General features: G+C 51.9%; 92 protein-coding genes and 2 tRNA genes (1 of these 94 cut by a window edge). 45 read left to right on the top strand and 49 right to left on the bottom strand.

Translation table 11 applies throughout. The annotated features are described in order from the left end of the window. From cmk to IPI86_RS02220, 13 genes are all read right to left on the bottom strand, one after another. Window positions 1-129: the 5' portion of a (d)CMP kinase gene (gene cmk, locus IPI86_RS02160; RefSeq protein ID WP_345296336.1), read on the bottom strand. It extends 555 nt beyond the left edge of the window; only the first 129 of its 684 coding nucleotides appear in the window; its start codon is at window positions 127-129; its stop codon lies beyond the left edge, outside the window. Window positions 130-143: 14 nt separating this feature from the next. Continuing rightward, complete coding sequence (locus IPI86_RS02165) at window positions 144-1,829, bottom strand: hypothetical protein (protein WP_345296337.1); 1,686 nt, start codon at window positions 1,827-1,829, stop codon at window positions 144-146. A 47-nt stretch (window positions 1,830-1,876) separates the two neighbouring features. After that, window positions 1,877-6,697, bottom strand: coding sequence for a GAF domain-containing protein (locus IPI86_RS02170; protein WP_345296338.1), 4,821 nt, complete (start codon window positions 6,695-6,697; stop codon window positions 1,877-1,879). Further along, on the bottom strand, window positions 6,697-8,424 hold the full coding sequence (locus tag IPI86_RS02175; RefSeq protein WP_345296339.1) for a sensor domain-containing diguanylate cyclase: 1,728 nt from the start codon (window positions 8,422-8,424) through the stop codon (window positions 6,697-6,699). Before IPI86_RS02175 ends, IPI86_RS02170 begins: the two co-directional genes overlap by 1 nt. Window positions 8,425-8,633: 209 nt before the next feature. Next, window positions 8,634-9,890, bottom strand: a complete 1,257-nt coding sequence (locus tag IPI86_RS02180) for a crosslink repair DNA glycosylase YcaQ family protein (RefSeq protein WP_345296340.1) — start codon at window positions 9,888-9,890, stop codon at window positions 8,634-8,636. 57 nt (window positions 9,891-9,947) lie between these two features. Further along, the gene (locus IPI86_RS02185; protein ID WP_345296341.1) at window positions 9,948-10,139 is read right to left on the bottom strand and encodes a hypothetical protein; all 192 of its coding nucleotides are present in this window, start codon (window positions 10,137-10,139) and stop codon (window positions 9,948-9,950) included. Beyond that, entirely contained in the window at window positions 10,136-10,564 is a 429-nt protein-coding gene (locus tag IPI86_RS02190; protein WP_345296342.1) for a hypothetical protein, read from the bottom strand. The genes IPI86_RS02185 and IPI86_RS02190 overlap by 4 nt, the downstream gene beginning before the upstream one ends. A gap of 72 nt (window positions 10,565-10,636) precedes the next feature. Beyond that, on the bottom strand, window positions 10,637-11,413 hold the full coding sequence (locus IPI86_RS02195) for a carbonic anhydrase family protein (protein ID WP_345296343.1): 777 nt from the start codon (window positions 11,411-11,413) through the stop codon (window positions 10,637-10,639). A 115-nt stretch (window positions 11,414-11,528) separates the two neighbouring features. Continuing rightward, a complete protein-coding gene (locus IPI86_RS02200) occupies window positions 11,529-11,990 on the bottom strand; it encodes a rhodanese-like domain-containing protein (RefSeq protein ID WP_345296344.1) in 462 nt (153 codons plus the stop codon). A 169-nt stretch (window positions 11,991-12,159) separates the two neighbouring features. Further along, entirely contained in the window at window positions 12,160-12,570 is a 411-nt protein-coding gene (locus IPI86_RS02205; protein WP_345296345.1) for an STAS domain-containing protein, read from the bottom strand. 33 nt (window positions 12,571-12,603) lie between these two features. Continuing rightward, window positions 12,604-13,881 carry an FAD-binding oxidoreductase gene (locus IPI86_RS02210; RefSeq protein ID WP_345296346.1) on the bottom strand — a complete coding sequence of 426 codons (1,278 nt, stop codon included), beginning with the start codon at window positions 13,879-13,881 and terminating at the stop codon, window positions 12,604-12,606. An 87-nt stretch (window positions 13,882-13,968) separates the two neighbouring features. Next, window positions 13,969-14,379 carry an STAS domain-containing protein gene (locus IPI86_RS02215; RefSeq protein WP_345296347.1) on the bottom strand — a complete coding sequence of 137 codons (411 nt, stop codon included), beginning with the start codon at window positions 14,377-14,379 and terminating at the stop codon, window positions 13,969-13,971. A gap of 31 nt (window positions 14,380-14,410) precedes the next feature. Then, on the bottom strand, window positions 14,411-15,631 hold the full coding sequence (locus tag IPI86_RS02220; protein ID WP_345296348.1) for a ribonuclease H-like domain-containing protein: 1,221 nt from the start codon (window positions 15,629-15,631) through the stop codon (window positions 14,411-14,413). 73 nt (window positions 15,632-15,704) lie between these two features. Between IPI86_RS02220 and IPI86_RS02225 the strand changes: the two genes are divergently transcribed. From IPI86_RS02225 to IPI86_RS02235, 3 genes are all read left to right on the top strand, one after another. Further along, on the top strand, window positions 15,705-16,304 hold the full coding sequence (locus IPI86_RS02225) for a hypothetical protein (protein WP_345296349.1): 600 nt from the start codon (window positions 15,705-15,707) through the stop codon (window positions 16,302-16,304). A gap of 54 nt (window positions 16,305-16,358) precedes the next feature. Then, the gene (locus IPI86_RS02230) at window positions 16,359-16,565 is read left to right on the top strand and encodes a hypothetical protein (protein WP_345296350.1); all 207 of its coding nucleotides are present in this window, start codon (window positions 16,359-16,361) and stop codon (window positions 16,563-16,565) included. Between the two features lie 214 nt (window positions 16,566-16,779). Continuing rightward, window positions 16,780-17,553 carry a hypothetical protein gene (locus IPI86_RS02235; RefSeq protein ID WP_345296351.1) on the top strand — a complete coding sequence of 258 codons (774 nt, stop codon included), beginning with the start codon at window positions 16,780-16,782 and terminating at the stop codon, window positions 17,551-17,553. A 102-nt stretch (window positions 17,554-17,655) separates the two neighbouring features. Here IPI86_RS02235 and IPI86_RS02240 read toward each other — a convergent pair whose 3' ends face one another. The 3 genes from IPI86_RS02240 to IPI86_RS02250 all read right to left on the bottom strand — a co-directional run bounded on the left by IPI86_RS02240 (window position 17,656) and on the right by IPI86_RS02250 (window position 19,736). Further along, window positions 17,656-18,534 (bottom strand): GNAT family N-acetyltransferase, encoded by an 879-nt coding sequence (locus IPI86_RS02240; RefSeq protein ID WP_345296352.1) that lies wholly within the window; start codon window positions 18,532-18,534, stop codon window positions 17,656-17,658. A 2-nt stretch (window positions 18,535-18,536) separates the two neighbouring features. After that, window positions 18,537-19,490 carry an NAD(P)H-binding protein gene (locus IPI86_RS02245; RefSeq protein ID WP_345296353.1) on the bottom strand — a complete coding sequence of 318 codons (954 nt, stop codon included), beginning with the start codon at window positions 19,488-19,490 and terminating at the stop codon, window positions 18,537-18,539. A gap of 172 nt (window positions 19,491-19,662) precedes the next feature. Continuing rightward, window positions 19,663-19,736 (bottom strand) — tRNA-Val (locus IPI86_RS02250). Window positions 19,737-19,862: 126 nt separating this feature from the next. Between IPI86_RS02250 and IPI86_RS02255 the strand changes: the two genes are divergently transcribed. The 4 genes from IPI86_RS02255 (at window position 19,863) to IPI86_RS02270 (ending at window position 25,529) form a co-directional block, all read left to right on the top strand. Beyond that, complete coding sequence (locus tag IPI86_RS02255) at window positions 19,863-20,282, top strand: hypothetical protein (RefSeq protein ID WP_345296354.1); 420 nt, start codon at window positions 19,863-19,865, stop codon at window positions 20,280-20,282. A gap of 47 nt (window positions 20,283-20,329) precedes the next feature. Next, window positions 20,330-21,244: a dihydropteroate synthase gene (gene folP, locus IPI86_RS02260; protein WP_345296355.1), complete on the top strand. Its 915-nt coding sequence runs from the start codon at window positions 20,330-20,332 to the stop codon at window positions 21,242-21,244. A 33-nt stretch (window positions 21,245-21,277) separates the two neighbouring features. Beyond that, window positions 21,278-22,606: a hypothetical protein gene (locus IPI86_RS02265; RefSeq protein WP_345296356.1), complete on the top strand. Its 1,329-nt coding sequence runs from the start codon at window positions 21,278-21,280 to the stop codon at window positions 22,604-22,606. A 529-nt stretch (window positions 22,607-23,135) separates the two neighbouring features. After that, window positions 23,136-25,529: a transglycosylase domain-containing protein gene (locus IPI86_RS02270; RefSeq protein WP_345296430.1), complete on the top strand. Its 2,394-nt coding sequence runs from the start codon at window positions 23,136-23,138 to the stop codon at window positions 25,527-25,529. Window positions 25,530-25,547: 18 nt separating this feature from the next. Here the strand turns inward: IPI86_RS02270 and IPI86_RS02275 are convergent, their stop codons facing one another. Next, the gene (locus tag IPI86_RS02275; RefSeq protein ID WP_345296357.1) at window positions 25,548-27,215 is read right to left on the bottom strand and encodes a universal stress protein; all 1,668 of its coding nucleotides are present in this window, start codon (window positions 27,213-27,215) and stop codon (window positions 25,548-25,550) included. A 327-nt stretch (window positions 27,216-27,542) separates the two neighbouring features. On the opposite strand from IPI86_RS02275, the gene IPI86_RS02280 reads away from it, so the two are divergent. Beyond that, a complete protein-coding gene (locus IPI86_RS02280; RefSeq protein ID WP_345296358.1) occupies window positions 27,543-27,929 on the top strand; it encodes a DUF2089 domain-containing protein in 387 nt (128 codons plus the stop codon). After that, entirely contained in the window at window positions 27,926-29,287 is a 1,362-nt protein-coding gene (locus IPI86_RS02285; protein WP_345296359.1) for a hypothetical protein, read from the top strand. The genes IPI86_RS02280 and IPI86_RS02285 overlap by 4 nt, the downstream gene beginning before the upstream one ends. A 110-nt stretch (window positions 29,288-29,397) precedes the next feature. On the opposite strand, the gene pfkA is transcribed toward IPI86_RS02285, so the two are convergent. Both pfkA and IPI86_RS02295 read right to left on the bottom strand, forming a co-directional pair. Beyond that, window positions 29,398-30,372 (bottom strand): 6-phosphofructokinase, encoded by a 975-nt coding sequence (pfkA, locus tag IPI86_RS02290; RefSeq protein WP_345296360.1) that lies wholly within the window; start codon window positions 30,370-30,372, stop codon window positions 29,398-29,400. Further along, a complete protein-coding gene (locus IPI86_RS02295; protein ID WP_345296361.1) occupies window positions 30,362-31,294 on the bottom strand; it encodes a ribonuclease Z in 933 nt (310 codons plus the stop codon). Before IPI86_RS02295 ends, pfkA begins: the two co-directional genes overlap by 11 nt. 352 nt (window positions 31,295-31,646) lie before the next feature. On the opposite strand from IPI86_RS02295, the gene IPI86_RS02300 reads away from it, so the two are divergent. The 7 genes from IPI86_RS02300 (at window position 31,647) to IPI86_RS02330 (ending at window position 38,766) form a co-directional block, all read left to right on the top strand. After that, on the top strand, window positions 31,647-33,959 hold the full coding sequence (locus tag IPI86_RS02300; RefSeq protein WP_345296362.1) for a DNA translocase FtsK 4TM domain-containing protein: 2,313 nt from the start codon (window positions 31,647-31,649) through the stop codon (window positions 33,957-33,959). A gap of 116 nt (window positions 33,960-34,075) precedes the next feature. Further along, on the top strand, window positions 34,076-34,498 hold the full coding sequence (locus IPI86_RS02305) for a cobalamin B12-binding domain-containing protein (RefSeq protein WP_345296363.1): 423 nt from the start codon (window positions 34,076-34,078) through the stop codon (window positions 34,496-34,498). Window positions 34,499-34,634: 136 nt separating this feature from the next. Beyond that, a complete protein-coding gene (meaB, locus tag IPI86_RS02310; RefSeq protein WP_345296364.1) occupies window positions 34,635-35,660 on the top strand; it encodes a methylmalonyl Co-A mutase-associated GTPase MeaB in 1,026 nt (341 codons plus the stop codon). Window position 35,661: 1 nt separating this feature from the next. Continuing rightward, the gene (locus IPI86_RS02315) at window positions 35,662-36,213 is read left to right on the top strand and encodes a GNAT family protein (protein WP_345296365.1); all 552 of its coding nucleotides are present in this window, start codon (window positions 35,662-35,664) and stop codon (window positions 36,211-36,213) included. A 3-nt stretch (window positions 36,214-36,216) separates the two neighbouring features. Beyond that, on the top strand, window positions 36,217-37,206 hold the full coding sequence (locus IPI86_RS02320; RefSeq protein ID WP_345296366.1) for a ribose-phosphate diphosphokinase: 990 nt from the start codon (window positions 36,217-36,219) through the stop codon (window positions 37,204-37,206). Window positions 37,207-37,215: 9 nt separating this feature from the next. After that, window positions 37,216-38,025: a bifunctional DNA-formamidopyrimidine glycosylase/DNA-(apurinic or apyrimidinic site) lyase gene (gene mutM / locus IPI86_RS02325; RefSeq protein WP_345296367.1), complete on the top strand. Its 810-nt coding sequence runs from the start codon at window positions 37,216-37,218 to the stop codon at window positions 38,023-38,025. A 3-nt stretch (window positions 38,026-38,028) separates the two neighbouring features. Then, window positions 38,029-38,766, top strand: coding sequence for a hypothetical protein (locus tag IPI86_RS02330; RefSeq protein ID WP_345296368.1), 738 nt, complete (start codon window positions 38,029-38,031; stop codon window positions 38,764-38,766). A gap of 5 nt (window positions 38,767-38,771) precedes the next feature. Here IPI86_RS02330 and IPI86_RS02335 read toward each other — a convergent pair whose 3' ends face one another. Genes IPI86_RS02335 through IPI86_RS02345 form a run of 3 tightly spaced genes read right to left on the bottom strand, consistent with a single transcriptional unit; the run spans window position 38,772 to window position 40,680 of the window. Continuing rightward, window positions 38,772-39,617 carry a universal stress protein gene (locus IPI86_RS02335; protein ID WP_345296369.1) on the bottom strand — a complete coding sequence of 282 codons (846 nt, stop codon included), beginning with the start codon at window positions 39,615-39,617 and terminating at the stop codon, window positions 38,772-38,774. 11 nt (window positions 39,618-39,628) lie between these two features. Beyond that, window positions 39,629-40,165 carry a chromate transporter gene (locus tag IPI86_RS02340; RefSeq protein ID WP_345296370.1) on the bottom strand — a complete coding sequence of 179 codons (537 nt, stop codon included), beginning with the start codon at window positions 40,163-40,165 and terminating at the stop codon, window positions 39,629-39,631. Beyond that, on the bottom strand, window positions 40,162-40,680 hold the full coding sequence (locus IPI86_RS02345; RefSeq protein ID WP_345296371.1) for a chromate transporter: 519 nt from the start codon (window positions 40,678-40,680) through the stop codon (window positions 40,162-40,164). Before IPI86_RS02345 ends, IPI86_RS02340 begins: the two co-directional genes overlap by 4 nt. A gap of 160 nt (window positions 40,681-40,840) precedes the next feature. Between IPI86_RS02345 and IPI86_RS02350 the strand changes: the two genes are divergently transcribed. Then, on the top strand, window positions 40,841-43,012 hold the full coding sequence (locus IPI86_RS02350; protein WP_345296372.1) for a TIR domain-containing protein: 2,172 nt from the start codon (window positions 40,841-40,843) through the stop codon (window positions 43,010-43,012). 3 nt (window positions 43,013-43,015) lie between these two features. On the opposite strand, the gene IPI86_RS02355 is transcribed toward IPI86_RS02350, so the two are convergent. Continuing rightward, complete coding sequence (locus tag IPI86_RS02355) at window positions 43,016-43,540, bottom strand: methylated-DNA--[protein]-cysteine S-methyltransferase (RefSeq protein ID WP_345296373.1); 525 nt, start codon at window positions 43,538-43,540, stop codon at window positions 43,016-43,018. A gap of 240 nt (window positions 43,541-43,780) precedes the next feature. Between IPI86_RS02355 and IPI86_RS02360 the strand changes: the two genes are divergently transcribed. Next, complete coding sequence (locus IPI86_RS02360) at window positions 43,781-44,767, top strand: prephenate dehydrogenase/arogenate dehydrogenase family protein (protein WP_345296374.1); 987 nt, start codon at window positions 43,781-43,783, stop codon at window positions 44,765-44,767. Continuing rightward, a complete protein-coding gene (locus IPI86_RS02365; RefSeq protein ID WP_345296375.1) occupies window positions 44,764-45,027 on the top strand; it encodes a GIY-YIG nuclease family protein in 264 nt (87 codons plus the stop codon). Before IPI86_RS02360 ends, IPI86_RS02365 begins: the two co-directional genes overlap by 4 nt. A gap of 64 nt (window positions 45,028-45,091) precedes the next feature. Here IPI86_RS02365 and IPI86_RS02370 read toward each other — a convergent pair whose 3' ends face one another. Continuing rightward, window positions 45,092-45,643, bottom strand: coding sequence for a phosphoribosyltransferase family protein (locus IPI86_RS02370; RefSeq protein WP_345296376.1), 552 nt, complete (start codon window positions 45,641-45,643; stop codon window positions 45,092-45,094). A 104-nt stretch (window positions 45,644-45,747) separates the two neighbouring features. Here IPI86_RS02370 and IPI86_RS02375 point away from each other — a divergent pair, with 104 nt between their 5' ends. Genes IPI86_RS02375 through recN form a run of 6 tightly spaced genes read left to right on the top strand, consistent with a single transcriptional unit; the run spans window position 45,748 to window position 50,378 of the window. Next, window positions 45,748-45,981 (top strand): hypothetical protein, encoded by a 234-nt coding sequence (locus IPI86_RS02375; protein WP_345296377.1) that lies wholly within the window; start codon window positions 45,748-45,750, stop codon window positions 45,979-45,981. 15 nt (window positions 45,982-45,996) lie between these two features. Next, a complete protein-coding gene (locus tag IPI86_RS02380) occupies window positions 45,997-46,629 on the top strand; it encodes a hypothetical protein (RefSeq protein WP_345296378.1) in 633 nt (210 codons plus the stop codon). Window positions 46,630-46,649: 20 nt separating this feature from the next. Continuing rightward, a complete protein-coding gene (cas4, locus tag IPI86_RS02385) occupies window positions 46,650-47,162 on the top strand; it encodes a CRISPR-associated protein Cas4 (protein WP_345296379.1) in 513 nt (170 codons plus the stop codon). A gap of 43 nt (window positions 47,163-47,205) precedes the next feature. Then, window positions 47,206-48,066, top strand: a complete 861-nt coding sequence (locus tag IPI86_RS02390; protein WP_345296380.1) for an NAD(+)/NADH kinase — start codon at window positions 47,206-47,208, stop codon at window positions 48,064-48,066. After that, a complete protein-coding gene (locus IPI86_RS02395; protein WP_345296381.1) occupies window positions 48,063-48,638 on the top strand; it encodes a hypothetical protein in 576 nt (191 codons plus the stop codon). Before IPI86_RS02390 ends, IPI86_RS02395 begins: the two co-directional genes overlap by 4 nt. A 3-nt stretch (window positions 48,639-48,641) precedes the next feature. Beyond that, on the top strand, window positions 48,642-50,378 hold the full coding sequence (recN, locus tag IPI86_RS02400) for a DNA repair protein RecN (RefSeq protein WP_345296382.1): 1,737 nt from the start codon (window positions 48,642-48,644) through the stop codon (window positions 50,376-50,378). A gap of 212 nt (window positions 50,379-50,590) precedes the next feature. Here recN and IPI86_RS02405 read toward each other — a convergent pair. Next, window positions 50,591-50,662 (bottom strand) — tRNA-Arg (locus IPI86_RS02405). 37 nt (window positions 50,663-50,699) lie between these two features. Between IPI86_RS02405 and IPI86_RS02410 the strand changes: the two genes are divergently transcribed. Together IPI86_RS02410 and IPI86_RS02415 are read left to right on the top strand one after the other, a co-directional pair. After that, on the top strand, window positions 50,700-52,145 hold the full coding sequence (locus IPI86_RS02410) for a M1 family aminopeptidase (protein ID WP_345296383.1): 1,446 nt from the start codon (window positions 50,700-50,702) through the stop codon (window positions 52,143-52,145). Window positions 52,146-52,160: 15 nt separating this feature from the next. Further along, window positions 52,161-52,583, top strand: coding sequence for a hypothetical protein (locus tag IPI86_RS02415; protein WP_345296384.1), 423 nt, complete (start codon window positions 52,161-52,163; stop codon window positions 52,581-52,583). A gap of 135 nt (window positions 52,584-52,718) precedes the next feature. Here IPI86_RS02415 and IPI86_RS02420 read toward each other — a convergent pair whose 3' ends face one another. Both IPI86_RS02420 and IPI86_RS02425 read right to left on the bottom strand, forming a co-directional pair. Beyond that, the gene (locus IPI86_RS02420) at window positions 52,719-54,791 is read right to left on the bottom strand and encodes an S-layer homology domain-containing protein (RefSeq protein WP_345296385.1); all 2,073 of its coding nucleotides are present in this window, start codon (window positions 54,789-54,791) and stop codon (window positions 52,719-52,721) included. A gap of 156 nt (window positions 54,792-54,947) precedes the next feature. After that, window positions 54,948-55,973 carry an aldo/keto reductase gene (locus IPI86_RS02425; RefSeq protein ID WP_345296386.1) on the bottom strand — a complete coding sequence of 342 codons (1,026 nt, stop codon included), beginning with the start codon at window positions 55,971-55,973 and terminating at the stop codon, window positions 54,948-54,950. Window positions 55,974-56,338: 365 nt separating this feature from the next. Between IPI86_RS02425 and IPI86_RS02430 the strand changes: the two genes are divergently transcribed. Then, window positions 56,339-56,935: a class I SAM-dependent methyltransferase gene (locus IPI86_RS02430; protein WP_345296387.1), complete on the top strand. Its 597-nt coding sequence runs from the start codon at window positions 56,339-56,341 to the stop codon at window positions 56,933-56,935. Between the two features lie 103 nt (window positions 56,936-57,038). Here IPI86_RS02430 and IPI86_RS02435 read toward each other — a convergent pair whose 3' ends face one another. The 11 genes from IPI86_RS02435 to IPI86_RS02485 form a co-directional block, all read right to left on the bottom strand. Further along, window positions 57,039-57,551, bottom strand: coding sequence for a hypothetical protein (locus IPI86_RS02435; protein WP_345296388.1), 513 nt, complete (start codon window positions 57,549-57,551; stop codon window positions 57,039-57,041). Window positions 57,552-57,710: 159 nt separating this feature from the next. Continuing rightward, window positions 57,711-59,189: an NAD(P)/FAD-dependent oxidoreductase gene (locus tag IPI86_RS02440; protein ID WP_345296389.1), complete on the bottom strand. Its 1,479-nt coding sequence runs from the start codon at window positions 59,187-59,189 to the stop codon at window positions 57,711-57,713. 1 nt (window position 59,190) lies between these two features. Beyond that, entirely contained in the window at window positions 59,191-60,786 is a 1,596-nt protein-coding gene (locus IPI86_RS02445) for an NAD(P)/FAD-dependent oxidoreductase (protein ID WP_345296390.1), read from the bottom strand. A gap of 93 nt (window positions 60,787-60,879) precedes the next feature. Further along, on the bottom strand, window positions 60,880-62,076 hold the full coding sequence (locus IPI86_RS02450) for an aminomethyltransferase family protein (RefSeq protein ID WP_345296391.1): 1,197 nt from the start codon (window positions 62,074-62,076) through the stop codon (window positions 60,880-60,882). Window positions 62,077-62,207: 131 nt separating this feature from the next. Then, complete coding sequence (locus IPI86_RS02455; protein ID WP_345296392.1) at window positions 62,208-63,098, bottom strand: NmrA/HSCARG family protein; 891 nt, start codon at window positions 63,096-63,098, stop codon at window positions 62,208-62,210. A 1-nt stretch (window position 63,099) separates the two neighbouring features. Next, on the bottom strand, window positions 63,100-63,438 hold the full coding sequence (locus IPI86_RS02460) for a luciferase family protein (protein WP_345296393.1): 339 nt from the start codon (window positions 63,436-63,438) through the stop codon (window positions 63,100-63,102). Further along, window positions 63,435-63,890: a MarR family transcriptional regulator gene (locus IPI86_RS02465; protein WP_345296394.1), complete on the bottom strand. Its 456-nt coding sequence runs from the start codon at window positions 63,888-63,890 to the stop codon at window positions 63,435-63,437. The genes IPI86_RS02460 and IPI86_RS02465 overlap by 4 nt, the downstream gene beginning before the upstream one ends. A gap of 156 nt (window positions 63,891-64,046) precedes the next feature. Continuing rightward, on the bottom strand, window positions 64,047-64,604 hold the full coding sequence (locus tag IPI86_RS02470) for a hemerythrin domain-containing protein (protein WP_345296395.1): 558 nt from the start codon (window positions 64,602-64,604) through the stop codon (window positions 64,047-64,049). A gap of 109 nt (window positions 64,605-64,713) precedes the next feature. Then, window positions 64,714-65,295, bottom strand: coding sequence for a DUF998 domain-containing protein (locus tag IPI86_RS02475; protein ID WP_345296396.1), 582 nt, complete (start codon window positions 65,293-65,295; stop codon window positions 64,714-64,716). Window positions 65,296-65,364: 69 nt separating this feature from the next. Next, the gene (locus IPI86_RS02480; protein WP_345296397.1) at window positions 65,365-65,670 is read right to left on the bottom strand and encodes an RNA-binding protein; all 306 of its coding nucleotides are present in this window, start codon (window positions 65,668-65,670) and stop codon (window positions 65,365-65,367) included. A 142-nt stretch (window positions 65,671-65,812) separates the two neighbouring features. Next, window positions 65,813-66,211, bottom strand: a complete 399-nt coding sequence (locus IPI86_RS02485; protein ID WP_345296398.1) for a hypothetical protein — start codon at window positions 66,209-66,211, stop codon at window positions 65,813-65,815. Window positions 66,212-66,385: 174 nt separating this feature from the next. Between IPI86_RS02485 and IPI86_RS02490 the strand changes: the two genes are divergently transcribed. Next, window positions 66,386-67,159: an enoyl-CoA hydratase-related protein gene (locus IPI86_RS02490; RefSeq protein ID WP_345296399.1), complete on the top strand. Its 774-nt coding sequence runs from the start codon at window positions 66,386-66,388 to the stop codon at window positions 67,157-67,159. A gap of 28 nt (window positions 67,160-67,187) precedes the next feature. Continuing rightward, a complete protein-coding gene (locus IPI86_RS02495; RefSeq protein WP_345296400.1) occupies window positions 67,188-67,958 on the top strand; it encodes an AAC(3) family N-acetyltransferase in 771 nt (256 codons plus the stop codon). A gap of 150 nt (window positions 67,959-68,108) precedes the next feature. On the opposite strand, the gene IPI86_RS02500 is transcribed toward IPI86_RS02495, so the two are convergent. From IPI86_RS02500 to IPI86_RS02510, 3 genes are read right to left on the bottom strand one after another with little or no spacing between them, the layout of a single operon-like run. Further along, window positions 68,109-68,855, bottom strand: coding sequence for an alpha/beta hydrolase (locus tag IPI86_RS02500; protein ID WP_345296401.1), 747 nt, complete (start codon window positions 68,853-68,855; stop codon window positions 68,109-68,111). Further along, the gene (locus IPI86_RS02505) at window positions 68,839-70,092 is read right to left on the bottom strand and encodes an alpha/beta fold hydrolase (RefSeq protein WP_345296402.1); all 1,254 of its coding nucleotides are present in this window, start codon (window positions 70,090-70,092) and stop codon (window positions 68,839-68,841) included. Before IPI86_RS02505 ends, IPI86_RS02500 begins: the two co-directional genes overlap by 17 nt. Window positions 70,093-70,094: 2 nt before the next feature. Further along, entirely contained in the window at window positions 70,095-70,877 is a 783-nt protein-coding gene (locus tag IPI86_RS02510) for an alpha/beta fold hydrolase (protein WP_345296403.1), read from the bottom strand. Between the two features lie 172 nt (window positions 70,878-71,049). Here IPI86_RS02510 and IPI86_RS02515 point away from each other — a divergent pair, with 172 nt between their 5' ends. The 6 genes from IPI86_RS02515 (at window position 71,050) to IPI86_RS02540 (ending at window position 74,601) form a co-directional block, all read left to right on the top strand. Beyond that, the gene (locus tag IPI86_RS02515; RefSeq protein ID WP_345296404.1) at window positions 71,050-71,610 is read left to right on the top strand and encodes a sigma-70 family RNA polymerase sigma factor; all 561 of its coding nucleotides are present in this window, start codon (window positions 71,050-71,052) and stop codon (window positions 71,608-71,610) included. After that, window positions 71,607-71,858, top strand: coding sequence for a hypothetical protein (locus IPI86_RS02520; RefSeq protein ID WP_345296405.1), 252 nt, complete (start codon window positions 71,607-71,609; stop codon window positions 71,856-71,858). The genes IPI86_RS02515 and IPI86_RS02520 overlap by 4 nt, the downstream gene beginning before the upstream one ends. Then, window positions 71,851-72,774 (top strand): hypothetical protein, encoded by a 924-nt coding sequence (locus tag IPI86_RS02525; RefSeq protein WP_345296406.1) that lies wholly within the window; start codon window positions 71,851-71,853, stop codon window positions 72,772-72,774. The genes IPI86_RS02520 and IPI86_RS02525 overlap by 8 nt, the downstream gene beginning before the upstream one ends. Window positions 72,775-72,837: 63 nt before the next feature. Further along, on the top strand, window positions 72,838-73,110 hold the full coding sequence (locus tag IPI86_RS02530; protein ID WP_345296407.1) for an ATP-binding cassette domain-containing protein: 273 nt from the start codon (window positions 72,838-72,840) through the stop codon (window positions 73,108-73,110). Next, window positions 73,059-73,754, top strand: coding sequence for an ABC transporter ATP-binding protein (locus IPI86_RS02535; RefSeq protein WP_345296408.1), 696 nt, complete (start codon window positions 73,059-73,061; stop codon window positions 73,752-73,754). The genes IPI86_RS02530 and IPI86_RS02535 overlap by 52 nt, the downstream gene beginning before the upstream one ends. Beyond that, complete coding sequence (locus IPI86_RS02540) at window positions 73,723-74,601, top strand: ABC transporter permease (RefSeq protein WP_345296409.1); 879 nt, start codon at window positions 73,723-73,725, stop codon at window positions 74,599-74,601. Before IPI86_RS02535 ends, IPI86_RS02540 begins: the two co-directional genes overlap by 32 nt. On the opposite strand, the gene IPI86_RS02545 is transcribed toward IPI86_RS02540, so the two are convergent. The 6 genes from IPI86_RS02545 to recQ all read right to left on the bottom strand — a co-directional run bounded on the left by IPI86_RS02545 (window position 74,506) and on the right by recQ (window position 83,314). After that, window positions 74,506-75,081 (bottom strand): 8-oxo-dGTP diphosphatase, encoded by a 576-nt coding sequence (locus tag IPI86_RS02545; RefSeq protein WP_345296410.1) that lies wholly within the window; start codon window positions 75,079-75,081, stop codon window positions 74,506-74,508. The genes IPI86_RS02540 and IPI86_RS02545 overlap by 96 nt on opposite strands. Further along, window positions 75,078-76,121 (bottom strand): alpha/beta hydrolase-fold protein, encoded by a 1,044-nt coding sequence (locus tag IPI86_RS02550; protein ID WP_345296411.1) that lies wholly within the window; start codon window positions 76,119-76,121, stop codon window positions 75,078-75,080. The genes IPI86_RS02545 and IPI86_RS02550 overlap by 4 nt, the downstream gene beginning before the upstream one ends. A gap of 81 nt (window positions 76,122-76,202) precedes the next feature. Further along, complete coding sequence (locus tag IPI86_RS02555; protein WP_345296412.1) at window positions 76,203-78,014, bottom strand: OB-fold nucleic acid binding domain-containing protein; 1,812 nt, start codon at window positions 78,012-78,014, stop codon at window positions 76,203-76,205. Window positions 78,015-78,034: 20 nt separating this feature from the next. Continuing rightward, window positions 78,035-80,191 carry a DNA polymerase III subunit alpha gene (gene dnaE / locus IPI86_RS02560; protein ID WP_345296413.1) on the bottom strand — a complete coding sequence of 719 codons (2,157 nt, stop codon included), beginning with the start codon at window positions 80,189-80,191 and terminating at the stop codon, window positions 78,035-78,037. A gap of 60 nt (window positions 80,192-80,251) precedes the next feature. Next, window positions 80,252-81,148: a YihY/virulence factor BrkB family protein gene (locus tag IPI86_RS02565; RefSeq protein WP_345296414.1), complete on the bottom strand. Its 897-nt coding sequence runs from the start codon at window positions 81,146-81,148 to the stop codon at window positions 80,252-80,254. 3 nt (window positions 81,149-81,151) lie between these two features. Continuing rightward, window positions 81,152-83,314 carry a DNA helicase RecQ gene (gene recQ / locus IPI86_RS02570; RefSeq protein ID WP_345296415.1) on the bottom strand — a complete coding sequence of 721 codons (2,163 nt, stop codon included), beginning with the start codon at window positions 83,312-83,314 and terminating at the stop codon, window positions 81,152-81,154. Between the two features lie 136 nt (window positions 83,315-83,450). Between recQ and IPI86_RS02575 the strand changes: the two genes are divergently transcribed. The 5 genes from IPI86_RS02575 (at window position 83,451) to IPI86_RS02595 (ending at window position 89,456) form a co-directional block, all read left to right on the top strand. Beyond that, window positions 83,451-86,654, top strand: coding sequence for a tetratricopeptide repeat protein (locus tag IPI86_RS02575; RefSeq protein ID WP_345296416.1), 3,204 nt, complete (start codon window positions 83,451-83,453; stop codon window positions 86,652-86,654). 236 nt (window positions 86,655-86,890) lie between these two features. Then, complete coding sequence (locus tag IPI86_RS02580) at window positions 86,891-87,034, top strand: hypothetical protein (RefSeq protein ID WP_345296417.1); 144 nt, start codon at window positions 86,891-86,893, stop codon at window positions 87,032-87,034. Continuing rightward, entirely contained in the window at window positions 87,035-87,604 is a 570-nt protein-coding gene (locus IPI86_RS02585; RefSeq protein ID WP_345296418.1) for a DUF5317 family protein, read from the top strand. Window positions 87,605-87,606: 2 nt separating this feature from the next. Continuing rightward, window positions 87,607-87,885, top strand: a complete 279-nt coding sequence (locus IPI86_RS02590; RefSeq protein WP_345296419.1) for a hypothetical protein — start codon at window positions 87,607-87,609, stop codon at window positions 87,883-87,885. A gap of 89 nt (window positions 87,886-87,974) precedes the next feature. Continuing rightward, window positions 87,975-89,456 carry an HD domain-containing phosphohydrolase gene (locus IPI86_RS02595; RefSeq protein ID WP_345296420.1) on the top strand — a complete coding sequence of 494 codons (1,482 nt, stop codon included), beginning with the start codon at window positions 87,975-87,977 and terminating at the stop codon, window positions 89,454-89,456. Window positions 89,457-89,712: 256 nt separating this feature from the next. Here IPI86_RS02595 and IPI86_RS02600 read toward each other — a convergent pair whose 3' ends face one another. Together IPI86_RS02600 and IPI86_RS02605 are read right to left on the bottom strand one after the other, a co-directional pair. Continuing rightward, window positions 89,713-91,962: an ATP-binding protein gene (locus IPI86_RS02600; protein WP_345296421.1), complete on the bottom strand. Its 2,250-nt coding sequence runs from the start codon at window positions 91,960-91,962 to the stop codon at window positions 89,713-89,715. Window positions 91,963-92,257: 295 nt separating this feature from the next. Next, window positions 92,258-92,950 carry a response regulator transcription factor gene (locus IPI86_RS02605; RefSeq protein ID WP_345296422.1) on the bottom strand — a complete coding sequence of 231 codons (693 nt, stop codon included), beginning with the start codon at window positions 92,948-92,950 and terminating at the stop codon, window positions 92,258-92,260. Window positions 92,951-93,292: 342 nt separating this feature from the next. Here IPI86_RS02605 and IPI86_RS02610 point away from each other — a divergent pair, with 342 nt between their 5' ends. From IPI86_RS02610 to IPI86_RS02625, 4 genes are all read left to right on the top strand, one after another. After that, on the top strand, window positions 93,293-94,090 hold the full coding sequence (locus tag IPI86_RS02610) for a hypothetical protein (RefSeq protein WP_345296423.1): 798 nt from the start codon (window positions 93,293-93,295) through the stop codon (window positions 94,088-94,090). Beyond that, window positions 94,063-94,926 carry a DEAD/DEAH box helicase family protein gene (locus tag IPI86_RS02615; RefSeq protein WP_345296424.1) on the top strand — a complete coding sequence of 288 codons (864 nt, stop codon included), beginning with the start codon at window positions 94,063-94,065 and terminating at the stop codon, window positions 94,924-94,926. The genes IPI86_RS02610 and IPI86_RS02615 overlap by 28 nt, the downstream gene beginning before the upstream one ends. Next, complete coding sequence (locus tag IPI86_RS02620; RefSeq protein ID WP_345296425.1) at window positions 94,889-95,638, top strand: hypothetical protein; 750 nt, start codon at window positions 94,889-94,891, stop codon at window positions 95,636-95,638. Before IPI86_RS02615 ends, IPI86_RS02620 begins: the two co-directional genes overlap by 38 nt. Then, window positions 95,580-95,967: type I restriction-modification enzyme R subunit C-terminal domain-containing protein (locus IPI86_RS02625; RefSeq protein ID WP_345296426.1), on the top strand; the 388-nt coding region annotated here is incomplete at its 3' end. The genes IPI86_RS02620 and IPI86_RS02625, both read left to right, overlap by 59 nt.

A 95,967-nucleotide genomic window follows, 5' to 3' on the forward strand; every position in this document is an offset into this window, starting at 1 on the left:
GCGGTACATGACGCCGGTATCGAAGAAAAGATAGCCGAGAGAGTCGGCCAGTTTTTTTCCAAGGGTGGATTTGCCCGATGCAGCAGGGCCGTCGAGAGCGATAATGGATGGGGTGGGTTTGTTTGTCATTGTCCTTCTGCTGTTTACGGACTGTTCTGATTGGAGGAGTTTAGAAAGAGATCGTCACGCGCCCAAAGGATGATCGATTCACCGGTCTGCGGTATTTCACGCAGAGTCACCCAGCGGATCCAATCCTGCGGCAGGGTTTCATTCCATAAAAAGGTTTTGCGCCAGGTGAAGTCCTGTCCACGATAGGTGGAAGAAAGCGCGGGGTCGTTTTGAAGCGGGGTCACAACAAGGTAGGGCGCGCTGGAAACATCCAGCGATTCAACGACTTGCACCTGATGCTCACGCAAGGCCCATTCGAGTGCGGGAGAGTCCAACCCGGCGATGACCACGGGCGCCATGTTGTCATTGCCCATGCCCCATTCAGAGAGGTCACTTACACTGGCTTTGAGTAGGTCTGCCTGTATCGGGATGGGAGAAGACCACCAGATCTCCGGGTGATCCAATCCGCGTAGACCGGCTGAGCCAAAAGTTCCACCCAGGCCGAGCGCGCCGAGTACGAGCGCCAATCCCCACACGCCGCCGATGCGAGCCGTGCGGATCGACCAACCCGCCGCCACCAACAGAAGACTGATGACGATCAAAAGAAGGGCGCCTATCAAAAGCCAGAAGCGCATCAGGTATTCACGTGTGCCGCTGGGGATCCAGATCATGCCGGAGAAATCGAGCCAGGCAAACGCCCAGATAAATGCGGTTAGAAAAACAACGCCGATGATCTCGTTACGTTCTTCTGCGAAAATGTGAATATTGCGGGTGAGTTCCAGCGCGGCCAATGCCCACAGAGGCACGAGCGCCCAGGCAATGTCGCTGATCTCGCGCGATGGAATGAAAATGGCAAGCAGCAATGCAACGATGAACCACAGACTCAACGAAATAATGCGTCGGCTTCCGTGCCGCCACCCGCGAATGAGGGCCATGATGGCGAGTAGAATGCCAAGCGGCTGATAAACAACCAGCGAGATCAGAAAACGGGACGCAGGAAAATCTGAGACGGCCGTCCAGCGTGTGAAGAATTCGGGAATGGATGAAAACGCTGCACTGAGTCCATTGGGGACGATGAAGAAGAGTGTGCCAGCCACAAACAAAGTGACGACGAAAGGAACAAGCGCTTCTTTTACATTAACTGTGGCAGGTTCGGCGGGACGATGAGATTGGACTCCCCGATAGATCGCCCATGCAATCGCAATGCCGATGAGCCCCAGCCATACGGAAGGTCCGCTCAGGAGAGCGAAGGCGGTGAAGATGCCCGCGAGATTCAATTTATTTTTATCGAAGCAGCCCAGGGCAATGAGCAGGAACGTGATCGCAAAAATGGGACTCGCCGCCTGACGTGACAGGGCGACCATGCCCGGGTCAAAAGCAATGAAAAGGGCAAGGATCAGGCCCGGGCGGGGTTTGATCCGTTCTGTGAAGAGGATCGGGACAAGGACGAGGAGACTGCCAATTAAGGCTGGCGCAAAACGGGCGAGGAAATTCGTCCCGCTGCCGTAAAGAAAAAAGAGAATCGATGTGGAAAGAATGTAAAAGGGATGCGGGCTAAGCGTTGGTTTTAGACCCTGAGTGATGTGCAGGGCTTGCAAGGCAGGAGCGGCCTCCGAGTCGGTGAGAGGCATGGCGCCGAGTTGAATGGTGCGGACTGCCAGTGCAAGAAGGAACACCAGTGCATACAGCCAGCCCTCGTATTTGAAATGTCGGTAGGTCATGGGCGCAATTGTAATCCATCCAGAAGCTTGAGTCCTGGAGTTCCTTATCATGTATTGGGCGGGCGTTTTTTTGTTTTGCCTGTGGAGGCAGGAGATTCCTTCTTATCGAATATCTCCAGAAATGCGGCGACAATGACCGGGTCGAAATGCTTTCCGCTTTGCTCACGGATGTATTTGAGGGCTTTTTGCTTGGTCCATGCTTTGCGGTAGGGGCGATCAATGGTGACGGCATCCCAAACGTCGATGATGGCGAAGATGCGCGCCACAAGCGGTATCTGCTCGCCTTTCAATCCGCGCGGATAACCTGTGCCGTCCCATTTTTCATGGTGACAGTATGGAATATCCAGCGATTTTCGCAGGTATTTGATCGGCTGAAGCATGTCGTGTGCATAATTTGGATGCTGACGCATGATCTTCCATTCTGCTTCTGTAAGTTTTTCCTCTTTGAGCAGAATTCTGTCTGGAATGCCCATCTTGCCGATATCGTGCAGCAAAGCACCGCGGCGGATATGCAGCATTTGATCGTCATTGATGCCCATTTTTTTGGCGAGTGCAAGAGTCATTTCTGTAACGCGCCTGGTATGGCCTTCGGTCTCTTCATCGCGCAGATCCATCGCGTGTGACCAGCCTTCGATGGTCGTATCGTAGGCGATGATCAATTCGAGGTTGGCGCGCTGCAGGTCGTCGAAAAGTTGGGTTTGATCGATCGTGATGGCTGCCTGCCCGGCGAGAGTTTCAAGAAACCCCAGCCAGTCGGGGCTGGCGTGCAGTGGAGTGCGATGGAATACTTCGAGAACGCCTTTGACCTCACCTTTGGCTATCAACGGAACCCCATAATATTCCAAAAAACTTTCGCTGGATAAAAGGGCCGCACGTGCGAAACCGGCTTCTGCCTCGAATAAATTTGGAATATGGACGACGGTGCGTTCGAGTGCGACCCGCCCGGCGTGGCCTTCGCCAAGACGCAAACGACTTTGCTCAATGCTGCGTGTGCGGAAGCCCTGCCCCGACACATATTCCAGAGTTTGCAGATAGGGATTGAAAAGAAGGATGTCGGCGGCATCCACATTTAGCTGGGTGATGGTTTGGGATATGACCGTATTGAGGATGAGGCGCAGGTCAAAGGAGGATGAGATGGCCCGGTCTATCGCATGCAGAGCCTGCAGCTGATCCACGCGGCGAGAGGTCTGTTCACGCAGACGCGCCGAATGAATGGCACCAGCGGCTTGAGATGCGAACAGGGAAAGCAGATGTTCATCGGCTTCGGTGAATTTCCGTTCAGAATCGCCGATCTCGTCGGCTGTCAGCACGCCAATCAACTCACCGCCGTACAGCATCGGCACTTCGAGAACAGCGCGAATGGGAACACTCTCATATTTTTTCGAGCGGTTTTCCCATTTGGAGTAATCATCTATCCGTAATGGCTGGTGATTTTTTGCCACCCACCCTGCTACGCCTTCGCCGAGGTGCAGACGAACGCCTGTGGACGTGTAGGTTGCAGTGATCACCGATAATTCGAGTTCTTCATTCTCCGGATGATACAGGTAAATGCCACTTGAGTTGGATTTCAACATCTCCTTGGCTTTTTCTACAATATTTTGTAAGAGGACTTCCAGTTCATTCTCTATGGAAAGAGTACTGCTGGTTTCGTACAGCGAAGCGAACTCCCGTGCCCGTTGCGCGGTTTCATTGAACAAGCGCGCATTTTGCAGCGCTAAAGAGGCCTGCCCGGTAAAGGCTTGTAATAATTCGGCGTGTTCTTTTGTGAAGAAATTTGGCTCAATGCTGTCGAGCGAAAAGAGCGCAATAACTTCATTGTTGACGATGATCGGTGCGCCCAGCCACGAGCGGATGAATTCGGATTCTGGAATCCGTACCCAGCCGGGATATTGCCGCACATCTGAAATGAACATGGGTTGTTTATTTTCTATCAACCAGCGCAGGTTTTCAGCGGAGGATATTTCGAAACTGAAGCTTGAAATTTTTTCGATCATTTCCTTATTCAAGACTTTGTATCCATGCATTTTTGCGATGGAGATCTTCTTCTGTTCAGGTTGAATGACCATGATGGTGCCGCCTTCAAAAGGCACAATGCGTTTGATGGTTTCCAGAAGGCGGTCCAGGATGGTTTCAAAATCAAGGCTTGTACTCATGGATGCGCCGGCCTTCAATGCATCGCGCAGGGCATCTGACATTTGGTGTTGATTTCTTTCCGCGTCAAACAGGCGTGCATTCTCGATCGCGCTGGCGGCCTGGTTCGCCAATGTGGCAGCCAGGCGTTCATCCGCTTCACTGAAAGCGTTCGGCTGCTCACTTTCGATGCTGATGACGCCAATGATGCGGTCACCCAGTTTCATGGGTACGTAGAGCCCGGATTGCAGGCCGGGATAGGTATCGATATAGCGTGGATCATGGGGTAGATCATTTGAACGCACCACCTGCTTGTGCTCGACAGCCCAACCGCTCACTCCCTGACCTACACGGGAGATCAGCGTTTGGAATCGCTCGGCTACTTCATGTTGTTCGGCTTCGTCCTTCAAACCCGGCTGATTGAATGCCAGTAGTTCAAGGCTGCCGTCCTGTGGATGCACCAGGCGAACCGTGATGTGGTGCCAGCCCAGTTTTTGTTCCAACAACTCGACGATCTTGGCCCCCAACTCCCTTGGATTCAATAACTGGTTAAGTACAAGTCCGCTTTCGTAGAGCAGTTCCAATTCCACTAACCGTTGACGAGTTTCAGCAAACAAGCTGGCATTTTCGATCACGGTCGTAACCTGTGCGGCCAATGTTTCGAGCAGGACGCGGTGACGTTCATCATAGACGTTGGGCTGATATGACTGCACTGAGATCATGCCGATCGTATCGCGATGTTTTCGCAAAGGCACGGCAAGGATCGAACGCACCGGCGTTGAAGATCCAAAGTGGACGGCAGGTGTGTTGGCTTCCATGTCGTCGTGGATGAACAATGTCTGGCCGTTGGAAATGACCTTTTCACTTAGTCCCTGCCCGTGTGGAATGTGGCGCGATGGGTAGCGCTTTTCCATATCGTACAGGTAAACGGCGTGATAATCGCCGTTCTTTTTATCATCCATAACAATCGTGAATGCGTCGCAAGGCATGATCTGAAGCACTGCCTCGTGCAGGGTGGAATAGATCATGTCCGGGTCAAGATGGACCGAAAGCAGGGACTGGCTGACCTGATGCAGGGTGTTTTGTTCAGCGAGCCACTGATTTACGATCTTTTCCGTCTGTTTGCGTGGGGTGATATCCTGTTTTACCGAAATGAAGTGGGTGATCTCGCCGTTTGCATTTTTCAGCGGAGTAATGGTTTGTTCTTCGTCGTAGAAGCTGCCATCCTTGCGACGGTTGACCATTTCTCCGTGCCAGACCTTGCCGGAGAGAATTGTTTTCCACATATTCTGATAGAAACCCTTGTCATGCTCGCCCGACTTTACAATATCGCGTGGATTTTTGTTCACGGCTTCTTCCAGCGTATACCCGGTTAATGTGCTGAAGGCCGGATTGACCCATTCGATGATGCCATCTATGTTCGTGATGACAATGGCATTGGCGGCGGCATTTAGCACCGAACTTCGCAGATGCAATTCATCTTCCGATTGCCTGCGTAAGATCGCAAACGTCACATGACGGGCAATGGTTTGAGCAAGTTGGATCTCTTCGTTGGTGAACACATGAGGCTCGTTGTAGTAGATCATGAACTTGCCCAGCAGGTGCCCCTGATTGATGAGCGGAATAAAGACCAGGCTCCTTATGTTTTCCTGCTCCAGAGCATTCAGCAAAGCGGTCAGGCTCGGTTCCTTCCGCGCATCGGGTACAGGAAATGGTTGAGGGTCGATCGCTTTGACATCCCAGGGTGAATGACCTTCCACAGCGTTTCGATACTCTTCAGAGATGCCGTGCCACGTCTTGAAACGCATTACGCCATTCTGGTCCAGCAACAGGATGGCTGTGCGATCTGTGAGAAGCATGCTTTGCAGACTGTTCAAGGCAGCTTCGTATATATCCTCCACGGATGAAGTCTGACCGATGATGGCCGTCATTTGATAAAGACTGTTCAGGTTGTTCAATTGACGACGCAGTGCATCCTTGGCCTGTTTGTGTTTCGTAATATCCTGAATGACCCCATGCATTTTTAAAAGATTATTCTGAGAGTCGATTTCCAGTTCACCCAGTCCATGCACCCAACGTTCCGCCTGATCGTTTTTTCGTACGATCCTGTATTCCCTGTCGAAGCGGGTACGTTTGCCTGCGACCTCATTGATAAAGTAATCGCTCATCTCCTGTTGTTGTTCCGGATGGATAAGATTGAGCCACCCTTCGATGGAGTGGTTGTACGACTCATCTATGCCGAATATCTGATCGAGGGCGGCTGAACTTGTCCACGTGCCTGTGTTGAGATCAAGCACATAACTGCCGATGCCGGCAATGGTTTGCGATTCCTTGAGAATCTGCTCGCTTTCATGTAAGGCATTCTGGGCACGCTTTCGTTCGGTGATGTCCTGAGCCATTACCAGTACGGTCTCGATTTTTCCATAATTCAATTTGTGCGTAATGACTGCAACATCGATAACCTCCCCATTTTTTTTGTAATGACGACATTCCCCGGATGGCGGCAGTGAGTCTGTGATGTCTTCATCCTGCATGATGCGAATATCCCTGACGGACAATGCGAGAAATTCGTCGCGGGTGTAACCATATTTTGTCAACGCTGCTTCATTGACGTCGATGATCGCCTGCGTTTTTGAATCATGGATCCACATGGGGACGGGATGATTTTCGAATAACAGGCTGAAACTCTCCTCATCGGAAAAGCGAACAGATTTCCGTGATGGCTTTTGTCCGCTCATCAGGCTGCTCCGTTCACAGATGGATCGTAAATCATGGCGCGGTTACGCCCCGCTTGTTTAACGGCGTATAGTGCCTTATCTGCGCGCTGGACAATATGCTCAACACTTTCGTCAGCTGGTTCATATTGTATTTCCGCAATGCCAATACTCAGCGTGACAGAGACCGTTCCCTTCTCCGATGGCATCTTCATCCCTGCAACGCTGTTGCGAATGCGTTCGGCGATGGGATATGCCTGTTTTGCGCTGGTCTGCGAAAGCAGGATGATGAATTCATCGCCGCCGTAACGGGCAAGGATATCCACCGACCGCATCTGCGCCGCCGTGGCCTGCGCAACCAACGCGAGGATCTTGTCCCCGGCGGAGTGCCCGAGCGTGTCGTTGACCTTTTTGAAATCATCGGTATCGAACATCAAAATGGAAAGCGGACGACGATAGCGCATGGCGATATTAAATTCGCGTGTGGCAAGCTCAAAAAAATAGCGATAGTTGTACAGTCCGGTCAGGCCGTCGGTGCGGGCCAGTTGCTGCTCGCGCAGGAGCACACGTTCAAGTTCCTGGTTCGTTTTTTCGAGAGAGGCCTTTGCACTGCGCAGGGCTTCCTCTGCGTGTTTGCGGGCTGTGACGTCGCGCAGTGTCCCCTCGTGAAAGGTCACATTCCCATGGTCATCGTAACTATAGGAACCACGATCCTCAACCCATATTTCGGAGCCGTCCTTGCGGCGCAGCCTGTAGATGTCCGTTTCCCCATCACCGGTATCCAGTTTATGCGTACCTCTTTCCTCGGCGTCAAAATAAAGCTCGGATTTGATGTCCATTTCCAGCATTTCCTCCTTGCTGGAATAGCCGAACATTCTTACCATGGCCGGGTTTACATCCACGAATTTTCCTTCGTGTGTGCTGCGATAAATTCCATCCATCATTCGGTCGAACAGCGAGCGATAGCGTTCCTCGGATTCCTGCAGGGCCTTGCTTGCCAGTTTGCGCTCGGTGATGTCGCGCACCACCCATAATGTGTTGATGTCATCCATCGGAGAGATGGACGCGGCGAACCATGTCGGCTGGCTGTCAATGGATAGATCGTATTCAATATGTACAGACTGACGGGTCTCCAACACCCGCCTGATCGAGTCAAGAAAAAAAGCGGCTCGTTCAGTGGAAAAGAACTCTCTCAGGTGTTTACCCAGCAATTCGCCTTTGGGCTTGATCAACAGGTCCGAGTTCGTGGGAGCCACCTTGCGATAGATTCCATCGCGGTCGATGACCAGCACCACATCCTGCATCGAAGCGAAAAGGGCCCGCAACTCAACATCCGAGTCGGTTTTGCTTTCCTGAAATTTGGTTTCGGTAATATCCCTTGTCATTACCAGTGCGGCTTTGCGCGTGTTGAAATCGATGATGTGGATTGTGTATTCCACGTCGATGCTCTCCCCATTTTTGCATTTGTGCTGTAACGTTCCAGCATAGTGTGGATCCTGCCCGTTGTTTTTCCCATTGGCAGAGAAAGGCACATCCTCCCCCGTCTGAATCATATCGCGGACCGTTAACGATAAAAACTCATCCCGCGAGTATCGATATTTTTCCAGCGCAGCATTGTTGACTTCCAGAATTTTCAATGTTTGCAGGTCATAAACATACATGGGGGTGGAATGCCCCATGAAAAGCAGGTAAAAGGTTCGCTTTTCATCCTCCGATTTTGTTTTCGATTTTGGATGTATGTTTTGAGTCATCGAATTCATCCTTTTACATTCGATATTCTGTGTTGGCGTGTGGCTGTTATTCTCTGACCTTTGAGGTTTCCCGATTAATACTATACGGATTTACATATTGCGTCAATTCGTATATTTCCCTCTTTTGTATCATAAAGTCACCGCTGGGAAGGATGTCATTTCATGATAAAAACCAACGCAGGCATTTTTAGCCTGCGTTGGTTGCGATTCTATAAGCGGATATTCGCCTTCAGGTAAGCACGCAGTTTGAGCGGCTTGATCGCGCTGACATCCACCTTTTTGGCGCGGACCATGTTTGCGAAGCGGGTTAATCCGTTCGCAAGCGCGCTGGCAAATGCCTCATCTTTTGGCGCATCGTCCTCCAGCCAAAACCCCAAAATGTGGAGCGTGCCGGTTTGGCGGTCCAGCTTCGGGTCGAGACGCGCTACGAGATCGTCGCCGTATAAAATCGGCAGAGTGTAATATCCCCAGCGGCGCTGATGCAGCGGCTTGTATACTTCCCAAAGATATTCAAAATCGAAAACCACTTTGGCCCGTCCGCGTGCGCTGACCATTTCCAACGGGGCGAGGAATGTAACCTCTTCATTTGTGGATGGTCCCAACGGTTTCCATTTTTTGGGAATACGCCCCGCTTCAAGATCAGACAGATGGGACTGGTCGCTGTTTAAAACGAGATATCCGTCCTTTGAGCCTTCCACGCGCAGCCTCGATGCAATGCCTTGTTCGATGAGTTGTTCGATGCGCTTTTTGCCTTCCTCCCGCGAAACATCGCGATGAATGAATCCTGCCAGACCCGTGCGCCATATGCTTTCACGCGCGAGGCCGAGTTGTGCAATGGTCTTGCGGCTGAAAAAATCCTCGGCTTCTGAATCGGGTACGGTGTAATCATATTTTTCAGGCAGGACGCGTTCACGCAGGTCGTAAATGCGGTCAAAGCCTTTGCGGTTGGAGATCATCACTTCACCGATCAGCCACAAATAGAACAGCGCAATCGACTCTTCCTTCCGCCCGCGATAGCTCCAGCTCTTAAGCGCCTCGCCGCTAAAATCGCGGTTTCCCAGCGGGCCGCGTGTACGTATTTCATTCAATACTGAATTTAATAGTTTTGCGGGCGGTTGTTGATACGCTTCGTGATAATAAATGCCCTGCTCTTTGCGGTGTTTCATGTGCAAACGCCAGTATGGGAATTCGCTCATGGGATACATGAACAACCAGCCGCCGTAATCGAAAAAACTGCGCTTTTCATACGCAGCCTGATAAAGATGTTCGAGCTTGAAATCAAGAACACGGCCGAACAGCGCGATCTCCTGACTGCGCGCAACGATGTTGAGCGGGTCGAGTTGAATGCCTTCCATTTGCTGAATGGCGGAAGTGGTGCCAGCCAGCCCTTTGAACCGTCGGCCGGGCCAAAGCCCTTGTTGGCCGAGCAGGAATCGGCGGAATGTGATGCGGGAAATTGTATCCATAAAAAAATAACCGAGGATATAAGTCCTCGGTCTCCGTTCGTTGTTGAATCTATTTATTTAGTCATCGCCCAGTGAAGCGATGGCGCGCAGCAGGCCAAAGACCAGCACGCCGAGTTTGAGTCCTTCGCCGCTGGTGAGGGCGGTTTCGCGTTCGTTCTTCTCCGCGCGGCGGGTGAGAAGTATGGCGGCAACGAGGCCGGTGACTGCGCCGATCAATGTGCCAAACAAAATGGTTCTGCTGTTGTTCATGGGGTGCTGATCCTTCCAAGAAATGCTTTTATATTTTCGATGAGATCGTTGATGGCAAGGATGGGTTTTGCGGCCATGTCTGCGCCGCGGATGATGTAGCCGCGTGCCTTGTAGGCATAATCCTGTGCAATGCCGGTGTAGTGTGGCAATGCGCCCAGTGCACGAGCCATCAGGTAAATGCCGCCAATGAGCAAGGCAAGTACGATTAACCCTGCAAGCAAAATGGGGATGATGATCCAGATGGTGGAAATGGCGGCCCAGCGTCCCACATCGCCGTCCGATTTGAAGGTGGCGAACGAGATCAGAACGACCATGCCGATCATCAACAGTGCAGACAGTATGACAGGCAGGATAACTTGTGTATTGCGCTGTTTACGGTGCACCAGATATGAATAGTGTTCCGGGTGTGGGAGTTGGGCTTTCATTGCTTATATTTTAGCATAGTGGCAATTTTTTTACTTAACAGATGCCGTGAAAGAGGTGTGACACACTTCGATTTATGGCGTGCTGTCTTCAAGCGGCGTGCGGTTATTGAGTTCCTGCACCGGGCGGTTGTTGCCTTCGAATAACCCTGCCAGTTTTTCCAATTGCGCTGCAGAGATTTCAACCGGGGTGGTCATCACCAGCCAGCTCACACCTTCGGAGCAGGGCGGGGTGGTGAGAGAGCCGCTATAGCGGAAGGTGGTTTGTACCACAGGCAGAAGATCAGAGGCGTTGATCTTGATGCCGGTATCTTTGGCATCCGATTTTTCGGCGGGCAGATTATTGACGAATGGATCAAAGGCCGTATTCTCTGCACCCTCTTCCAGCAGAATGCCAACGACTGCGAGTTTTCCTTCTGCGTTTTTGTGGACGATATGGATCTCCGCGGCGAATGATCTTCCGTCCACACTGTGCTCGCTGGGAGCGTGATAGTGGAATTGCGCCACGTCATAGCGGGTGCCGTCCAATTCGATGTAGCTGCCCGCATCGTAATTCACTTGAACAGTGTGCCCGTTGTTCAAAATGCTCATGTCGCTGGGTTGATAATGGAATGAAATATTCGAGAGGTCTTTCTCTGCGGGTGCGGAAATATCGATCGGTGATTGACTCGCACCTGTGCCGCAGACTGCATAGGCTGGGTCGATCTCGCCCCAATGCTCGGGACCTTCCTCGCCTTCATATGTCCAGTGTGGCGCTTCAACGGGATGCGGCTCTTCTACTTGATACCCACATGCGCCCAAGGTGAGGGCTGTGATGATCAGCAACGATAAGATCAATGACCTGTTCTTCATGTTCAATTCTCCTTTTAATAAAGTTGTGAAGTCGATAGGGTCCAATTATCCATCCCATTTGTCTTTGTGGACAATACAAAAATGAAAACTCCCTTTTGCAAGGGAGTTTGTTTTTCTACTGGGCTGGCGCGCCTTCGATCGGATATCCTTTGGCGTACCATTCTTTTAATCCACCGGTCATGCTGGTGGCGTTGTATCCTGCCGCGAGCAGGATATCGCGTCCCTGCTGGCTGCGATTTCCCGAACGGCAGACCACCAGAATTTCACGATCCTTTGGGATCTCAGCCAGGCGGTTTTGCAATTGATCGAGGGGGATCAGCGTGGTGTTCGGCGCATGGTATTCGTCCCACTCCTCCTGTGTACGCACGTCCACGACGAATACGCCGCTTTGGTACATCTGATAAGCCTGGTCTGTGTTGACTTCACGTGCCAATCCCTGATTGCCCTGTCCGGATAATGCGATCAGAACGATCACAATGATGGCGACCGCCACCACGGTCAGTTGACCGGCGGGCTTGCGTAAAAAAGCGGAGAGTCCGCTGCGGGTGGTTGTATTTCGATTTCTCTTTTTTGACATATGCCCTCACAAAATGATTGGTTTCTTTCGTTTTCTGGACGCAAACCTTGCGGATGGTCTTACACGATTAGAGGATGGATTTGTATAAAAAATGTTTTCCTCCTTCTTTGGTCTTGATTGGCCGAGAAGGAGGAAATATTTGTGTTTTGTATGCTTTACATGATTTCAGTTAGTAAGATTTGACCGCAGTTTCAAGGTCGGAATAAACATCAAAGAATTGTTTCAAGCCGACCACATCCAATACCTGCTCTACATCTGGCTGTGGACCGTATAACTTCACATGCTGGCGCACAGCCCCATCGCGTTCTGCATTGATCGCACGAAAGGATGGACGGCCTGTTTCTTTTGAATACATCGATTGGCCCGCAAAGATCAACACCACGGTGTGCAATGACATCAGCCCGGCGCTGCTTACGTAGGGAACTCCGCTCAAGTCAATGAGCACATCGCGAGTCCCGCCAGCATACAGCTCCTGTGCCTTTTCGATGACTTCGATATAGTTGGATGCATCCAGATTGCCGGAGAGATGCATGATGGTTACGGAAACGCGCCATTCCTGTTTGGTGATTCTAATTTGCATGGGATTCTCCTGGGTCAAAGGGCTGAATGCATTTTACCTGAAATTGAATTCCTCATAATGAATGTTGTCCGAAGGAACTTTCATTTCGATGAACTTCGTTTCGAAGGCCTGTACCATGGGCAGCGGACCGCACATGTAAATATGATGTTGGCTGATATTTCCGCCTGCATTTTTTGCGATCTCATCCACGCTCAATGAACCGTCTGTGGATGAAAAGCGGATGTACGCCTTCAAGCGCGGATATTTTTTCGCGGCTTCCTGAATTTCCTCCACGAAGATGGCTTCTTCGCGGTGTCTCACAGTGTAGTAAAAATCCACATCGAAGGCAGGGTCAGTTTTCAGGTCCCGAATGAACGAGAGAAATGGCGTAACGCCGATCCCGCCTGCAACCCATATCTGCCTGGGCCCGCTGCTCTTGTAATCGAACATCCCATAGGGGCCTTCGATGGTGGCTTCTGTGCCAGCCTTCAAATTCGCAAAAAGATGACGGGTGAAATCTCCGCAGGCTTTGATGGTGACTCGCAGGACGTTTTCATGCGGCGCGCTGGAAATGGTGAAGGGATGCGATTCATCCAACCCGCTGCCTGCGAAACGCACGAAAAGAAATTGCCCCGCCTTTTGATTTTTAATGGGATCCTTTTTGGCGCGCAGCACAACTTCGGTGGTGGAATTATTTGGATGATTGGCCGCTTCGACAGTATAAGGAAGATATTTTTTAAAGAACCTGCCGAAGACTTCTGTATAAAGATAGGAAAGTGTGCCGAGGATGAAGAAGTTCTGGGTCCAGGTGATGGCAACCTTGGCGCTGGGCGCATTGACAGTCAATGAATGAACAAAGCCGAGAATAAAAAAGATACCGATAAAACGATGTAGTTTTTTCCAGCCTTCATAGGTTTGGCCGGTGAGTTTGTTCAAAAATGGAATGCGGGGAGCGAGGGTTGGCAAAACGATGGCAACGATTCCCAGAAAGGCAGTCATGGCCAGGTAATTGCCAACACGCAAATTGACGAGCGTGATCGGCACGGTCAGCAGATGTACGAACATCAACAGGAACGCACTGGTGGATGTATGACGATGGGTCATGTACATCTTGTCCAGCCCGCCGAAGAAGGGCTCGGCCCATTTCGGGCGTGTGGAAATGAACAACGAAAAAGACATCAGCACGATCACCAGCGAGCCGAGTACTTCCCCGGCATAGGCGCGCTCATAATGTTCAGCCCCTTCCCTTACAGGCGGAAAGATGAGCCAGATGAGGGCGGTTAATACAACAAGAATGATAAGGGTAAGGTTGCCAATATTTTTCTTTTTCATGCTGCCTCGGTTTTTAAATTGCCCAACATCGCTCTGAATCAACAGCGATGCAGTTGGACGCTGCATCGCTGAAGGAAAACTTGAAAACTAAAAAGAATCGATCGCCTTTTGCCTGTCGGTGAAGGTCTCGAAGAAGGCGGCAAAGCCGACCATATCCAGCACGCTGGTGATCTCGGGGCGCGGGTTGAGCAGCTTGAGATTCTTCTGCAGGCCGCCGTCACGGGTGCGATCCATCGATTTCAGCGTGGACCAGCCATGCTCAAGATCGGGCAGTTCCTCACCGCGTGTCATCAACGCAATGGTATGCAGGGAAACCAAACCGGCGCTGGAGATGTAGGTCAACTCGCCGAGGTCGAGCAGGATGTTTCGCGAACCGGCTTCAACAATTTCGCGAGCCTTCGATATCAAAGATTCATACGTCTGCCCGTCCAGGTGTCCTGTCAGTTTTATGACGGAAACAGAGATGCGGCCTTGCTCTTGTGAAACAGTAATTTCCATTTGAATACTCCTTTCAATAAACGATACCCGATTATAAACCTGCTTTGCGCTCCAAACGTTCCAGCCGATGATCTATTTCAGCGAGCCAGTGCTTGCGGATGTAGGCAGGCAGGTCGGCACGTTCCACTTCCTTGCGTGCTGACTTTGCCCATTTGATCGAGGTCTTTGCATCGCGCATTTTATGCTCGTAATGTTTTGCCAGTTCGATGTGGGCATAGATATGACCGCGCTCCGCAGCCTGCTCCCACAACCTGAGGGCTTGATCGACGTCACCGCGTTTTTTTTGCAGGATGGACAACCGCTTCACTGCCACGCCGAAATCTGATTCGTTTAACCCAAACTCGAGTCCACGCTCGAACAGACGGGCGGCTTCATCCCAGTGGCCGAGGTCTTCGAATAATTTGCCGAGTGCGATGAAATCGAGTCCGTGCTCCACGCGGCCGTTGTATGGGTCGGCAAGCAACTCGCTGACGTGCGCCAGCAGCGCCGCCATCGCAACCACGTCCATGGCGTTGTGATAGAACACGCCCGCCATTGGGCTGGCATTGCCTGTGCGCAGGTAATCAAAATACAGCCAGGGGATCTCATAGCCTGGCACTTCTTCGGAGGTGCGCGTAAAGCCAAGTACATGCTCTTCGAGATATTTCAATGCGCGTGAGGGGAGTCTGTCGCGCCACAACCGCCGCGCAAGCGGCAGCAGATCGAGATGCGGGTAATTCTTGAATGGAACGGGAATGCGATGCAATGAATAGCGAGTGACGAGCAGCGGTGCATCGAAGGATTTTCCATTGAAAGTCACCAGCGCTTCACACGGCGCGAGAAAATGGATCAACGCTTCGAGCATGGCAGGTTCTTCGGATGGGTCGCGCAAAAAGAATTGCTGCAAAACGAACCTGCCCTCTACAAATCGTCCTGCACCGATGAGGAAGGCATATGTCCCTGTGCCGCCCGCCATGCCTGAGGTTTCGGTATCGAGAAAGGCGAACTTATTGATCGGCAGTTCCGCGATGCGCGGGTCGTTCGCCCATTTGGAAATGATGGAAAGCGGAAAAGAGGAAGCGTACGATGTTTTTCCGTGCAGGTAATCTTCGCTGAAAGTTTGCTCTGCAACGAATGCCTCGCCGTACGGGGTCGTGAAAAATGTCCCAGCCACGACCGAGTCAATAGACTGGCTGGCAGGCTTGGGCGCGGGGAGATCCGCTGTGCCCGTCTTCACACCGAGCGATTTGAGTTTATCCGCAAGCGATGACATGGATGTATTGTATCCATGACTCAGCACTTTGCCAAATCAATCTATAATCAAAAAAGATCAAGGAGAAATAATCATGCAAGGTGAACAATCGAAAATTGACTGGAGTTATTCAGGCATGCCCGACGGATTTTTTGGCACGGGCGCAACCGTTGCGGAACAAACCATCGTTTGGGTTTTCGGCCTGCTCGGCACAGCCATTCTCGGCTGGGTGGTGTGGACGCATTCCATTCCGTGGGCGTGGTGGCAATTTGCGGTTGCCGCCCTGCTTGCGTTGGATGTGCTCGGCGGTGTGGTGGCGAATGCGTTGAATAGCTGCAAACGGTTTTATCATTCGCCCGTCAAACCTGAGGAAACCGGGTTTACCGGCCTCGCGAAGAATCATTTTGCGTTTACTGCTTTTCACGTCCATACTGTGATCGTCGGCGTTTTGTTCGGAAAACTGGATTTTGGGTATGGATTTTTTTGGTATTTTGCCCTGCTCGTTTCCACGGTGGTTGTTTTACGGCTTCCGCTTTACTTGCGGAGGCCCGCCGCGCTGGGGATCATCATGCTGGCGGTGCTGGTAAATTTATATATCTTCCACCCTGTGATCGGTTTCGAGTGGCTTGTGCCCGCCCTGTTTTTGAAGATCGTGTATGGTCATGTTGTTCAGGAGGAGCCGTATCGAGGATAGGGGTGCTATAATGATTTCAACAAATCAATCCTACCCCCATGAAAGGATGTACCTTTGGTAAAAGTCAACTATCAATTCGAGAAACGTAAAAAAGAAATGGACAAGAAACGCAAGAAAGAGCAGAAGTTGCGGCTCAAACAGCAGAAAAAGAACAACCCGTCTGGCGGAACTTCGACCGAAACGCAGGATGATGTGATTATTGAGACTTCATCGGATGCCGTGCCCGTGCACCCGCCTGTTGAACCTGTGGATAAAAAATAAAAATACCGAGATGTGATTGGTCTCCAGTGGGCAGGCCAAAGGAAGTATGAGAAAGAAGAGGAGGAGATGGATTTCCATCTCCTCCTATCATTTACGTAATTTTGGGGAAATCATAAACTTGCAATGAATCTCTCTTGACATTTTAGAACACTTGTTCTATATTAGGGGCAGTTGGCCTCGCCTGGTGCAGGGCTCCAAAAAAAGGAGAATTCCCATGAACCGTTCCCTTAATCTTCAATTGAAACTGCTTCCCTTTCTGAAAAGCGCATCCCTCAAACGCGGCGCGATCTTCGGCAGCATTCTTATCAGCGCCCTGCTTGCCTTTGAGTTGTTCAATTTCGGTACGACATCCTTCGCCTTGCAGGACGTGCTTGGCAATTTGAAATTCGCTGGTATTCAATGGTCTGCCATCCTCGCCTTTGCCTTTTGCGGAATCGACTTTGCCGGTATTGCCCGCATCTTTACCCCCGAACAGGGTCGTGACGAACCCACAGAGGTTTGGTATCTCTTCGGCGCGTGGCTGCTGGCGGCTGGCTTCAATGCCATGCTCACCTGGTGGGGCGTTTCGGTGGCGATCCTCAATCACAACGCTGAAGGCGGCTCATTGGTCGGACAGGCGGTGATGATGAAAGCCGTACCCATCTTTGTAGCTGTGATGGTCTGGTTGATCCGTGTGCTGATCATTGGCACTTTCTCCATCGCTGGAGAGCGTCTCTTCTCGCTGGCTGAATCGAACGCACGACCCGCCGCCAGTGCATATCAAAATAATTCGCCGCGTCCTGCCGCTTCATCGCAGCCTGTGTATCGCCCCGCAGCGATGGGCGCAAGTTCAAACAATCAAAATTATCCGCGTCCTGCACCCAAGCCGCGACCCGCTCCAGTGTCGCCGAACTATGGCGTCAACCGTCCCGAACCCACCTATCACCCCATTGGCATGACCGCGATGGGACATAGCGAAGGCAGCAATTCCCAATCTGTGCGGAGGTAGAAAACAAACCGTTTCTGCATAATCAACTGATACTCTCCCCATCCAACCGCTGAGGCGCCCGTAAGGGCGCCTCATGCGTTAACCCAACAGTGCGATGCACTGCTACTCGAATTCGTCCAATGTGCTTTCGCCGTGCGTGAGGATGTAGAGTCCGCGCGGGTTGCCGTTGTTTGGGTCGAAGACAAAATCGGTAACGATGAAATTCTTTTCGAAGGCGGTTTCGAATAATTCGCGGGTAAAGAATCGCCAGTCGCGGGCGAGGGCGAAATCTTGTGATTTGAGGGCGGTAAAGTCGCTGGGGATCTCGGCGAGCAGCAGACGATCTTCAAAGGCTGGGACATGCTCGGGCGGCTGGGACAGGCCATCGGTCGAAGTGCGAAGCGGATAGAACGGGTGCAATCCCGAGCTGGCAACGTGAGTCAGCTTGAGGGTGGGACGCGGCCGTTTGCTGAGTCTTCTTTCCACACGCGGGGTGTTGATCCACCAATCCACTTGAAAGCGGTCGGAGGGCAGGCCTGCGTTGAGCCCATCGCGCATATCGCCATATTCAGAGCGGCGATAGGTGATGCAGACCGCGCCGAGTTTTGCGATGTTGAGATAAGCGTTGCGGCTGAGCAGGGGATCGTACGTCCAGGTGACATGGTCGAGGCCCTGATGACGAACCATCTGCCATTGCGCGCGTTTGAGCGCAAAACCAACCCCGTCATCGCGGTGATCGGAATGAATGCCCATCATGTGTGAACAATGTTTCGGGCGTGGACCATCGGCAGTGGCTTCAAGGCCGGGAAAGCCAAACACAAACCCGACGATCTTTTCCTCGATGAATGCGCCAAGCACAAGCCCGCCATTATGAACGGCGGTGATGAGCATATGCAATGGCACCACATCGGTTTCGGAGCCGGGCCACACATTGCGCTGTAATTCCTCCACGAGGCGCATTTCTTCGGGTGTTTCGATCAGGCGAATGTTGAAGTTTTTCATGGTTATCGTGGGCGGAGCGCCGCAATTCTTTCAGTAAGGGTATTCCATGCGCGTTGATACCACGGCTTATGAATGAGGTAATCAAGGCGGTAGGTAAAACGCGCGGGCATGAGTCCGAACACGCGCGGCATCGAATCCACGGCGCAGGTGCGGTTGACGGCGAAATAATCGAGCCAGAAAGATGAAATGGGGAAGTTGGGAATCACGCCATCGAGAAATACGGTGATCGCACGCAGTGTGATCGGTGAAAGCGGCACGAGAACGCGCCGCCTGTGAGTCACATCCATGATAGTTTCGATGATCTGTTGCAGCGTGAAAAATTCACTGCCGCCGAGTTCATACACCCTGTTGAGTGTGTTTTCATTTTCAAGCGACCACAAAATGCACGTCGCCAGATCTTCCACCCACACAGGCTGCACCACGGTCCGCCCGCCGGATTGGATCGGGAATATACCCACAGATGCGCGGATCAACCTTGAAAGATTGTTCGTGAAATGGTCTTCAGGTCCATACACAAGTGAAGAGCGCAGGATCGTATACGGAACCCTCCCATTGCGGATATGCTCCTCGGCGATGCCTTTTGCCCTGAATGCGGGATAACCCGATGAACGTGCCGCGCCGATATGACTGAGATACACGATTCGATCCACGCCCGCATCTGATGCTGCTTCGACGATATTCTCGGTGCCTTGAATATCGGCAGTTAAAAGATTGCCGCGGCTGCCCTGATTTTCTGCGCTGGCAAGGTGGATGACGGCTTCCACGTCACGCATGGCTGCGCGCAGACCGCGTTTATCGGCAAGGCTCACCACCGCCACTTCCACGGGCACGCCTTTTGGCAGGTTCGGCGTCCGCGGCGAAGGGCGGATCAATGCCCGCAGCGGATATCCAATGGAAGAGAGCTGACGCACCAGCGTACGACCAATAAAACCAGTGGCGCCTGTGATGAGAATCATAGCTGAGATTATAGCAGAGGGCCATCAGTGCTGACACGGAGCGTTTGATCCCCTATCGCTCGGGTAAATAAAAATATCCCATGGAAATGGGATATTTTGTGGGGCTGACGCGGAGCGCTCGAACCCCTGTCACTCGGTTAAATAAAATATCCCATGAAAATGGGATATTTTGTGGGCGCTGAGGGACTCGAACCCCCGACCCCCTCGGTGTAAACGAGGTGCTCTAACCAACTGAGCTAAGCGCCCGTGAGAACCGCATTATAGCATGTGATTGGAAAAATGAAAGATTTCGATTCCCCTACAATCATGTAATTTTCCAACCCTTGATATTTGCCTGCGTTATAATCATATTTAATCGAACAGGAGAGACCCATGACTGAATCAAAACCACTAAATTGGACCCCGGCAACCGATGTCGGTTATTCCGTGATCCGCCGCGGCGATGGCGGCATGACCCTGACCTTTACCGATCTTTCGGATGCCACGCTGGCTCACTGGCATGAATTTGCGCTGGAACATTTGCTTGGTTCAGACCGCCGCACGCGCAATTTGTATGACCTGCGCAGCGTGAAGGAGATCCCTGAAAAAGCCATTCGCATGGCGGTGGATGCCAACAGCGACCCATCCGCGCGGAATATCCGTGTGGCGGTGGTGGTGGCCGACCAGTCTGTTGCGGATGCGATCCGCAGTGTGGCGGCGCTTGCGCTGGCAGGCACAGCCTCTGCCATGAAAATATTTGCGGATATCAACGAAGCCGAAGCCTGGCTCGCCCGCCCATTGGATCAGATCTAGTAAAAAGACCTGACGGAGCTCAAGAAACCTGTCAGGTCTTTAGTTTTATGAATTCACCTTTTTTGAAGATCGGGAGTTTTACATTCAATTGGGGTTCCCGTACGTATGTGATGGGAATTCTGAATGTGACTCCCGATTCGTTTTCTGGTGATGGTCTCATTGCCAAAGGGGATGCGATAAATACTGCTGTTGAGCAGGCGCGGGGATTTCTGGCCTCGGGTGCCGACATTCTGGATGTGGGCGGTGAATCGACGCGGCCTGGTTCCGCTCCTGTCAATGCGGATGATGAGATGGAACGTGTGATTCCCATTGTGCAGGCGTTGAAACAAAATTTCCCTGATGCGCTCATTTCAATCGATACTTACAAGGCGCAAGTGGCTGAAGAAGCGATCAAGGCTGGTGCGCGGATCGTCAACGATGTTTGGGGGCTGCGTGCCGATGATGGGCTTGCTTCCGTGGCTGCGAAATATAAGGTGCCTGTCATTTTGATGCACAATCGCAGCAACCCCGCCAGTGTGGAAGTCCGCGAGAAGTTGGGGGGAGCGTATGCAGGTTCGGAATATCAGAATCTAATGGAAGATGTGAAACGGGAATTGCTCGAATGTGTGGCACTGGCGAAGAATGCCCAAATTGCTGAGTCGCATATTATTTTGGATCCAGGCGTCGGCTTTGGAAAGACGCGCGAGCATAATCTCGAGTTGATCGATCGGCTGGGGGAAATCCGCAAGTTGGGATATCCCGTTTTATTGGGGACATCCCGCAAATCGTTTATTGGTTTCACGCTCGACCTGCCCGCTGACCAGCGTGTGGAAGGCACGGCGGCGACGGTGGCAGTGGGCATTACGCGCGGCGCGGATATTATTCGTGTGCATGATGTGAAAGAGATGGCGCGTGTTGCGAAGATGACGGATGCGATCGTACGAAAACCATTCACCATAAACGAAAGGGATGAACGCGGATAAACTTTTATCTATGTTCATCTGCGGTTAAAAAACATGGACGATTACGGCAAGGAACTTCTCCGTACGGGAATTATCGAGGCGAAAACGGGCGGCAAGGATTCGGCCCGCCGTTATTTGGACCGCGCCATTTACATGTCATCTTCTTTTGATGTGCTGGCTGAGGCCTGGTATTGGATGAGCGAGGTTGTGGATGATCCCGCCGAAAAACGCAAGGCATTGGAGAATTGCCTTGCTCATGAAATGCATCATGCGCGTGCACGGCGTTCGCTGGCGATTTTGGATGGGAAGCTCAAAGCCAATGAAGTAATCAACCCTGATAAATTACCAGCCGAGCCTGTGGGAATGCGCGAATCAGATGCACAGCGTTTCATGTGTCCCAAGTGCGGCGGACGGATGTCTTTTTCTCCCGATGGACATGGATTGGTCTGTGAATATTGTACGCGCAATCAAACGCTCGACTCAGGGACTGCCAACGAAAAAGATTTCATCGTGGCGATGGCCACCGCGCGCGGACACGGAAAACCCTTGCAGGAACAGGTCTTCCGTTGCAATGGCTGCGGCGCGGAGTTCATTCTGCCGCCGAAACAAATTTCTGTTTCGTGTGCCTATTGCAATTCGCCGCATGTGGTGAGCCTTGAAAAGACAAAAGACCTGCTTGCGCCCGATGGGATCATTCCGCATGCATTCAACCAGAAGCAGGCCGTTAAATTGCTTATCAATTGGGTGGAGGGGAATCAGATCAAACCTGAAAAGCAGGTGGAGCTTCCGCGCGGGTTGTATCTGCCGTTGTGGACCTTCGATATTGGCGGGGCGATTGATTACACCTACGAAATGGAAGACGTGAATAGGCGAAACAAGATCTTGGACTGCAGCGTGGCGAGAAAAAGGCCTGTCCGCATTACAAGCGACTACCCGATCATGGAAGATGACCTGCCCTTGCCCGCTTCAAAAAAGCCGTCGGCGGTCTTTTTGAAGATGATTCCCACTTTCGATATGAAATCCATCCAGCCGTATGATCCGCGCTTTCTTGTGGATTGGCCTGCCGAAATTTACGACGTGCCCATGGCTGACGCTTCACTGGATGCGCGCAGCCAGGCTTACAAAAAGTACAAGAATGAATTGCCGAATCACATCAATAACGCGAACATAGTGCATACTTCATCGGCAAATCTTTTGGTTGAATCTTTCAAGCTCAACCTGCTCCCAGTATGGATGACGGAATTGCCGTTCAATGGGCGCGAACACCTGGTGCTGATCAACGGCCAGAACGGGGTAGTACATAGCGATTTGGCAGAAAAGGTCGAAGAGGAAGATGAAAAGGGCGGGCTGTTGGGTTTCCTCGCGGATCTGTTGGATGATTGATGGCGGATGTTTGTTGGGGGAAAGTGGGGGTCGCGCTGGGGGGGGGCCCGCCGCAAGAAGGGGGGGGCAGGGGGGGGGGGAAAGTTCGTGGTGGGTCTTCCCCAAAACCCCCCGGAAAAAAAAAAAAAAAAAGGGGGCGGCCAACAACCCGGCCGCCCCGTTTCCTTTTTTTTTTTTTTTTTTTTTGTGGTGTGGTATTCCCCCCCCCCCCCCCCCCCCCCCCCGAAAAAAATTGTTTGGCCTGTCCCTGCCCCCCCCGCGGGCGGCGGGCGGAAGGTAAAAAAAAAAAAAAAAAAAAAAATAAAAAAAAAAAAAAAAAAAAAATTTTTTTTTTTTTTTTTTTTTTTTTTTTATTTTTTTTTTTTTTTTTTTTTTTTTTTTTTTTCCTCCCTCTCTCCTTCCCCCCCCTTTATACTTCCCTCTCCTCCGTGCGCGGCGCGAGCGCAGACTGCAAAAGCAAAACAAACAGGCGAATAACGCGCGCGGCGCGATTCTCAGCGGGGGGATTGTTTTCTCACTTTTGCTGGCCGTGTTCATCATTCTCGGCGCGTTCGTCTATGCCGATGTCACGCGCGAGCTTCCTTCTGTTGAAATTCTTCCGCGTTTACTCAACCCGCCTGATGGTCTTTTGCTTGAACCTTCGCGCATCTATGACCGCACAGGCACGCAGACTCTTTTTACTTTTGCGCCGATCGATGCACAGCGGCGTTATATTCCTGTCAATGAACAAAATCCCCAGCATATTCCCGCCAATTTAATCGATGCCGTCATCGCCGTGCAGGACCCGCAATTTCGTAAACATTCGGGATATTCCCTTCAAGGTTTGGACGATGCAAATGTGCATCCGACCATCGCGCAAAAACTGATCGGCGGGCTGGTCATTTACAACGAACCGCCGTCGCTGCGGCGCGCTGTCCGCGAGCGGATTCTTGCGGCGCAGATCACTGCGCAGTTTGGCCGCACGCAGGTGATGGAGTGGTATCTCAACAGCGCACATTTTGGCAATTATGCCTACGGGGTCGAAGCCGCGTCGCAGTTGTATTTTGGCAAAGCGGTTGAACAGCTTACGCTGGCCGAATCTGCGATCCTTGCGGCGGCGAGTGAAACTCCCGCGCTCAATCCGCTGGATGCTCCGCAGGTGGCTTTACAGCGCGGACGTGAAGTGCTTTACGTTTTGAACGGGCTTGGAATTGTCAGCGATGAAGCGACTGAACTGGCCCTGGCAGAGACTCCCGAGATCCAGTCCGCGCCTCAGACTCAGCCCGAGCCTGCTCCGGCTTTCGTCAACATGGTCCTCGCCCAGTTGGATTCGCAACTGCCGCGTGATCGCATTGAGCGCGGCGGAATCAATATTATTACCACGCTGGATTTCGATCTTCAAAAGCAGGCGGCCTGTGTCACTGAAGTGTATGCGGCGCGCATGGCTGGTCTTGTTGAGCCAAACGAAAAATGTGACTCTGCGCGATTCCTGCCGTCGCTGCCGCCTGCCGTTACGTTGACCGATTCTTCTGCGAGCGCGTTGATCCTCGATCCGAATCATGGCCAGGTATTGGCAGTGGTTGGTGAAACTGTTCAAGGTGAGGAAACACCGCTCGTGACCGCACACAGGCCCGGGTCCAGTTTGGATGCGTTCGTTTATTTGACAGGATTCACCCGCGGCTTGAGTCCAGCTACGTTGACGTGGGATATCCCTGACGAAGGTGTCGTCCAAAATTTTGACGGCGAATATCACGGGCCTGTGCGGCTGCGAATTGCGCTGGCGAATGATTATCAAATTCCTGTGGAAGCGTTGAAGGCACAAATGGGAATCGAAAATGTAACCAGCATTGCTTCATCGTTTGGTGTCGAGCCGAATGAGCAGGTGACGATGTTACAGCTTGCGGGCGCTTATGGTGTGTTTGGGAAGCAGGGTATTTATTTCGGCCAGAACATGGACGATGAGTTTCTGCCGACAACCGTGCTGCGTGTGGAAGGTGTGGATCGTTCAATGCTGTTGGATTGGTCTCTGCCGCAGGCGAAGCCCGTGTTGACTCCTGCGCTTGCGTATTTGATGACGCATGTGCTGAGCGATGAAACCGCGCGCTGGCCTTCGTTGGGGCGGCCCAATGTGCTGGAGATCGGCAGACCTGCAGGTGTGAAGGTTGGTCAAACCACAGATGGGCTCGATGCATGGGTGGTCGGTTATACGCCCGCGCATGTGGTTGTGACATGGACCGGTGTGCGCGGCCGCGATACGAATGAAACAGTTACGCCGCGATTCCCCGCCGCATTGTGGAGCGCGTTAATGCAAACCGCTTCCGGCGATGCGCCTGCCGATGGATGGACTGTACCCCAAGATGTATCCACCATTACGGTGTGTGATCCATCTGGAATGCTGCCTACTCAAGAATGTCCGAGTTTGGTGAGTGAGGTTTTTCTGAACGGCAGTGAGCCGATACAGGCGGATAATTTATATCGTGAGTTTGGGATCAATCGTGAGACGGGCTTGCTTGCCACAGTGTTCACGCCACCCGAATTGATCGAGACTCGCATTTACATGCTGGTTCCCGAATCTGCTCGGGATTGGGCCTTGAGCGCCGGGCTGGATATTCCACCAGCCTCCTACGATGCCATTCAAGCGCCGCCTGTGAATCCATTTGTGAATATCACGGAGCCGAAATTGTTCGCAGAGGTCGGCGGAGTCGTGAAGATCGTCGGCACGGCTGCGGGTGAGAATTTTCAATACTATCGTGTGCAAGTGGGGAAGGGCTTGAATCCGCAGGAATGGATCCAGGTGGGCGGCGATGTCATTGCTCCCGTTGAAAATGCTGTACTCGCTGAATGGGATACCAGCGGTTTGAGCGGTTTGTATGCTGTGCAATTGTTGGTAGTGCGGACAGATCAAATCGTGGATACAGCGGTAATCCAGGTGACGATCAAATAGCTGTTGGCTAACCGTCTTTTACCGGCAAATAAAGATAGGAATATTGGATTCCCGCAGCATGTAATCCAACGCGCTGCCGATGAATACTTGTTGCAATTTGGAACCGCCGTAGCCACCCATTAACACCAGATCAATATTATTTTCGTCCGCGGTCTGTTTTAAGTGTTCTGTTGCTCCGCGGTCGCTGACTATGTATTCAGCTTCCACTTCGTGAAGGTCGAGATAGCGGCGAACGTGATCCTGCGCATCTGCCTTTAATTGAGGTGAGTCAAGCGCGGTGAAAACGACCAGCTCGGTCTTCCACATTTCTGCGAGATAGGTCGCTACGAACAGGGCTTCCTTTGCGCGGTCGCTTCCGTCAAATGCCAACAAGGCGCGTTTGAAGGGTCGTGCCTCCTCAGGGATGGTTAACAGGGGACGAGATGATTTTTCAATGATCTTTCGGAATGGGGATTGCAAAGCAGATATCCCAGCGGTTGGCGGGTTGGTGATCTTTACAACGATGAGGTCGGTCAATACGGCGCGTTCGCAGATCCTGGTGGTGATGTCGCCAACGTCAATGGCAAGATTTCCTTCCACGCCTGCTTCCGCACACGTTTGGTCGAAACGCGCTTTTACTCCCAGCGAATCTGAACTGTGTGCATCGTCTATTGTTTCAACAATGTGCAGGCCATGCAGTTTGGCATTCTCGTGTTTTGCGATGATGAGCGCCTGATCGAGCGCATCCCAGCTTTCTTTGAATCCGCTCAGTGGGACAAGAAGGTCTGTGAAAAGATGGTCGGTGTAGCGGGCGACCATATGCGCTTTGCGCCAACTCCCAGGCTCAGACTTGGCACTCTCTTCCAGAATCAAATCTGTTGCGGCGATATCAGATTGGATCTCCCAACCCAGTTCTTTTTCAAGTGCGGCGCGGTTTTCCGAGATCCACAAGAACAGATCGGTGATGGTGCGGTTTGGGAACCAACGTAATAGTCCACGGTCGCGGATGGCTTCAGCGAGGGGAATGTAGATCGTGTCGTACCAGTTTGCGGCGGCGTCCCGAATCGGGATTTCCTGTCTGCGTTCCTCCTGCATAACATATTGGCAGATTTGAATCTGTTCCATCAATTTTTCATATTGACAGCAGGAGGTGACACTTAGATCTACATTGGGCCGCGATTCGTGGATGCGGGTCGTATCGAGAAATTCCGCGTATTCTGCCTTGATGATCAAATCATCAGGCTGTACGTTGGGGGTGAGCGGAATGTCCGTTTTGAATTCGATCACGCGTCCTTCAATGGATAATAATCCCTCCTGCCGCGCGATCGATACGCGATGGTTTCCGTCCACTACAAAATAGGCTTCGCCGACTTTGTAAGCTTCGATCGGCGGCAGGCTTGCGTTGCTTCCCACGAATGCGGCTTTGACACGTGACCAGCGTTCCCGGTCTTTGTCGCTGCGCGGCAAAAATGTGCGCGTGAAATCGGTGTAACGCCCCACGCTCCCGACGATTGCATTCAGCGGAATATGTTGTATGCCGCGCTCGGTGCGTGATCGCAGTTTTAGTTTTTCGGCCACTTCTTCGTACGAAAGAAGTTGGGTTGATTTTCCCGTGATACGTGCGAGGACTTCCTGTATGCCTGCCTTGAGGCGCGCAGATTGGAAGTCGTTGATCGCTAATTGAAAATTATATTGATCAGGAAACATCTACTCCTCCAATAAAATAAAATGCTGGCATCAGATGGCTTGGAAAAGGGATGCGCTTATCAGTGCTTGAAAATTTATTTTTCTACTTGTGTACAGTCATCTTCCGAAATGATTTTAGTCCATTGATGATTATACGGATTTACTCCAAATTCAGCAACAAGGCTCTTTTTCTCGATCGCTTGTTCGTTTTAGCGTATTTCTAGTCAAAACCCTGTTTTTTCACTTGTAAACCAAATAAATTTTCGAAAAACCAAAATATTTTGTATTTCATCAAAACTATTGACTTAATGCAAAATATTTGCTAATATGGCGTCAGGAGTTAACCCTATGCCATTAATCCCCCAATCCTGCCCAAGCTGCTCATCCCCACTGGTCGTCACGCAACTCAACTGCACCTCGTGCGGCACCGGCGTGGTGGGCAAATTCGAACTTTCGCCATTTTTCCGTCTCTCACCAGACAGCCTGCGTTTTTTAGAGGTATTTGTGCGCAATCGCGGCAATGTCAAAGAGATGGAACGCGAGACGGGAGAATCCTATTGGGCCATCCGCCGACAATTGGATGAAGTCATTACCGAAATGGGTTTCGAGGAATCGCCCAAAGCGGATGACCTTTCCACGCGGCGGCAGGAGATCCTTGCGCGTCTGAGTCGCGGCGAGATCAACGTGCAGGAAGCCACCAAATTGCTCGCTCAAATTAAAGGAGATCAATCATGAATGGAACCAAAGAACGCCTGATGATTTTAGACATGATCTCGGAAGGCAAGATCACCGCCGCAGAAGGCGAGGAACTTTTCAGAGCATTGGAGGAAGTGGATGAGCCTTCGGCCGAATCAGACAACCCGACGCCTGTTCCGCCTCAAGCGCCATTCCCTCCCCTTCGGCCTGAATCTCCCCAATCCCCGCGTGGACAGCGCGCCTCCACCGAATTGGTCGCCGCGCTCAAAACCGCAGGCATTGACCACGTCACCCTGAGCGATGTTCAGGAAATGCAGGAACACAGCCTCACCGCAGAATACATCAACGAAATGCTCGCCCTCGGCATCGAACCAGACGGCCTTGGCGAGTGGGTCAACCTGCGTATTCACGATATCACCCCGCGTTACGTCCGCGAACTGCGTGATATGGGCATTGAAGATCTCGATATCGATGAACTGGTTGAACTAAGCCTGCACGATGTTTCTGCAAAATACGTTTCCGAATTACGCGAAGTCGGCTTGAAGGATCTGGATGTGGACGAACTGGTTGAGCTTAGCAATCACGACGTCTCCGCCAAATACATTGCCGAGATGCGCGAACTGGGATTAAAAGACCTCGATGTAGACGAACTCATCGAATTGAACAATCACGACGTTTCCGCAAAATATGTTGCCGAATTACGCTCCATGGGACTGAAAGATTTCGACGTGGATGACCTGATCGAACTTAGCAATCATGACATTTCCCCAAAATACATCGCCGAGTTGAAGAAGATGGGCTTCAAGAATTTCGACGTGGATGATCTCGTGGAGTTGGGTAGTCACGATATCTCACCTGAATTCATCGCAGAGCTGCAAACGCTCGGGATCAAAGACCTGGATATCGATGACCTCGTCGAGTTGGGCACACACGGCGTCTCGCCCGAATTCATTGCACAGATGCGCGAATTTGGATTAAAGAATCTGGATACGGATGATCTCGTTCAATTAAGCATCCACAACATCGACCCCGAATTCATGAAAGCCCTGCGCGATTTCGGCATGACAGGTTTCGATGTGGACGATGTGGTCGAACTGGGCATTCACAACGTTACCGCGCGCTATATTGCTGAAATGAAGGAAGCGGGTTTGAAAGATGTGGATACGGAGGAACTGGTCGAGATGCGCATCCACAACGTCACCCCAAAGTTTGTGCGTGAACTGCGCGAAATGGGTTTCAGCAACCTGCCCGCCGATGAGTTGGTTGAGTTGAGCATTCACCACGTCACCCCGCGTTTCATCCGCGAAATGCGTCAGAGATACGGTGAACACCTCACCCTCAATCAACTGCTCGATATGCGCCTGCACGGAGTGGAAGAAGTGCTGGGCAGCCGCTAATTTCCGAACTTTAATATGGCAGAATCATTCTGAACAAACAAAAAAGCCGCCGAGATTAATTCCCAGCGGCTTCAACTTTTAGGACGTAACTCTCGAACCTTCAAAGTCTTTTATCTCGCCAGCACCTTGGTCATATGATAGTACTCCATGTTCACCTTGCGCTTATTGCTGATCACATCCAGCAGCGGAATAAAATCCACGCCTTTGCCTTTCAGCCCGGTCATCACGCCATGTTGACCTTCCACAAGCGCCTCAACAGCTTTGACTCCCATGCGGGACGCCAGCAAACGGTCATAAGCGGTCGGGGAACCGCCGCGTTGAATATGACCGAGAATGGTCATGCGTGTTTTGAAGCCCAGGTCGAGGGTATCGATCTTTTCCACCAGATCCGTGGTGCGGATGGCGGAACCTTCGGCATTGATGATGATCGCGTGAGTTTTTCCGCGTTGATAAGCGTCTTCCACGGCGGCGGCCACTTCTTCACCGGTTACAGGCACTTCAGGGATCAACACCATCTCCGCGCCGCAGACAATCCCAGCCATGACGGCAAGGTAGCCGCTGTTGCGTCCCATGGTTTCGATCACAAAGGCGCGCTGATGGGAGGAGGCGGTGTCGCGCAATTTATCCACGGCTTCCATGATGGTGTTCATGGCGGTATCGGTGCCGATGGCGATATTCGTGCCCCAGATATCGTTGTCGATGCTGCCGGGGATTCCGATCACTTTCACGCCTTTTTGCGAGAGCGCATACGCGCCATTCATCGACCCTTCGCCGCCGATCACGATCAACGCATCCATGCCTGCTTCGTTCATTTTACGAATGGCATCGCGCTGGCCTGCCGGTTCCTGAAAACGCTTGCTGCGGCTGGTGAGCAAAATGGTCCCGCCGCGCTGCAGGATCCCACCCACGGAACGGGCATCCATCGGGTGAAACTCGCCGTTGATCAAGCCTTCGTATCCGTTTTGAATACCGATAACTTGCAAGTTGTTGGTTAATGCGGTTCGCACCACAGCCCGGATGGCCGCGTTCATACCGGGTGCATCGCCGCCGGAAGTAAGTACCCCTACTGTAAATTTATTTACCATTGTCTGTTTCTTTCCTGATTTGATAATTGTCAAAATCGCGGGCCACCACCGTGTTTGGAAAAATGGATTGCGCTTCGGCGATCACATCTTTTTCACGATAGCGGCGCGAAATATGAGTAAGAATTAGTTTTTTAACCCCCGCTTTTATGGCGAGTTCCGCACCCATGCGCGCGGTGAGATGAGAGAATTGCTTTGCCATGTCGGCTTCCTCATCGAGATATGTGGATTCGATGACGAGCGTATCGGCATCCTTGCAGGCTTCGAGCAGGTTGTCTGTTCGGCCGGCGTCTCCCACAAGGACGAGTTTACTGCCCTTTTCCCACGCCCCCAGCACATCGTCAGGTTTGATGCGTGTGCCATCGGCGAGGGTGATCTCCTTGCCATCGACCAGGTCACGGCGTTCCGGTCCGAATGGCACGCCGAGTTCATCCGCTTTTTGAGAAAGGAAGGGACGCCGCGATTTCTCTTCGAAAATATAGCCAAGGCAATCCGGTCCGCGGTGAGTGACCGAAAATGCGGTAACGGTAAAATCCTCGGCGTCGAAAATGACCCCAGGTTTGATCTCTTTTAGAACCAGCGGCATGGGAGGTTGATTGCCGCGCAGGACCACATCAAATAGAAGCGTGCGCACGCGTTCGAGCGTGCTGTGACCGCCGTAGATCTCAAGTTCTTCGATGGCTTCCCAGCGCAAAAAAGTGGAAAGCAAGCCGCCCAGCCCGAGAATGTGATCGAGATGGCCGTGGGTCAATAGAATACGGGTCAGGCGTTTGAATCCGATGCCGGATTGCAGGATCTGCCTTTGTGTACCTTCGCCGCAATCGACAAGGAAACGGTATTCATTATGGGAAACGATCTGTCCCGAAAGCCCGCGTTTTGCAGAGGGCGCGGAGGCAGATGTGCCAAGAAAAAGTATTTCGAACAAGGTTGATTCCTCAGGAAAACGTTTTGAAGACCCGGGGGTGAATCGGGAATATAAAAGACGTAATGATAATCGGCGTTAAACCTCGCAATTGTACCTTAAAGAAATGGCCTTCTCCCGCCTTATGGGAAAGTGGAGAGTATCTGAAAGCATGGACTAAAAAACTCCATCCACGGAATTGCAAGTTTTTTCTCAAAGTTTGGTCTTTTTTGCCAGCCCGACATCACAAAAGATAACAGACCATTTGTGCTATAATCTTTTTGAATTCAATAAACGCAAATTTATATGATGTCAGGCAGGTATAAAGGATGTGACACATCTTCATCCTCTATCAGTCCTCCTTCATCCCTTTAATATGCCACTCCTTAAACCATCCACCCCACCGAAAAAATCGACAAAACCTGCGGGCAAAACCCTTCCCCCTAAAAAAGGAGAAGCACCGCATGGCAAAGGGAAAAGTTCCCACCAGCCTCCGCCGCCTGCTCCCAGGCAGCCTGCGCTCTCCTTTTGGGATCATCTTTCAGCGGAGCGCAAGCTCGATGTAGTAGGTATTCTCCTTGCATTCATTGGGGTTGTCATTATTCTTGGGCTGGTCTCGCCAACCCATTCCGAGCCGATTAAAAAAATATTTTCCATCATCTCGCAAATTTTCGGCTGGGGCATTTACATCCTTCCGCTGGGCATGTTGATCTTTGGCTTGTGGCTCGTCTTCCGTAAGATCGAACGCATTCCCCCGCTTTCCATTGAACGTGTTGTCGGCAGCCTCATCCTATTCTTTTGGCTGCTGACCATCCTGCATACCTTCGTTGCCACAGCCGAAACCGCCGAAGCCGTCGCCCTCAAAGGCATTGGCGGCGGATACATCGGCGGAAAATTTCAATGGGTTCTTTGGATCGGGTTCGGCAGCGGCGGAGCCTTCACCGCCCTCGTCGCATGGCTGGTGATCGGCATTGCCATATTGCTCGACAAACCCGTGCAGGAATTATTCTTCTGGCTCGGACCGTTAATCGCCTGGATTCGGAAACTGCTGAACAGGCCCATCGCTTCAAACGTACCGATACCTGCTCCTGTTTCGACAGAGGAATTCACCCCGATCGACGCTTCTGCCATGCCCGAAGTGAAGCCCGCGGCGGTTGGAGTCCAACCCACGCGCACGACCAGCGGCGCAACTGTCATTCATTGGACATTACCAAACGTCAGCGATATTCTTGATTCGGGCAATGCCCCATCCATCAATGAAGATTTCATCCAGCAGCGCGCAAGATTAATTGAAGAGACTCTCGCCTCCTTTGGCGCGCCAGCGCAAGTCGTTGCCATCAGCCGTGGACCATCGATCACGCAATTCGGAGTGGAGCCGCTTTTCCTTGAATCCCGAGGCGGCGTGCGGACCAAAGTCCGTGTAAGCAAGATCGCATCCCTTTCCGATGATCTGGCGCTCGCATTGGCTGCTCCCCGCATCCGTATTCAAGCGCCGGTGCCGGGTCACAGCTATGTGGGTATTGAAGTGCCCAACGAAGAAATGGCGATGGTGGCCCTGCGCGATATTTTGGAAAGTGAAGTTTACAAACGCAATACCAAGCCGTTGAGTTTTGCGCTTGGACGCGATGTAGCCGGTCTCCCCATTATTGCCAGTATCGAAAGCATGCCGCACATGTTGATCGCAGGAACTACGGGTTCTGGTAAATCTGTGTGTGTGAATTCCATCCTCACTTGTATGTTGTTGTACAACACACCCGATGATCTGCGCATTGTCCTTGTCGACCCCAAACGTGTGGAATTGACCGGGTACAACGGCATTCCGCATTTGCTCGGCCCAGTAGTTGTTGAAATGGATCGCGTGATCGGCGCTTTGCAGTGGATGACCCGTGAAATGGACAAACGCTATCACCTGTTTGCGCAGGTGGGCTCGCGTAACATCACTGATTACAACGCGAAAATGAAATTGCAGGGACAGAAAAAATTGCCCTTCCTCGTGGTCATCATCGACGAATTGGCCGATCTGATGATGATCGCCCCTGATGAAACCGAAAAGACCATCACACGTCTCGCGCAACTGGCGCGTGCCACGGGCATTCACATGATCCTTGCCACTCAGCGTCCATCAGTAGATGTAGTAACGGGTCTCATCAAAGCCAACTTCCCGGCGCGCATTGCCTTTGCTGTTGCATCCAATACCGACAGCCGCGTGATCCTCGATCAGCCCGGCGCGGAACGTTTGCTTGGCCGCGGTGACATGCTCTATCAAGCGCCCGATGCGCCGTCCGCTGCGCGTTTGCAGGGTGTATTCGTTTCAGATCATGAGATTCAAAACCTCGTGGAATATTGGCGCAACCAGGCAGGCGGAGCAAGCCCTTATGCCGTTGCGGGTTCCAACCCCGCAGACTCCGTGCCGACCAATGTTCCGCTCAAACAGACTCCGCTTTGGGATGATATGGCCAAGGTCGAAGGCGATCCGCTTTTCAATGATGCTGTGGAGCTTGTCCGCAAGGAAGGCCGCGCATCTGTTTCCATGCTGCAGCGCAGACTGCGCATCGGCTACACCCGCGCCTCCCGCATCGTGGATATGATGGAGGACAAGAAGATCGTCGGTCCGCCTGAAGGCGCCACACAAATGCGGGCCGTGCTCGATTATGGACAGACCGCACCGCCAAAAGATGATGGAATGTAGTTTTGTAATCAAAACTCCGGGATTTTTGTCCCGGAGTTTTCATAAACCCTATCCGACCCGGGAATTGGGTTTATGATACATAGTATAATTTCACTCATCATTCCCTCGGAGGAACTATGACCGAAAACAAGACAAATCCTGAGCAAGGTCGAAGGATTCGTGTATTAGTCGCCAAACCCGGCCTGGATGGGCATGACCGCGGCGCAAAAGTTGTGGCGCGGGCATTGCGTGATGCCGGCATGGAAGTGATCTACACCGGCTTGCGCCAAACCCCTGAAATGATCGCGGAAGCCGCGCTTCAGGAAGATGTGGATATCGTTGGACTATCGATCCTTTCTGGCGCGCACATGGCACTTACGCCGCGCCTGTTGGAATTGCTGAAAAACAATGGTCAATCCCATGTAAAGATCTTTGTCGGAGGTATCATTCCCGATGAAGACCTGCAACGTTTAAAGGAAATGGGCGTGGCAGGAGTATATGGACCCGGTGCTTCCACCGAAGACATTATCCGCGACGTCAAATTGGCGGTGACGGGTTAACCTGTTCTCACACACAGAGCCTGTGCTCTGTGTTTTTTTCGTCGAAAACAAAACCAAGGTGAACGGAGATAGTCAGAGTGTATCCATCCCCGTTCATCTTTGATTGTTTCGATGGGATGATCCTGAAAAATATTCAATGACCTATTCTCAAGCAGTCCTCAATGGCGAACGCCTCGCACTCTCCCGCCTGTTGACCCAGGTGGAGAATGACGCGTTGGAAGGCCGCGCCGCGTTGATCGAATTGTTTCCGCACACGGGCAAGGCGCATTTGATCGGTGTGACGGGTTCGCCCGGCACGGGCAAATCCTCGCTGGTGAATCAACTGGCACTGCATTATCGCAAGACTGCGCAGAAGCGTGTGGCGATCATCGCTGTTGACCCTTCCAGCCCGTTCACAGGCGGCGCGGTGCTTGGTGACCGTGTGCGCATGCGCGACCTCTCCGGCGACACCGGCGTATTCATCCGCTCGATGGCGACGCGTGGTTCATTGGGCGGCCTCGCGCAATCCACTGCGAACATGGCTCAGGTCTTTGATGCGGCTGGCTATGAGATCATCATCATCGAAACTGTCGGCGCAGGCCAAAGCGAAGTGGATGTTGCCCGGCTTGCGCACACCACGCTGGTGGTGGAAGCGCCCGGCCTTGGCGATGACATTCAAGCCATCAAGGCTGGCATTTTGGAGATCGCCGATATTTTGGTGGTCAATAAATCCGACCGCCCCGGCGTGGAAAATACCGAAAAGGCTTTGAAGTCCATGCTTGACCTGGCACACCCAGCCGAGCGGATCTTTCAACATCACGGCACCGCCATGCGGACATCCTACGATCAGACTTCGGGTGGGCCTGCTTCAAAACAAGATTCATCGTCAGCGCCGATATGGATTCCTCCCATTCAGCGCACGATTTCCACCGAAGGCAAAGGCATCGCAGAATTGGCTGAAGCCATTGCGCGGCATGTGGCGCACTTAACTCACAGCGGCGGTTGGGCTGTTCGTGAGCGTGCCAGGCTCGAGGTCGAGTTGGATGCGTTGATCCAGGAGACTCTGGTCAGCCGATTTCGTGAGCAGGTCTCACAGAGTCAGTATGAAGACGCGCTGACGAAAATGATCCAAAGAAAGATGTCTCCGTGGGAAGCCGTCAAGTTATTGATGAACGGAGGTTGAGATGAGCATCATTTATGGTGAGCGGATCAGGCTGCGTGCCACCGAGCGGGAAGATGTGAAAAGTTTTCATGCCTGGGTGAATGACCCGGAAGTGACACGCTATTTATCGCTTTCACTGCCGATGTCGAATGTGGATGAAGAGAACTGGTTTAACTCCATGAGCCAGCGCGCGCAAAGCGAAAAGACACTTTCGATCGAAGTGCGTGACGGCGACGGTTGGAAGTTGATCGGCAATAGCGGCGTGTTCGATGTCGATCAGGTGACCCGCTCCGCCGAACTTGGAATCATGATCGGCGAAAAAAGTGAATGGAACAAAGGCTACGGCACGGAAGCCATGCTGCTTTTGGCCCGCCATTGTTTTGATACCTTGAACCTTAATCGTGTTCATTTGCGCGTATATGCGGAAAATCTGCGCGGAAAGCGCGCCTACGAAAAAGCAGGCTTTGTGGAAGAAGGACGCCTGCGCGAGGCGGTTTATAAACATGGAAAGTATGACGATGTGATCGTCATGAGTATATTACGTTCGGAATGGGACCAGAGGAAAGGCAAATAATAGATGCATCATGTTCATCACGACCTGAAAGTGTACGGCGGAATTAAGTTGTTTGCAGGCACCGGCTCGCCGGAGCTTGCCCAAAAAATAGCAGATTACCTCGGTCAGCCGGTGAGCGGCCGTGAAGTGATCGAATTCCCGAATGAAAATCTTTTTGTGAAGCTGAATGGAAGCGTGCGGGGACAGGATGTTTATGTGATCCAGACCACATCGTCGCCGGTGCATCGCAATTTGATGGAACTGCTCATTATGATCCAGACCCTGCGTTTGGATTCCGCGGCCCGTATTACGGCTGTGGTTCCGTATTTATGCTACGGCCGCTCCGATAAAAAAGATCAGCCGCGTGTGCCGATCACCGCGCGTTTGGTCGCCGACATGCTCGAAGTTGCAGGCGCAGATCGTTACATGACCCTCGACCCGCATGCGGGTCAGGTGCAGGGATTCTTCTCGATCCCCGGCGATGTGTTGACCGCCTCTCATTTGCTGGTGGGGCACATCAATCGAAACATGCGCCAGGATATGAAAGACCCGGTCGTGGTTTCTGTGGACCTCGGCTTTGCCAAAAAGGGACGCAACTACGCCGCAGATATGGATATGCCCATCGCCTTCATCGAAAAACGCCGTCACGGAAATGACGCCAACGCCGAAGCATTGACCCTCATTGGCGATGTCAAGGATCGCGATGTGATCATCGTGGATGATGAAGTGGATACGGGCGGCTCGATCGCACAGGCTGTGAATGTGGTCAAGAATAATGGCGCGCGCAATGTGTATCTCGCTTTTGTACATGCCATCCTTTCCCGCAACGGCGCGGAACGATTGGCCTCCCTGCCCATCAAGCACATCATCACGACTGACTCTGCTCCGCTTACTCCCGAAAAATGGAAATTTCTCGAAGGCCGCATCACCGTGCTTTCGGTCTCTGAACTGCTGGGTGAAGTGATCAAACGCGCCCACGAAGGCCGCTCGGTTGGAGAGATGTTCAACGAATAAACCTTCCTTATGCCCGAACTCCCCGAAGTAGAAACGTTTGCCCGCGCGCTGAAACCGGAATTGGTTGGCAGCACCATCCTCTCTGCCGATTTGCGCTGGGCGCGTACGCTTGCCATTCCTTCGCCTGCTCAATTTAGAAAACAGGTGGCTGGGCAAAAGATCGTGGATGTTTCGCGCCGCGCAAAATACCTCGTCATTCACCTGAAAGATTACAATCTCCTGATACATTTGCGCATGAGTGGAGATTTGGTCATAAGAACAGGTAAAATCAGGGCTGAAAAACACGACCGCCTGCTTTTACACCTTTCCGGTAACAAGACATTGGCGTTCAATGACACCCGCAAGTTTGGGCGTGTGTGGCTTACGGACCAGCCCGAAAAAATTCTTGGTAAACTCGGCCCCGAACCGCTCGAAAAGGATTTTACGGCGCGTTGGCTCTTTGAAAATTTACACACCCGCAAACGCCAGCTAAAACCGCTGCTTCTCGACCAATCTTTCATTGCGGGTCTCGGTAATATTTATACAGATGAATGCCTGCACATCGCAAAACTTCATCCGCTTGCATTATCGAATACCGTCAAGCTGGAACAGGCCGAAGCTCTTCATAAGGCGATCCGCGCCGTGCTCAAGGAAGGCATTCGCCGCAACGGTGCCAGCATAGATTGGGTGTATCGCGGCGGTGATTTTCAAAACCATTTTCGTGTGTACGATCAGGATGGCAAGCCCTGTCCTGTTTGTGGCACAACAATACAAAAGTTTACCGTTGGCCAGCGCGGTACGCATGTCTGCCCGAAGTGCCAGGTTCTTGAAAGGAAATAAATCATGGAACTCCAATTTGCAACAGTTACTTGGCCAGTGCCAGCCGTGATAGGCGTGGGTCTTGTGGTTTTGCTGATCGGCTTCTTTATCGGTTTTTTGGATTCGAATCTGCGCACGAACAAAAAAATAACCGCCGCTGAAGTGCAGGCGGAGGCCAAGATCAGAGAAGCTGAAAATAAGATGATCCTTGCAGCCCGTGAAACGGGTGAACAACAAAATGATGACCCCGGCTTGCTGCGTCTCAAAAAAGAAAACGCCCACTACTCGCTTGAAATGGATGGAAGGGTCGTTGGCAAACCCCTTTCGCCAGACGAAAAGCGGCGCTTGATCGAACTGATCACGATCTTTCGTCCGTGGCTTGATGGCGGACAGCCTTCCCAGCCTGCCTCTCAACTCGCCGCACCGACTCAATCCCAGCCGATGCCTGTTTCTGTTCAATCAACAGCGCCTCGTCCCATGCAGCCGATCATGACCGTTTCCGCAAAGGCGGAAGCCGATAAAGCGATACGGGCGATGAGCATTGTCAATCAGATCGATACCGTTTTACAGGCGCGCCTTGCAGACACCCCTCTTGAAAAAGCGGGCATTCGTTTGCAGGAATCCGCCGAAGGTGGTGTGGAAGTGATCGTGGGTCTGGAAAAATTTGCCACTGTGGACGATGTCCGGGATGCGGCGATCAAGAAAGAGATCCGCGCTGCCATCGCCGAGTGGGAAGAAAAATACGTACCTGGGGCGAGATAAAAAGACTATTCCCTCTTATATCGAGCCGATAATACCGGGCAATTCCCGCTTTCGGCGATCTCTGCGGTCACATTGGGCGCATAAAGCTGTCGCAATGCATTCGTGCTGTATGGCGATCCCATGCACAGTAAATCGTATCCACCCTCCTTGATCTCAGACAATATCTCCTCGACCACATTGCCTTGACGCGCTTTTACGCTGGCAGTTAACCCGTCATCTTTTGCCACGCTCAACGCCTCGCGCAGACTCCGCCCAATGGGGGTATCTGTCTCTGTCAGGTTTTTCCAGTTCTCGCGGACGATCCGAGCGGTGGGGTAATCCAGGTCCATTGGCGGAACAATATGGAGCAAGGTGACTTCTGCACGGCTTTTCATCGCCATCTGCATGGCAATGTGTTCTGCGGTAACCTCATATCCAAGCCCGCCGATGCAGATCAATATCTTTTTCAGCGGAAGTTTTGATTCAGGCACATATAGGATCGGCTGTTCGATCTCTTCCATTAAATGACGAATGGAGCGCCCCGTCAGCAGGCGGCGGATCTGTGGACGTCCCAGTGGGCCGAGTACAACGATGTAGTCACCCTGACGAGCTTTTTGCGGGATGACATCTTCTGCATTGCCATTTTCCACAAGCAGGTCATATTCCACTTGATTTTTCTTGAATAATTCAATGGCACGCTCGAACACATCTTCAAGCGGATTATGGTCGTCAATGGCTGCGGGATTTAATTTTTCATTCACACCCAGTAAAGTAATTTTGGCATTGATATTTGAAGCAAGCCAGATGCCATATTCAATGGAAGGCCAGGTTCCTGTGAATCCGTTGGTTGCGATTAATAAGTCAGGTGTCATAAGATATCCATTTAGCGAAATAAGAATACGCCCAAAACTCCTGCGCCAAGCAGGACCAGGGGCGAGGGAATTTCAAACCATAGAGCAACGGCGCTTGCCGCTGCGATGAACAATGTTCGTCTATCGATTTTCTTGGTCTGGCCCACATGGAAAAGCTCCCAGGCCACCATGATGATCAGCGCGGCAATTGCCGGGCTCATGCCTTTTACAAATCCCTTAAGCCAATCTTCCTGTTGAAAACGCTGAAGGATGGATGCCACAGCCAGCATCATGACGGTAGGAGGCAGCACCGCGCCAAGCAAAGCGGTAAATACACCGGGGATTCCGCCTGCTGCGTAACCAACAAACATCGCAAGTTTTAGCGCTTCGCTTCCCGGTAATACGTTGGAAAAACCAACCGCTTCAACAAATTGCTCCTCGCTCATGACCTTGCCGACGGCTTCCTTGTAAAGCAGGCCGACCGATGCTGGGCCGGATGGCGAAAGCAGGTTTACTTTCAGGAACATCCATAACAGACTGATCCAGACAGAGAATTTTGATTGATTCATGATGAAAGTAGAAAGATTCCAACAAGGCCAGCCAGGATTACAATGACCCGCTCGGGCGCTTTGAACCACATGGCAAGCAGGCTGACGATGCCAATCCCCCAGCCGACGAGACCGGTCTCCCCGCCCTTTTCAAATATTTTCCAGGCTGTAAAGACCATGAGGATTGAAATGGCCGGGGCAAGGCCTTCCACAAAATGACCCACCCAGGCTTCACGTCGCAGGCGATGGAGGATCATGGTTACACCTAGAATGATAAGCGTGGGCGGCAATATGGATGCGAGTAAAGCCACCAATCCGCCCGGAATGCCGGCAGCGGCATATCCGATGTACATGGCGAGTTGAAGTGCGTCACTGCCAGGTAATACTGAGGAAAATCCCACGGCTTGAATAAATTGGCTTTCGGTTACAAATCTGCCTATGGCTTCATGATAGAGTAACCCCACGGAAGCCGGGCCCGAGGTGCTGAGTAAATTGACTTTGATGAAAGTCCAGAAGAGTTGGGAGAGGATGTCCAAGGTTGTTAGATGTGTTAAGAAGTATTAAAGGGGGAGATTTTTTGTCTGCTTTTTTAGATTGTCTTATCGTTTCATACTATTATATGGTGGGGAAATTTTTCGAAGTGTATCATATTACCTGTGTTTGACGTATAATTTATTTAAGTATCGTGTGGGCGTTATGAACAATCAAACAGTCACACGTCCTTTGAAAGCATTTCTTTGTCACGCATCTGGGGATAAACCTCCGGTACGTGAGTTCTATAAGCGTTTGGTCTTTGAGGGGGTGGATGCCTGGCTGGACAAAGAAAAGCTTTTGCCCGGGCAGGATTGGCGGGTAGAGATTCCCAGGGCGGTACATGAGGCGGATGTTGTAATTGTTTTTCTTTCTAATAAATCGATTTCAAAAGAGGGATATGTTCAAAAAGAGATCAAATTTGCATTGGATATCGCCGAAGAAAAACCTGAAGGGACAATTTTCCTGATCCCGGCACGGCTGGAGGAGTGTGTTGTTCCGGAGAGATTAAGCCGATGGCATTGGGTGGACTTATATGAGGAAAACGGGTTTGCCCAATTGTTGCGTTCCTTAAAGTTGCGCGCCGATGCTGTGAGAGCCACCGTTGAGCCGTCGTCATACGAGGATACAGATAAAGAAGTTGAACACAAGTTGGAGCAATTATATACAGAGGGGTTGGCAGCCTTTTATACGGAGGAGTGGGACAAAGCCTGTCAGCGTTTTCAAATGATCTTGAGTGAACATCCAAACCATAAAAATGCGGCTGAAAAATTGACAGAAGCAGAAAAGCAGAGGAGCTTGGCAAAGTTATACGCTCAGGCAGCGCAGGGGCACAAGGCCGAAAATTGGTCAGAGACCATACAGGCATTGGAAGAGCTTTTGCAGAAATCCGCAGAATACAAGGATGCCGCGCAACTGCTCAGGAATGCGAAGAAACAAAAACGTCTCAAGGAATTATATGCGGAGGCCAAAGCATTGCACGCCGCGCAGAAGTGGCAGGCAGTGCTTAAGGTCTTTGAGCAGATTTTCTTGATTGAGCATTCCTATCCCGATCCCGATAGTTTGCTTGCCTCTGCGCGGAAGGAAGTCGCAGAACTGCAACGCCTTTCCAGTTTGAATGACCAATACAGCCTTGCCCTGCGTGGGATGGAGTCTGGGAACTGGTACGAAGCGCGCCGATTGTTGGAAACGGTACACAAATCCCAGACTGGATTCCTCGAAACAGAAAAATTGCTTAAGAGTGTGGAAAATCAGATCCTGAAGGTGGAGGAAACACGTAGACAGAACGACCAGATCAACACATTGTACGAACAGGCGCATGGATTGCTCCGCTCGAAAAAGTGGCGTAATGCTTTGGATAAAATGGAGGAGATCCGAAAATTGGATGATCAATTTCTGGATAAGGATGGTATCTCTGAAAAAGCCAAAAACGTACTTACGCTTGAAGAGCAGGATGCGCAGCGACAAAATGAACTGGCGGCAATGTACGCTGAATCAGCTCGGTTGTTGAAAGAGGGAAAATATCAGGAAGCGCTGGATAAGTGGCAGGAAGTAAAGACGGTTGATCCGAAATATCCAGACAGGCAGTGGGTGCAGAGAACGGCGCGGAAAAAACTGTCAAGTATAGCCAGACCGGTGCGGGCAAAATTCCGTTACACGATCATCGGCTCGAATTCGATAAAAATCGTGAGTGTGATTTTGTTTTTCTCCCTTCTTGGCGCAGGTATGATTGCGTTATCGAAAAGTTCCGCCGATTCTACATCACTCATGAGGGATAATTTCAATTCCATTCTTTATAACGGCAGTTTCAATCACAATAAATGGACGGAGCAACCCCAAAATCCCAAGAAAGTTTTTTACCAACAAGGTGGACGGCTGGTTCTGAATCAACCGGAAAGAGATATTGCAAGTTTTTTGTTAGTTAAAGATTTTGAATTCTCCACAACAAGTATTACTTTGATTCAAGCTGATTTAATGGTTGACACGATTGAGGATAATGCTTCAATTCAGTTACATGCTTTAACGACAAGAGGAAGGTTTATCTGTGGATTGCAAGCTTCAATTAGGCATTGTTTTTATGAAAGCAATTACGGCGGTCCTGTAACACAAATCAAAACCGTTTATTCTCAAAATAACGGATGGCATACCTTTTATATTGAAATAAACCCGTTCACTCATATGGCGTTTTTTCATATTGACGGTGATCAAGTTGGTTCAAGTGTTCTTGCAGCAGATGAGCAGTTGACAGGTGTGATTATCGGTGTATGGAATTCTACCGGGTTGCCTGCAAAAGGCTATATTGATAATGTGAGCATCGAAACCCGCGGTTCGCCGTAACTTTTACGTAATTACCGCGCCTTCCATTTTCAAGAGCCATTCCTTTGTCTTCAGCCCGCCTTTGCCGCCGTAGCCGTGGAGTTTGCCGTCTTTGCCGATGAGGCGGTGACAGGGGATGACGAGCGGCATGGGGTTTGTGGCGTTGGCGCGGCCCACGGCGCGGTAGGCGTGCGGATGTCCGATCTGCACGGCGACATCGGCGTAGGTGAGTATTTCTCCATAGGGGATGGCATATACAGCCTGTAATGCTTTTTGTTGAAATGGTTTTAAAATCCCCCAATCGATCTCAAAGGTGAAATCACGGCGTTTGCCTTTGAGATATTCCCCCAGTTCTTTGACATAGGGATGGATCACTTTTTGATTTTGTTCCACTGTCGCTTTCAGTCGGAACAGATGTTGAATCAGTTCGGGCTGAGAGTCTGCCCATTCAACAGCGACCAGCCCCAGGTCGGAGGCGGCGATGCGTAAATCTCCGAGGGGAGTGTTGTTCAATTCACCAAGATAAATTTTTAGGGGAGAGAATGTCATTGTGTCGTCCTCCAAAAGAAAAAGCTAAAAGTGTTTGCATTCCTGTTAATTGTCGGACAATCGTAGGGCAAGCGTAGGTCAGGCGTCAAGTACGTTTTTAGCAACCATGATAAATTTACATTCGTAAGGTGATTTCTCTTCTCCTCCTTTACCAAGAGAACCGCGGTCGGCGTCCGCGGTTCTCGTATTTAACGAGATACTGGCAGTATAATTGTTTCATCAAATTCCTGCGAGGTATATATGCCCATTCAAATCACAATCATTGGCCTTGGTCAAATTGGTACTTCAATGGGGCTGGCGCTCGCGGCCCATAAAAATTCCATTCTGCGGGTGGGACACGATAAAAAAGCGGATCTGGAACGCGAAGCCCAGCAAAAAGATGCAATCGACAAGGCGGAGCACAACCTGCCCACCGCTGTGCGCGACGCGCGGATCGTGGTGCTGGCAATGCCTGTCAGTCAAGTGCGCGAGACGTTGGAGTTCATCGCTCCCGATCTACAGGAAAACACTGTAGTGCTCGATACTTCGCCTGTAAAATCGAATGTGGCGAAGTGGGCGAAGGAATTACTACCCGAAGGGCGATATTATGTGGGATTGGCCCCGGCAATTAACCCTGTTTACATGCACGACTTCCAATTCGGTCAGGCCGCAGCGAAAGCTGATCTGTTTGCGAATGGCTTGTTCCTCATCGACGCACCCTACGGAACCCCTGAAGAAGCGGTGACCACGGCTGTGGATTTTGTGCGCCTTTTGGAAGCGCTGCCTTTGCTTGCCGATCCCATGGAATCAGACGGATTAATGTCCACTACGCATATTTTGCCGCAGCTTGTAGCGGCTTCATTATTGAATGCCACGGTTGACCAGCCCGGCTGGCTGGAAGCCCGCAAAGTGGCTGGCCGTGCTTATGCAACTGTGACTGCAGGGCTGGCCTATCAGGACGAAATCGATTCGCTGCGGATCTCCTCCCTACAAAACCGCGCAGGCATGATCCACGCATTGGATGTGATGATCGCGGCGCTGCGTGGTTTCCGTGATGACATTGAAAAGGAAGATGATGACGGGGTTGCTGCCCGCCTCGAAGCTGCGCTGGAAGGACGTCAGCGTTGGTTGAGCGAGAGAGTCTCTGCGGATTGGACAAGGGGTGCCCGCTCCGAAGCAGTAGATATGCCAACCTTCTCCGAAAGATTTTTTGGCGGCATGTTTGTAAAGAAACACACCAAGAAATGAGTTGTTATTGTTACATCGTTGAATGTTCTGATGGAACCTATTACACCGGCTGGACGACTGACCCTGAAAGACGCGTTTCGCAGCACAATAAAGGCGTTGGCGCAAAATACACGAGCACCCGCCGACCTGTGAAACTGGTCTACCTCGAATCTCAACCCAATCGTACCGAAGCCATGAAGCGCGAACTTGCGATCAAGCGAATGAAGCGGGACCAAAAGGGAAGGTTAATCGAGACAGGAAAAATAAATAGTAAGCAATAAATGAAAAAAGGCCCGGGATATTCTCCCAGGGCCTTAATTTTTTAATTGCTCGACGACCCAACTACTATCCTGTAAATAACGGCAAATGTCCCAGCGATATGATGTGCATCCACTGGGCGCGATCGCCTTCAGTGAGAATGGCGGCTTCGGCGACCACATTCGCATCCACTTTATCAAGGATTATGCGCATGCCTTGCAGTGTCGAGCCTGTACTGATGACATCATCCAAAATAATAACCTTTTTGCCTTGAATAAGTGTGCGGTCTTTCTCGTCCAAGATCAGAAGCTGCGGCTGGCCGGTGGTGATCGAAAGGGTTTCCGCTTTGAGCGCATCGCCCATGTAAGGTTTATAGGTTTTGCGCAGGATCACATACGGTTTTTTCGTTTCAACTGAAAGCGCATACGCCAGCGGAATCGACTTTGCCTCTGCAGTTACGAGAATGTCGTAATCAACATCCTCAAGTTTTTTTCCAAGCTCGCGTGCACTGGCCTGTACCAGTTCGGTGTCGCCGAGAATATTAAGAATGGCGATCCGCAATCCGGGCTTGATCTCGAACAATGGTAATTCACGCTTGATACCTGCGATCTCAATTGAATAGGTGTCATGAGTCGTCATGGATTTCCTCTTGATGGGAATGATTTTTTGCACGCGAAGTTTATCATAACTCCACATCGAAACTGAAATAATCGGGCATAGAAAATTTGTGCTATACTTTGCCCATGCCAGTCACTCGCGCTTCCGAAATCGGAAATTACCTCTATTGCCGCCGCTCCTGGTGGTATCGCAAAAAGGGATTTGAATCAGCGAACCAGGCTGAGATGGCCGCCGGGACGGAACTACATCACAGGCATGGGCGCAAAGCCCTCGCCTCGTCTCTCTCGCGGACCTTTGGCCTGATCCTGTTTCTAGGGGCATTGATCCTGCTCGTGGCATATTGCACTGCACAGTTATAAATTCATCGGAGAATCATGTCTGACTTGCTAAACCGCCTTGCCTATCTACAAACCCGGCGCGACCGAACGCCCAATCTCGATCTGGCGCGTGACCTTGCTGCGCGCAACGACAAGGCGGGCATCCGTGAGATCGCGCAAAACATGTGGAACGAAAACAAGAACATTCACTGGGACTGCATCCACGTCATGTATGAGATTGGCATCATCGATCCTGAACTCATTGCGCCCTACGCCGAGGATTTCATCAAGCTGTTGAAAAGCAGACACAACGATATGGTCTGGGGTGCCATGACCGCGCTGGCTGAAGTGGCGAAAGTCAGGCCCGATATCATCTTCAATCATTTGGATGACATCAAAAAGGCCAGAGATGAAGGCTCGGTTATCACTATCGATAATTCCGTCTCCGCGCTGGCGCACACCGCCGCAGCAAATGACGAGTACAACAAAGCCATTTTTCCATACCTGCTCAAGCACTTATCGACCTGCCGCCCCAAGGAAGTTCCGCAGCATGCAGAGAGAACGCTGCCTGCTGTGAATGAATCCAACAAGGATGATTTCATCAAAGTCCTCAGGAAAAGAAATGACGATCTTTCCGGCGCGGCATTTACCCGTCTGGGTCGTATCATAAGGCTGGCTGAAAAAATCTAAACTTCATTGGTCACTAAAAAATGCTTTATCTGGCTCTTGCCCTCTTTATCTTTGCCCTGTTCTTCTTCCGCAAATCCTCGATTCAGCGGAAGGAAGCGGGCTTGCCCGGCGGCCGCATCATCTATACGGATACACGCGGCTGGGGCAAAGTGGAGAAACCCCTCTTTTACCCGGCACTCGAGTTGACAGGCAAGCCTGATTACCTCGTCGAAAAGAATGGGCAGATCATCCCCGTGGAAGTGAAATCTGGCCGCGCACCGGAAGCGCCGTATGATTCGCATATTTATCAACTTGCGGCATATTGTCTACTCGTGGAAAAAACATACGGGAAGCGTCCGCCGTATGGGATCATCCATTACGAGAACCGCGATTTCGCTGTGGATTACACCCACGAACTGGAAACCGCTCTGATCGATCTTCTGGGAGATATGAAAGTGGACGAACACAAGCATGATGTTGCGCGCTCACATGAACAAGCCGGACGTTGTGCAAAATGCGGTTTCAAGAATATTTGTGACCAAAGCCTTGCCTGAAACCAGGGATACGTTGTGAGATTACAAAAGGTATAATTTCGTTATGCCATCCTTCCTGCCAAAACATCCTGTGGTCACGGCTTATCCGAAAATGCCTGAAGCTTTTGCTGAAGCCGAAGCGATGGCAGCCTTCCTCAAAGAGAGAGGAATCGAGGCACCTTGCAGCTCCTTGTATGATGAAGAACTCCGCAAGCGTGTAAAAAAAGGCGAGTTCGATATGCTCATCGCCGTTGGTGGGGATGGCAGTGTCCTGCGGGCGGGTCATTTGTGCGCTCCCAGCGGTGTGCCGATCCTCGGTGTAAATCTTGGCAGGCTGGGTTTTTTGATCCAGATCGATCGCAAGGAATGGCGCGAGTATTTTGCAAAACTATTCAATGGCGAAGCGTGGATCGAGAATCGCATGATGTTGCGCGCTGAACACATCCGTGTGGGTGAAAGCCTCGGCAGTTCCAATGCATTGAATGAAGTCGTCGTTGCACGCGGACAAAACCTGCGTCCCGTGCGCCTGACCGCTTCGGTGGATGATCGTCGTCTCACCAGCTATGTTGCAGATGGGTTGATCGCCTCCACTGCGACAGGTTCCACAGCGTACGCTCTTGCAGCAGGCGGGCCCATTCTTCCGCCTGAGTTACGTAATATTTTGCTTGTGCCCATTGCGCCGCATCTCTCTGTGGATCGTGCAGTGGTTTTGTCGGAAGGCTCCTCGGTTAGCATTGTTGTGAAAAGTGAAAATTCGGTTCTCAGTGTGGATGGTCAGCCGCCGACACCGTTGATGGAAGAAGACCAGGTGAAAGTGACCGCTGCGGATGTCACCGCGCAATTTGTCCGCTTTGGTGATCCTGGTTATTTTTATCGCAATATCACAGCGCACATGAATGAAAATTCTTTAGGATTTCCACGATGACCAATATAGAGAATAATCCAGCTGTCACCTATTGTTATGCCCACCCCGGCCGTGAGACGGGTTTGCGCTGTAAACGCTGCGAAAGACCGATCTGTGCCTCGTGTGCACAGCGCACGCCCACTGGGTATCTGTGCAAGGATTGCGTCAACCAGCATCAGAAAATATTCAACACCGCCGTTTGGTACGATTATCTGATCGTGTTCTTTACATCGGCAACTCTTTCGGGGCTGGCCGCGGTTGCCACGATTATCATTACATCCATTATCTGGGGCATCTTTATTATTGTGCTTGCCCCGCTTGCGGGTTCGATGATCGCCAACGTCACACGCCGTTTTGTGAAAAATCACCGCTCGCCCGCTTTGAATTACACGCTGGTGGCAGGCATGATCGTTGGCACACTTCCTGTTTTGTTGATGAGCGGCCTGCCCGCTTTGTTTGTCATGCTTTCCGGGGGCACGGATGTGATGAGTGGAATATCCTTTTTCTCGCCCGTGCTCTGGCAGATCGTTTATCTTGTCATCGCCACACCGCTGGCATATTCCCAATTCTCAGGTCTGGTCTTTAGACAATAGCCTATGCTCACTGAACTTCATATCCAGAATTTTGCCATTATAGATAAACTCGATCTGCGTTTTGACTCCGGCCTGATCATCCTCACGGGTGAAACAGGTGCGGGCAAATCCATCATCCTCGACGCGGTGGTCATGCTCATCGGCGGCAAGGCAGATACAACCTTTGTGCGCACTGATTCAGACGCCGCATTTGTTGAAGCGGTGTTCCAGCTCAAAGGTCCAGAAAAAGAAGCGGTGATTGAAGTCCTCACCCGCGAGGATCTGTTGGATGATCCGAATTATGTAGTGCTGATGCGCGAGATCCGCAAGGAGGGACGCAGTGTGGCGCGCGTGAATGGCCGCACGGTCAATGTCGGTTTGCTGCGTGAACTTGGCGCATTGTTGATCGACATCCACGGACAGGCGGAACATCTCTCGCTGCTCGATCCCCGCGCACACCTCGGCCTGCTCGATCGCTACGCGGAAGTTGCAAAGCCCCTCAGCGATTATCGCCAGAGCTATCAATCCTTGCTTGGATTGCGCCGCGAACTTTCTGAGTTACGAAAAGCGCAATCGGATGCGGAACGCCGCACCGAAATGCTCACATATCAGGTGGAGGAAATTGAACTGGCCCACCTGAAAACTGGCGAGGACGAGGAATTGCGCAAGGAACGTGACCGTTTGGCGAATGCCGAGTCTCTGGCGCAAAATGCCCAGGAGGCGCTGGCTGTCCTCGATGAAGGTTCGCCTGAAACACCTGCCGCCACCGACCTGATCGGTCAGGCCGCACAGGCATTGGCCGCCCTCGCAAAGATTGACCCTGAACAAGCCGAGCTTGCGAATCAGGCTGAACTCATGCTCGACACGATCTCGGATGTCGTTCATGGCTTGCAGAATTATCTTGAAGAGATCGAATTCAACCCCAAAAGACTCGATGAAGTGGAAGAACGGCTTGACCTGATCCACTCACTCACACGCAAATATGGCGGCAACATTCCTGCGGTGCTTTCCTATGGCGCTGATGCCCGTAAACAGTTGGAAACCCTAACGGGCGCGGTAGAACGTATCAACGAATTGGAAATGCAGGAAGCGAAACTGCTCGAAAAACTCGCCAAACATGGCGGCTCGCTTTCTGAAAAACGCAAATCTGCGGCGATCACAATGGGCAAGGGAATCGAAACCGAACTCGCCGATCTCAGAATGGAAGCGGCCCGCTTCGGTGTGGACTTCCAAACCAAACCCGATGTGAACGGTATTCCCATGCCTGATGGTACGCGTATCGCGTTCGATCAAAATGGTTTTGATCGCGTTGAATTCCTGATCGCGCCGAATCCCGGTGAAGGCCTCAAGCCGCTGGCAAAGATCGCCTCCGGTGGTGAGACCTCACGTTTAATGCTCGGCTTGAAGAACGTGCTGGCCCGTGCCGATCAAGTTCCATCTCTTATTTTTGATGAGATCGATCAGGGCATTGGCGGACGTGTGGGCATGGTGGTCGGTCAGAAACTTTGGAATCTTTCGCGTTCGCACCAGGTCTTTTGTGTCACCCATCTTCCCCAACTCGCTGTTTTTGGTGACCAGCATTATCAAGTTCAAAAGCTTGTGGATAAGGGCCGCACATTGACACGCGTGGAAAACCTCGAAGGCGAACCGCGCCTGCTCGAACTTTCGCAAATGCTTGGCGAAGTGGGGGAAGGTACATTGCGTTCCGCGCACGAATTGCTGCAAACCGCGCGCCAAATGGTCAAGAGTACGAAAAAATAAATCGTCTACACAAGGCAACAAAACATCCCGCAGGTTCGTTTGGGTCTTTCGACCCAACAAGCCTGCGGGATGTTCTTTTTGACGATTAAATTAAATGATGAGCGCCAGGGTGAGGGGGGCACCCTAGCGCTCATCATTGACAATATTACTACTGGCTTTTATTTTTTGCAAGGGCTTGCGCATTAAATTTCCATAAGAGATTTATAAGCTTGTGCCCCGAGTAGGAATCGAACCTACATCTAAGCCTTAGGAGTGCTTTGTTCTATCCGTTGAACTATCAGGGCGATACTGGAATTATACACAAAAGGTTAAAATATATCCATGCGCCGAATCTTCCTCCTATTCTTCCTGCTGGTCACAGCATGTTCACAGCCCGCTTCTCAAACAGCGACGGCACTTCCAGTCAGCACGCTTGCACCCACGATGCCTCCTGCCGAAGTGCCCACGGCAACGGTTACGCCGATTCCGATCCCTGCGCGTGAAAAATATACGCTCAACACCTTCATCGATTACGACCTTCACTTCATCGATGTGGCTGAAACCATCGTCTACCCGAATCACACAGGGCAGCAGCTTACCTCCCTCACGCTTGCCGTTGCTCCGAATTTTTGGCCGAACTGTTTTTATGTCATGGAAATAAAAGTGGATGGGGCTGCGGTTACGAATTACACCCTCAACCTTAATCGACTCGACATTCCGCTTCCGACTCCGCTCGAACCTGATTCCGTTTCGACAGTGTCTCTGCGCTATAGCATCTTCCTCCCTTACATGGACCAGGTCAACAGTCAACGCGCGCGCATCTTTGGGTACAGTGAAATTCAAATGAATCTCGTGAACTGGTATCCATTCATTGCGCCGTTCAAGGATGGCGACTGGGTCATCCGCGAACCGTGGTCGCATGGCGAATATCTCGTGTATCCCATTGCGGATTTTGAAGTCAACGTGAAATTTGCAGATCCGCAGACCGCCCCCGTCATTGCCACCAGCGGATTCGCCGAACCAAATGGTGAGTTCACACGCTATACATTAACTGCTGGGCGTGCTTTTGCGATCTCCGCCAGCCGTGATTTTCAGGTATCCACTACGCAGGTGGGCGAGACGACCGTTTATAGCTACTATTTTCCCATTTATAAAAATGCGGGCGATGCCGCCATGCTGACCAGCGCGCAGGCCATTCAAGTCTTCTCGCAGATGTTCGGGCTGTATCCGCACAAAACGCTTTCGATCGTCATCGCTGATTTTCAAGACAGCATGGAATTCTCTGCGCTGTATTTTCACAGCCGCAGTTTCTATAACCTGTATGACGGAAGCCCGCAAAGTTACCTGATCGCCGTGGCCGCGCACGAAACGGGACATCAATGGTGGTTCGATCAGGTCGCGAACGATCAGGCGCAGGAACCCTGGCTGGATGAATCCCTGACCACCTATTCGGAAGCGATCTATTATGAAGCTGCGCACCCCGATGCGCTGGCATGGTGGTGGACGAATCGCATCGATTTCTTCGAACCGTTCGGGGAGATCGACATCCCCGTGTACGAAGGCCAGAATGCTGACACGTATAAATACATTGTCTATTTCAACGGCGCACATTTTATGAAAGACCTGCGCGGACGTATCGGCGATGAAGCCTTCTTCGCTTTTCTGCAGGATTATTACAACCAGGGACGAGAGAGGATCGTCTCAGGCGATGATTTCTTCCGTATTCTCGACACACATACCGATGCAGATTACTCTGACATTGTGAGCGAATATTTCAAGAACAGATGAAAAGGAAAATAGAAAATGAAGCCCAACCTTATCAAACCCATGCTGGCGATCATCGCCGCTCCCGTTTTTTCGGCGATCCTATCCTTCATGAAGTTCGTACCTGCTCCGCCCAATCAGGGACTTGCTTCCTTGTTGTATTTGCCGATCTGCATGCTGGGACTCCCAGTCTGCATTTTGCTTGGGCTTCAAAAGAAGTTGTTAGGTGTAAGGCTGCTGGCCGGGCTGGTGCTGGCGTTCATTTTCCCGTTCATCCTTTTTATTCTGATCAATCCGTTGTGGATGCCGAGCAGTATGTCTACTTGTAAACAGATCGAATCGCCGGGCGCAATGGCCAGGTATGAGTGTGTGGATACATCGAGCGATGACATGAGCTATCGCCGCGAGTTTATTGTGGAAGGATTCGATGGTTGGCCGGTCATGCGGATCGTTGAGGATTAGGCGCTGACTCTGTCGAAAATACAGAAGCAGTTATCAGCAGAGTCTGAAGCGATGTTGGGGTGAAGATAAAAATCAAAGAGGCGGTCCATCTTATTTGAGATGGGCCGCCTCTTTGTAAGTCATTTTGAAAAATGATTATGGTGCGAGGTTAAATGTCCTCACGAGGAAGACTGCCATCTCGGCGCGGCTGACCAGCTGACTTGGACAATAGTTACCGTTGCCGCAGCCAGCCGTGATGCCCTCGGCAGCGAGTTGTTCGATCCACGCGGCCGCCCAGTAATCTGTGGGTACGTCGGAAAATACGCCAGTTGCGGGCGGCGGGGTATGGGCGGAGCCGTATTTTGCGCGCAGGAGGAAGATGGCCATTTGGTCGCGGGTGACGTAATCGTTGGGGCAATACAGGTCGGGGCCGCATCCGGCCGTGATGCCATCGGCGAAGAGCTGTTCGACCCATGCGGCAGCCCAATAATCAGCGGGGATGTCGGTGAAGACCGTGCCTGTTGCGGCAGGTGGATTGTAGGCCGCACCATTCATGCCGCGTTCGAGGAAGACCGCCATTTCTGCGCGGGTGACCGGGGCATCGGGGCAGAAGGTCAGTGGATTTGTTCCGCAGCCGCTGGTAATGCCTGCGGCGTACAGGGTTTCGATCCAGCTTCGAGCCCAATGATCGGAAGGCACATCGGCGAAAAGGCTTGAAGAATATTCGTCTGCGCCGATATCGCAGCCTGCGCCTTGCGGACGAAGGTCGCCGGAGAAATCGTCGACGGGCGCGCTGGCGCAATTCGCTGTGTCAATGGCGGGCGAACCGGAGAGCAGCCTGTATTCTGAAACAGAAGTGCCTGAAAGCTGCGGATCGATGAATATGGAATGGGCATCGTTGCCCGTGGCGGATTGATAAGCAGCAAAGCCCTGATGAAAGGTGTTTTTCCATTGCCATTCACTGCCGTCAATTCCGGCGGGGGCGAAGTAAAGGTTGTAATCCACCACATTGTTTTGATTTTGAGTGTATGGATTGGTGATGAGCCAGCTTTGTGAATTGGCGAAGAAGATATTGTTCTGGATGATGTTGTTGCGGGTGTCGAATTGAATCCATAGTTCGCCGTTGCCATCCTGATTCGAATCGTTCCCGAAGAAGGTGTTGTTGACGATGGTGGAGTTTTCGGTGCTGCCACGCTGGGTGTCGTATCCGCCCATGGCCAGACCGGCAATATGATTGTAGTAGATCAGGTTGTTGCGCACGGTGATCTCACTGGTGGCGCGGCCCTGATGCTCGCTGGCGATCTCGATACCGATATTGGACATGAAAACCTGATTGCGCTCGATGACGATACGCGTGCCGCCATCTACATAAATGGCTGCCGCGCTTTGAGAGCCGCCATAGGCGGGATTGGTGATCGTATCAATGGCATAGATTACGTTATCGCTGACCACACCATCCCGTGCCTGATCGTAGGCAGAGTTGGGTGAGACGCCTTCAAAACCGATAAAGTCCATGCCGATGTTGTCGCTGTAGCTCACGGTGTTGTTTGTAACGGTGAAAATTTCAACATTCCCGTTGAGGACCATCGCTTCGCTGTTGCCGAGTTTCAGGTCATGCAGGTTGTTGCCCTGGATCAACAGGTCATGGATGGATGCCGGGGCGGCGCTTCCATACACCGCGAGGCCGTGGGCATTGCCGTTCGCGCCTGCAAGTGTTTCGATGTGATGGATGTTGTTGTTGAGGATCTGGATATGATGAGATGCGCCGGTGACGAAGATGCCCATCGGCGTGGCACCTGCCTGATTTGTAGAGTAGTTGCGGATCTCAAATCCGTTCAGGATAATGTAGCTTTGATCCTGGATCAAGAAGCCGATATCCCCGGCGGTGGATGCAAATCCGCTGCCATCAAGAATGGCGGTTTCGCCGGTATAGCTTTGAAATGTAATATGTCCATTGGCTGCGGAGCCCGATACGTTGATGAAGACCGCCTCGTTATAAATTCCACCGCGGACCTGCACAACATCACCGGCGGTCACTGAATCAGCTGCGTGTTGAATGGTGCGCCAGGGCTGGTCTTGTGTTCCGGGGTTGCCGTCATTTCCGCTGGTGGCAACATAATAGGTTTGGCCCGCGGCTTGCACTGAGGTGACCGGGGCACCGATAAAAAAGCTGGTCAGTATCAGAAGAACGAGAAACAGTGAAAATGCCGAACGTGAACTGTTGCGCATGGCTATTTCCTTTCTAAAGTGGCTGATGAATAAATGGAAACTTGAAGGATTGTAACAAACAAACGCAGGTATCTCGCTGTGAAGAATCTCTTTTGAGCTTAAAAAACTCACCCCGTAGTCAATTCTGCGGGGTGAGTTTTTTGGTGTTCGATTGAATTATTTACGATGATTGTCTATCTTGTCGAAAGTTGCGCCGAAGATGTAGCGATTTCCGTTGAGCATGTCCTGCGGGAAACCCAGATCGATCTGACTGACGGTGTCGAGCCGCTGGTATTGTTCCTCGGTCAGTTTCCAATCGATGGCGTCGAGATTATCCTTTAATTGTTTTGCGCTGCGCGCGCCAAGGATGGGAATCATCTGTGCCACGGGATTCTGCCTGACCCAATTGATCGCCACCTGTGACATGGGTTTGCCTGTTTCCTGCGCGACGGATTGCACTTCCTTCACGATGTTCTGAGATTTTTCTCTTAACTTTAATTTCTTCTGATCGATCCTGGTGGAATCTTTTATTTTTTTCAGGAACTTGCCCGTTAAAATGCCCGCTTCCAGCAGACCCCACGGCAGAACCGCCATGTCCCAATGAGCAGCCATCGGAATGATGGAGCGTTCCACGGCGCGGTCAAGCAGCGAGTAGGGCACCTGCATTCCGATAAAACGCGACCAGCCCATTAATTCTGCGCGTGTATTTGCTTCCGCCACGATGTAGGCAGGTGAATCGGAAAAGGCCACGTAATTCACCTTTCCCTGGCGGACCAGATCGTCGAGCCCGCGCAGCACTTCCTCCACAGGCGTCATGTAATCCCACATGTGCAGATAATAAATATCAAGGAAATCCGTCTTCAAGCGTTTGAGGCTTTTTTCCACCGACTTCATCATGTTCTTGCGGCTGTTCCCGCCGCCGTTCGGGTCGGTATTATCGGGCTTTGTCAATGTGTACTTGCTTGCGACCACAAAATGATCGCGGTTCGTCTTCAAAAGATCGCCGAGAAATTCTTCAGCAGTTCCATCTGTATAATTGACAGACGTATCGATAAAATTCCCGCCCGCGTTGGCGAACAGGTCGAACATCTTTTTACTCTCAGCTTTGGATGCTCCCCAGCCCCAGGTCTCGCCGAAGGTCATCGTGCCCAGACAAAATTCCGAAACGCGTAATCCGCTGTGACCAAGTAGTTTGTAACGCATGGCTCTCTCCTGTGAAATTTTTTGTCAGTATAGCATGGCGGGATATTTATTCGCCCCTACCGTAGAAGGGATTGTACCGCTCCCTGCGATTTACATATAAAACTCTAATTTGCGCAGTGAAAAGTCCGTGCTAAAATTTTTCTGTGAACACAACCCGACCACCCTGCTAAGTTAAAACCGAATCAACAGTTCACAAGACCCACTTTCAGCGGGTCCGTTTTACATTCCCTGTAACTAAAAACAAACCCACCCCCGATGATCTCGACGGTGCCTGACCCACAAAGGGCCGTCTGTTTTCACGCGCCCGTGATCCTCCAACTCCAACCTGTCTCTATTCAACCCTTTAGACAGATTGGAGATTTCACATGGAAACAATTCGGGGCAAAGTGTCCCATAATTTGGATTTGACTGACTTTTATGCACGGCTTGCAAATTACGATCGCATCACACTGGACCTGGGTACGGGTGACGGCAAATTTGCATTTTGCCACGCTGACAATTTTCCCAACCACTTCGTCATCGGCGTGGACTCGTGCCGCGAGAACCTGCACGAACATTCGCGTGCCAAACTGCCGAACCTGCTCTACATCATTGCCAGCGCGCAATCCCTGCCGCAAGAACTGCGCGGACTCGTTTCGCACATCACCATCAACTTTCCGTGGGGCAGTCTGCTCGAAAGCCTGTTGAATGGTGATGATAGACTCCTGCGTGGTTTGGAGTCTGTTGCAGGTTCATCGGCTGCGTTGGATGTCCGCTTGAATGGTGGCGCACTTGCCGAACAAGGTTGGAGTCTTGAATATGGTGCGGAACGCATCTTTGAGAATCTCACCTCGGCAGGCTGGAATCTTCACAAGCCTGAGATGCTGGATTCGCATGTCTTGCGCTCTTTTCCCAGTACCTGGGCGAAACGCCTTGCCTTTGGCCGCGATCCACGTGCAATTTACTTGAGCGGTTGTCTGTAAAAAAGCAGATCATTTTCGCGCACCATGCGGACAGTGTATTGACGCTTATCAGAGTTGACGCGGGTAGATGTTAATCTACCCGCGTTTTACACATTACATACAGTTACTGAGGTGGTTGAACGAGCCCGGAAGAATTTCCGTCCTGGGTAAAAAAATCTACAACAAAGACATGGAACGTTCCGTTGCCGCAATCCACCTTCCATTCTTCCTGCCATGAACCTTCAGCATTTGGCTGGGATATCACTGTAATTTCAGTAGTATCCACTTGTGGAGCCGGGCAATTCGCTTCTTCGTAGTAGATGGGAATCTGCGACCATACAAATTCACGCGCCCTTTTATCTCCCAGCCCGCCTTCCGGCGCTTGGCTAAAAGGTGTGAACGGAATCGGAACATTGGGACTGTTGGGGTCATCTGGATTCACTGGAATCTCAAAAACTTCCTGAGCCTCATCTACAACTCCTTTTACTGCTACATAGGCTTGGTAGCCATAATAGCCACCTATCCCCAGCGCAAGACAACAACAACCGAAAAGGATTATCACGATAATGGAAATTATTAAATTTCGACTCGAACTTCTATCTTCACCAATAGCGGAATTCTGTGGGTCGGTATACATTAGCAATTATCTCCTGTAAATAAAATTTATATGCATTATTCTCAAAAAGAAAAATAAATCAATACCCCCATTAGGATGAAAACCCCCGCCTCGCTCTCACCTTATCTTGCCTCTATTACAAAAAAGCGGATTCAAGCTGAGGCTTGAATCCGCAAAAATTTACTTCAATATTTTCGCCGCGTTCCGTCCCGCCGCGCCGCTGACTCCGCCTCCGCCGTGGACTCCGCTTCCGCAGAGATAGAGGTTATCAATGGGTGTTTTGTGATTCGACCAGCCTGGGATGGGTCGCATGAACAGGAACTGGTCGAGCATGAGTTGACCGTGGTTGAGGTCGCCTTCGGTGAGACCGTAGGTTTGTTCGAGGTCGAGAGGCGTTATCAATTTGCGATTTACGATTGACGATTTTAGATTGGGGAAGTATTCCGCAAGTGTATCGATTGCCAACTTCTCAACCTTCGAACCTTCCACCTGCCAACTGCTCTTCTTCAAAGCATACGGCGCGGATTGGAAATGGATACTCACCACATTGCCAGAAGTTGTCACTTCCAAATACGGCTTCTCGGAAATCTCGCCATACTTCGCGGCGTCGTAGGCGCGTTCGAGGTATTTGATGGATGGGGCGAGGACGACTGTCCCTTCGGGGATGCCGTGATTGCCATTCGTCTGCAAGTGGATTTTCGCCACCGAGCCGCGCATTTTGATGGACTGGGTGTGCCAGACGAATTCGGGCGGCAAATCCTGTGCGCCGACGAGTTTGAGCAGGGTGTGCTTCGGGTCTGCGGAGGAGAGGATTTGATTTGCAAGAATCTCTTCGCCATTTGCGAGGATGACGCCCTTCGCAATTTGACTTTCCACTTTGATACTTTTTACTTCTGCCTCGGTTCTAATTTCACCACCGAAGGATTTCACCGCATTCGCAAGCGCTTGTGTGATTTCGCCCGCTTTGCCAACATTGACATTCGCCAAGCCGCCGCGATTCATCCAGTTGTGGATGAGGGTGTAGCCTGTGCCTGCGCCCATCGGTCCGAGGGTGAAGCCGTGGATGCCGACGGATGCAATCGCTGCTTTGACCACGTCAGATTCAAAATATTCATCGAGCAATTCCTGCGCGGTCATCGGCAGGGCGCGGATGAAGTTGAGCATGTCTTTGCGACCCGCGAGTTTCAGTTCGAGTCCCAACTCCAGCAAGCCGTAGCCTTCGCGGATGTTGAAGTTCAGCGGCAGGCGCGGCATGATGGTGGCGTAGGCGGTGTCGAGAATGCTTGCGGCTTTATCCATGAAGCGGACAAATTCAGGGAAGCGCGCCGCGTCTTTTTCGGAGATGCGTTTGATGGACTCGGCGTCGAGGGTGAGGTGGTTGCCGTCTGCCTGGAGGGAGATGAATGGTTTTCGGACGGTATCAACTGTCAGCCCGTGTGAGGCGAGTTTCAGGTCTTTGATAATGTCGGGGCGCAGAGTCCCGCCTGCATAAATTGAATCCGCTTTGAAATCATCGCCGAAAGATTCTGTAACAACCGAACCGCCGACGATGGCGCGGCGTTCAAGCACCAAAACTTTTTTGCCTTGCTTGGCGAGATAGGCAGCAGCAACGAGTCCGTTATGACCTGCGCCGATGATGATGGAATCGTAGTGGCTCATTTCAAACCGTCCTTGAGAATTTCTTTTGCCGCCAACATGCCTGCCGCGCCCATGACGCCGCCGCCGGGGTGTGCGCCGCTTGCGCCGAAGTAGTAGCCTTTGAGCGGGGTGCGGAAGTCTGCCCATTGCGGGGTGGGACGCAGGAAGAAGATTTGGTGCAGCAGCAGTTCGCCGTGGAAGATGTTGCCGCCCGTGATGCCCGCGATGGCTTCGATGTCTTTCGGTGAGATGACCTGCATGCCGACGATGGCTTTGCGGATGTTCGGCGCGTATTGCTCGATGGTCGAGATGACCGCTTCGCCGAGTTCGTGCGCTTCGTGTCGTTCCAGCCGCCTTCGAGGTCGTACGGCGCGTATTGCACGAAGCAAGACATCACGTGCTGTCCGGGAGGCGCCATGTCTGGGTCGATCATGGATGGGAAAATCATATCGAGATACGGGCGCTTGGAAATCTGCCCGTACTTCGCGTCGTCGTAGGCGCGCTCGATGTAATCAATGCTCGGGCTGATGGACACCGCGCCGCGATGCAGCGCCGAGTCGTGACCTTTGCCTTTGAAGGGCAGCGCGGTGAAGTTGGGCAGTTCGCTCAACGCGATGTTGACCTTGCCCGACGAGCCGCGTGTGCGGAAGTTTTGCAGCGCGGTGACGAATTCATCGGGGAAATGTTTTTGCTCGACGAATTGCAGGAAGGTGCGCTTCGGGTCTGCGGCGGACATGACGACTTTGGATGTGAGTTCATCGCCGTTCTCGAGAGCGACGCCAACAGCGCGTCCATTCTTAACGATGACCTGCTTCACGCTTGCGTTGAGTCTGACTTCCACTCCGAGCGCTTTCGCTGCGCTGAGGATGGAGCCGCTGACTCCGCCAGAGCCGTTCTTGGCAAAACCCCACGCGCGGAACGCGCCGTCAATTTCGCCCATGTAGTGATGAAGCAAAACATACGCCGTGCCAGGCGAGCGCGGACCGAGGAAGGTGCCGATGATTCCGCTGGCGGCTTTGGTGCCTTTCAGCGGGTCAAACTCGAACCACTCTTCGAGCAAATCCGCTGAGGATTGGGTGGCGAGTTTGGCAATTGCGTACAATTCTTTTTCAGAAAGATTCGCAGCGAATTGACCGACTTTGAGCAAGCCCATCAAGTCCTTCACGCTGAGCGAGGATGGGTCGGGCGGAATGAGATTGATGATGGGCTTGATGGCTTTCGCCGCGCGCGCCATGACGCGGGCGTATTCGTCATAGGCTTCTGCGTCTTTGGGCGAGTGACGATAGATCTCGCGGCGGGTCAGGTCGTGGTCATCCCATGCGCCGAGATAATCTCCGTTTTCCATCGGCGTGACGGTGGAAGGAAGCGGAAGGATTTTGAGTCCGTGCTTGGGTAATTCCAAGTCACGGATGATTTCGGGGCGTAACAAACTCACCACATACGAAAACTCGGTGAATTTATAACCAGGGAAAATTTCCTCGGTCACTGCCGCGCCGCCCGCGATATGTCTGCGCTCGAGCACGACCACTTTCTTGCCAGCGCGCGCGAGGTATGCGCCAGCCACAAGTCCGTTGTGACCGCCGCCGATGATGATTGCGTCGTATTGATTTGATGTCATAAGTTTTCTCTATAATGACGTTGTTGAAGGTTTGACGGTTGCTAAGGTTGAAAAACCATTCTTCGTCAAACTCTATCAACATCTTCTGTTTAATTATTTCTTCTTCCACTCAGGCTCGTAGAACGGCAGCTTGACCACCTTCGCAGGCGCGTGTTGACGGTGATGTTCGACCGTGATTTCCATGCGCACATCGGTGCCGACTTCAAAGTATGGCTTTTGCAAATGCGCGAGGGCGATGTATTTTTTCAACACAGGTGACCATGTGGATGTGGATGCATATCCAACTTGCACATTGCCAACAAAGATCGGCAAACTTCCGCGCACGGCTGTGCCAGGGATTTGCGGCGGCAAGCCAACGCCTGCGAATAATTTTTCCATGCCAACCCAATCCACTTCCAAACCGACCATCTTCCATGTGGAGCCTTCGCGCTTCTCACGTTCCAATGCGCGGCGACCGACGAAGTAGCCAGGCTTATCGAGCGCGACTGTCCAATCGAGTCCCAGCTCAAAGGGAGAGGATTTCTGCGGTTCGATCCATGCGTGGGATGCGGAGGTGTAATCCACATCGAGCATGAAGAGACCTGCTTCCACGCGTGCCATGTCCATTGCCAAAATGCCGACGGGTGCAATGCCGTAATCGCCGCCGACTTCCATCAACTTATCCCAGATCGGAAGCGCGTCTTTTGCGTCCATCCAGATTTCGTAGCCGAGGTCACCTGTGTAGCCTGTGCGTGAAATGGTGACTTCAACTCCGCTAATCTTGTTCTTCATCATGCGGAAATACTTCAACTCGTCCACGGGTTTTTCAGCGACGATGTTCAAGACCTTGCGTGTGTTCGGTCCCTGAAAACTGAGCGCCGCCACATCGTCCGTGACTTCGGTGATTTCCACTTCCATGCCGACCGCATTCATCGTCAGCCAGCGCAGATTCGGTTCCGCAGCAGTCAGGCGAAAGGTCGTTTCGTCGAAGCGCGTGACGGTGCCATCGTCGATCATCTTGCCTTCTTCATCGCACCAGCCCGTGTAGAAGACTTGTCCCACGCTCATCTTGTGGATGTTGCGTGTGGTGACGCGATGCAGCAGAGCCGCCGCGTCTTTTCCTTTAATCACATACTTGATCAGCGGCGAGACATCGATCAACGCTGCCGCATTGCGGATCGCCCAATACTCGCGGTCGAGCGTGTGCTCGTACGAGCCTGCGGCGAAATATCCCGCCCACTTGCGCCAATTCTGCGGCTGGCACAACGCGGACGTTCGTTCATGGAATGGAGTGGTTTTTAGTTGAAGCATGGGGGAGGGTTCCTTAATGGCGAGGATTGTACATTATATATAATTTGGTGACAATCACGAGATTTGGCAATTAAAGACAAAACAGGTCAGAGTTGCTCTGACCTGTTTTGTGCATTTTCGACCTCTTAAACTCAATTATTATGTTCAGGGATAAGAATCGGCTGTTGGTTCTTCCAGCCATTCTTGAGAAGATAATCCTCGAAGCGTAACAAGCCCGGGTGAAGTTTGCGAAGCGCGGCGATATCCGCATCATAGGCTTTGCCGTTGAAGAATTCGTAGGCGGCTTTCATTTCTTCTTCCGAGGCGTTGCCCCATCCACCGGTTGGCGCGGTCAGCGTTACGGGACGTCCGATCACCTTGGTGAACATCTCGGCGACTTGAGGCTCGGTCAGTTCATCGCCAGCGAGTTCAATGGTCTTGCTGAGATATTCCTTGGGGTTCGCGAACGCCAGCGCGGCGAATACACCAATATCTTCGACAGCAATGATCTGGGTCGCTTTGTCGGGACGGGTACCATTGCCCGAGAACGTGCCGCTCAAAATGTAAGCGCGGCTCCAGTTGTAGTTATCCATGAATGCCACGGGGCGCAGAATGGTGTAGGGTACGCCAAGCGTGTGGACATACTGTTCGATGATCCACTTGCTTTCGAAATGTTTCTGTCCCATGCCGCGATGTGCCGAACCGACCGATGAATAAACGAGATGCTGAACACCAGCTGCTTTGGCAGCATCTGCCACCAGCTTGCCCTGCTTGACTTCACCATCGAAACCAACCGTCGGCAGCCAGAAGTTCTGCACGCTGAAGACGCCATACACACCTTTGAACGCGGCATCGAGATCAGCCTGATTGTCCATGTCGCCTGCGACGAGTTCTGCGCCGAGCGATTTCAATTCCTGCGCGGCGGGCTTGTTGATATCACGCGTCAATGCACGAACCTGCCAGCCATCTGCCAAAAGTTTTCTTACTACAGCGCCGCCTTGTTGCCCGGTGGCGCCTGTTACTGCGATAAGTTTGTTGTTCATTCTATACCTCTATAGTTTTTGGTTTTTGTTTTTGTGCGATCTCATAACTTTCACGAAACAAAGCAATTGCCTTTTCCACATCATCTTCCTGCCGCAGGTAGAAACTGATCCAACCTGTCTCCGGCAAAAGGTGATGCGGCTGCGCGCGCCCTGCAGCGACAAGCGCATCGCGCACTTTCTTGGGAAAGGGAATATCCACCATGTGGTCGCCATGGATGTGCCCGACTTCGCGTTTGCCGATCACATACTCCACGCCGCCAAAGCGATGTGGCTGCACCGTCACACCTGCCCAGGATGTGACCGCCTGTGTAATGCGTGTCTGCGCACTTTTTACGCTCATGCAGACTCCCCGCCCCTGCCCAGCTTTTTGCACAATTCGCCCAATGTCTCCAACTCGCTTGCGGATAGAACCTGGAACTCTTCCACTAAGGCAGCCACATGATTCGGAAGAATCGCTTCCAGCTTGCCCGTGCCTGCCTTTGTTAAATGGACATGGATCACCCTTCGGTCTTTTCCATCGCGCTCGCGTCGGACATAGCCGTCGCGTTCAAGGTTGTCGATCACTGTGGTCATGTTGCTTCCGCTTTTGAGGACTTTGGTGCTGATCTCACCCTGGGTCATGTGACCAAGGTGATATAACGCCTCCAGCACGGAGAACTGCGAAGGTGTCAGGTCTCCCATGGTGTTGCGTTCTGCTAGCCGCGCCAGCAGGGAATTGGTGCAGCGGGTGAGCTTAATGAAAGTGTTGAGCGTGCGCTTTTCAGCGCGGGTTCCTGGATAATGTGTGGGCATATCAAAACCTTTTGACGTCATATAGTTTGATGTCGAAATATTATCGCGCGGCGAATGAAATGTCAAGCCTGAGGCGCCTAGCCTTAAGGCTAGGAATTAAAAAGAAAACTCACCCGCGAAATGTTTTCGGGATGAGTGACTTTCATGGAAGCGGGTCTATTTCCAATCGCTCAATTGCTCTTCGAGCCTTTCGATCACTTTGACGTATTTGTTCGGGTTGTCTTTCGGCAGGTGTTCGAAGACCATGTCGTTGAGTTTTTCGGCGATCTGTTGATCTTCTTCAAGGGTAAAAGTTTGTTCAAGCAGAGGGACGATCAAATTTCTCATTCGTTCAAGGCGCTGGCGGCAGGTGTTTGTATATTCGCTGACCGCCCAGCCCACTTCACTGCGCGCGATCTCGTCGCCGCCCTGCCATTGTTTGGCCGCATTGAGGAGATGTTCGGCTGTTTCCTGACATTTTTTCTGGTCGGCTTTTAGCGAGCCGATCGGTCCGCCTTCCGAAGGAAAGCCGCCGTTTTCCAGCTCGTTGATGAGGTATTCTTCCTTTTTTTGGAAGACTCCCTCGATAAATTCCTGAATAAAACTGTGCCCGAGGGTGAAGAAACTGGCTTGGGCAAGTTTGTTATTGCTCAGTACAACGGACCCCCCGCCCAGTACATCAAGGAAACGTCGAATGGTTTCCTGGTCGGTTTTAATTGCTTTTGCGATTCGCATATCTTTCCCTGATTCTTTTTTGGGGTGTATTGTTTTGTGGAGTATACCATGCAGTAAACAGAGCGGAAATTCCCTGCCGTCATTTTTTGAGGGCCGTTTTGGCAGTTCTTCACTTGCTTAATTTCAGCGCGATGACTTCGTTCCACGCCAGGATCGCGAAAAGGAAAACATAAAACGCCGCACCTTTGAGCGCGAATGCAGGCGCGGCAAGAGCGAGGGTGAGCCATGTATAAAGCGCATACGGTTTCCAACGCTCGCTCTTGCGAAAGGCGAAACCAAGCACGATCATGGCTGGGAACAGGGTAAGCCCAAGCAGGACGAAGGACAGGTCGTGTAAACGTCCATGCCAGGTGGCTGGGGTGGTACGGATCGTTGGGTCGGTGGTGAAGGCCAAAGATGCGAGCGCTAGACCGGCAAATGCCAAAAGGGCGCATCCGATCTGGGATGTGCGGGCAGGTTCGAGGTCCAGAAAGAGGCGGGCGGCGAAGAGGGTCATGAGCAGTCCGCTGGCGATGAAGGTCGCGGTCATGATCCATCCGTATTTCCCAAGCGCAAGGCCGCTGGGCCAGTCGAAGGTGGGATCGTTAATAGGATGCCAGCCGAGCCCGCGCAGGAATTCATATTTGACGAGGGTCAGTGCGGCGAGCACCACTGCGAAAAGGATGGGACCGAGCAGGATGATTCGTTTCATGGAGTAATGATAACAGCCCTGCAATTGCAGGGCTGTTGATTTTATTCTGGTTCAGGGCTGGATATTTTTCTAGTTGCGGTTCTGTCCACCGCCGCGATTTCGATCTCCGAAATTGCGTGGACGGTTTTCAGGTGGGCGGGCAACATTGACTGTGATGGAACGGCCCATAAAGTTCTGACCATTGAACATGCTGATGGCTTTTTGGGCTTCATCTGCTGTTGCCATTTCGACAAAACCGAAGCCCTTGGCACGGCCAGTAGCGCGATCTTTGATCAATGCAACAGAGGTGACGGTTCCGGCCTGACTGAAGTGTGACTTGAGTTCGTCTTCAGTGGTGGCGTAGGGCAGGTTGCCTACATATAACTTGTTTTCCATCTCTTCTCCAAGTGTATCAACGTTCCAGCCTGAACGACATTGCACTGCGTTGGTAACAGAGCAAGTGTGACAAAGTTTATCATGATTAATATAAACTGAGAATAACTTTAGGATGGAAAAACGACCGCTTCGCTCTGCGCTGTTACCTGCTCCATCCACCCGGTAAACGCATCACCCCGACATAGACCAGCAAAAGCGCGCCGAGGATGCAGAATAATGTATTGCGGAAGCGGGTCTTGTCGGCGGCGCTTTTCCAGCGCGCAGGCAGATGCGCAATCACTGCGGCAATGATCATGGTGGTGGCATGTTCGATACGGACCATGGGAAAGCCGACACCCGCAAAACCTGTCCAGAGCATGAAGATGAGGCCGAGTGTCACTTGCAGGTCGAGCAGGCCGCTGAAACCGGAAGCGAGGCCGCGGTCCATGCCTTTGAAAGCGCCGCCGCGCAGCCAGCCAAGCGCGAATTTGACGATGGCTACAACCGCAACAACAACGATCAACCAGCGCAGGTACGAGTGAATTAATAATAAGATTTGCATTTTGTTCTCCTGACGGCGATTATACAACAAGGCCTTTCATACTTTATAATTTATCCCAAGTGGTTACCTTTCAAACAAATCGTTGCTTTTTGGCGGGAAATTTGAGCAGCATGGTGACGATTGAGAAAATTAATTCATGGGACACGTTCTGTGCCCAACCTATTTGGAGGACGCATGACATACACAACCATATTGACGGAAACCCGGGGGAAAGTGGGCCTTGTCACACTAAATCGCCCGCAGGCGATGAATGCATTCAATTCCACCATGTTGACCGAATTGTTCGATGCGCTGGAAGCATTCGATAACGATGAGAACGTCGGCGCAATGGTGGTGACCGGCAATGAAAAAGCATTTGCCGCAGGCGCAGACATCAAGGAAATGGCGGAAGCCTCGCCTTTTGAAATGATCACGCAGGGACGTGTGGAAAAATGGGACCGCATCCGCGGGATCAAAAAAGTTGTCATCGCCGCTGTGTCGGGGTGGGCGCTGGGCGGCGGATGTGAATTCGCAATTTCATGCGACATGATCGTCGCTTCAGAATCCGCAAAGTTTGGCCAGCCTGAGATCACCATCGGGGTCATTCCCGGTGCGGGCGGCACGCAGCGGCTTGCGCGTTTGCTCGGCAAACAACTTGCGATGGAAATGGTCATCAACAACCGCACGCTGACCGCCGCCGAAGCCCTGCAATTCGGGCTGGTGAATCGCGTTGTGCCGATAACTGGATATCTCGACGCCGCGATTGCCTTTGCAGAGGAGATCGCTTCCCGCGCGCCAATGGCTGTGCGCATGGCCAAGGACTCAGTCAATGCCGCGTTCGAGACCACGCTCACCGAAGGTCTCAAAGCCGAGAAACGCAACTTCTATCCGCTGTTCTCGACGGAGGATCAAAAGGAAGGCATGAAGGCCTTCATCGAAAAACGCAAGGCGAATTGGAATGGGAAGTAGTCTGTTCGCTGCTTGACTACTCAAACGAATGAATCTGCGAAACGCTTTTTCCCAATTAGGCCTGAGTAAACAACTTGTCATTGCGCATGCTTCCCTGCGGGCGTTCGGCCCCATCGAAGGCGGCGCGGATGCGGTGCTTAACGCGCTGCTCGAAACCACGCGTGGAATTATCATGCCGACCTTCACGTATAAGACTATGTTGAATCCCGAAGTTGGGCCGCCGCGCAATGGCATCACTTATGGCCGCGAATCCGACTTGAACAAAATGGCCGAGCCTTTTTATCCCGACATGCCCGCTGACAAGTTAATGGGTATGCTTCCTGAAGTACTGCGCAATCATCCGAAAGCGAAGCGTTCGTCACATCCGATTCAGTCATTTGCGGGGATCAATGCGGATATGATCATCAATACGCAGACACTTTATGAACCTTTTGCGCCGATCGCGGCTCTGGCCGAACGGGACGGCTGGGTGCTGTTATTGGGTGTGGATCATCGGGTGAATACGAGCATTCACTATGCTGAAAAACTTGCAGGGAGAATGCAATTTATCCGCTGGGCATTGACGCAGGGGAAGGTGGTGGAGTGCCCCGGATTCCCCGGCGATTCGGAAGGATTCAATGCCATCGTACCCGCCGTTGTGAAATTCACCCGCAGCGTGGAGGTTGGAAATGCGCTCGTGCAGGCCGTGCATTTGCAAAGCCTGATCCACGCGGCAATGGATATGATTCGAGATAATCCGCTGGCGCTGTTGTGCGGTAGACCGGATTGTGAACGCTGCGAAGCGGTGCGTTGGGGATAACAATATAAATGGAGTGCGGACTTCAGACCGCTTTTTATAAATAAAAACGACAAATCCACGAAGATAATTTGTGGATTTGTCGTTTAAAGAAAATCGGGATGCAGGCTGTGTAAAAAACGCCGATCCTTTTATTGATGACTGCCCAAACGCCTACCTTGAAAGTTCCACAGCCTCGCCGCCATATTCACCGCTGACGCTTCGTGTGCCTTCAGCGTCACGGATGTAGGTGAGCGTTCCTTCTTTCAGTCCGCTCACGGTCACTTCGAGGGTGAATGTCCCGTCGTCGTAGTTGTTGAGTCCGCTGCCGGTGAGAGAAAAGCCGCTTGTGAACGAGCAGGCTTCGAGTGAGAATGAATCGCTGGTATCCGTCGCTTCGAAAGACATCACACCGCCGAATGGGCATCCAATGGAGGTGGGCGTGAAATAATCCCAATAATAATATTCGGGCAGATAGTAAATTTCATCATCGATCATGGACAGCGCTTCGAGCGGATCGCTGAACTCTTTTGCGTCAAGCGGCAGAAGCGGAACGAATTCATCGGCGACGACCCCTTCGCAGGTGGATTCACGTTCAGATGGCGGCTGGCCGTTGACCATAAACTCGGTGACGATCGCATCGACACATGCAGAGCCAACGCCATACGTAACATGCGGACCGCCTTCCTGGGTGACGAGATAACCGTCATCGAGGCGGCGAAAGACATTGATGCCATTCGAGACCGGCGTGGCAGGATCAGCGATGGCGCCCAGAACCAGCGTGGGAATTCCATCCGCAGTGAGCGGCGCGGGGCGGGCGGCGTTTTCAACTGCATTCGGCCAGAACAGGCAGGGAATATCGCCGTAAAAGAGCGAAGAGAAATTTGAAACGGTTTGTTCCACTTCATTGCCCGCCTGCATCAAAGCCGCGCCGCGTTCCTCCGGGTGTGCCGCTGAAGTAACTGTAATCCTGGCATTCCACCCCGTAGTAGATCGCATCTGAATAGGATGGATCGATCATGGCTTCGAGCGTTTCGGGATCGATGGCAAGTGAATTATAGAGAATGCGTGCCATTGGAACGATATCTTCATTGCGCGAATAGGCGGCCAGCGCGCGCAGGAACATCATGCGCAGCGTTTCTGAATACATATATCCTGTGGCCGATGTTTCGAGGTCTGAAAAAGTGAAGGCGCGTTTTGCAACACCGCCTGAAGGCAGTGGGAAATCGAATTCGATTGGTTCTTGTTTGAGTCTTTGCGAAAGTTTATTGTATGCGGCGATGGCATCCCCGCCGCCCATGGTCTCGGCGCAAATATCGTCTGCGTTGCAGGCTTCGAGCGTTAATTGCAATGCATTGTTGAAGGCGGCGGTTTGTTGAACATAATATTCCACGCCTGAAAGTGTGAGGTCAACGGTGCCGTCTAGGATCATCCCCGCCAAATGATCGGGGTGCGCCGCCGCATAAGTTTGTGCATATTGGGTTCCATAGCTTTCGCCGTACAACCAGAATTTTTCATCGCCGATCACTTGCCTGAAAATTTCCAGATCTTCCACGGCTTGCGCGGTACCGAGATAGGGCAGGATATCGGGATTGCCCATTTCAGCCACGCATTCACTCGCGAACGTGCGCGCAGTTTCCAAAAGCGCGGCTTCCTTTTCCGGTGTGCTTGTATCGAAATCGGAAAGATAATATTTCGCGGTCGCGTTCACGCATTGCAAATTTCCCGATTGCCCCACGCCGCGCTGGTCGAAGAATACGATGTCATACTGCTCGGGAATGGCTGGGTCCATCGTGGCGGTGTAACTATCTGCGCTGGCGAGGCCCGCGCTGCCAGGTCCGCCGGTGGCGGTGACGAACATGCCCTTGCGTTCGCCTGTCGCGGGCAGCACGCCAAAGACGACATCGATCATGCGCGAATCAGACGGATCGAAATGATTCAGCGGAACGGGCAGCTTGACGCAGATGAAATCGCTATCCGGACATGGATAGCTGCCGAGTCCTTCCAAACGGGAAGCTGTATCTTGTGAAGGGGCATTCGTTGCGCCGACACCTGGTTCCGCAACCGTTGGCTCGGCATTGTTTGCCGCTGGCATCAGGGTGGAACATGCCAATGTGACGATGGCCAAGACGGTGATACCGATAAATGACTTTTTCATGGTCATACTCCTTTTTCATTTAGCCAGTTCAGAATTCTTTCGGCAACCGATTTCCAGCCTGCTTCGACCATCATGTTGTGCGCCATGTGCGGGAATATCTCCGCTTGTAAACCATATCCATGCGCCGTGGCATGCACCTGGCTGGCGGTGATGGCATTATCGAATTCGGCGCCGAGGATGAGCAGGGGTGTCTTGATCTTTTTGGGGCGGGCCAGATTCAACCCGAGCAAATCGAGAAACATGCGGAAGGATTCGTCGTTCAGTTTTTTATGATATTTTAGGACTTGTTCCTCTGGCATGTCTTTTGAGAACAAAGCCCAGCGCGCGGCTTCAGGTGTTTCAACAACGGGGTACAAACGCAGCTGCGTCAACACCTTGAATAAAGTGATTGGGCGTTGTGCGGCGATACGTAGAAAGGTGGGCCACAACCCAAAATGTGGATTGGATGCCAGCAGAACGGCCGCGGGCGCATTGTTTCTTTCAAGATATTTCTGGGTGAGAAATCCGCCCATCGAATGGCCGATCAAGGCTGGGGGAGTCGGAAGCGTTTTTGCGATTTGTTCCACATCGCTGAGATAATCCGCAATTTTGTTTCCGCGTATTGTCCCTTCACTGCCAGCATGTCCGCGCAAACTTAAAGCGGTGACGTGATAACCCTTGTCTGCGAAGAAGGGCAGAAAGAATTCATCCCAGCACCATGCGCCATGCCACATGCCGTGGATAAAGAGCAGAGGCGTTTCGTGTGTTTGATTTTTGGGGATGCGAGTAATGGTTTCGAGTCTCATGATTTCTCCTCCGGCGTTGAGCAACTGGTCATCGAATGTTTTCGCTTCTCCATTGTACTGGACTCCTGCTTCGGTTTTTCTGTCTCATTTCCATTGCGGGCGGGGTTATATGGTTGGAGCAGGCTCAATCACAAATGACCGAAACTGGCTGCACAAGAGTATGATTCAGTTAATGAAGAAGCGCAAAACTGAATTGCTGAAGACATCCGAGGCTGAGTCAGACTCGCGGGAGTTTGAGTCTGTTTTCAGGGAGTATTGGGCGTATGTCTACCGCATCCTGAAACGACTTGTGGGCGACCCTGCCGAAGCGGAAGACCTGGCGCTGGAGACATTTTTTCGTTTGTATCAACATCATCCCCGCAAAGTGGATGGGTTTCAAACGGGAGGATGGCTGTATCGAGTGGCGACCAATCTCGGGCTGCGTTCGATCCGCAGTTTCAAACGGCGTGAACGTTATGAGATCGAAGCGGGAAGATTCGCACTTGAAGAATCTCCCGAGGCGCGTCCTACGGTCATCCATGAGCAGGCAGAGGAGCAGGCACTCGCGCGCCGCGCTTTGGCAAAAATGAATGAGCGGCAGTCGCAGTTGCTGGTCCTGCGTTATTCGGGACTGTCCTACAAGGAGATCGCCGCGTCCCTTGGGCTCTCTCCCACATCCATTGGGCCGCTGCTGGTGAGAGCTGAACGTGAATTCGAAGAGTGTTATCGGGTGCTGACCCGGGAGGAACTATGAAGAGACATTTGACCGATGGAGAATTGCGCGCATCCCTCGATGCTGAATTAGAGGAAGGTCTGTTGCTTCACCTAGATGCCTGCCCCGAATGTCAGACCCGCCTGCTGCAATTGAAGCAGGAACACCTTCGCAGCGCGAATCGGCTGTCGTTTTTGAATCAAGGGGATCGAACCTGTTCCATCGGCTCGGTCTGCGTGGAGCCGTTTTACCCAGGAATATTTAAATCAAAAGGAGATATCCATGTTTAAAAAATTATTTGCGTTTCCCGTCGTGCGCGTTGGCGCGATCGCTGTTTTATTGATGGCGTTGTTGATGGCCTTCCCCACCACCCGCGCCCTTGCAGGCGAGTTGTTGAATCTGTTCCGTGTTCAACAGGTGGCCGTGCTTCCGATCGATTCGACCGGCCTGGAAAGCCTGACCGGCAATGAAGCCCTCAGCGGACGTTTGAGCGAATTGGTTTCAAGTTCGACCGAAGTTACAGACGAACCCGGTGAGCCTGTAGTGGTTGCCAATGCGGAGGAAGCCAGCGCAAGTGCGGGATTTAACGTGCGCCTGCCTGCTGATGCGGCGCCTGCGAAAATCTATGTGACAGACTCCGCGGCATTCACACTGACAGTTGATCGGGCCAAGGCGCAGGCTTTGCTCGAAGAAGCGGGTCGCGCCGACCTCGTTCTGCCTGAATCCATCGACGGCGCAAAGATCGCGGTCAGCATTCCCTCCACGGTGAATACCACGTTCGGAACCTGCCCTGAACCTCAAACAGATAAACCCGCCATGGATGAAATGGACGGTCCGCGTGAAAGCTACCCGGATTGCATCGTCTTCTCGCAGATGACCAGCCCCATCGTCAACGCCCCTGATGGTGTGGACATGGCCGAGCTTGCCCAGATCGGTTTGGAATTCACCGGCATGAGCCGCGAAGATGCCGAAGCCTTCACCGGCACCATCGATTGGACTTCCACCCTCGTGATCCCCATTCCGCGCAATGCCGCCACCCATGCCGATGTTTCGATTGACGGCGTGACCGGCAAGCTCATTCAGCGCACGACCGAATATTCATCGGAATACGTATTGCTTTGGGTCAAGGATGGAATTGTGTACTCCATCAGCGGATCAGGCACAGATACTGCCCGTGCCTTTCAAATGGTGGAAGCTCTTCCGTAACATAAAACGGACTCCAACGATACGAGTTGTTGGAGTCCGTTATTCTTCGTATAAAATATATTCATGAGCATTCCAGCGATCAAGACCGAAAACCTGAGAAAAGAATTCGGTACCCAAGCCGCAGTCAAAGGCCTCACCCTGCAAGTAGAGCAGGGTGAGGTGTTCGGTTTTTTGGGGCCAAACGGTGCAGGCAAGACCACTTCCATCAAGATGTTGCTGGGGTTGGTTGCGCCTACCTCGGGCACGGGGACATTATTGGGTGCGCCATTGGGGATCGCGCCACCTTGGCACGAATCGGATTTCTGCCTGAGCATTTCCGTTTTCAGGAATGGCTGACGGCAAATGAATTCCTTGAATTACACGGCGAATTGCTCGGCATGGATTCGCGCAGCTTGTATCTTCGTCGCGATGAATTACTGGAACGCGTGGGCTTGATCGAATTCCGTCATAAACAACTGCGCACATTTTCCAAAGGTATGTTGCAGCGCATCGGCCTGGCGCAGGCGTTGATGAATCACCCCGCGCTCGTGTTTTTGGACGAACCCACTTCAGGTCTGGACCCTGTTGGGCGCAGGCTTGTGCGTGACATCATTCATGAATTGCGCGAAGAAGGCACGAGTGTGTTTCTCAACTCGCATCTCCTGAGCGAGATCGAAGTCACCTGTAATCGTGTGGCGTTCATCCGTCACGGCGAAGTGGTGCGTGTGATGGAAATGTCTTCGCTGGACAAAAACGCTTCGATGCTGACCATCCGTGCCATTGGGCTTACACCTGAGATCCTTTCCGGGCTGGCGCAATGGGGTGACGACATCCGCGTGGATGGCGATCATCTGACCATGACCATCCGCCAGGATAGTGACCTGCCCGAGATCAATCGTCATTTGGTGGAGCGAGGTGTGCAGGTCTATGCGTTGACTCCCAATCGACTCTCGCTCGAAGAAATTTTCATTGAAACACTGGGAAAGGACAGCGGATTATGAAAAGGACCTGGATTATTGCCCGCATGACTTTCCGCGAAGCCATTCGACGACGCATCGTTCTTACGGACTGGTACTTGGTCTGTTGTTCCTGACAGTTTTCTCGCTGGGATTTCGCATGGTGTACGTCAATGCCTATGATCGCGCAAGTGAAGAGACAGGCGCGTTCGGGAGCATCATGGTCAACGAGGGTGTCAATGTTTTGATGCTGGCTGGTTTGTATGCCGTCACCTTTCTCTCCGCCGCAATGGGAGCATTGCTCGGCGCAGACACACTCTCCGGCGAGATCATCTCCGGCACGATCCAAACCATTGTCACCAAACCCGTGCGCCGCTCGAATGTAGTGCTCGGCAAGTGGCTTGGCTTTGCGATCCTGCTGGCTGGCTACTCATTATTGATGTCTGGGGGGACGGTGCTCAGTGTGTGGATTCAATCGGGATATGCGGCACGAAATGTTTTACAGGGATTGCTTCTGATTTACCTCGAGTCCCTGCTGATCATGACCATTTCACTTTCCTGCTCCAGCTTTTTATCCGGGCTGGCGACAGGCGGCGTGGTATTCGGGTTGTATGGGATGTCCTTCATCGGCGGCTGGGTGGAACAGATTGGCGCGGTCTTTCAAAATCAAACAGCGATCCGTGTTGGGATCGTGACCAGCCTCATCATCCCGAGTGAAGCGCTCTGGCGACGCGCGGCCTTTGAAATGCAGTCGCCCATTTCCGGGGCGTTGGGCATGTCTCCCTTTGGGACAACATCAGTTCCCAGCCCGTTGATGATCGGGTATGCGGTGTTTTATCTGGTAGTTGCATTGATGGCTGCGGTCAGTATTTTTAATCAGCGGGATCTTTAAGAAATACACTTCCCTGTCAGTTAATAAAACGCCACAGCGTGATTGATAAATCGATCTCCATCGTAATTGAATTTTCGCGGAGAAGAAACGTCCCTGCGCCAACCACGGCAGGAAGACCTGGTCGCTGTCCCATAGTGGAAGGTTGAGCACTTCATCGTCGGGGATCCATTCCAATTTACCTTCTGGGACTTCCTGTAATAACCTGCCTTCGAAATCGTGCGCTGTAAAGACATACACATACCAGTTGTTGCCCTTGAAGTTGGTAAAGGTCAGCAGGCCATGCAAACGCGGAGCGTGGATCGTCAACCCCGATTCCTCCCAAACCTCACGAATGACACATTCCTCGGGCGATTCGCCCTTTTCGAATTTCCCGCCGAGACCATTCCACTTGCCTTCGTGGATGTCGTTCGGGCGTTTGTTGCGATGGATCATCAAGGTCTGTCCATCTTTTTTGACATAGCATAACGTGGCGAGGATCATAAAGGGAACATCGCCTCCAATGCGCGTGGAAGTTCATCGCGCCAGAAAGCGTAGTTGTGCCCCGCACCCGCCTCGCGATAGGTGACGTCGTAGCCGTTTTCACGCATCATCGGCTGCAGACGGCGGTTGTCATTCAGCAGCCAATCGAATTGACCGATCGTCATCCAGATCTTGATCTCGCGCGATACCTTTAAACGGATCAGGTCCACGGCAACGAAATCGCGCCCCTCGGCTTCGAAGACACCCGATTGAACGATGACCTTGCCGAAGATATCGGGCAGGCGCAGCCCTGTGTACATGGACATCAATCCACCGAAGGATGCGCCCAGCACGCCATACCCGCCGCGTTGCTGTTTGATATTGAGCAGGTTTAATTTTTTCGCCGCGAAAGGCAAAATGGAATGTTCGACCGTCATCAAGGTCGCATCGGAACAGGCATATTCCACGCCGCGGCGTTTTCCGCCATTTTGCACGAACGCCATTGCGATCGGCTGGATGCGCTTCTCGTGAATGAGATTATCCACGATGACGTTGAGCCTGGCGCGCTTGAGATAATCGACACCGTCGTAGACGAGCAGCAGCGGCACGGGCCCGTTGACGGGCGGCTGGTAGAGATACAACTCACGCTCGCCGCCTTCTTCGATCATCCACGTGTCGGCGAGGTGACGGGTGACTTTTCCGCTCGGTATGCCTTTGCGTTTGACGGCGTACAAGGTCGGCCCCGCCTCGGGCATGTAAAAGAAATGATTGTAGTGTTTGATGCCGTTGAAAACCGTGTTCTTGTTCAACGGGTCTTTGACACGTCTCTTTGTGCGCGGATCATAAAAGGAATATTCGAGATAGGCATCTCGATTTAGGTCAAGCGAATAGGTCCACAGGTCGGGCGCAATACGAGTTAGCTTTTGCGGATTCTCCTCCCATTCGTGGATGTCGTCGATCAAACACGGCGCGGACTTCCCTTTCCACACAAAGGTGACATGATTCCCTTCGATGACAGGGTTTCCGTTTTTGCGGGCCAGTTCGAGAAGGTTTGTGCTCATGAGCCCCATTGTAATGGACCTCCGAGGTGCTTTGTAAAATAAAAAGTGACAGTCACATTAAAGTGGCTGTCACTTTGGTATCTACTGAAACGTGATCGGTTCCACGCGCCAGCTTTCTTCGCCCATGAGCTTTTTGAGCCGTTCGAGCAGCTCGGGGCAGATGCGGGTGGTGTCGTTGGGGAAATCGATCAGATGTCCCTTGCCGTTCTCGAAAATTTGAAAACTGAATTTATCGCGCCCGTGATGCGAGATGAGCGTGCCGTACAGGGTCTTGATGCGGCGCTTATCGCGTTCATGATCGCCTGTGGAGCGCAGGATGATGGTGATCTGCTGGGGCGGATGTTCCTTGTCCTTATTCTCTTTTACGAGCGGGACGTAGAGCGATGGAAGGATCGCTTCGTGCTTGTCTTCGGCCTGATCCACTTCATCGGCATTCGTCAACGCTGCGACAGCGCGAGTCACCAGCGGCGGAGTCACTTCTTCGTTTTTCTTGAACTTCGGCTCAGGCTTGGATGCGATGGCGGCTTCGTCGAAGGATGGCTGCCATTCATTCTCCCAGCCGTCGGGGAAGTTATCGGGTGGCGGCGGCATGTCGTCGTCCACGGGTGAAATGGGGGTGACGTAAACGGGAGCAGGTTCGGCAACTTGCGGAACGCTGACTCGCTGATTCGTTGATTCGGCTGGCTTCTGCTGCGGCGGCTGAGTCGCTTTTTGGACGGGAGCAGGCCTGCCCTGAGTTTGATCGAAGGGTGTCGGTTTGGGTTGAGGCGTTTGTGGTCTGAGGGGTGCGTCCGCTTCTGCGCGCGGGAGCAAAGGCTTGGGAGTTAGATCCTGCTTGCCGTATTGGTCATCCGCAGGCACAGTCATATTGATCTCGGTGCGGACAATATCCACGAGAATTTTTGCAGGCGGGTTACCTTGATCCACCTTGCCTTCGACGATGACGATCTGCCCGACGGTGAGGGTTTCGCGGAATTTTTCCCAGGTCTTGGGGAAGAGCACGAGTTCGATGTTGCCTTGAATGTCTTCGATGGTGACGAAGCCCATGGGCTTGCCGGTTTTTGTGGTGTACGGGCGCACGACGCTGATGAGCCCCGCCACGCGGACTTTTTCTTCGTGGCTGGCTTCGGAGAGCTGGCCCGAAAAATAGCTGACGATGTGCGCGAGCTGGGTTTGGAATTCGTTGAGCGGATGATCGGAAATGTACAGGCCGATGAGTTCGCGCTCCCAATTGAGCATGTCGCGCTTTTCAACATCTTTCACTTCGGGCAGGGTGATCTCTTCGATGATGCCTGTGGTGGTGCCGAAGAGACTCATCTGCCCCGCATCTGCGGCGCGGAAGTGATTGCTGCTGATGGCGACGATGCGGTCAAGCGAGCCGAGCATGGATGCGCGGTTGCCGAACTGATCAAGCGCGCCAACTTTGATGAGACATTCAAGCGAGCGTTTGCCAACGGCGCGTAAGTCTACGCGGCGGGCGAAGTCGTTCAGGTCGATGAACTTGCCTTCGTTGCGCGCTTCGACGATGATCTCCACCGCATTCTCGCTGACGTTCTTGATCGCGCCAAGCCCGAAGCGGACGCTGGGGACTTTTTTGTTATTGGCTGTATCTTCAACATCTTCAATTGCAAAATCCCAAAGTGATGCGTTGATGTCGGGCGCAAGCACAGGCACGCCCATCGAGCGCGCGTCTGCAACGTAGATCGCGATCTTTTCAGTCTGTCCCGCCGAAGCGGACATGAGCGCCGCCATGTATTCGGCTGGATAATGCGCTTTGAGATATGCCGTTTGCACAGCGATAACGCCGTAGTCTGCCGCATGGGACTTATTAAATCCATACCTCGCGAACTCTTCCCAATCCATGTAGATCGCGTCGGCAACGGATTGATCCATGCCTTTTTCAACTGCGCCTTTCACGAACTTGGCGCGGTGTTTATCGATGTCTTCTTTTTCTTTTTGGAAATGGCCTTGCGCAGTTCATCTGACTCGGAAGGTGTGTAGCCTGCGAGTTCCACGGCGGCGCGCATGAGCTGTTCCTGATAAACAGGAATGCCGAAGGTGTCTTTGAAGATCGGCTCCATGGCGGGGTGGCGGTATTCCACTTCCGATTCGCCGTGCATACGCGAGATGTAATCAGGGATGAAGGCCATCGGGCCGGGACGATACAACGCGACCATCGCGATGATGTTATCCAGATTCTTCGGCTTCATCTGCACGAGCCAGCGCGTCATGCCGCCGCCTTCCACCTGGAAGACGCCAGCGGTTTGTCCCGCGCCCATCAACTCAAATGATTTGGGATCATCAATGGGAATATTGTTCAGGTCAAATTTAATGCCGTGACGTTTGAAGATGTGGTCGCAGGCACGCGCCATAACCGTCAACGTGATGAGGCCGAGGAAGTCCACTTTCAACATGCCCAGCGAATCGAGAATACCCATTTCGAATTGGGTCACCGACTTGATGGGCGTTTCTTCTGAATTGGATGTGGGACGGTGAAGCGGCAGATACTCTTCGATGGGATGATCGGAGATGACCACGCCCGCCGCATGTGTGCCCGCATTGCGGACGGTCCCTTCCATGCGCGCGGCAATGTCGATCACTTCGCGCAGGTGCGGCTGGTTATCGTAGATCTGTTTGAATTCGGCGACTTCCATCGCGTCCTTCATGGTGGTTGCGCGGCCTGAAACGAAAGGCACAAGTTTTGCAACCTTGTCAATTTCGGGCAATGGAATTTCCATCACACGCGCCACATCACGCAGGGCGGCTTTCGATCCCATCGTGCCGAAGGTGATGATCTGCGCGACCTTGTCTGAACCGTATTTGTTCGAGCAATATTCCAGCATCTTGGAACGGCGATCATCGCGGAAGTCGAGATCAATATCAGGCATCGAGACGCGCCCCGGGTTGAGGAAGCGTTCAAAGATGAGCGCATGTTCAAGCGGGTCAACCCGCGTAATATCGAGCGTGTACGCGATGATCGAACCAGCCGCCGAACCGCGCGCGTTGTACCAGATGCCATGATCGCGGGCGAAGGTACACAAGTCCCACACGATGAGGAAGTAGGCATCGAATCCCATGGTGTGGACGACGCTTAATTCGTACTCGAGTCTTTCCTGGACCTTTTGGCTGGAAGCGTCTTCTTTGAATTTGTCCTTCGCCCCTTGCTGACACAGCGAGCGCAGATACGTTTCCGGTGTGTACCCTTCCGGGACGGTGAACTCGGGCAGGTGATAGCCTTTGAATCCCAAGTCCACGTTGCAGCGTTCGGCGATGAGCAGGGTGTTGCTTAACGCATCTGGCACTTCGGAGAAGATCTTGCTCATCTCCAAAGGCGAGCGCAGATAATACGAGTCGTCGCTCATCTTCATGCGGCTGGGATCGTTGAGCGTGGAGTTGGTCTGGATCGCGAGCAGAATATCCTGCAGGCGCGCATCCGCTTGATTTACGTAATGCACATCGTTGGTGGCGATGAATCGCGCTTCGTAACGTGCGCCCAAACTGAGCAGCTGTTTATTTAAGTCGGTGATCTCTTTGATGTTGTGCTGCTGCAATTCCACAAAGAAGCGGTCACGGCCAAAGACATCGGCATACCAGTCCCATTTTTTCACGGCTTCCGCAGGGTTTTCATTCAACAGCGCGCGCGGAATTTCCGCCGACATACAGCCCGAGGTGGCGATCAAGCCTTCGGAATGGGAGGCGAGGAAGTCATGGTCAATGCGCGGATAATAATAGAAGCCTTCCATCTGCGCGGCAGAGGCGATCTTCAAAAGATTCTTGTAGCCAGTTTCATTCTCCGCAAGCAGAAGCAGGTGCGTGGACGAACGATCGAGCTTCGAATCCTTATCTTTCATCGTGCGCGCGGCCATATAGGCTTCCAGCCCGATGATCGGCTTGACCCCTTCCGCTTTGGCGGCTTTATAGAAATCGATCACCCCGAACATGGTGCCATGGTCGGTGATGGCCACATGTTCCATGTTCAGCTCTTTGACGCGTTTGACCAGCTTCTTGATATTCGAGAAGCCGTCGAGCAGGGAGTATTCGGTATGGACGTGTAAGTGGGCGAAGGACATGGGCTAAAAAAGATTATAGCACGCATGTTCATTTATAAATCTTACGGTTGGCTTAAAAAATCATGTTTGCTTTGGCGGTTGCTTCAACTGCCAATACGAAACGCTCAAATAAGCCCCGAAGATAAAAATGAGACTGCTGATATAGGCCCATAACAGAAAGGCGATGATAGTTGCCACGGTGCCATAGACCAGATTGGTGATCGAGATGTAGGTGGAAACAAAAGATAGAAAGGCCCGCTTGGCAAATTCCCAAGACAAGCCTGCCCCAATGGCCCCAGGTGCAACCTCGCGCCAGGTGGAATTTCCATGCGGAAGGATCATGTACAGGATCATGAATAACAGGACATCAAGCATGAGAGTCAAAAGCAGGCTGATGCCGTACCCGAACGGCAGGATCAGGTCTGGCAGCCACAAGCGGATATTGGCAATCACACTGCCTGCCAGCGAGATCAAAAAAAGGGTGGGGCCGACAAATACCAAAACGAAGAGAATGGAGGCCCCCCGCCGTTTCCACGCAGAGCGGCGCTGCTTGATGTTCCAGACATCATTCAAAGTGTGGTTTAGGGCGTAAAAGATCGTCGAGGCTGACCAGATCAAACTGAGCAGGGCGAAACCAGTGACCGATCCACGGGCGCGGATGACTTCGTCGATGTTTTGGCCCAACAGTTGTCCCAATGCTGGCGCGATAAATTCCAATCTTCGGATGGTCTCATGCTGGTCTATCATCTCAAAACCAAAGCTGAAACTTGCAAGCGAAATGCTCAGCAGAATTAAAGGAAAGAGCGAGAAAAGCGAAATATAAGCAATGGCCGAAGCCATGATCGCCGTATTGGGCATCAGGGTTTGCTTGATGGAATTTGCCAGCACCCACAACCAGCCATTCGTGCGCTCGTTGAGCGTGTGCATAATTTGCACCGCCTGCTGCCAGAGTTTATTCACGTATTTGGATGGTGTCATTGCTTATCTTTTCTCACATAAGTAACACAAGCGCAGAATTCTCAACTCGTCGTAATTCACTTTGCCGCCCATTGCATCGTACACGGGCTTCAACATGTCGGAGCCGTGTTTGTCGAAGGCTTTGAAGATCGCCATTTGTTGATCAGGGTCAAGGTTCGACAATGCGATCAAATCCTCTGCCGAGCGCAGTGGATTGCCCGCCATGATGAAACGCGCCAGATGATTCAGGATCGTATCGGCACTCACATTGTACTGCTTCATCAAAGATTGCACGCTTTCGCCCGAGTTGTAGGCATCGCCCACGGTCATGTATCTTCGGCCTGCGTCATCCTTTTCGCGCGCGGGCGCTTTGAATTTTTCATCGATCTTGTTCGACCTGCAATATTCCTTGATGATCTCAAGGAACGGCATGCCGTAACGCTCGAACTTGACCTTGCCCACGCCGCTGATATTCAACAGGCTCTCGCGTCCCTGCGGAAAATACATCGCCATCTCCACCAGCGTTTTATCGGAGAAGACCACATAGGGCGGAATGCCTGATTCATCGGCCAGTTCTTTTCTTCTGTTTCGAAGCAAGGCGAATAATGACCTGTCATATTCAGAATCAAGCGACGACTTGATTCGCGCGCTGGCCCTTTCACTCTTCTTCGCTTCATTTATTTGACCGAGAATCTGCTCCCGCGATTTGAGCATTTCCAGCCCTTTATCAGTGACTGACAACACCCGATAGGTCGGTTCCTGATTCAACAATCCCCGCTCCACCAGTTGACGGCTGAGATGCATCCACTGACTCTTGGTCAATTCCCTGCCAATGCCGTAGGTGGATAGTTCATGGTGCCTGTATTTTTCGATCTTCTCGTTTTTTGAGCCGAGCAGAATATCCACCACATGTGCCGCACCGAATCGTTCCCCGCTGCGTTTGACACAGGATAATAATTTTTGCACAGCCACCGTGATGTCCTGTTGGTCGGCGGGCTCGCTGTTGCAATTGTCACAGGTGCCGCAATTTTCCTGCGCGAAGGTCTCGCCGAAATACGAAAGCAGCGGCTTGCGCCTGCAAATATTTCCTTCGGCATAGCGCGTCATCGCATCCAAATGTTGATAGGATGCGCTGCGCTCGGGTTCCTCTTTTTGATCAATGAAATAACGGATCTTGCTTGCGTCGCCGTAGCTGTAAAGCAGCAGACAATGTGCGGGCAGGCCGTCGCGCCCCGCGCGGCCAATCTCCTGATAATAGCTCTCGATGCTTTTCGGCAGGTCGAAATGAATGACGAAGCGCACGTTCGGTTTGTTGATGCCCATGCCAAAGGCGATGGTCGCCACGATGATCTGCGCATCATCGCGAATGAAGGCTTCCTGATTCCGTCTGCGGTCTGAGTCTTCGAGGCCTGCGTGATAGGGGCGCACCGAATATTTATGGCGCGCCAGAGTCGCGGCGAGTTCATCCACCTGTTTGCGCGAGAAGCAGTAGATGATGCCCGATTGGTCTTTGAAATTTTCGAGGAAGCGCAAGGTCTGTGCGATGGGTTCGCGTTTGGGAGCCACTTCGATGAAAAGATTTTCCCTGTTGAAAGAAGCGAGAAATTCATTCGATTGCGTAAACCCAAGCGAGGCCGCAATATCCGCGCGGACTCGCGGTGTGGCGGTGGCGGTCAATGCCATGCACACGGCGGAAGGAAATTTGCGGCGCACATCCACAAGCTGGCGGTATTCAGGGCGGAAGTCATGTCCCCACTCTGAGATGCAGTGAGCTTCGTCGATCGCAAGCAGATCAAGCTTCAGCGCGGAAAGAAGCGAGTAAATCCTGGGAGTCAGTAAGGTCTCAGGCGCCACATACAGCAGCTTGGACTGTCCGCTTTTCACCGAGTCCATATTCGCCTGATATTCCTCCTGCGAAAGCGAGCTGTTGAGGAAAACGGCGGGCACGCCCAATGCGTTGAGTTGTTCCACTTGATCTTTCATCAGGGCGATCAAAGGCGAGACGACAACGGTCAGCCCGTCGAATAGCAATGCAGGGACTTGATAAGTGAGCGATTTGCCGCCGCCCGTAGGCATGACGACAAGCGTATCGCGCCGCGCCTGCACGTTGGTGATGATCTCACGTTGCAGCGGCTTGAAGGTATCGTAACCAAAAATGGATTTCAGGATGGATTCGGGCGTGGGCATGTGCGCCTGATTATAATGTTACTGCATTCGTTTTCGCGGGGATTGCATGTAAAATGATGGAGGAGAAGAACGTCCAATCAATCAGGTGATTGATTGATGGTGCGTGTGATGCACTCTCAAAGTACCGGGTATTCCAATGGCATCCATCCCGATCAGTAAGACCAAGATCATTCCGCCGCGCCGCCGCGCCGAGTTGCTCACCCGCAAACGGCTGGTGGATTTTTTGTTCGAGTCGCTGGATAAAAAACTTATTCTGGTATCCGCTCCTGCTGGGTATGGAAAAACTTCCCTGTTGATCGATTTTGCGAATCAAAGTGACCTGGCTTGCTGCTGGCTTGCGCTGGATGAAATGGACCGCGAGCCGCAGCGTTTTATTGCTTATCTGATCGCGGCGCTTGCCGAGCGTTTCCCGGGTTTTGGGAAGCAATCCACGTCCATGCTTGGCAATCTGACCTCGCTTGAGCAGGACATGGAAAGGATGCTGGTGACGCTGGTCAATGAGGCCTACGAGCACATCCATGAGCATTTTATTTTTGTCTTCGACGATTTCCATATTGTTGAAAATGTGCAGCCGATCCAGGCTTTTTTGAATCGCTTCATCCAGCTTGTGGATGAAAACTGTCATGTGATCATTTCTTCACGTGTACTCACCAGCCTTCCAGATCTGCCGCTGATGGTGGCGCGTGACCAGGTGGGCGGGTTGGGTTTTACCGACCTCGCATTTGCCATGGATGAGATCCAGGCGTTGCTGGCTCAGAATAACAATCTGCATATTTCCGATGATGAAGCACGGAAGATGATCGAAACGACCGAAGGCTGGATCGCTGGCTTGCAGTTCTCAGGGAGCGGCACCCTACCCACATCACAAACCGGAGTGGGGCTTTCAGATTTTCTCAACCAACAGGTGTTGGACCGCCAGCCCGCAGCGTTGCGCGATTTTATCCTGCGTACTTCCATGCTTGGCGAGTTTGACGCGGGGCTTTGTCAGACGGTTCTTTCCCCATTGTATGAAGAGCCGCAGAACTGGCAGGGACTGATCAGCGCTGTGGTGCAAAACAACCTCTTTGTTTTGCCTGTCGGCGCCGATGGCAGGTGGCTGCGTTACCATCATCTTTTCCGTGATTTCCTGCGGAAAAAATTCGAGTCGACACACCCTGATGAGGTCAGGCCGATTCTGGCGCGGCTTGGACACGCCTATGAAGATATGGCGGAGTGGGAGAAAGCTCACTACATTTACAAACAGTTGAACGACAATCAAGTCCTGGTTGCGATGATCGAGCGCGCCTCGAAGGATATGATCGTGCATATGAAAGTGACATTGGAGTCGTGGTTGAACGACCTGCCTCCATCCATGCTGCGATCTCATCCCGAGCTGCTTTCCATTCGGGGTGTCATTGCCTCTTCCCGCGGCAATATGCACGAAGGTCTGGCGCTGTTGGATCAAGCCGCGCAGACCTTCCGCAAGAATGAGAACATCGAGGGACTGGCCCGCACCTTGGTCCGGCGCGGTATTGTTCATCGTACTTTGGGCGAATTCGATGCATCTGTACGCGATGCGGATGAAGTGATCGGCCTGACCGAAACGCAGGATGATCTGCAGTTTCTATTTGCGGAGGCTTTGCGGGTAAAGGGACTGGCCTTGTATCGGTTGGGACAGGCGCGGCAGGCGGTTGAATTCCTGGATAATTCGTTAAATATTTACCTGCGCCTGAACGATGTTTCCAGCATCCCAATCCTGTATATGGAAACGGGTATGGCATACCAAACCCTCGGAAATTATTCCGAGGCGGGCGTCTCCTATGAAAAAGCGCTTCAAATTTGGAAAAGCAAAGGCGACCTGTTATGGCAGGCCATCTTATTGAATAACCTTGCCATTCTCCATCAGGCATACGGTGAATATGAAAAGGCTGCCGTTGCATTCGAAGATGGACTGATTTGCGCTCAACGCAGTGGATCCACTCGCATGCAGGCGCTGATCTCGACCGGGCTGGGTGATTTGTATACTGAGTTGGAGGATTTTGGCGTGGCGCAAAGTAATTATCGCCACGGTGAGGAGATCGCCCGCAGAATCGATGACCGTTTTCTTATTTTCTACCTGAGCGTAGCCCAGGCCGGATTGGCCTTGTTGCAAAAAGACCCCACAGAGGCGCTCCGACTCATTAACGAAGAGCGGGAGTTGATCCGTTCCAATGCTTCGTTATATGAGAAGGGTCTCCTTAAAATGGCCCTTGGTCGCCTGTCTCTGCTGCAGGGGAATCCCTCTGCTGCTGTGCAGGAGTTGGAGGAGGCAATCGGTTGTTTCTCCGAAGATGGACGAAAACTGGAAGGGGATACCTGCCGCGTCTGGCTGGCAGCGGCGTATCACGGATCGAAAAATAGCGGGATGATCGGTCAGACCATCAAACCCATCGCAGATGGCCGCGGACAGGTTATTCATCCCACCCTGATTGCGATTCATCAGGCGCGCGAATGGTTGAGCGGATTGCAATCCAATCATGAAGTCGGGCGCATGGTCGGTGACCTGCTGACCCGTGCCGGCCGTCTCGCGGCGAAATTGCCAGCCACCCGTCGTCAACTTCACCGCATGGCGCATGTCGTGCAGATGCCCAATCCGCACATGGTCATTCAAGCCTTTGGGCACGCGCTGGTGGGTGTGGGTGGAAAAACATTATCGCTTTCAGACTGGCAGACCCAATCTGTGCGTGACCTGTTCTTTTTCTTCCTCACCACCCCAAGGCCGCTTACCAAGGAACAGATCTCCGAGATCCTCTGGCCTGAAATGGACGAGCCGCACAAACTGAAGCTGCGTTTCAAAAACGAGATCTACCGTCTGCGCCGCGCGGTCGGGCAGGAGATCGTGGCTTATGAAGATGCGCTGTACAAATTCAACCGCTCCCTCGATTTTGAGTACGATGTCGAAGCGTTCGAAGCATTCCTCTCCCGCGCCAGGTCCACGACCGACCCCATGAAGCAGATCGAATATTATCAAACGGCCGTTGACCTTGTGCATGGCCCCTTTCTCGAGGATATCTACGCCGACTGGGTGATGCTCGAACGCGAGCGCCTCAGCCAGGTCTATCTTTCAACGCTTATCACGCTGGGGGAGCTGCTTTACAAACAGGCCCAGTGGGAGCGTGCGCTGGCGGTCTGTCAGCGTGCGCTGGATTATGAGGTCACTTTTGAAGCGGCGTATGCCCTGTTGATGCAGATTTATCATCGCATGGGTGACCGCCCTGCAATCATGCGTACCTACCAAACCTGTGAAGAGGTTATGCAGCGCGAACTTGGCCTGCCTCCCTCAAAAGAAACACGGGATCTATACAAACGCCTGATCTCGTAAAAGACATAACCCAAATTTCTCTAAAAACAGCCGTCCAAAAAACATTTTTGGACGGCTGTTTTCTTTTAACTCGTTCAGTCCTCACCCCGGTTTTACTCGGGATTTTGGGACATCTGCCCGTAGGGTAGAGGGCAGGGTGAGGGGCGGAATCTAATGTTTTGAAGCCTGTTTTGAAGCCTGGTGGCTCGTATCCTGTTTGCAACGAACCAAACTGATCGTAACAAAAAGGATGAACCATGAAAAACCAACTCGCTTCCCTCGCTTTCTTTGCTCAGAAGATCGACCGCCAGCAAATCCAGTTGATTTTGGTGATTGTGTCATTGGCTGCGCTCCTCCTCGGCACCGGGGCTCCTTTGGATGGCGGCGAAGTTGGAAAATAAGTGATCCTCCTGCTTTCCCTGGTGGCCGGGCTGGTCATTGGGCTGGTGTGGGCATACGGCCACAAAACCCCGTATCACCCTCCCGAGCTTAGGCATTTTGGGCTTGCCTTCACCGCCTACCTGCCGCAGTTCGTTGCCATCCAATTGCCCGAGCTTTTTCCAGACTGGCTGGATGCGGTTTGCCTGACACTCTCGCAGGTCTTGTTACTTGGGTTTGCCTGGCTAAACCGAAAAATTATCGGCATGCCGATTCTGATCTGTGGTGTGGTCCTGAATCTGGCAGTGATGACAACCAACAGCGGTTTCATGCCGATCAGCCCGCAAACAGCAAGCCGTCTGATCTCCGAAGAAGCACTACTGGATATCCAACCCGGGAGCCGCATCGGCCCAAAGGACATTCTCCTCCACCCGCAAGATACCCGCCTCGAGGGGCTGGCGGATCGCTTTCTACCCGCGGCATGGTTCCCCTACCAAGTGGCATTCAGCCTCGGTGACGTTTTTATCGCGATCGGCGCCTTTTGGATACTTGCCCGTCCGACTAATCATTTATCAGAAAATAGAGGACCATAACTATGCTCGCTCCATTTACTTATCAAAGGACAGTGTCCGTCAAAGCGGCTCCCAACCAAGGAGTTTCACATGGCATAAGCCGCGTTTTTTCAGCAGCATTGGTCAACAAGCAATTTTGTGACCTGCTTCTTGAAGATCCAAACACAGCCCTGAACAAAGGCTACCTTGGCGAAGGATTCCCCCTTAGCAAAGAGGAGCGCGACCTGATCGTTTCCATCCGCGCCACCTCCCTTTCCGACCTGGCAAAACAGGTCAGCCGTTCATTAAGCAACAATTATTGATTTGCCTGCCTTAATGAAACTTATTTCTTGAAAGGTTCTGCGCCACGCTACAGGTCATGGACCTTTGTAAACTGGTGCTTTTCTCAAAAATGATCACAGAAATTTCCCTGCAAAACATGCCGGATGCCAATCAACAATTATGGGCCATCTTTCAGGCCTTTGATGACCTGTTGTTTATCCTCGATTCCGATGGAACGATTTTGGATTTTAAAGCTGGCAGTATGACCAACCTGTACACCTCGCCGGATAAATTCATGCTGCGGAGAATACAGGATGTCATGCCTGCGGATGTCGGCGCAAAGATCGAGGATGTGTTAAGCAGGCATCGCGCCGGGAGTCGGGTCACATTCTTTGAATACTCGCTTAAGTCCCAGATTGGCAAACGCTGGTTCGAATCGCGGCTGGTCACGCTCACGAACGGGCAGCTCATCATGCTGGTTCGCGATATCTCACGGCACAAAACCTCTGAAGAGACGATCATGCGTCAGTTTGGTCAATTGGCGGCCTTGCGTTCCATAGACCTGGCCATCACCTCTGAATCGGATCTGCAACCGGTGCTGTCAACCATCCTCGATCATGTGCGCGTGCAATTGAATGTCGATGCGGCCTGCATATTGTTGTTTGACCCGCAAACGCAGCTTCTCGAATTCGCGGCAGACGCGGGCTTTACCACTCAGGCGTTGCAGTATACCCGTCTGCAAGTCGGCGAGGAGTACGCTGGGAAGGCCGTGCTTGAACGATCTGTACTTTATATCGACAATTTGATTTCACACCCTGCGGCGTTTCAAAGATCGCCTTTTTTGATGCAGGAAGGCTTTATCGCTTATTACGCTGTTCCACTGATCGCAAGAGGTCAGCCCGTGGGCGTGCTGGAAATTTTCCATCGCTCGCGGCTCGAAGCAGATCGTGACTGGCAAAACTACATGGAAACACTCGCGGGGCAGGCCGCCATCGCCATAGACAATGCCATGCTGTTCAAACATCTCCAGCGTTCCAACGCGGAATTGGTTCTCGCCTATGACAAGGTGATCGAAGGCTGGTCACGTGCGCTCGACTTGCGAAACAAGGAGACCGAGGAGCATTCCCGCCGTGTGACTGAATTGACTGTCAGGCTGGCAGAGCGGATGGGAATTGGTCGCACTGAACTCACACACATTCACCGAGGCGCAATGCTGCACGACATTGGCAAGGTCGCGATCCCGGATAGCATCCTGCTCAAGCCCGGACCATTGACTGATGAAGAATGGACGATCATGCGGCGCCATCCATTGATCGCCGTGGAATTGCTCGCGCCCATTGAACACCTTGCGCCTGCGCTGGATATTCCCCGCTCTCACCATGAAAAATGGAATGGCGAAGGATACCCGGATCGGCTTGCAGGCAAGGATATCCCGCTGGCCGCGCGAATTTTTGCTGTGGTGGATGTATTTGACGCCCTGACCTCAAACCGCCCTTACAGACCAGGCTGGCCGATGGAGAAGGCCATTCAATACATCAAGGAACAGATCGGGATACATTTTGATCCGCATGTTGTGCCTGTGTTCATCGATATGATGAGCGGTCAGGCTTAAATTCAACATACTGCTTTATAAGCAGGGGGAAAAGGGGATAGGGTGCGCTTCAACTTCTTGGGTGGCTGGTTAACATCGGAGAACGATGGCGAAGTTGAAGCGCGCCTGGATATTTTGGGCAACAGTGGCAGGTATTTGCTATTTGGAGCTTGTTTGAAAAGCCTGCTTTCTTTTTTGCAAAACACAAAACTGCGAAGATACAAAGAAAAAACTTTGTGCCTTCGCAGTTGAATTTAATGGCAGAATATATTTCAATCTATAAGGGTGAGGGCTTCCAGGTGACCTGAATATGAGTTCCAATTCCAAGGTTCGAGTGGATGGATGCCTCTGCCCCGATCAACTGGGCGCGTTTTAAAATACCAGCCAGGCCGAAATGTTTTTGCTTGACAAGGGTGTCGATCCCCAGCCCATCTTTTGTCTCAAACCCATTTCCGTTATCTTCGACAGACAATGAAATTTCGTCTTCCAGCAGCCTGCCTGTGATTTGAACTATCTTCGCCTGTGCATGACGTACGGCATTTTCACAAGCCTCCTGAACCATGCGAAAGATATGTTCCTCCATGTTCCTGATCTGATATCTTGAATCATCGGTTTCGATCTTCACAATGATCTCGATCTTTCCCTGATTGCGCTCTGTTAAAGTGCCCGCCATTTCTTCTAGGGCAGGTTTTAGCCCATACTCCAGCATGGGCGGGCGCAGATTGAAAATGATCTCACGGACCTGACTCGTCAACTTTTGATAGGCTTTTTGGAAAGCTGGCGTAACCTCCGCTTCGTCCAGATTCATGCGCAGGGCAGCCAGCTCGTTGAGGATGCTATCGTGAAGCAGCAGCGCCAGACGCATGCGCTCATCCTCGTATTGGCTGATGCCGTCCTGGTAGATGGATTTGAGATGTTCGGCTTGCAGCACATAACTTAATGCAATTGCGGTCTGGTTGGCGATGGATTGCAGGATGGGAATCTCTGCCTGGGGATAGTAATCGTCCGGGTCGCGGCGTCCGAGCAGCCAAAAGCCGATGAAAGAGTCACCAGCTTTGAGCGGAAGAATGAGGCGGATCCATTCGTCATCAGAGGAGAGAGCGGGGATGAATTTCCCGCTTCGTTCGACCAGTTGGCTGATTCTGCCTTCGTCTGGCATTTCTTCCGCTGAGACATTTTTGGCGAGCAGCGCCTTCAAACTCCCATTGGAAGTTTGCATAAAGGCGAATTGACGAATGAACAAACTCGGAAAGACATCCTTCTCAAGCAACAATAGAAGATCGTTAATGGATGTGCTGGCTGCGATTCGGCTTGAAAAACTTTCCTGCAAATTTTGGTAGGGAAGTTTGATCCCAAGAAGATGTTGTTCCAAAAATGATTGGAAGGATGGAAAGATCTGGATCGAAGCGATCACAATTAATACTGTGATGCCAATGATCAGGAGGATCATGTTTTCAAGTGTTGTGTCGATCAGCGTAATGGGGCGGATGAGAAGCGGAAGGGCTGCGCCGATCAGAATAAGGAAGGAATAAACCGAGATCAGCCGATTGGCGCGCAGTTCCATGCCGCCCAACTGACGGCGATAGATCGTGTAGAAGTAGGCCAGCGGCATAAGCGGCAAAGCCAGAAAGGCGAGCGGAGCGATCTTTGATGCAATGTCGCTTATGCTGAAACTGATTAGGGGAATCACCACCAGTAAAGTGGCGGTAAGCACCAGCGCAAGATCCCGCCGTTGATCGGGCTGCCGAAAGAAATGGACGCCCAGCAATACAGCGCTCCCAGCCATCGCAAGCAGAAAACCAAGCGCATAAAACCCACGCGGCGGGATTTGGAACAGTTCTGCTATTGCGAGCAGTAAACAGACGGCATAGAAAAAATAACCCAACCATTTTTGAGGAAGGCGAAGCGGCTTTGGAAATACCCAATGCAGATGCAGGTAAACCGGCAGCAATAGCCATGCCGCTACATGCATCAGAATGGACCCTTCCAGAAGATGCCATGCAGATATCGAGCCGAATATCAGCCAGAGCCCCATCAGGTAAAAGGCGGCAATGAACAATCTTCTGAGCGTTGAATTCTTTGGCCGTAACAAGAGTTGAGCCGCGAATCCAACCGCCCAAAATATGTAAGCCAGCCACCAGATATTGAAAAAACGAATATTGAATTCCAGTTGGTTGAAGCCCGGAATGACCCAGGGAATCGCAAGTTCCGTTCCGTTGCGATTGACAACAACGTTTATGGTATCCCCCGGTTTTATGCCTTTGAAGAAAGCCAGTCGGTTGTCTGCGTGGTAGTCATCCAGGCTGTTTGCCCCAACTCTCACCAAAACATCGCCTTCCTTCAGCGTGGGCTCGTTTTTGTCCTGGATATATACTGCAAGGATTTTTCCATCTGGCGGGTTGAAGCGGAAACCGATATAGGGGGCGTAGCCAAAAATGCCATACGTAAAAAACAATAAAATGAAAAGCACCGATAGAGACAGGAAAAATTCAGAAACATTCCAGCGATCTGTGAGGTCTTTTTTCATAATGTCCTCTGTAACGTGGGGCTTTGATAAATCTTGAATTTATAAGGCGGTGATTGGGATTATAGCGCAGGAATGAAACATTAAACCATAACCTTTGTCCGTATTCCGACACAAGCGGAGTATTAACGGGCGGCACTTCGGCGCAGGCCTGGTGCGAGAAACTGCGTCAGAAAGCAGGCACCAGCCCCAAGGCTTTGAAAGAGGCGCAGGAGGCTCTCCTTCAACGCGGGGCGGTGAGTGATTGAGTCGTTATCAAACTGTGAGGGAATTATTTCAAATGAGTCGCTTGCGCGGCCTAGTGGGTTGATTCATCTATTCGATGATCAGGCTGGTTCGGCGTGATCAATCCCTTTTGCCGTGCTTTGGCGATGGCGGCGGCACGGTTGTGTACATCCAATTTTATGTAGGCGTTGGAAAGCAGGTTGCGGACGGTGGAATTGCCCACATTCAATTTTTTTGCGAGTTCAGAGGTTGTGGCATCGGGATATGCCGCGCTGAGAGAGAGCGCCTCCAACTGGCGGGGGGTGAGAAGTTCTTCAGATAGATAACGGGCATATTGGTCATGAGCAACCTGGCTGTATTGGACTCCGCCCTCGGCGATGACCTTCACCACGCTTCCCAAATTCTTAAGAATGGCCTGATCGTCTTTCAGAATGTATCCACTGGCCCCGGCATCCATCACCGCACGGATCAATCCGCGTTCGGCATGCATGCTGATGACGAGGATATTAAGGTCTGGGTGGGCTTGCAATAACTTTGGAATGGAATGCAGGATCGGGTAGGGATTTCGATTTTCACTTGATATGGGGACATTAACATCCAGCAGAAGCACATCTGCGGGTGTTTTTTCCAACGTGGGTTCCAGTTCCTCCCCAAACGCCATCGTCGCCGTCACTTCGATCTGCGGGTCTTTTTCCAGCCGATAAACGTATCCATCCACAATGCTTTGATGGTCGTCCAGTATTGCCACACGTATTTTCTTTGTCATATGTTGCACTCCCTCTTGCGCTTTGATTCAGGGTAACAGAAAGAATTACAGGTTTCAAGCCTTTTTGCTGAAATTCAGTACAAATGCCTATGCCCTGTGACACCTGCCTATTGAACTGCCGTTTGGGCATCTGTACAATGGACTTAAGATAACAGATTTGCTAATAAGTGGAATGCGACATTGCTCTCATCTCCATTTATGTATAAGGGGCGAAGGGGATAGGATGCGCTTCAACTTCCTGGGCGGCTTGAACGCCAGATGGCTGGTGGGGGAAGTTGAAGTGCATCGGATATTTAATGTGGGGGACACGGGTACCGTAAATCACTTGTCCAAACGGTGATTTTGTATATACTTGAGGATATCCAGATATTCCAAAGCCAATTTGACCAAAAAGGGGACCATGCCCGCAAAATATCCGAAGACCAAACTCGTAAGCAAATGATCGACCCGCAGTTGGAACAGGCGGGTTGGTATTTGCGCGACCACTCCAAGGTGAAGATCGAAATTCCCGTGGACGGGTACGATGCCGAGCCGTGGAATGGGGTTAGTGATTATTGTTTGTACCGCGAAAACGGGGAAGTGTTGGCGGTAGTCGAAGCCAAGCGGACTTCCACCGATGTTCGTCTCGCAGAAGCACAACTCACCTATTACGTCACTGAAATTGAAAAGCACCAATCTTTCCGTCCGTTTGGATTTTTAGCCAACGGACTTGAAATCCATTTTGTGGATGTGGGCATTGCCCACAAGCGCGAAGTGTTCGGCTTCTTCACACGCGAAGATTTGGAAAACCTGCTGTATATCCGCCACAAAAAAAAAAACACCCGCCCCCCAAGAAAAAAAAAAAAACAACAAACGCCGCCCCCAACAACACCCACCCCACACCCCGCCGGGAAGAAAGGGAAAAGGGAAAAGGAAAAAAAAAAAACCGTAGGGGAAAAAAAAAAAAAAAGCACGACGATGGGATTGATTGATGTGTTCATGCGCTCCAATCAGGCACGGCGGATTTTGTTCGTGGCAGACCGAGACGCACTAGTTAAGCAGGCAATTGACGATGGCTTTGAGAAATTTATTCCGAATGAACCCTGCACACGCCTGCACAGTTGGGAATCGATATGCGCGCACAACGCCTCTACGCGGTGACACTCCAAACCCTGAGCAATATCTTCGAGCAGTTCTCGCCCGCCTTCTTTGACTTGATCGTCTTCGATGAAGTCCATCGCTCGATCTACAACAAGTTCAATGAAGTGCTGGAGTATTTCGATGCCCGCCAGGTGGGACTGACCGCCACGCCCGCCAATTACATCAATCGTGATACTTTCCTTGCCTTCGATTGCACAGATGGCAAGCCAACTTATCTCTACACCTACGAGCAAGCCATCGAAGACAAGTATCTCGTGGATTATGAACTCTACGCCGCGCGGACCAAGTTCCAGCGGCAGGGCATTCACGGCGTGGACTTGACAGAGGAAGAGCGCAACGCCCTCATCGAAAAGGGACTTGACCCCGACGATATCAACTACGAAGGCACGGAACTGGAACGGGAAGTCAGCAACCGCGACACGTTGCGCAAACAGTGGGAAGAGATTTGGGAAGTGTGCAAGAAAGACTCTTCGGGACAGTTGCCTGGCAAGACCATCGTCTTTGCCATCACGCAACAACATGCCTTGCGCTTGCAAGCTGCCTTCGATGAGATGTATCCGCAATTCCCGAATCTGACGAAGGTCATCACGCATAAATCAGAATATCGCGGCACGTTGGTGGATGCGTTCAAGAAGAAGGACGAGCCGCGCATTGCCATTTCTGTGGACATGCTCGATACGGGCATTGACGTTCCCGAGTGGTCAATCGTGTTTATGAAGCCCGTGCAATCGCCGATCAAGTTACGGCAGATGATCGGGCGTGGGACGCGGGTGCAGGCGGCGTGTCCAATCTGCATTATTGGCGAACTTCGAGAAGAAGGATTTTCTCATCATTGATTTTGGGAGAATAACTTTCAGCCGAGATGCCAAGGAAGTCGTTGACCAGTCCACGCCTGTGCTGGTGACAATCTTCAATACGCGCTTGAAGTTGCTGGAGACCTATCTCAAAGACCAGAAAGACCCCGATTGCAAAACGGTGATCGCTGACCTGCGCGAGCAGATTCAGCAAATCCCAACTGACTCGTTCACCATTCGCAAGCACATGCCAGAGATCGAAGAAGCATGGACAGATGCCTTCTGGGATTATTTCGTTTCGAGCAAGATCGAATTCCTGAAATTGAAAGTCGCCCCGCACCTGAGGCTCGTCCCTGGCGTGGATGTCGCCGCGGCGACCTTCATCAGCAAAGTGGAACGGTTGAAATTGCTCAAACGCACGGGCAAGGAAGCCAGCGGAACCATTCAATCCATTGTGGAAGATGCGCAGAGTTTGCGAGACACGATTTTGTCTGATGGTGAAATCAAAGCAAAGAGCATGTGCGTTCCTGAAAAACTGGTTGAATTTTCGAACAATGAATTGAATTTGCTTCGAGATATTCTTTTCACCATGTATGAAAAACAAAATGCGTTACGAACTCTTTCCTTGAACTCGATTTACTGGATTCCCATCGCCATCAGCGGCTACATTTTGCTCACCAAGAGCGGGAGAGAAAATGTACGTGGCGGAATATCGCCGCTTGGTGGAACAGCGCATTTTGCAATTGGTTGCTAATCACCCAACTATTAAAGCCATTCAGCACGGACAAAAAATTGACGACTGGCAACTGCTCGAACTGGAGCGCACGCTGACCAAAGAACTCGGCGAAGGCGACTTGGAAGTGACGCCCGAAAACTTGAAGAAGGTCTTTGCCCATGCCGCTGATAGTTTTCTTGGATTGGTGCGCCAAGTACTGGACATGCAAACCCTGCCCGATTACAAGGATTTGGTGGCGCGGCAGTTTGAAACCTACGTAACCCAGCACAACTACAACGCCGACCAGATCTGCTTTTTGTGCGGTGCAAACGTGTTCTTGCAGAAGCGCCATCTCGAAACCGCTGACT

The organism is Candidatus Villigracilis affinis, assembly GCF_016705895.1.
In the GTDB taxonomy this organism is placed as follows: domain Bacteria; phylum Chloroflexota; class Anaerolineae; order Anaerolineales; family Villigracilaceae; genus Villigracilis; species Villigracilis affinis.

Coding starts and splice junctions, on each gene's coding strand:
- IPI86_RS02460 (WP_345296393.1), bottom strand. CDS start 63,438: ATGAGCGTAAAAAGTGCGCAGACACGCATTACACAGGCGGTCACATCC.
- IPI86_RS02315 (WP_345296365.1), top strand. CDS start 35,662: ATGAGCATCATTTATGGTGAGCGGATCAGGCTGCGTGCCACCGAGCGG.
- IPI86_RS02320 (WP_345296366.1), top strand. CDS start 36,217: ATGCATCATGTTCATCACGACCTGAAAGTGTACGGCGGAATTAAGTTG.
- IPI86_RS02580 (WP_345296417.1), top strand. CDS start 86,891: ATGAAAAACCAACTCGCTTCCCTCGCTTTCTTTGCTCAGAAGATCGAC.
- IPI86_RS02485 (WP_345296398.1), bottom strand. CDS start 66,211: ATGCAAATCTTATTATTAATTCACTCGTACCTGCGCTGGTTGATCGTT.
- IPI86_RS02595 (WP_345296420.1), top strand. CDS start 87,975: ATGATCACAGAAATTTCCCTGCAAAACATGCCGGATGCCAATCAACAA.
- IPI86_RS02185 (WP_345296341.1), bottom strand. CDS start 10,139: ATGAACAACAGCAGAACCATTTTGTTTGGCACATTGATCGGCGCAGTC.
- IPI86_RS02530 (WP_345296407.1), top strand. CDS start 72,838: ATGAGCATTCCAGCGATCAAGACCGAAAACCTGAGAAAAGAATTCGGT.
- IPI86_RS02235 (WP_345296351.1), top strand. CDS start 16,780: ATGAACCGTTCCCTTAATCTTCAATTGAAACTGCTTCCCTTTCTGAAA.
- IPI86_RS02375 (WP_345296377.1), top strand. CDS start 45,748: ATGCCAGTCACTCGCGCTTCCGAAATCGGAAATTACCTCTATTGCCGC.
- IPI86_RS02225 (WP_345296349.1), top strand. CDS start 15,705: ATGCAAGGTGAACAATCGAAAATTGACTGGAGTTATTCAGGCATGCCC.
- IPI86_RS02455 (WP_345296392.1), bottom strand. CDS start 63,098: ATGAACAACAAACTTATCGCAGTAACAGGCGCCACCGGGCAACAAGGC.
- recQ (WP_345296415.1), bottom strand. CDS start 83,314: ATGCCCACGCCCGAATCCATCCTGAAATCCATTTTTGGTTACGATACC.
- IPI86_RS02175 (WP_345296339.1), bottom strand. CDS start 8,424: ATGACTCAAAACATACATCCAAAATCGAAAACAAAATCGGAGGATGAA.
- IPI86_RS02255 (WP_345296354.1), top strand. CDS start 19,863: ATGACTGAATCAAAACCACTAAATTGGACCCCGGCAACCGATGTCGGT.
- IPI86_RS02500 (WP_345296401.1), bottom strand. CDS start 68,855: ATGCAGGCGGGCAATGAAGTGGAACAAACCGTTTCAAATTTCTCTTCG.
- recN (WP_345296382.1), top strand. CDS start 48,642: ATGCTCACTGAACTTCATATCCAGAATTTTGCCATTATAGATAAACTC.
- meaB (WP_345296364.1), top strand. CDS start 34,635: ATGACCTATTCTCAAGCAGTCCTCAATGGCGAACGCCTCGCACTCTCC.
- IPI86_RS02475 (WP_345296396.1), bottom strand. CDS start 65,295: ATGAAACGAATCATCCTGCTCGGTCCCATCCTTTTCGCAGTGGTGCTC.
- cas4 (WP_345296379.1), top strand. CDS start 46,650: ATGCTTTATCTGGCTCTTGCCCTCTTTATCTTTGCCCTGTTCTTCTTC.
- IPI86_RS02220 (WP_345296348.1), bottom strand. CDS start 15,631: ATGTCATCGCTTGCGGATAAACTCAAATCGCTCGGTGTGAAGACGGGC.
- IPI86_RS02575 (WP_345296416.1), top strand. CDS start 83,451: ATGGCATCCATCCCGATCAGTAAGACCAAGATCATTCCGCCGCGCCGC.
- IPI86_RS02450 (WP_345296391.1), bottom strand. CDS start 62,076: ATGCTTCAACTAAAAACCACTCCATTCCATGAACGAACGTCCGCGTTG.
- IPI86_RS02590 (WP_345296419.1), top strand. CDS start 87,607: ATGCTCGCTCCATTTACTTATCAAAGGACAGTGTCCGTCAAAGCGGCT.
- IPI86_RS02430 (WP_345296387.1), top strand. CDS start 56,339: ATGGAAACAATTCGGGGCAAAGTGTCCCATAATTTGGATTTGACTGAC.
- IPI86_RS02360 (WP_345296374.1), top strand. CDS start 43,781: ATGCCCATTCAAATCACAATCATTGGCCTTGGTCAAATTGGTACTTCA.
- IPI86_RS02600 (WP_345296421.1), bottom strand. CDS start 91,962: ATGAAAAAAGACCTCACAGATCGCTGGAATGTTTCTGAATTTTTCCTG.
- IPI86_RS02425 (WP_345296386.1), bottom strand. CDS start 55,973: ATGCGTTACAAACTACTTGGTCACAGCGGATTACGCGTTTCGGAATTT.
- IPI86_RS02370 (WP_345296376.1), bottom strand. CDS start 45,643: ATGACGACTCATGACACCTATTCAATTGAGATCGCAGGTATCAAGCGT.
- IPI86_RS02505 (WP_345296402.1), bottom strand. CDS start 70,092: ATGAAAAAGTCATTTATCGGTATCACCGTCTTGGCCATCGTCACATTG.
- IPI86_RS02490 (WP_345296399.1), top strand. CDS start 66,386: ATGACATACACAACCATATTGACGGAAACCCGGGGGAAAGTGGGCCTT.
- IPI86_RS02165 (WP_345296337.1), bottom strand. CDS start 1,829: ATGACCTACCGACATTTCAAATACGAGGGCTGGCTGTATGCACTGGTG.
- IPI86_RS02245 (WP_345296353.1), bottom strand. CDS start 19,490: ATGATTCTCATCACAGGCGCCACTGGTTTTATTGGTCGTACGCTGGTG.
- IPI86_RS02335 (WP_345296369.1), bottom strand. CDS start 39,617: ATGACACCTGACTTATTAATCGCAACCAACGGATTCACAGGAACCTGG.
- IPI86_RS02395 (WP_345296381.1), top strand. CDS start 48,063: ATGACCAATATAGAGAATAATCCAGCTGTCACCTATTGTTATGCCCAC.
- IPI86_RS02555 (WP_345296412.1), bottom strand. CDS start 78,014: ATGGATCAATCCGTTGCCGACGCGATCTACATGGATTGGGAAGAGTTC.
- IPI86_RS02415 (WP_345296384.1), top strand. CDS start 52,161: ATGAAGCCCAACCTTATCAAACCCATGCTGGCGATCATCGCCGCTCCC.
- dnaE (WP_345296413.1), bottom strand. CDS start 80,191: ATGTCCTTCGCCCACTTACACGTCCATACCGAATACTCCCTGCTCGAC.
- IPI86_RS02265 (WP_345296356.1), top strand. CDS start 21,278: ATGGACGATTACGGCAAGGAACTTCTCCGTACGGGAATTATCGAGGCG.
- IPI86_RS02615 (WP_345296424.1), top strand. CDS start 94,063: ATGCGCGCACAACGCCTCTACGCGGTGACACTCCAAACCCTGAGCAAT.
- IPI86_RS02410 (WP_345296383.1), top strand. CDS start 50,700: ATGCGCCGAATCTTCCTCCTATTCTTCCTGCTGGTCACAGCATGTTCA.
- IPI86_RS02550 (WP_345296411.1), bottom strand. CDS start 76,121: ATGAGCACAAACCTTCTCGAACTGGCCCGCAAAAACGGAAACCCTGTC.
- IPI86_RS02380 (WP_345296378.1), top strand. CDS start 45,997: ATGTCTGACTTGCTAAACCGCCTTGCCTATCTACAAACCCGGCGCGAC.
- IPI86_RS02205 (WP_345296345.1), bottom strand. CDS start 12,570: ATGCAAATTAGAATCACCAAACAGGAATGGCGCGTTTCCGTAACCATC.
- IPI86_RS02170 (WP_345296338.1), bottom strand. CDS start 6,697: ATGAGCGGACAAAAGCCATCACGGAAATCTGTTCGCTTTTCCGATGAG.
- IPI86_RS02480 (WP_345296397.1), bottom strand. CDS start 65,670: ATGGAAAACAAGTTATATGTAGGCAACCTGCCCTACGCCACCACTGAA.
- IPI86_RS02210 (WP_345296346.1), bottom strand. CDS start 13,881: ATGAAAAAGAAAAATATTGGCAACCTTACCCTTATCATTCTTGTTGTA.
- IPI86_RS02300 (WP_345296362.1), top strand. CDS start 31,647: ATGCCACTCCTTAAACCATCCACCCCACCGAAAAAATCGACAAAACCT.
- IPI86_RS02195 (WP_345296343.1), bottom strand. CDS start 11,413: ATGAAGAACAGGTCATTGATCTTATCGTTGCTGATCATCACAGCCCTC.
- IPI86_RS02565 (WP_345296414.1), bottom strand. CDS start 81,148: ATGACACCATCCAAATACGTGAATAAACTCTGGCAGCAGGCGGTGCAA.
- IPI86_RS02545 (WP_345296410.1), bottom strand. CDS start 75,081: ATGATCCTCGCCACGTTATGCTATGTCAAAAAAGATGGACAGACCTTG.
- IPI86_RS02350 (WP_345296372.1), top strand. CDS start 40,841: ATGAACAATCAAACAGTCACACGTCCTTTGAAAGCATTTCTTTGTCAC.
- IPI86_RS02215 (WP_345296347.1), bottom strand. CDS start 14,379: ATGGAAATTACTGTTTCACAAGAGCAAGGCCGCATCTCTGTTTCCGTC.
- IPI86_RS02200 (WP_345296344.1), bottom strand. CDS start 11,990: ATGTCAAAAAAGAGAAATCGAAATACAACCACCCGCAGCGGACTCTCC.
- IPI86_RS02390 (WP_345296380.1), top strand. CDS start 47,206: ATGCCATCCTTCCTGCCAAAACATCCTGTGGTCACGGCTTATCCGAAA.
- IPI86_RS02240 (WP_345296352.1), bottom strand. CDS start 18,534: ATGAAAAACTTCAACATTCGCCTGATCGAAACACCCGAAGAAATGCGC.
- IPI86_RS02525 (WP_345296406.1), top strand. CDS start 71,851: ATGTTTAAAAAATTATTTGCGTTTCCCGTCGTGCGCGTTGGCGCGATC.
- IPI86_RS02465 (WP_345296394.1), bottom strand. CDS start 63,890: ATGCCCACACATTATCCAGGAACCCGCGCTGAAAAGCGCACGCTCAAC.
- IPI86_RS02365 (WP_345296375.1), top strand. CDS start 44,764: ATGAGTTGTTATTGTTACATCGTTGAATGTTCTGATGGAACCTATTAC.
- IPI86_RS02340 (WP_345296370.1), bottom strand. CDS start 40,165: ATGAATCAATCAAAATTCTCTGTCTGGATCAGTCTGTTATGGATGTTC.
- IPI86_RS02445 (WP_345296390.1), bottom strand. CDS start 60,786: ATGACATCAAATCAATACGACGCAATCATCATCGGCGGCGGTCACAAC.
- IPI86_RS02420 (WP_345296385.1), bottom strand. CDS start 54,791: ATGCGCAACAGTTCACGTTCGGCATTTTCACTGTTTCTCGTTCTTCTG.
- IPI86_RS02440 (WP_345296389.1), bottom strand. CDS start 59,189: ATGAGCCACTACGATTCCATCATCATCGGCGCAGGTCATAACGGACTC.
- IPI86_RS02435 (WP_345296388.1), bottom strand. CDS start 57,551: ATGTATACCGACCCACAGAATTCCGCTATTGGTGAAGATAGAAGTTCG.
- mutM (WP_345296367.1), top strand. CDS start 37,216: ATGCCCGAACTCCCCGAAGTAGAAACGTTTGCCCGCGCGCTGAAACCG.
- IPI86_RS02355 (WP_345296373.1), bottom strand. CDS start 43,540: ATGACATTCTCTCCCCTAAAAATTTATCTTGGTGAATTGAACAACACT.
- IPI86_RS02275 (WP_345296357.1), bottom strand. CDS start 27,215: ATGTTTCCTGATCAATATAATTTTCAATTAGCGATCAACGACTTCCAA.
- pfkA (WP_345296360.1), bottom strand. CDS start 30,372: ATGGTAAATAAATTTACAGTAGGGGTACTTACTTCCGGCGGCGATGCA.
- IPI86_RS02605 (WP_345296422.1), bottom strand. CDS start 92,950: ATGACAAAGAAAATACGTGTGGCAATACTGGACGACCATCAAAGCATT.
- IPI86_RS02180 (WP_345296340.1), bottom strand. CDS start 9,890: ATGGATACAATTTCCCGCATCACATTCCGCCGATTCCTGCTCGGCCAA.
- IPI86_RS02190 (WP_345296342.1), bottom strand. CDS start 10,564: ATGAAAGCCCAACTCCCACACCCGGAACACTATTCATATCTGGTGCAC.
- IPI86_RS02305 (WP_345296363.1), top strand. CDS start 34,076: ATGACCGAAAACAAGACAAATCCTGAGCAAGGTCGAAGGATTCGTGTA.
- IPI86_RS02520 (WP_345296405.1), top strand. CDS start 71,607: ATGAAGAGACATTTGACCGATGGAGAATTGCGCGCATCCCTCGATGCT.
- folP (WP_345296355.1), top strand. CDS start 20,330: ATGAATTCACCTTTTTTGAAGATCGGGAGTTTTACATTCAATTGGGGT.
- IPI86_RS02280 (WP_345296358.1), top strand. CDS start 27,543: ATGCCATTAATCCCCCAATCCTGCCCAAGCTGCTCATCCCCACTGGTC.
- IPI86_RS02495 (WP_345296400.1), top strand. CDS start 67,188: ATGAATCTGCGAAACGCTTTTTCCCAATTAGGCCTGAGTAAACAACTT.
- IPI86_RS02470 (WP_345296395.1), bottom strand. CDS start 64,604: ATGCGAATCGCAAAAGCAATTAAAACCGACCAGGAAACCATTCGACGT.
- IPI86_RS02285 (WP_345296359.1), top strand. CDS start 27,926: ATGAATGGAACCAAAGAACGCCTGATGATTTTAGACATGATCTCGGAA.
- IPI86_RS02515 (WP_345296404.1), top strand. CDS start 71,050: ATGAAGAAGCGCAAAACTGAATTGCTGAAGACATCCGAGGCTGAGTCA.
- IPI86_RS02510 (WP_345296403.1), bottom strand. CDS start 70,877: ATGAGACTCGAAACCATTACTCGCATCCCCAAAAATCAAACACACGAA.
- IPI86_RS02330 (WP_345296368.1), top strand. CDS start 38,029: ATGGAACTCCAATTTGCAACAGTTACTTGGCCAGTGCCAGCCGTGATA.